Origin of the sequence: Pseudomonas algeriensis (assembly GCF_048847255.1) — a bacterium.
In the GTDB taxonomy this organism is placed as follows: domain Bacteria; phylum Pseudomonadota; class Gammaproteobacteria; order Pseudomonadales; family Pseudomonadaceae; genus Aquipseudomonas.
Map to the genome: position 1 here is coordinate 1 of NZ_JBKKRK010000022.1, position 101,767 is coordinate 101,767.

General features: G+C 60.8%; 95 protein-coding genes, 4 tRNA genes and 1 pseudogene. 44 read left to right on the plus strand and 56 right to left on the minus strand.

From position 1 onward, the window contains the following. Positions 1 to 270 precede the first annotated feature (270 nt). From msrQ to ACLK1G_RS23715, 6 genes are all read right to left on the minus strand, one after another. Entirely contained in the window at positions 271 to 894 is a 624-nt protein-coding gene (msrQ, locus tag ACLK1G_RS23690) for a protein-methionine-sulfoxide reductase heme-binding subunit MsrQ (RefSeq protein WP_420767586.1), read from the minus strand. Further along, complete coding sequence (gene msrP, locus ACLK1G_RS23695; RefSeq protein ID WP_420767587.1) at positions 894 to 1,907, minus strand: protein-methionine-sulfoxide reductase catalytic subunit MsrP; 1,014 nt, start codon at positions 1,905 to 1,907, stop codon at positions 894 to 896. Before msrP ends, msrQ begins: the two co-directional genes overlap by 1 nt. Positions 1,908 to 1,981: 74 nt before the next feature. Further along, positions 1,982 to 2,827, minus strand: coding sequence for a CDP-diacylglycerol--serine O-phosphatidyltransferase (pssA, locus tag ACLK1G_RS23700; RefSeq protein ID WP_420767588.1), 846 nt, complete (start codon positions 2,825 to 2,827; stop codon positions 1,982 to 1,984). A gap of 144 nt (positions 2,828 to 2,971) precedes the next feature. Further along, complete coding sequence (ilvC, locus tag ACLK1G_RS23705; RefSeq protein WP_003228216.1) at positions 2,972 to 3,988, minus strand: ketol-acid reductoisomerase; 1,017 nt, start codon at positions 3,986 to 3,988, stop codon at positions 2,972 to 2,974. Positions 3,989 to 4,033: 45 nt separating this feature from the next. Further along, complete coding sequence (gene ilvN / locus ACLK1G_RS23710) at positions 4,034 to 4,525, minus strand: acetolactate synthase small subunit (RefSeq protein ID WP_003176102.1); 492 nt, start codon at positions 4,523 to 4,525, stop codon at positions 4,034 to 4,036. Positions 4,526 to 4,527: 2 nt separating this feature from the next. Then, a complete protein-coding gene (locus tag ACLK1G_RS23715; RefSeq protein ID WP_420767589.1) occupies positions 4,528 to 6,252 on the minus strand; it encodes an acetolactate synthase 3 large subunit in 1,725 nt (574 codons plus the stop codon). 400 nt (positions 6,253 to 6,652) lie between these two features. Between ACLK1G_RS23715 and ACLK1G_RS23720 the strand changes: the two genes are divergently transcribed. After that, a complete protein-coding gene (locus ACLK1G_RS23720; protein WP_420767590.1) occupies positions 6,653 to 7,075 on the plus strand; it encodes a DUF4124 domain-containing protein in 423 nt (140 codons plus the stop codon). Positions 7,076 to 7,081: 6 nt separating this feature from the next. Here ACLK1G_RS23720 and ACLK1G_RS23725 read toward each other — a convergent pair whose 3' ends face one another. The 3 genes from ACLK1G_RS23725 to mrcB are packed head-to-tail and all read right to left on the minus strand — an operon-like array spanning position 7,082 to position 10,465. Further along, on the minus strand, positions 7,082 to 7,411 hold the full coding sequence (locus tag ACLK1G_RS23725; RefSeq protein WP_420767591.1) for a YqcC family protein: 330 nt from the start codon (positions 7,409 to 7,411) through the stop codon (positions 7,082 to 7,084). Then, positions 7,411 to 8,130 carry a tetratricopeptide repeat protein gene (locus ACLK1G_RS23730; protein WP_420767592.1) on the minus strand — a complete coding sequence of 240 codons (720 nt, stop codon included), beginning with the start codon at positions 8,128 to 8,130 and terminating at the stop codon, positions 7,411 to 7,413. The genes ACLK1G_RS23725 and ACLK1G_RS23730 overlap by 1 nt, the downstream gene beginning before the upstream one ends. Before the next feature lie 16 nt (positions 8,131 to 8,146). Then, complete coding sequence (gene mrcB / locus ACLK1G_RS23735) at positions 8,147 to 10,465, minus strand: penicillin-binding protein 1B (protein ID WP_420767593.1); 2,319 nt, start codon at positions 10,463 to 10,465, stop codon at positions 8,147 to 8,149. A 116-nt stretch (positions 10,466 to 10,581) separates the two neighbouring features. Here mrcB and ACLK1G_RS23740 point away from each other — a divergent pair, with 116 nt between their 5' ends. From ACLK1G_RS23740 to ACLK1G_RS23750, 3 genes are all read left to right on the plus strand, one after another. Continuing rightward, complete coding sequence (locus ACLK1G_RS23740) at positions 10,582 to 12,138, plus strand: bifunctional aminoglycoside phosphotransferase/ATP-binding protein (RefSeq protein ID WP_420767594.1); 1,557 nt, start codon at positions 10,582 to 10,584, stop codon at positions 12,136 to 12,138. A 90-nt stretch (positions 12,139 to 12,228) separates the two neighbouring features. After that, on the plus strand, positions 12,229 to 12,570 hold the full coding sequence (locus ACLK1G_RS23745) for a pentapeptide repeat-containing protein (protein ID WP_420767595.1): 342 nt from the start codon (positions 12,229 to 12,231) through the stop codon (positions 12,568 to 12,570). A gap of 210 nt (positions 12,571 to 12,780) precedes the next feature. Then, complete coding sequence (locus ACLK1G_RS23750; RefSeq protein WP_420767596.1) at positions 12,781 to 13,053, plus strand: TfoX/Sxy family protein; 273 nt, start codon at positions 12,781 to 12,783, stop codon at positions 13,051 to 13,053. Positions 13,054 to 13,273: 220 nt separating this feature from the next. Here ACLK1G_RS23750 and ACLK1G_RS23755 read toward each other — a convergent pair whose 3' ends face one another. The 4 genes from ACLK1G_RS23755 to ACLK1G_RS23770 are packed head-to-tail and all read right to left on the minus strand — an operon-like array spanning position 13,274 to position 16,814. After that, positions 13,274 to 14,122, minus strand: a complete 849-nt coding sequence (locus tag ACLK1G_RS23755; RefSeq protein WP_420767597.1) for a ChaN family lipoprotein — start codon at positions 14,120 to 14,122, stop codon at positions 13,274 to 13,276. 21 nt (positions 14,123 to 14,143) lie between these two features. Continuing rightward, positions 14,144 to 14,911, minus strand: coding sequence for a heme ABC transporter ATP-binding protein (locus tag ACLK1G_RS23760; protein WP_420767598.1), 768 nt, complete (start codon positions 14,909 to 14,911; stop codon positions 14,144 to 14,146). Further along, positions 14,911 to 15,894 (minus strand): FecCD family ABC transporter permease, encoded by a 984-nt coding sequence (locus ACLK1G_RS23765; RefSeq protein ID WP_420767662.1) that lies wholly within the window; start codon positions 15,892 to 15,894, stop codon positions 14,911 to 14,913. Before ACLK1G_RS23765 ends, ACLK1G_RS23760 begins: the two co-directional genes overlap by 1 nt. Before the next feature lie 50 nt (positions 15,895 to 15,944). Next, on the minus strand, positions 15,945 to 16,814 hold the full coding sequence (locus ACLK1G_RS23770; protein ID WP_420767599.1) for a heme/hemin ABC transporter substrate-binding protein: 870 nt from the start codon (positions 16,812 to 16,814) through the stop codon (positions 15,945 to 15,947). A 169-nt stretch (positions 16,815 to 16,983) separates the two neighbouring features. Between ACLK1G_RS23770 and ACLK1G_RS23775 the strand changes: the two genes are divergently transcribed. Further along, a complete protein-coding gene (locus tag ACLK1G_RS23775; protein WP_420767600.1) occupies positions 16,984 to 17,301 on the plus strand; it encodes a Rieske (2Fe-2S) protein in 318 nt (105 codons plus the stop codon). Here ACLK1G_RS23775 and sfsA read toward each other — a convergent pair. Together sfsA and ACLK1G_RS23785 are read right to left on the minus strand one after the other, a co-directional pair. After that, a complete protein-coding gene (gene sfsA, locus ACLK1G_RS23780) occupies positions 17,257 to 18,015 on the minus strand; it encodes a DNA/RNA nuclease SfsA (RefSeq protein WP_420767601.1) in 759 nt (252 codons plus the stop codon). The two genes, ACLK1G_RS23775 and sfsA, sit on opposite strands and share 45 nt — an antisense overlap. Beyond that, positions 18,015 to 19,187, minus strand: a complete 1,173-nt coding sequence (locus ACLK1G_RS23785; RefSeq protein WP_420767602.1) for a pyridoxal phosphate-dependent aminotransferase — start codon at positions 19,185 to 19,187, stop codon at positions 18,015 to 18,017. Before ACLK1G_RS23785 ends, sfsA begins: the two co-directional genes overlap by 1 nt. A gap of 333 nt (positions 19,188 to 19,520) precedes the next feature. Here ACLK1G_RS23785 and dksA point away from each other — a divergent pair, with 333 nt between their 5' ends. The 16 genes from dksA to ACLK1G_RS23865 all read left to right on the plus strand — a co-directional run bounded on the left by dksA (position 19,521) and on the right by ACLK1G_RS23865 (position 39,572). Beyond that, complete coding sequence (gene dksA, locus ACLK1G_RS23790) at positions 19,521 to 19,964, plus strand: RNA polymerase-binding protein DksA (protein ID WP_420767603.1); 444 nt, start codon at positions 19,521 to 19,523, stop codon at positions 19,962 to 19,964. A 232-nt stretch (positions 19,965 to 20,196) separates the two neighbouring features. Next, positions 20,197 to 21,078 carry a tRNA glutamyl-Q(34) synthetase GluQRS gene (gluQRS, locus tag ACLK1G_RS23795; RefSeq protein ID WP_420767604.1) on the plus strand — a complete coding sequence of 294 codons (882 nt, stop codon included), beginning with the start codon at positions 20,197 to 20,199 and terminating at the stop codon, positions 21,076 to 21,078. Positions 21,079 to 21,155: 77 nt separating this feature from the next. Continuing rightward, complete coding sequence (locus ACLK1G_RS23800) at positions 21,156 to 21,332, plus strand: hypothetical protein (RefSeq protein ID WP_003176118.1); 177 nt, start codon at positions 21,156 to 21,158, stop codon at positions 21,330 to 21,332. After that, positions 21,316 to 24,270: a sensor histidine kinase gene (locus ACLK1G_RS23805; protein ID WP_420767605.1), complete on the plus strand. Its 2,955-nt coding sequence runs from the start codon at positions 21,316 to 21,318 to the stop codon at positions 24,268 to 24,270. Before ACLK1G_RS23800 ends, ACLK1G_RS23805 begins: the two co-directional genes overlap by 17 nt. 22 nt (positions 24,271 to 24,292) lie before the next feature. After that, positions 24,293 to 25,726: a sigma-54-dependent transcriptional regulator gene (locus ACLK1G_RS23810; protein ID WP_420767606.1), complete on the plus strand. Its 1,434-nt coding sequence runs from the start codon at positions 24,293 to 24,295 to the stop codon at positions 25,724 to 25,726. 18 nt (positions 25,727 to 25,744) lie between these two features. Beyond that, on the plus strand, positions 25,745 to 26,065 hold the full coding sequence (locus tag ACLK1G_RS23815) for a hypothetical protein (protein ID WP_420767607.1): 321 nt from the start codon (positions 25,745 to 25,747) through the stop codon (positions 26,063 to 26,065). Between the two features lie 376 nt (positions 26,066 to 26,441). Then, entirely contained in the window at positions 26,442 to 27,839 is a 1,398-nt protein-coding gene (locus ACLK1G_RS23820; RefSeq protein ID WP_420767608.1) for a polynucleotide adenylyltransferase PcnB, read from the plus strand. Between the two features lie 3 nt (positions 27,840 to 27,842). After that, complete coding sequence (folK, locus tag ACLK1G_RS23825) at positions 27,843 to 28,328, plus strand: 2-amino-4-hydroxy-6-hydroxymethyldihydropteridine diphosphokinase (RefSeq protein ID WP_420767609.1); 486 nt, start codon at positions 27,843 to 27,845, stop codon at positions 28,326 to 28,328. 328 nt (positions 28,329 to 28,656) lie between these two features. After that, a complete protein-coding gene (gene panB / locus ACLK1G_RS23830; protein ID WP_420767610.1) occupies positions 28,657 to 29,457 on the plus strand; it encodes a 3-methyl-2-oxobutanoate hydroxymethyltransferase in 801 nt (266 codons plus the stop codon). Continuing rightward, entirely contained in the window at positions 29,454 to 30,314 is an 861-nt protein-coding gene (gene panC / locus ACLK1G_RS23835) for a pantoate--beta-alanine ligase (RefSeq protein ID WP_420767611.1), read from the plus strand. Before panB ends, panC begins: the two co-directional genes overlap by 4 nt. A 214-nt stretch (positions 30,315 to 30,528) precedes the next feature. Next, positions 30,529 to 30,909, plus strand: a complete 381-nt coding sequence (gene panD, locus ACLK1G_RS23840; RefSeq protein WP_003228271.1) for an aspartate 1-decarboxylase — start codon at positions 30,529 to 30,531, stop codon at positions 30,907 to 30,909. Between the two features lie 284 nt (positions 30,910 to 31,193). Further along, positions 31,194 to 32,858, plus strand: coding sequence for a glucose-6-phosphate isomerase (gene pgi, locus ACLK1G_RS23845; RefSeq protein WP_420767612.1), 1,665 nt, complete (start codon positions 31,194 to 31,196; stop codon positions 32,856 to 32,858). Positions 32,859 to 33,049: 191 nt separating this feature from the next. Then, positions 33,050 to 34,987: an acetate--CoA ligase gene (acs, locus tag ACLK1G_RS23850; RefSeq protein WP_420767613.1), complete on the plus strand. Its 1,938-nt coding sequence runs from the start codon at positions 33,050 to 33,052 to the stop codon at positions 34,985 to 34,987. A gap of 215 nt (positions 34,988 to 35,202) precedes the next feature. Beyond that, complete coding sequence (locus tag ACLK1G_RS23855; protein WP_420767614.1) at positions 35,203 to 36,219, plus strand: class I SAM-dependent rRNA methyltransferase; 1,017 nt, start codon at positions 35,203 to 35,205, stop codon at positions 36,217 to 36,219. A gap of 118 nt (positions 36,220 to 36,337) precedes the next feature. After that, complete coding sequence (locus tag ACLK1G_RS23860) at positions 36,338 to 39,271, plus strand: DUF748 domain-containing protein (protein ID WP_420767615.1); 2,934 nt, start codon at positions 36,338 to 36,340, stop codon at positions 39,269 to 39,271. A gap of 1 nt (position 39,272) precedes the next feature. Then, positions 39,273 to 39,572, plus strand: a complete 300-nt coding sequence (locus tag ACLK1G_RS23865) for a DUF2845 domain-containing protein (protein WP_420767616.1) — start codon at positions 39,273 to 39,275, stop codon at positions 39,570 to 39,572. Positions 39,573 to 39,889: 317 nt separating this feature from the next. Here the strand turns inward: ACLK1G_RS23865 and ACLK1G_RS23870 are convergent, their stop codons facing one another. Together ACLK1G_RS23870 and ACLK1G_RS23875 are read right to left on the minus strand one after the other, a co-directional pair. Further along, positions 39,890 to 40,243 (minus strand): BON domain-containing protein, encoded by a 354-nt coding sequence (locus ACLK1G_RS23870; RefSeq protein WP_420767617.1) that lies wholly within the window; start codon positions 40,241 to 40,243, stop codon positions 39,890 to 39,892. Between the two features lie 306 nt (positions 40,244 to 40,549). Then, complete coding sequence (locus ACLK1G_RS23875) at positions 40,550 to 40,981, minus strand: pilin (RefSeq protein ID WP_420767618.1); 432 nt, start codon at positions 40,979 to 40,981, stop codon at positions 40,550 to 40,552. Positions 40,982 to 41,206: 225 nt separating this feature from the next. On the opposite strand from ACLK1G_RS23875, the gene pilB reads away from it, so the two are divergent. Genes pilB through yacG form a run of 5 tightly spaced genes read left to right on the plus strand, consistent with a single transcriptional unit; the run spans position 41,207 to position 45,824 of the window. Next, on the plus strand, positions 41,207 to 42,907 hold the full coding sequence (gene pilB / locus ACLK1G_RS23880) for a type IV-A pilus assembly ATPase PilB (RefSeq protein ID WP_420767619.1): 1,701 nt from the start codon (positions 41,207 to 41,209) through the stop codon (positions 42,905 to 42,907). A gap of 2 nt (positions 42,908 to 42,909) precedes the next feature. Next, complete coding sequence (locus ACLK1G_RS23885) at positions 42,910 to 44,127, plus strand: type II secretion system F family protein (protein WP_420767620.1); 1,218 nt, start codon at positions 42,910 to 42,912, stop codon at positions 44,125 to 44,127. Position 44,128: 1 nt separating this feature from the next. Beyond that, the gene (locus ACLK1G_RS23890; RefSeq protein ID WP_420767621.1) at positions 44,129 to 44,998 is read left to right on the plus strand and encodes a prepilin peptidase; all 870 of its coding nucleotides are present in this window, start codon (positions 44,129 to 44,131) and stop codon (positions 44,996 to 44,998) included. Further along, complete coding sequence (coaE, locus tag ACLK1G_RS23895; protein ID WP_420767622.1) at positions 44,998 to 45,621, plus strand: dephospho-CoA kinase; 624 nt, start codon at positions 44,998 to 45,000, stop codon at positions 45,619 to 45,621. The genes ACLK1G_RS23890 and coaE overlap by 1 nt, the downstream gene beginning before the upstream one ends. Then, on the plus strand, positions 45,618 to 45,824 hold the full coding sequence (yacG, locus tag ACLK1G_RS23900) for a DNA gyrase inhibitor YacG (RefSeq protein WP_030140256.1): 207 nt from the start codon (positions 45,618 to 45,620) through the stop codon (positions 45,822 to 45,824). The genes coaE and yacG overlap by 4 nt, the downstream gene beginning before the upstream one ends. Before the next feature lie 9 nt (positions 45,825 to 45,833). Here yacG and ACLK1G_RS23905 read toward each other — a convergent pair whose 3' ends face one another. Beyond that, on the minus strand, positions 45,834 to 46,520 hold the full coding sequence (locus ACLK1G_RS23905) for an energy-coupling factor ABC transporter permease (RefSeq protein ID WP_420767623.1): 687 nt from the start codon (positions 46,518 to 46,520) through the stop codon (positions 45,834 to 45,836). Positions 46,521 to 46,664: 144 nt separating this feature from the next. Between ACLK1G_RS23905 and ACLK1G_RS23910 the strand changes: the two genes are divergently transcribed. The 3 genes from ACLK1G_RS23910 to ACLK1G_RS23920 all read left to right on the plus strand — a co-directional run bounded on the left by ACLK1G_RS23910 (position 46,665) and on the right by ACLK1G_RS23920 (position 48,921). Continuing rightward, entirely contained in the window at positions 46,665 to 47,291 is a 627-nt protein-coding gene (locus ACLK1G_RS23910) for a DUF1780 domain-containing protein (protein WP_030140261.1), read from the plus strand. A gap of 88 nt (positions 47,292 to 47,379) precedes the next feature. Continuing rightward, positions 47,380 to 47,553, plus strand: a complete 174-nt coding sequence (locus ACLK1G_RS23915; protein WP_039593877.1) for a DUF3094 family protein — start codon at positions 47,380 to 47,382, stop codon at positions 47,551 to 47,553. Between the two features lie 69 nt (positions 47,554 to 47,622). Then, positions 47,623 to 48,921, plus strand: a complete 1,299-nt coding sequence (locus ACLK1G_RS23920; protein ID WP_420767624.1) for an NAD(P)/FAD-dependent oxidoreductase — start codon at positions 47,623 to 47,625, stop codon at positions 48,919 to 48,921. A 60-nt stretch (positions 48,922 to 48,981) separates the two neighbouring features. Here the strand turns inward: ACLK1G_RS23920 and ACLK1G_RS25875 are convergent, their stop codons facing one another. From ACLK1G_RS25875 to rluD, 8 genes are all read right to left on the minus strand, one after another. Continuing rightward, positions 48,982 to 50,607 (minus strand): methyl-accepting chemotaxis protein, encoded by a 1,626-nt coding sequence (locus ACLK1G_RS25875; RefSeq protein ID WP_489685936.1) that lies wholly within the window; start codon positions 50,605 to 50,607, stop codon positions 48,982 to 48,984. A 153-nt stretch (positions 50,608 to 50,760) separates the two neighbouring features. Continuing rightward, a tRNA-Pro gene (locus tag ACLK1G_RS23935) sits at positions 50,761 to 50,837 on the minus strand. A 94-nt stretch (positions 50,838 to 50,931) separates the two neighbouring features. Continuing rightward, a tRNA-Lys gene (locus ACLK1G_RS23940) sits at positions 50,932 to 51,007 on the minus strand. 5 nt (positions 51,008 to 51,012) lie between these two features. Next, positions 51,013 to 51,089 (minus strand) — tRNA-Pro (locus ACLK1G_RS23945). A gap of 7 nt (positions 51,090 to 51,096) precedes the next feature. Continuing rightward, positions 51,097 to 51,172 (minus strand) — tRNA-Asn (locus ACLK1G_RS23950). 315 nt (positions 51,173 to 51,487) lie between these two features. Beyond that, a complete protein-coding gene (clpB, locus tag ACLK1G_RS23955; protein WP_420767625.1) occupies positions 51,488 to 54,052 on the minus strand; it encodes an ATP-dependent chaperone ClpB in 2,565 nt (854 codons plus the stop codon). 130 nt (positions 54,053 to 54,182) lie between these two features. Further along, positions 54,183 to 54,908: a peptidoglycan editing factor PgeF gene (gene pgeF / locus ACLK1G_RS23960; protein WP_420767626.1), complete on the minus strand. Its 726-nt coding sequence runs from the start codon at positions 54,906 to 54,908 to the stop codon at positions 54,183 to 54,185. Next, positions 54,905 to 55,867, minus strand: coding sequence for a 23S rRNA pseudouridine(1911/1915/1917) synthase RluD (rluD, locus tag ACLK1G_RS23965; RefSeq protein WP_420767627.1), 963 nt, complete (start codon positions 55,865 to 55,867; stop codon positions 54,905 to 54,907). The genes pgeF and rluD overlap by 4 nt, the downstream gene beginning before the upstream one ends. A 150-nt stretch (positions 55,868 to 56,017) precedes the next feature. Here rluD and ACLK1G_RS23970 point away from each other — a divergent pair, with 150 nt between their 5' ends. The 4 genes from ACLK1G_RS23970 (at position 56,018) to ACLK1G_RS23985 (ending at position 60,312) form a co-directional block, all read left to right on the plus strand. Continuing rightward, the gene (locus tag ACLK1G_RS23970; protein WP_420767628.1) at positions 56,018 to 57,034 is read left to right on the plus strand and encodes an outer membrane protein assembly factor BamD; all 1,017 of its coding nucleotides are present in this window, start codon (positions 56,018 to 56,020) and stop codon (positions 57,032 to 57,034) included. 122 nt (positions 57,035 to 57,156) lie between these two features. Next, positions 57,157 to 57,390: a PP0621 family protein gene (locus ACLK1G_RS23975; protein ID WP_420767629.1), complete on the plus strand. Its 234-nt coding sequence runs from the start codon at positions 57,157 to 57,159 to the stop codon at positions 57,388 to 57,390. Further along, complete coding sequence (locus ACLK1G_RS23980; protein WP_420767630.1) at positions 57,380 to 58,969, plus strand: two-component system sensor histidine kinase NtrB; 1,590 nt, start codon at positions 57,380 to 57,382, stop codon at positions 58,967 to 58,969. The genes ACLK1G_RS23975 and ACLK1G_RS23980 overlap by 11 nt, the downstream gene beginning before the upstream one ends. Beyond that, positions 58,966 to 60,312: a sigma-54-dependent transcriptional regulator gene (locus ACLK1G_RS23985; RefSeq protein WP_420767631.1), complete on the plus strand. Its 1,347-nt coding sequence runs from the start codon at positions 58,966 to 58,968 to the stop codon at positions 60,310 to 60,312. Before ACLK1G_RS23980 ends, ACLK1G_RS23985 begins: the two co-directional genes overlap by 4 nt. Positions 60,313 to 60,497: 185 nt before the next feature. On the opposite strand, the gene ACLK1G_RS23990 is transcribed toward ACLK1G_RS23985, so the two are convergent. The 11 genes and pseudogenes from ACLK1G_RS23990 to ACLK1G_RS24040 all read right to left on the minus strand — a co-directional run bounded on the left by ACLK1G_RS23990 (position 60,498) and on the right by ACLK1G_RS24040 (position 68,452). After that, on the minus strand, positions 60,498 to 60,587 hold the full coding sequence (locus tag ACLK1G_RS23990; RefSeq protein WP_420767664.1) for a DUF6124 family protein: 90 nt from the start codon (positions 60,585 to 60,587) through the stop codon (positions 60,498 to 60,500). Beyond that, positions 60,563 to 60,691 (minus strand): hypothetical protein, encoded by a 129-nt coding sequence (locus tag ACLK1G_RS23995; RefSeq protein ID WP_420767632.1) that lies wholly within the window; start codon positions 60,689 to 60,691, stop codon positions 60,563 to 60,565. The genes ACLK1G_RS23990 and ACLK1G_RS23995 overlap by 25 nt, the downstream gene beginning before the upstream one ends. A gap of 460 nt (positions 60,692 to 61,151) precedes the next feature. Next, the gene (locus tag ACLK1G_RS24000) at positions 61,152 to 61,304 is read right to left on the minus strand and encodes a hypothetical protein (protein WP_420767665.1); all 153 of its coding nucleotides are present in this window, start codon (positions 61,302 to 61,304) and stop codon (positions 61,152 to 61,154) included. A 79-nt stretch (positions 61,305 to 61,383) separates the two neighbouring features. Continuing rightward, a pseudogene (locus ACLK1G_RS24005) lies at positions 61,384 to 61,482 on the minus strand (nucleoid-structuring protein H-NS); the annotation flags it as partial. Positions 61,483 to 61,668: 186 nt separating this feature from the next. Beyond that, positions 61,669 to 62,769: a glycine oxidase ThiO gene (gene thiO, locus ACLK1G_RS24010; RefSeq protein WP_420767633.1), complete on the minus strand. Its 1,101-nt coding sequence runs from the start codon at positions 62,767 to 62,769 to the stop codon at positions 61,669 to 61,671. 56 nt (positions 62,770 to 62,825) lie between these two features. Beyond that, positions 62,826 to 63,230, minus strand: a complete 405-nt coding sequence (locus ACLK1G_RS24015) for a type IV pilin protein (RefSeq protein WP_420767634.1) — start codon at positions 63,228 to 63,230, stop codon at positions 62,826 to 62,828. 10 nt (positions 63,231 to 63,240) lie between these two features. Further along, positions 63,241 to 66,333, minus strand: a complete 3,093-nt coding sequence (locus ACLK1G_RS24020; protein WP_420767635.1) for a pilus assembly protein — start codon at positions 66,331 to 66,333, stop codon at positions 63,241 to 63,243. Next, a complete protein-coding gene (locus tag ACLK1G_RS24025) occupies positions 66,320 to 66,814 on the minus strand; it encodes a pilus assembly PilX family protein (protein ID WP_420767636.1) in 495 nt (164 codons plus the stop codon). Before ACLK1G_RS24025 ends, ACLK1G_RS24020 begins: the two co-directional genes overlap by 14 nt. Continuing rightward, a complete protein-coding gene (locus ACLK1G_RS24030) occupies positions 66,811 to 67,524 on the minus strand; it encodes a PilW family protein (RefSeq protein ID WP_420767637.1) in 714 nt (237 codons plus the stop codon). The genes ACLK1G_RS24025 and ACLK1G_RS24030 overlap by 4 nt, the downstream gene beginning before the upstream one ends. Beyond that, positions 67,521 to 67,982, minus strand: a complete 462-nt coding sequence (pilV, locus tag ACLK1G_RS24035) for a type IV pilus modification protein PilV (RefSeq protein ID WP_420767638.1) — start codon at positions 67,980 to 67,982, stop codon at positions 67,521 to 67,523. Before pilV ends, ACLK1G_RS24030 begins: the two co-directional genes overlap by 4 nt. Then, the gene (locus ACLK1G_RS24040; RefSeq protein ID WP_420767639.1) at positions 67,979 to 68,452 is read right to left on the minus strand and encodes a GspH/FimT family pseudopilin; all 474 of its coding nucleotides are present in this window, start codon (positions 68,450 to 68,452) and stop codon (positions 67,979 to 67,981) included. The genes pilV and ACLK1G_RS24040 overlap by 4 nt, the downstream gene beginning before the upstream one ends. Before the next feature lie 141 nt (positions 68,453 to 68,593). On the opposite strand from ACLK1G_RS24040, the gene ACLK1G_RS24045 reads away from it, so the two are divergent. Continuing rightward, positions 68,594 to 69,133, plus strand: coding sequence for a GspH/FimT family pseudopilin (locus ACLK1G_RS24045; RefSeq protein ID WP_420767640.1), 540 nt, complete (start codon positions 68,594 to 68,596; stop codon positions 69,131 to 69,133). Here the strand turns inward: ACLK1G_RS24045 and ispH are convergent. The 6 genes from ispH to murJ form a co-directional block, all read right to left on the minus strand. Continuing rightward, positions 69,087 to 70,034 carry a 4-hydroxy-3-methylbut-2-enyl diphosphate reductase gene (ispH, locus tag ACLK1G_RS24050; RefSeq protein WP_420767641.1) on the minus strand — a complete coding sequence of 316 codons (948 nt, stop codon included), beginning with the start codon at positions 70,032 to 70,034 and terminating at the stop codon, positions 69,087 to 69,089. The genes ACLK1G_RS24045 and ispH overlap by 47 nt on opposite strands. 135 nt (positions 70,035 to 70,169) lie before the next feature. Continuing rightward, positions 70,170 to 70,607, minus strand: a complete 438-nt coding sequence (gene fkpB, locus ACLK1G_RS24055) for an FKBP-type peptidyl-prolyl cis-trans isomerase (protein WP_420767642.1) — start codon at positions 70,605 to 70,607, stop codon at positions 70,170 to 70,172. Further along, positions 70,600 to 71,112, minus strand: a complete 513-nt coding sequence (lspA, locus tag ACLK1G_RS24060) for a signal peptidase II (protein WP_420767643.1) — start codon at positions 71,110 to 71,112, stop codon at positions 70,600 to 70,602. The genes fkpB and lspA overlap by 8 nt, the downstream gene beginning before the upstream one ends. Next, complete coding sequence (gene ileS, locus ACLK1G_RS24065) at positions 71,105 to 73,936, minus strand: isoleucine--tRNA ligase (protein ID WP_420767644.1); 2,832 nt, start codon at positions 73,934 to 73,936, stop codon at positions 71,105 to 71,107. The genes lspA and ileS overlap by 8 nt, the downstream gene beginning before the upstream one ends. Positions 73,937 to 73,949: 13 nt before the next feature. Next, on the minus strand, positions 73,950 to 74,888 hold the full coding sequence (gene ribF / locus ACLK1G_RS24070; protein WP_420767645.1) for a bifunctional riboflavin kinase/FAD synthetase: 939 nt from the start codon (positions 74,886 to 74,888) through the stop codon (positions 73,950 to 73,952). A 129-nt stretch (positions 74,889 to 75,017) separates the two neighbouring features. Continuing rightward, positions 75,018 to 76,556 (minus strand): murein biosynthesis integral membrane protein MurJ, encoded by a 1,539-nt coding sequence (murJ, locus tag ACLK1G_RS24075; RefSeq protein ID WP_420767646.1) that lies wholly within the window; start codon positions 76,554 to 76,556, stop codon positions 75,018 to 75,020. Between the two features lie 254 nt (positions 76,557 to 76,810). On the opposite strand from murJ, the gene rpsT reads away from it, so the two are divergent. Next, positions 76,811 to 77,089 (plus strand): 30S ribosomal protein S20, encoded by a 279-nt coding sequence (rpsT, locus tag ACLK1G_RS24080; protein WP_020798646.1) that lies wholly within the window; start codon positions 76,811 to 76,813, stop codon positions 77,087 to 77,089. A gap of 187 nt (positions 77,090 to 77,276) precedes the next feature. On the opposite strand, the gene ACLK1G_RS24085 is transcribed toward rpsT, so the two are convergent. From ACLK1G_RS24085 to rplU, 5 genes are all read right to left on the minus strand, one after another. Further along, positions 77,277 to 77,741, minus strand: coding sequence for a CreA family protein (locus ACLK1G_RS24085; protein WP_420767647.1), 465 nt, complete (start codon positions 77,739 to 77,741; stop codon positions 77,277 to 77,279). A gap of 9 nt (positions 77,742 to 77,750) precedes the next feature. Further along, positions 77,751 to 78,869, minus strand: a complete 1,119-nt coding sequence (proB, locus tag ACLK1G_RS24090) for a glutamate 5-kinase (RefSeq protein ID WP_420767648.1) — start codon at positions 78,867 to 78,869, stop codon at positions 77,751 to 77,753. A gap of 235 nt (positions 78,870 to 79,104) precedes the next feature. Beyond that, the gene (cgtA, locus tag ACLK1G_RS24095; protein WP_039593902.1) at positions 79,105 to 80,328 is read right to left on the minus strand and encodes an Obg family GTPase CgtA; all 1,224 of its coding nucleotides are present in this window, start codon (positions 80,326 to 80,328) and stop codon (positions 79,105 to 79,107) included. Between the two features lie 191 nt (positions 80,329 to 80,519). After that, the gene (gene rpmA / locus ACLK1G_RS24100) at positions 80,520 to 80,777 is read right to left on the minus strand and encodes a 50S ribosomal protein L27 (RefSeq protein ID WP_053153633.1); all 258 of its coding nucleotides are present in this window, start codon (positions 80,775 to 80,777) and stop codon (positions 80,520 to 80,522) included. Positions 80,778 to 80,812: 35 nt separating this feature from the next. After that, entirely contained in the window at positions 80,813 to 81,127 is a 315-nt protein-coding gene (gene rplU / locus ACLK1G_RS24105; protein ID WP_003176051.1) for a 50S ribosomal protein L21, read from the minus strand. A gap of 252 nt (positions 81,128 to 81,379) precedes the next feature. Here rplU and ACLK1G_RS24110 point away from each other — a divergent pair, with 252 nt between their 5' ends. The 3 genes from ACLK1G_RS24110 to ACLK1G_RS24120 all read left to right on the plus strand — a co-directional run bounded on the left by ACLK1G_RS24110 (position 81,380) and on the right by ACLK1G_RS24120 (position 83,270). Then, positions 81,380 to 82,348, plus strand: coding sequence for a polyprenyl synthetase family protein (locus ACLK1G_RS24110; RefSeq protein ID WP_420767649.1), 969 nt, complete (start codon positions 81,380 to 81,382; stop codon positions 82,346 to 82,348). Between the two features lie 119 nt (positions 82,349 to 82,467). After that, complete coding sequence (locus ACLK1G_RS24115; protein WP_420767650.1) at positions 82,468 to 82,809, plus strand: zinc ribbon domain-containing protein YjdM; 342 nt, start codon at positions 82,468 to 82,470, stop codon at positions 82,807 to 82,809. A gap of 203 nt (positions 82,810 to 83,012) precedes the next feature. Further along, positions 83,013 to 83,270, plus strand: coding sequence for a PA4570 family protein (locus tag ACLK1G_RS24120; protein WP_003205743.1), 258 nt, complete (start codon positions 83,013 to 83,015; stop codon positions 83,268 to 83,270). Positions 83,271 to 83,359: 89 nt separating this feature from the next. On the opposite strand, the gene bamJ is transcribed toward ACLK1G_RS24120, so the two are convergent. The 4 genes from bamJ to ACLK1G_RS24140 all read right to left on the minus strand — a co-directional run bounded on the left by bamJ (position 83,360) and on the right by ACLK1G_RS24140 (position 87,795). After that, positions 83,360 to 83,977, minus strand: coding sequence for a BamJ family beta-barrel-assembly machinery protein (gene bamJ, locus ACLK1G_RS24125; RefSeq protein ID WP_003205746.1), 618 nt, complete (start codon positions 83,975 to 83,977; stop codon positions 83,360 to 83,362). A 119-nt stretch (positions 83,978 to 84,096) separates the two neighbouring features. Next, positions 84,097 to 84,585 (minus strand): TIGR00645 family protein, encoded by a 489-nt coding sequence (locus tag ACLK1G_RS24130; RefSeq protein WP_420767651.1) that lies wholly within the window; start codon positions 84,583 to 84,585, stop codon positions 84,097 to 84,099. 110 nt (positions 84,586 to 84,695) lie between these two features. Beyond that, the gene (locus ACLK1G_RS24135; protein WP_420767652.1) at positions 84,696 to 85,037 is read right to left on the minus strand and encodes a PA4575 family protein; all 342 of its coding nucleotides are present in this window, start codon (positions 85,035 to 85,037) and stop codon (positions 84,696 to 84,698) included. 319 nt (positions 85,038 to 85,356) lie between these two features. Then, on the minus strand, positions 85,357 to 87,795 hold the full coding sequence (locus ACLK1G_RS24140) for a Lon protease family protein (RefSeq protein WP_420767653.1): 2,439 nt from the start codon (positions 87,793 to 87,795) through the stop codon (positions 85,357 to 85,359). 274 nt (positions 87,796 to 88,069) lie between these two features. On the opposite strand from ACLK1G_RS24140, the gene ACLK1G_RS24145 reads away from it, so the two are divergent. From ACLK1G_RS24145 to ACLK1G_RS24160, 4 genes are all read left to right on the plus strand, one after another. Further along, on the plus strand, positions 88,070 to 88,558 hold the full coding sequence (locus ACLK1G_RS24145; RefSeq protein WP_420767654.1) for a DUF3015 domain-containing protein: 489 nt from the start codon (positions 88,070 to 88,072) through the stop codon (positions 88,556 to 88,558). An 88-nt stretch (positions 88,559 to 88,646) separates the two neighbouring features. After that, a complete protein-coding gene (locus ACLK1G_RS24150) occupies positions 88,647 to 90,500 on the plus strand; it encodes an Lnb N-terminal periplasmic domain-containing protein (protein ID WP_420767655.1) in 1,854 nt (617 codons plus the stop codon). A gap of 90 nt (positions 90,501 to 90,590) precedes the next feature. Continuing rightward, positions 90,591 to 90,947, plus strand: coding sequence for a hypothetical protein (locus ACLK1G_RS24155; RefSeq protein ID WP_420767656.1), 357 nt, complete (start codon positions 90,591 to 90,593; stop codon positions 90,945 to 90,947). A 70-nt stretch (positions 90,948 to 91,017) separates the two neighbouring features. Continuing rightward, positions 91,018 to 91,509 carry a GreA/GreB family elongation factor gene (locus ACLK1G_RS24160; protein ID WP_420767657.1) on the plus strand — a complete coding sequence of 164 codons (492 nt, stop codon included), beginning with the start codon at positions 91,018 to 91,020 and terminating at the stop codon, positions 91,507 to 91,509. Between the two features lie 58 nt (positions 91,510 to 91,567). Here the strand turns inward: ACLK1G_RS24160 and ettA are convergent, their stop codons facing one another. Then, positions 91,568 to 93,232: an energy-dependent translational throttle protein EttA gene (ettA, locus tag ACLK1G_RS24165; RefSeq protein WP_420767658.1), complete on the minus strand. Its 1,665-nt coding sequence runs from the start codon at positions 93,230 to 93,232 to the stop codon at positions 91,568 to 91,570. 269 nt (positions 93,233 to 93,501) lie between these two features. Between ettA and ACLK1G_RS24170 the strand changes: the two genes are divergently transcribed. Both ACLK1G_RS24170 and glyA read left to right on the plus strand, forming a co-directional pair. Continuing rightward, entirely contained in the window at positions 93,502 to 97,350 is a 3,849-nt protein-coding gene (locus ACLK1G_RS24170; protein ID WP_420767659.1) for a sensor domain-containing protein, read from the plus strand. 229 nt (positions 97,351 to 97,579) lie between these two features. Then, a complete protein-coding gene (gene glyA / locus ACLK1G_RS24175) occupies positions 97,580 to 98,833 on the plus strand; it encodes a serine hydroxymethyltransferase (RefSeq protein WP_230153609.1) in 1,254 nt (417 codons plus the stop codon). A 78-nt stretch (positions 98,834 to 98,911) separates the two neighbouring features. Here the strand turns inward: glyA and yjiA are convergent, their stop codons facing one another. The 3 genes from yjiA to ACLK1G_RS24190 form a co-directional block, all read right to left on the minus strand. After that, positions 98,912 to 99,880, minus strand: a complete 969-nt coding sequence (yjiA, locus tag ACLK1G_RS24180; RefSeq protein ID WP_420767660.1) for a GTPase — start codon at positions 99,878 to 99,880, stop codon at positions 98,912 to 98,914. A 277-nt stretch (positions 99,881 to 100,157) separates the two neighbouring features. Then, the gene (locus tag ACLK1G_RS24185; RefSeq protein ID WP_072390895.1) at positions 100,158 to 100,355 is read right to left on the minus strand and encodes a YbdD/YjiX family protein; all 198 of its coding nucleotides are present in this window, start codon (positions 100,353 to 100,355) and stop codon (positions 100,158 to 100,160) included. Positions 100,356 to 100,370: 15 nt separating this feature from the next. Beyond that, the coding region (locus tag ACLK1G_RS24190) for a carbon starvation CstA family protein (RefSeq protein ID WP_420767661.1) at positions 100,371 to 101,767 on the minus strand (1,397 nt) is incomplete at its 5' end.

A 101,767-nucleotide genomic window follows, 5' to 3' on the forward strand; every position in this document is an offset into this window, starting at 1 on the left:
ACTTGCGCTTTCGATCTCTCGTTAGCGGGAGGCGAATTCTACAGCGTTACTCGCTGCTGTCAACACCTCTTTTTTACCGCTTTCGACCGAGAGGATCGAACCGTCGATAGCGCCCAACAAACCGGCCCACCCACTCCTTCCGCGCCTCGATGAACTGAAGCGAAGCACTTACCGAAACCTGGTTAACTCACTGAAACTCAAGGAGTTTTCCGTTTCGACTGCGCCGGAAGTGGGGCGAATTATAGACATCCAGAATTTGCCGTCAACCCTTTATTTCGTTTTTATTACCGACGGGATCTTCTTGCCGATTAAACGAGGGATCCGCCGCGCAACCGGCCCAATCCTCAGCACCAACAATACGCCGCCTATAAAGGCGTATATCGACCACTCCTTGAGATCCGCTCGCACGATCCACAACATATGCAGCAAACCAAGCCCGAGGATCAGGTAGGCCAGCCGATGCAGCTTTTTCCAGCGGGCTCCAAGTCGCCTTTGACTATAACGATTGGACGTAACTGCCAAGGCCAGCAAGCCAAGAAAGCCGAGCGCTCCAACAATGATGTAGGGCCGCTTGCTCAGCTCGACGCCTAATTGCGACCAATCGAACCCCAGGATGAACGCCGCATATCCACCCAAATGCAACACGACGTAAGCAAAGCACCACAACCCCAACTGTCGTCTTACGGCAATCCACCCAGCCCAGCCGGTCAGCTTCTGCAGCGGCGTCATGCTCAATGTGATCAATAGCAGTACCAGGGTTCCCAACCCGAGTCGATCCACCAGCACCTTGCCTGGATCCGGTCCCAACGAATTCATGAACGCTTCGTAAAGCCAAAGCAATGGCCATATCGCCGCTGCGACGAAAACGCCTATCCGCCATGCCAGGAAACGCATCAGTAGTCTTTCCTCAGATCCATCCCTGCATATAAAGAAGCCACTTCCTCCTGGTATCCGTTGAACATCAAGGTATCGCGCACATTGGGGCTGAACAGACCGCTTGGCAAACGACGCTCTCGCGCCTGGGTCCAACGGGGATGATCGACGGTGGGATTCACGTTCGCATAAAAGCCGTACTCATCGGAGGCTATGCTTTGCCAAGTGGTCTTGGGCTGCTCACCCACCAGGCTGATGCGCACGATGGACTTGACGCTCTTGAAGCCATACTTCCACGGCACCACCAACCGTAAAGGAGCGCCATTCTGGTTAGGCAGCTCCCTTCCGTACATGCCAACCGCCAGGATGGCCAGCGGGTTCATCGCTTCATCCAACCGCAAACCTTCCACGTAGGGCCAGTCAATCAATGCAAAACCTGAACGCTGGCCTGGCATGGTCTTGGGGTCCTGCAAGGTTTCAAAACGAATGTATTTGGCCTTGGACGTCGGCTCGACTTGCTTGAGTAACGCGGATATGGGGAAACCAATCCAAGGGATGACCATTGACCAAGCCTCGACGCAGCGCAAACGGTAGATACGCTCTTCGAGCTGATAAGGCTTCATGAAATCTTCCAGTCCATAGCGCCCCGGCTTGCCCACCTCGCCATCCACCACCACGGTCCAGGGCTCGGTTTTCAACGATCCCGCATTGGCTGCCGGATCGCCTTTGTCAGTGCCGAACTCATAAAAGTTGTTGTAGTGGGTGGCATCCTTGAACGGTGTGATCGCCTCCCCCTTGGCGGTCACCGCATCCCATTGGGTAGCAGGCAGCTTATCGGCAAACCAGGACGGCGCGTTTCCAGGCTCCACATTGGGATAACGCGCCACATCAGCGGCGCCGGCCCAGCGCGGCAGACTGCTTATGGCGACGCCAGCCACGGCGGCCCCCAGCATCTGGCGACGGGATAGATAAAGGGATACGGGCGTGACGTCCGACTCATGACAATCGGACGACTTGGGGATCTTGATCAGCATGACGACTCCGCAGCATTGGGGGGAGATGCACCAATAGACTGCGGAGTATGGGGGAAATTAGATTAAGGCAACATTTAGCGGCGGCGAAGACGCAACAAATATTGCACCGGACCGGAAGCGGCATAGGCGAGGAAGACCAGCAGCAGGATACGTGGCGGATCGCTGAACACCACCGCAAACACCAGTACTACGGCCAGGATGGCCACGAACGGCACACGGCCCTTCAGGTCCAGCTCCTTGAAGCTGTTGTACTTGATGTTGCTGACCATCAGCATTCCGGCCGCCGCGACCAACAATGCGACCAGGAACGACATCTTCGAGCCCTGGATCCCGTAGTCGCTGAACGCCCAGACCACCCCCGCCACGACACCTGCAGCCGCAGGACTGGCGAGGCCAATGAAGTAGCGCTTGTCCGCAGTGCCGACCTGGGTATTGAAACGCGCCAGACGTAACGCGGCACCGGCTACATAGATGAAGGCAACCATCCAGCCGACCTTGCCCATGTCACCCAGCGCCCAGCCGAATGCCAGCAACGCAGGGGCGACACCGAACGCAACCATGTCGGACAGAGAATCGTATTCGGCACCGAATGCACTCTGGGTGTTGGTCATGCGGGCCACGCGCCCATCCAGGCCATCGAGCACCATGGCGACGAAAATCGCAATCGCGGCAAAAGCGAAGTAGCGACTCGCCCCAGCGCTGTCACCCGCACTTAATGCCGCCTGGGCACTCATGGAGCTGATGATGGAATAGAAACCGGCGAACAGGTTCGCGGTGGTAAACAGGTTCGGCAGCAGATAGATGCCACGATGCCGGACCTTACGGCCTTCCGCGTCATGCCCCTCTTCGACATGCTCGTCGATAGGCAACAGGCTTTCGGCGTCAGGAGCCTGGTTCGGCTCGTCGGGACGTTCGCTCATGGACAGTACCTTGCAACGGTGTGAAAAATTCGACAGGTGCCCGGGGCGACGGTTCGACCCCAAACGATGCAGCTTTATACCAGAAGCCGACGCCCAAACGAAAAAACGCGGCCTGGGCCGCGTTTTTTCGATCAAGCTCGCGACTCAGTTCTTGGCTTTGTCGACGATCTTGTTGGCACCGATCCACGGCATCATGGAGCGCAGTTGCTCGCCGATGATCTCGATACCGTGAGCGGCGTTGTTACGACGCTTGGCGGTCATCGAAGGATAGCCAGTAGCACCTTCGCTGATGAACATCTTGGCGTATTCGCCGTCCTGAATACGTTTCAGGGCATTGCGCATGGCCTGACGGGACTCGGCGTTGATGACTTCCGGACCGGTCACGTACTCGCCGTACTCGGCGTTGTTGGAGATCGAGTAGTTCATGTTGGCAATACCGCCTTCGTACATGAGGTCAACGATCAGCTTCAGTTCGTGCAGGCATTCGAAGTAGGCCATTTCAGGCGCGTAGCCTGCTTCAACCAGGGTTTCGAAACCGGCTTTCACCAGCTCAACGGTACCACCGCACAGAACGGCTTGCTCGCCGAACAGGTCGGTTTCAGTCTCGTCCTTGAAGGTGGTTTCGATGATGCCGGTACGACCGCCACCAACACCGGCAGCGTAGGACAGGGCCACGTTCTTGGCGTTGCCGGACGCATCCTGGTAAATCGCGATCAGGTCAGGGATACCGCCGCCCTTGACGAACTCGGAGCGTACGGTGTGGCCCGGTGCCTTCGGCGCGATCATGATCACGTCGAGGTCGGCGCGTGGCACAACCTGGTTATAGTGGATCGCGAAGCCGTGGGAGAAGGCCAGGGTGGCGCCTTTCTTGATGTTCGGCTCGATTTCGTTCTTGTACAGCGACGATTGGAACTCGTCAGGGGTCAGGATCATGACCAGGTCGGCAGCGGCTACGGCGGAAGCCACGTCGGTGACTTTCAGGCCATGGGCCTCGGCCTTGGCAACAGTGGCCGAGCCTTTGCGCAGGCCCACGGTCACGTCAACGCCGGAGTCTTTCAGGTTGCACGCCTGGGCGTGACCTTGAGAACCGTAGCCGATGATGGCGACTTTCTTGCCCTGGATGATCGACAGGTCGCAATCTTTATCGTAGAAAACTTTCATGAATTTCCCCTATATCCGGCCGTTCCGGCCATTCGCTAATTTGGTTTAGATGCTCAGTACTTTGTCGCCACGGGCAATCCCGGTGACGCCACTGCGTACGGTTTCCAGAATCGAGGCAGTGCCGATCGATTGAATGAAGCTGTCGAGCTTGTCGCTGGTACCGGTCAACTGAACGGTATAGACGCTGGCGCTGACATCGACGATCTGCCCACGATAAATATCGGTAGTGCGTTTGATCTCGGCGCGCTGGGCACCGGTGGCCTTGACCTTGACCAACATCAGTTCGCGTTCGATGTGAGCGCTTTCCGACAGGTCCACCAGCTTGACCACCTCGATCAGCTTGTTCAGGTTCTTGGTGATCTGCTCGATGACTTCATCGTGGCCCACGGTGGTCAGCGTCAGACGCGACAAGGTCGGATCCTCCGTTGGTGCCACGGTCAGGCTTTCGATGTTGTAGTTGCGCTGTGAGAACAGGCCCACTACGCGAGACAGAGCACCCGGTTCGTTTTCCAGAAGCAAGGAAATAATGTGTCGCATGATTAGGTACGCTCCGTCTTGCTCAGCCACATATCGCGCATGGAGCCGTCTTTGATCTGCATCGGGTAGACGTGCTCGCTGGTGTCGACCTGGATGTCCAGAAACACCAGTCGATCCTTCATGGCGAAGGCTTCTTCGAGCCCGGACTTCAAGTCCTTCAGGTCAGTGATGCGGATGCCGACGTGACCATAGGCCTCGACCAGCTTGACGAAATCCGGCAACGACTCCATGTAGGAGTGCGAGTGACGGCTGCCGTAGCTCATGTCCTGCCACTGGCGAACCATGCCCAGTACACCGTTGTTCAGGTTGACGATTTTCACCGGCAGACCGTATTGCAGGCAGGTCGACAGCTCCTGGATATTCATCTGGATGCTGCCTTCACCCGTCACACAGGCAACATCGTTGTCCGGGAAGCTCAACTTGACGCCCATGGCCGCCGGGAATCCGAAGCCCATGGTGCCGAGGCCGCCGGAGTTGATCCAGCGGTTGGGTTTGTTGAACTTGTAGTACTGCGCCGCGAACATCTGGTGCTGGCCCACGTCCGACGTCACGAAGGCGTCGCCGTTGGTCACTTCGCACAACGTCTCGATGACGGTCTGCGGCTTGATTACGCTGCCGTCGCCCTTGTCGTACGGGAACAGGCCCCGATCGCCACGCCATTCATCGACCTGCTTCCACCAACTGGCCACGGCATCTTTGTTAGGAGCCTCGCCAATTTCCTTGAGGATCGCGACCATCTCGGTCAGCACGCTCTCGACAGGACCCACAATCGGCACGTCTGCCTTGATGGTCTTGGAGATGGACGCCGGATCGATATCGATGTGGATGATCTTGGCGTTCGGACAGAACTTCGCCGGGCCGTTGATGACTCGGTCGTCGAAGCGCGCGCCCACGGCCAGGATCACATCGGCATGGTGCATCGCCAGGTTGGCGGTGTAGCTGCCGTGCATGCCGAGCATGCCGATGAACTGGCGGTCGGTACCTGGGTAGGCGCCGAGCCCCATCAGCGTATTCGTAACAGGCAGGTTGAGCATCTTGGCCAGTTCGGTGAGGGGCTCAGAACCACCGCCGAGGATCACGCCGCCGCCGGAATAGAGCACTGGACGCTTGGCCGCCAGCAGCATTTCGGCAGCCTTGCGGATTTGTCCCGAGTGACCGCGCACGGCCGGGCTGTAGGAGCGCAGCTTGGCTTTCTTCGGATAGATGTATTCGAACTTCTCGGCCGGGTTGGTCATGTCTTTTGGTACGTCGACCACGACAGGGCCAGGACGACCGGACTCGGCCAGGTAGAACGCCTTTTTCATGACCTCCGGGATTTCCGAAGCGTGCTTGATCATGAAGCTGTGCTTCACGATCGGCCGGGAGATACCGATCATGTCGGTTTCCTGGAACGCATCGGTGCCGACCATGGTGCTGGGCACCTGGCCGGAGATGATCACCATTGGAATCGAGTCCATATAGGCCGTGGCGATACCGGTAATGGCGTTCGTGGCGCCGGGGCCGGATGTCACCAGAACCACGCCGGCCTTGCCGGTGGCGCGGGCATAGCCGTCAGCCATGTGGGTGGCCGCTTGTTCGTGGCGAACCAGGATGTGGGTCACTTCCGGTTCTTTGAACAGGGCATCATAGACATGAAGAAGAGCACCACCGGGGTACCCGTAGATATATTTGACGCCTTCGTCACGCAAGAAGCGGACGAGCATCTCACCGCCAGATAAAAGCTCCACGTTGTTCACCTCTAAAACGCCAGAATACCGACCCATGGGAAAGGGACGGGTCTTAATAGGTTTACTTCTCGGCAGAGCATGAGCGACGGTGGTCGCCGACTACGTCAGCACTGACTGAGCAAGTATTGGGATCGTCCCAAGTGTTGCGGGCCTTTCCCACCCAGCGCGAGGTAACGCGTTGCGGGTGTAACAGGTCGGCGCGGATGTGCGCCTCATGATCTGCCGAGTGGGTCTGCTTCTGGCAGTCCCTCTACAGCGGACTTTGGATTCTTCTGTTTCGCCCTCTGCAAGTCAAGTCGTCAATGTGCTTTATTGAAGTAAGCACATGAGAACGCAAGAAAAAACCTTTAAACGGCTACTCTGTTAGCTTCGATTGCGCAACCCAGGACAAGGAAACAGCATGCGAATGATGTTATTGACGGCCAGCCTGTTGGTGGGCCTGAGCCCAATGAGCATGGCCGGCCAGATCTTCAAGTGGGTCGATGCCCAAGGCGTGACCCATTTCGGCGCCCAGCCGCCCGAGGGCGTCCAAGCGACCACCGTGGGCAAATCCGCGACGCCCGCCCCCAAACCTGCGGCGCCAGCTTCAGGAGGAGTCATTGGCGACCAGAAAACCATCGATCAGCAGGTAAAACAGCAGGTTGCTGAACAGGAAGCTCAACTCAAGGCGTTTTGCGAACAGGCACGGACAAACCTGGCGCAGCTGCAGAACAACCCTAGGGTACGGGAAGAGGTGGAAGGCGAAATGCGCCGGCTTACCGACGAAGAGCGGCGCCAGCGCATCGATGAAACCCGTGCGCAGATCGACGAGAACTGCCAGTGAGTACCGTCAGCTGACGGCGGCGATCAGCTGGTCGAATTGTGCCAGCAGTCGCTGCAACTCGGTCCCCTGCCCTGGCCGTTGGGCATAGACCATTTCAGCCATGGCCAGAATACCCGAGGCGTTGGGCAGCGGCAGGTCGTTTTCCAGGATGGCTTTCATGCGCGGAAGAAAGATCCATTGCAGCCACTGCTCGAAATCCAGGGTGTCGACGGCGAACGGCTCGACACTGGCCAGCGCCTCGGCCGAAGGCGAAACATCACTCCACCAGCCCTGGACCCGCAGCTCTCGCTCGATCAGCAGTAGCTGATCGGCAATCTTGGGAAACCGAACATCCATCAGAGCGAAACCTTGGCTTTCTGGCGGGCCAATGCCGCGCCTGCCGAATCGCCTTGCTTCTCGCGAGCCTGGGCGATCAATTCCCACAGGCTCGCCTGGAGCGCCGGGCGACCGCTGGAGAATGTCAGGCCGCGACGAGCCAGTTGTTCGGCTTGCGGCGCATCGCCCTGGGCCATGCGTACCTGGGCCAGACGATAAAGAACCTGCGGCTCACGCGGCGCAACACGCTGGGCTCGCTCGAGGCTCGAGGAAGCGCCGTTGAGATCCCCTCCCGCCTGCTGCTGTTGCGCCGTGGTCAACAGGGCCAATACCGGTCCGTCCAGTTGCTCATCGGCGGACAAGCCACCGGAACTGGCCGATGGGATACTGCTCGGCGTCGATGGCATGCTGTAGCTGCCCTGGTTGATCGGCGAGGTTTCGATAGGTCCAGGCGTGATCGGGCCCGGCGTGATCGGCGTGCTGCTGATCGGTGCCGACGTGGTGGCGCCACCTCCCGGCACCATTACCACCACGCCGGTGTCCCCTTGGGGAATCGCCTGCGCCTGGCCTTGCACTGGCCGTTTGACCGTCGTCTGACGGAAACCACCGTTGGCCGAGACTCGCTCACTATTGGAAACGGCCGTACCGGAGTCAACGACCGGAATCGAACCGCGCTGTACGGTGGAACAGCCACTGAGCAAAGCCACGGCGGTTACCGCTGGAATCAACCACTTGTTCACTTGAAACCCTCTTTGCTTAATTCATCCAGTCCTTGACCCAATCCATCACCGATTCGGCGGGATTCTGACCACCACAGGCTGCACCGGGTGGCGGTTCGCTGCCGCGAATATACGGCATCTGCACAGCGCCCGGGCAGTTGGCATCGGAGCCTTGCCCAGTGCGCGAATCGACCCAGGCCTGGACGATGTTGTCGGGTTGCGGCATGTCCAGAGGCAGCGGATCGGCCTTGCGCATGAAACTGGTCCAGACCTGCAACGCACCGGTGGCGCCAGTGAACGGCGTCTTGCCATTGTCGTCACGGCCAAGCCAGACCACCGCCAGCAAGTCCTGGCTGAAACCGGCGAACCAGCTGTCGCGCGAATCGTTACTCGTACCGGTCTTGCCCGCCAGGGTCAACGTCCGTGGGAGTACGTTATAGACCGAACTGCCAGTGCCTTCGCGCATGACTCGTTGCATGGCGCTCTGGATCAGATAAATAGAAGCCGGGTCGAAGCGTTGCTGAATCTGGAACGGATAACGCTTGAGCGGCTCGCCATCGGCGGTCAACACGCTGCGGATCCCGCGCATCGGTGTGTTGAAGCCACCATTGGCAAGGGTCTGGTACATGGCCGCCACTTCGATCGGAGCCAGGCCACCGGCGCCCAACAGCATCGATGGGAAGGCCGGGAATTCGCGGTTCACTCCCAGGCGCGCCAAGGTCTTGAGCACATTCGGCACGCCGACTTCCAGCCCGAGGCGGGCCGTCGATAGGTTGTAGGAATGCGCCAGGCCTTGGTACAGGAACACCGTGCCGTGGGGACGACGATCATAGTTCTGCGGCGTCCAGACCTGCCCGTCCGCGCCCTTGACCGAGAACGACTCATCGGACAGCCAACTGGTGAGCGTGTACTGGCTTGGCTTTTCCAACGCAGTGAGATAAACCGCCGGTTTGATCAGCGAGCCGATCGGTCGCACCGCGTCCAACGCCCGGTTGAATCCTGCGAAACTGGCCTGGCGGCTGCCGATCATCGCCTGGACTTCCCCGGTTTCAGGGTTGGTCACCACCATAGCCGCTTCGACTTCGTCGGAACCCTTGCGCCCCGCCAGTCGCTTGAAAGTGTCATTGACCGAGGCCTCGGCCTTCATCTGCAGGATCGGGTCGAAACTGGTGAAGATCCGCAGGCCTTCTTCGGTCAAGTCTTCGTCGCGGTAGTCTTCTCGCAGTTGACGCTTGACCAGGTCCATGAAGCCTGGGAAAGAACTGTCCGCCAAGCTCCCACGCTTGGTCACGCCCAGCGGCATCTTTTTCGCCGCCTCGACTTGTTCGGCCGTTGCCACGCCCTGCTGCTGCAACAGATCGAGCACCAGGTTGCGCCGCTCAAGCGCACGCTCCGGATTACGACGCGGATTGTAGGAAGACGGCCCCTTGACCATGCCCACCAACAACGCCACCTGGTGCAGCTTGAGTTCGGACAGTGGCTGGCTGAAGAAGAACTGGCTGGCCAGGCCGAAACCGTGCACCGCGCGCTGGCCGTCTTGCCCGACGAAGACCTCGTTGAGGTACGCCTCCAGGATCTCCTGCTTGTCGTAGTGCAGCTCCAGCAGCAACGCCATCATGGCTTCGGTCAACTTGCGGGTCAGGCTGCGCTCGTTGGTCAGGTAGAAGTTCTTGACCAACTGCTGGGTCAAGGTACTGCCGCCCTGGCGCATGTGCCCCGAAGAAGTATTGACCCAGACGGCACGGGCGATCGACTTGGGCGAGACGCCGAAGTGATGGTAGAAATCACGGTCCTCGACGGCAATCAGCGTATCGAGCAGGAACGGTGGCACCTGGTCGATCTTGATCAGGATGCGGTCTTCGAGGTTCTTGGGGTATAGGCCGCCAATCAACAGCGGCTCAAGACGCACCACGGACAGCTTGGCATTGTTGGCACCGGTAAGCGCGGCTACATAGTCGCCGGAAAACCGCACCCGCACCGGTTGCGCCTGCTCCATGCCTTCATAGAACTGGAAACCGCGGGTGTTGAGGTCGATGGTATTGCCGTTCACCGACGCCGCCCCGGGACCATTGGCGACGCTTTCGCGGCGATAACCCAAGGCATCGAGCTCAGTCAGGAAATCATCCTTGCTCAGCTTTTGTCCGACGAACAGCTCCAACGGCCGTGCGTAGACCTTGGCCGGGATGGTCCAGCGCTTGCCGGAGAACTTCTCCTGGACGATGGCATCGAGGTAGACGGCAAAACCGGCAAGCACGACAAGGCCTACCAGGCTCAGTTTAAGGGCCCAGCCCAACCAGGGCCGCAGGCGGCTGGCGGGTGGTTTCTTGGGGGTGCGGGGGGATCGGGTACGAGTCATGGCGGCGGATTATACGCACTTTGTCGAGGTTCAACATGAGTCCGCCAAGGTTTGCGTTAGCGCCGCTTGCGGCCATAATGACCGCCTTGAATTTTCCAGTCTCTGAAGGATCGCCCGTGAGCCAATCACTGATCGCTGCCCTGCAAAACCCAGCCCTCTACCCGCATCCCATCGAAGGGTTCCAGGTCATCGAAACCCACATCTCCTGGGTGTTGCTCACCGGCCCCTACGCTTACAAATTCAAGAAACCGGTCAATTTCGGCTTCCTCGACTTCACCAGCCTCGACGCACGCAAGCATTTCTGCGGCGAAGAACTGCGCCTGAACCAACGCCTGACCCAGGACCTTTACCTGGAAGTCTTACCGATCACTGGCAGTGCCCAAGCGCCACAACTGGGCGGCGACGGCCCGGCTATCGAATACGCCTTGAAAATGCGCCAGTTCCCCCAAAGTGAACTGCTCAGCACGCTGCAGGCCAATGGCGAACTGACCACCGCGCACATCGATGAAATGGCCGCGCAGATCGCCCAGTTCCACCTCACCACGCCAAAAGTGCCTGCCGACAATGCGGCGGGCACACCAGACAGCGTCATGGCGCCGGTGCGGCAGAATTTCGAACAGATCCGTCCATTCCTCAACGACAAGGCTGACCTGCTGCAACTCGAGGCTCTCCAGGCCTGGGCGGAAACCAGCTTCGAGCGGCTCAAGCCGTTGTTTACCCAACGCAAGGCCGACGGTTTCATTCGCGAGTGCCACGGCGACATCCATCTGGGCAACGCCACGGTGATCGACGGCAAAGTGGTGATCTTCGACTGCATCGAATTCAACGAGCCATTCCGTTTCACCGATGTCTACGCCGACACCGGGTTCTTGGCGATGGACCTTGAAGACCGCGGCCTCAAGTCCCTGGCGCGACGCTTCGTCAGCCAATACCTGGAGCTGACCGGCGATTACGATGGCCTGGAATTGCTGAACTTCTACAAGGCCTATCGTGCCCTGGTCCGCGCCAAGGTCGCGCTGTTCAGCATGCCCGCCGAAGCCGATCCGGTGCAGCGCGCCACGACCCTGCGTCAATACCGCAACTACGCCAACCTGGCGGAAAGCTACAGCACGATTCCTTCGCGCTTCCTGGCCATCACCCATGGCGTGTCCGCCGTTGGCAAAAGCCACGTAGCGATGCGCCTGGTGGAAGCGCTTGGCGCGATTCGCCTGCGCTCGGACGTGGAACGCAAGCGCCTGTTCGGTGAACAGCAAGTGCCCAACGATCCACAGGCCGGCATCTATAGCAGCGATGCCAGCAGCGCCACGTACGCCCGGCTGCATGAGGTCGCCGATGCGATCCTCCACGCCGGTTTTCCCGTGGTGATCGATGCCACCTACCTCAAGCATGATCAGCGCGACGCCGCGGCCAAGGTTGCCGAAGGCACGGGCGCGCCGTTCCTGATTCTGGATTGCGAGGCGCCGCAAGCAGTGATCGAGAGCCGGCTCGCCCAGCGCCAAGCCGACCAGAAGGATCCTTCCGATGCCAACCTGACCGTCATCGCCGGCCAGCAGGCCAGCCGGGAAGCACTGACGCCGGCAGAAATCCTTTGCAGCAAACGGGTTCAAACCAACGAAAGCGGCACGCTGGATGTCGTGGTGGCGCAGATCCGCCAGCGCTTGCCGGGCCTGTAGAAACTATTTCGGCCGTGAAGCGACGCCCGGCTTCACGGCCGCCAAATAGTGGCACTATACTGGCGTCATAAAACCATCAGGTGATATGCCATGAGCCACCCAAAGCTTCTCGATACCCCGCTTTATGCCTTGTTGCGCAAAGATGACGTCGCCGGGTTTAACGCCGAACGACCTCAAGGTCCTATCGACATGCGCGGCGGCGATTTTCGTGGCCTCGACCTGCGGGAATTGAACGCCGACGACGTGGATTTCACGGATGCCTACTTCCGTTCCACCGATTTGCGCGGCATCGATTTTCGCAAGTCGTCACTGGAAGGCGCGAGCCTGGCTCATGCGCAGATCTCCGGCACCTACTTTCCACCCGAGCTATCTGCCGACGAGATCCTGATGTCGATGAATTTCGGCACTCGCCTGCGCTATCGCACCCGCTGAAACGACGGCACCCGTGGTTGCGGCACCATCACTCTCCAGCGCCCCTGCCTGCGCTGGACGATGCGCTTTTCCTTCTTTCCTCACCCATCGTGCGTAATGCATTAGAAGCTTTTGCGTCGATTCCGATCAAAGAATCACGCTTTTCCTGCTGAACGCTACACTCCTGAAAAGCTTGCCCACTGCACCAGTCGGCCGTCGCAAGGAGGCTCGATGAATGATGAACTGCAACACCTGAAGAATCTGGGCAAGACATCAGCCCAGTGGCTGCACGCCGTGGGCATCCACAGCGCCTCGGATCTGCGCCGGCTCGGCGCGGTAGACGCCTATCGCGCCGTACGCACTCGCGGGTTTCGCGCTTCCAAAGTGCTGCTGTATGCCATCGAAGGCGCGCTGATGGACATGCATTGGAACGATATCCCCCCGGAACGCAAGGAAGCCCTCAACAAACAGTTGGATGCCATTTCGGCGCGGCACAAAGCCTGAAACCATTTTTTTTCGCGTCCGACCCGCTCACGCCAAGAAACTTCGGGCAATCGGGAAAGAATGTTTGACTTGGTAATGAGAATCGCTATGATTACCACATCCGGTCGCGAGACTGGTCGATATTTGAAAAGCCCTTGGTTCGGACTCTCAGATATCTCCTCATCAGGCTAATCACGGTTATTTGACCCGGCTTTTGCCGGGTCTTTTTTTGCCTGGAGAATCACTTCGCGTCGCCTGAACGCATTTGCGCACAGTAATCCTGCAGCGGCATTGCCGGGGTGTACCACACGTAATCCGCCATGGCCGGTGTCACATTGCCGCCCTCTTCAGCCAACATCAGCACCGACGGCGCATCGTGGGCCCCCAGATCCAGCGCATGCAGCGGCACGCCAACGTCCTTGCGGCCATGCCAGGCGCCCGCGAACAACAACGCCGGCGCGGGAGCCTCAAGCAATCGTTCGGCCATGCGCCGGTCACGCTGCTGCTGCACAGCCAGCATCGCAGGCATTTGCGACTCTGGCAGGAGTCCGCAGTGGGACTCACGGATCTGCTCCAGCAGCACGCCCTTCACAGCATCCGAATTGGAAAGAACTCCCTGCATCACAGGCGCTTGACGATAAATTCGTTGGATCTGCGCGCTGTCCAGATTGGCCGCCAGCACGGGATAGGATTGCATCAGGGCGAACTCGACCATGGGCCCGTAGAGGCTCCAGTCCCAACCTGGCGACCAGTCCAACGCGCCGGGCAGATCCCTTGGCAAGGCAGACAACTGGCGAACCGCGTCGACCCGTGGTTGTTGCTGGGGCGTCAACATCTCCAGTAACAGGCTGCCTTGGGCCCGTCGCTCGGCCAAGGCCTGGAGCAGCCAACGCTGCAATTCATGGTGATCGCGATTGTCATGTTGCTCTCCAACCACGACTCGCTGGGCACCCGCCAAACGCTTGACCAATACCTGGGGCGTGATCGATTGGCCGGTGTGCAAATCACGAATCCGTCCACCAAGCGGAGGGGGCTCGACACTTTGACAGGCCGTCAACACAGCCAATGCCAGCATCAGGATCAAGCGCATATCGGTATTCTCCAGCCAGACTCAGCGGGCAATGATCAACGGATGGCCGCGCTCCGGATGGGACTGCACCAGCACGTCCAGGCCAAACACCGCCTTGAGGGGCTCCGGGCGCAGCACTTGCTGGGGCGAATCCAGGGCCACCGGCCTGCCGGACGCCAGCAGCAACAGGCGATCACAGTAACGCGCCGCCAGGTTCAGGTCATGCAGGATCACCAGCACCGCCGCGCCACGACCGGAAAATTCACGCACCGCTTGCAGAATGGTGTGCTGATGCAGCGGATCGAGCATGGACGTGGGTTCGTCCAGCAGCAGGATCTGTCCCGCCTCGCCCGGCCACAATTGCGCCAGTACCCGGGCCAGATGGACCCGCTGTCGCTCACCGCCGGACAAGCTCAGGTAATTGCGACCTTGCAAATGTGCGGCGTCCGCAGCCCGCAGCGCCAATTCGACAATTTGCCCGTCACGTATCCGGCCGCTCTGGTGGGGCAGCCGCCCGAGGCTGACGACTTCTTCAACACGGAATGCGAAATCCAGGGTCGAGGTCTGCGGCAATACCGCCAGGCGACGGGCGCGCTCGCTGCCTTCCCACTGGGCCAATGGCCGATCATCGAGCCAGACCTCTCCCTGTGCCGGACGCATTTCTCCACACAAACCGGCGAGCAGCGTACTTTTGCCCGCCCCATTGGGACCCAGCACACCCAGCACTTCGCCCGGAGTGAGCTGCAGATCAATATCCGCCAATACGGTTTTGTGGCCCCGGCGAATGTACAGGTTCTGCGCTCGCAACATCAGGCGCGCCCCCGCAACAAAAGATAAAGGAAAAACGGCGCGCCGATGAAGGCCGTGACGATGCCGATCGGCAGCTCAGCCGGGGCCAGCGCCAGACGCGCGACCAAATCGGCGAGCAGCAACAGGCTCGCCCCCGCCAGCACCGATGCCGGCAACAGGACGCGGTGGTCCGGCCCCGCCATCAACCGTACCAGGTGCGGCACCACCAGCCCGACAAAGCCGATCATGCCCGCCGCCGCGACGGCAGCCCCGACGCCCAAGGCGGTACAGAACACCAACTCTCGCTTGAGCCGTTCGACGTCGATGCCCAGATGGGCGGCTTCCGATTCGCCGAGCAGCAAGGCGTTAAGCGCCCGGGCGCGACGCGGCAGCCAGATCGCGACGCCGACGCTGACCAGCAACAACGGCCACAACCGCCCGTAGCTGGCACCGTTTAGGCTCCCCAGGTTCCAGAACGTCAGGGTGCGCAAGGTCGCATCGTCCGCCAGGTAAGTGAACAAACCGACCGCGGAACCGGAGAGCGCGGTCAAGGCAATGCCAGCCAAGAGCATGGTGGCGACATGCGTCTGGCCGTTGCGCCGGCCGAGGCGATAGACCAGCGCCGTGACTCCAAGCCCGCCGAGAAACGCACACAACGACAACACGTAAGGCCCCAACGCTTCGGGCACCCCGCCCAGCGCCGAGCCGGCGACGATGGCAAACGCGGCACCCAACGCCGCGCCACTGGACACGCCCACCAACCCCGGGTCGGCCAGCGGGTTACGAAACAATCCTTGCATCGCCACGCCAGACAGCGCCAACACTCCCCCCACCATCAGTCCCAGCAACGTGCGCGGCAGACGAATCTGGCCAAGGATCAGCTCGGCCTGCTCCAGGCCGTCGGCGGCCACCGGCAGACCCAACAGGCGCAGGGCGGCCCGCAAGGTATCGAATAAGGGCAAGCTCACCGGCCCCAACGCCAGGGACAGCCAGGTCGCCAGCAGACACAGCAGGCCCAGCCCAATAAACAACGTGCGCGGCTTGACCAGCGCCGTCATGGCACCTGGGCCGGATAGAACGCATTGGTCAGCTTCACCAGGCTTTGCGGCAAACGTGGGCTTAGTCCGCCCACCAGCAACGTTGGGTCCAGCTCCATGACGCGCCCGTCTCTGGCGGCGCGCGTCGAGGACAGGATCGGATTTTCCTTGAACAACGCCGCGCGCGCCTCTTCACCGCGCAAAGCACGATCGGCGAAGACCAGCACTTCAGGGTTCAGGCTGGCCAGGGTTTCAACGGAGAACGGTTTGTAACCGCTGTGGGTCGCCAGGTTGTGGCCGCCGGCCTGTTGCAGTAGCCAATCAGCGGCGGTGTCCTTGCCCGCGACCAGCGGCTTGCCGCCGGCGCTGCCCACCAACAGCAATACACCAGGCGCCTTTTGCTTGAGCCGGGCTTCATCCACCCTAACGCTATGCCGGGAAAGACTCTGTTGATAATCCTCGAACAATTCTCTAGCCCTGGACTCGGCTCCCAACAACTGACCCAGGTGACGCAGATTGTCCTGGAGCGCCGCCAGGCTTGGCGCCGCAGAGAACAGTTCGACCTGCACCCCGGCGTTGCGAATCTGCGCCAAAACCGGAGGCGGCCCCATTTCTTCGGTACCCACCAGGATTTGCGGACGCAAGCTCAGCACGCCCTCCGCCGATAGCTGCCGCTGATAACCGATACTGGGCAACGCTCGCAGCGATTCGGGATGCTGGCTGGTCGTGTCCACGCCCACCAGTTTCGATTCACCACCCAGCGCGCCGACCCACTCGGACAAGGCGCCGCCGGCGCTCACCCAGCGCTGCGCAAGATCGGCCGCCAACGCTCCCTGGCAGGCCAGCAAGACGATACAGAGCGCAGCAACGCGGACATTCAGGCGCATCGGGCAGCTTCCTCGAAGAAGTTTTCCACAGGGTCGGGCTTGGACAAGTATCCTCGACACCACCTGCGAAGGAGGCGCCATTTGATAATTGTTTTCATTTGACCGTCAAGCATGGCACTCGACAACATAGCCTTCAACGAGCCCGTCCTTATGACACCTAGAGACTCACATGAAATTTCTTTGTAGCACCGCCGAGCTGCCTGAAAGCGGCAGTCGCGGTTTCGACATGAATGGGCGCAAGGTCCTGGCCGTGCGGCGCGCAGGCCAGGCGTATGTCTATCTCAACCGCTGCCCGCACCGCGGCGTGCCGCTGGAATGGCAACCCGACCAGTTTCTCGATACCAGCGCCAGCCTCATCCAGTGCGCGACCCACGGCGCGCTGTTCCTGATCGAAAGCGGTGAGTGCGTCGCCGGCCCTTGCGCGGGGCAATTCCTGGCGGCGCTAGATTGCCGGGAGGACGATCAAGGCATTTGGGTCGAGCTGTAGTGGCTCAAGCAACACCGGCAGCGGACGATCGACCCACATCTGCTCCGGCGTCAGCGTGGCGCCATATGCCAACACTTCCACCCCGGCGGCCACGGCCTCGCGCAACGCCGCGGCGTACACCGGGTCGATTTCGTGCGCCGGCCGCACCGCATCGATGCCGCTCAGATTCACGCAATACAACTGCACCGCGCGCACGCCCTCCCGCGCCAGGCAAGCCAGCTCTCGCAGGTGCTTGGCGCCACGCAGGGTTACCGCATCGGGAAACGCCGCGACATTCGTCCCGTCGAAACCCAGCGTGACGCTTTTCACCTCGACCCAGGCCGAGCTGCGATCCGCGTAGTCGAGCCGAAAATCGATGCGGCTGTTCTCGACGCCATAGGCCACTTCCCGCTTGAGCCCTATGAACCCGTTCAGCTCACTGATGACACCGGCGCGCAGCGCTTCCTCGATCAACCCATTGGCCCGCGCGGTGTTGATACAGGCCAAGCGCCCCTGAGGGGTTTCGCCTATTTCCCAAGTGCCCGGCAACTTGCGTTTGGGGTCATTGGAGCGACTGAACCAGACGCGCGCGCCCTCGGCCATGCAATTGAGCATCGAGCCGGTGTTGGGACAGTGAATTGTCAACAGTTCGCCATGAACGGTCTCGATATCGGCGAGAAAACGTTTGTAACGTCGAATCAACCGTCCTTCTTCCAAGGCAGGGGAAAAGAGCATCAGCCTTGCCAGCTCCGCAGTCCGCGTTCAATTCGCTCCACCGCTTCTTGCAGCCGCGGCAGGCTTTGGGTGTAGGCGAAACGCACGTGATGACCGGCCTGATGACGACCGAAATCGAGCCCCGGCGTGAACGCCACGTGTTCGGTTTCCAGGAAGTGCTGGCAGAACGCGAAGGCATCTGCGCCGAAAGCGCTGATATCGGCATAAAGGTAGAACGCCCCTTGGGGCTCCACTGCGATGCCGAACCCCAGCTTACGCAACGCTGGCAGGAGAAAGTCACGACGCAGCGCGAACTCGGCGCGCCGTTGTTCGAAAATCGCAATGGTCGCCGGCTCGAAACAGGCCAAGGCCGCGTACTGGGCCATGCTTGGCGCACTGATGTAGAGGTTTTGCGCGAGCTTTTCCAACTCAGCGACGGCCGCCGAAGGCGCCACCAGCCAGCCCAGCCGCCAGCCGGTCATGCCGAAATATTTGGAAAAGCTATTAAGGACGAACGCATCGTCATCGACTTCCAGCACGCTGGCGGCGTCGGTGCCGTAGGTCAGGCCGTGATAGATCTCGTCGACAACCAGGTGCCCGTTGTGGGCCTTGATCGCCTTGGACAATCCCGCCAATTCATCCCGGCTGAGAATCGTCCCGGTCGGGTTGGCCGGGGAAGCCACCAGGGCACCGACGCTGTCCTGGTCCCAATGGCGATCCACCAGGTCCGGCGTCAACTGATAACGCACGTCCGGCCCCACGGGCACCAATTGTGCCGCGCCTTCGATCAGCCGCAGGAAATGACGGTTGCAGGGGTAGCCTGGGTCGGCCAATAGCCAATGTTTACCAGGGTCCACCAGCAGAGCACTGGCCAGCAACAACGCGCCGGAGCCACCCGGAGTAACCAGGACGCGCCGGGGATCGATCTCCACGCCGTAGCGCTGCGCGTAGAAACCGGCGATGGCTTCGCGCAGCTCGGGAATGCCCCGGGCCGCGGTGTAGCGGGTCTTGCCGGCGGCCAGGGCAGCCTGGCCGGCCTGGATGATCGGCTCGGCGGTAGTGAAGTCCGGCTCGCCGATTTCCAGGTGAATGACATCGTTCCCGGCGGCCTGCAGTTCGTTGGCGCGCGCCAGCAGCGCCATGACATGGAATGGTTCGATGGCACGGCTGCGTGCGCTGTAGGGCTGGGCCATTGGGCCGTCCTTCACGAAAAAAGAACCGATTCTACCCAACTCGGGAACGGGTGCGGGAACGAGCGCAAATCTAAAACGGTCCTAGCGCTAGCTGGAAATGACTCCAGCGTTAAACCCAGACTTGACTAAAATCAAGCATTGAGCAGGTTTGCAACACCACCGAACCGGACCCGATCATGTTTTACGGGCCCCAGCCGTGCCAGGCTCGACAACCGGGAGTAGCGCAGGCTGATTTGATCTGGTAAGTTCGCCCGCTTGCAGCCGCAGGGCCGGCAGGTGTCGGTGATGGAGCAATCCTGCGTAGTGGATTACAAGAGTAGAGGCGGTCCATTCATGCCCACCCAAGCAAAGCAGAATCAAAATCAGTCGCTCAGCGGGTTTGAGCCGTATGTCGCGAAAGAGGGCGAAGAGTACATGGGCGCCCCCATGCGCGCGCACTTCACCAAGATCCTGAACAAGTGGAAACAGGACTTGATGCAGGAAGTCGACCGCACGGTTGACCATATGAAGGACGACGCTGCTAACTTCCCCGACCCGGCCGACCGTGCCAGCCAGGAAGAAGAATTCAGCCTTGAACTGCGCGCTCGCGACCGTGAACGCAAGCTGATCAAGAAAATCGACAAGACGCTGCAACTGATCGAAGACGAAGAATACGGCTGGTGCGAGTCCTGCGGCGTCGAGATTGGCGTCAAGCGACTGGAGGCACGTCCGACCGCCGACATGTGCGTCGACTGCAAGACCCTCGCGGAAATCAAGGAAAAACAGGTCGGCAAGTAATCGCCGGGGCTGTCATCGAAACGGAGCGTTCATACGCTCCGTTTTTTGTTTGCGAGGCTCCCACCAAGCTTTGGTACATCCCCTGTGGGAGCGAGCTTGCTCGCGATAGCGGGCTGTCAGACGCATCAACGCTGGCTGATCCTCCGCTATCGCGAGCAAGCTCGCTCCCACAAGGAATAGGTTTTGTTGTCGAGATTGCATTCCTCCTGCCCGGAACCAGTAAATTCGCTCTATGACTGACTACACCGGACGCTTCGCCCCCACCCCCAGCGGCCACTTGCATTTCGGCTCGCTGGTCGCCGCCCTGGCGTCGTACCTCGACGCCCGGGCCGTGGGCGGACGCTGGTTGTTGCGCATGGAAGACCTCGACCCGCCCCGGGAAGAGCCCGGCGCGCAGGCGGCAATTCTCAAGGCGCTGGAAAGCTACGGCTTTGAATGGGATGGTGAAATGGTGCGCCAGAGCGACCGCCACGCCGCCTACCAGCAGGTCATCGATCGCTTGTTCAACCAAGGCCTCGCCTACGCCTGCACCTGTTCGCGCAAGCAACTGGAACCCTATCAGGGCATTTATCCGGGACTGTGCCGCAACGCAGGTCACAACACCGAAGGCGCCGCCATCCGCCTGCGCGTCCCCGAACTTGAATACCATTTCGTCGATCGGGTCCAAGGCGAATTCCGCCAGCACCTGGGCCGCGAGGCCGGCGACTTTGTGATTCGTCGCCGCGACGGGCTGTATGCCTACCAATTGGCAGTGGTCCTGGACGACGCCTGGCAGGGTGTCACCGATATAGTCCGAGGCGCCGACCTGCTGGATTCCACGCCGCGCCAGCTATACCTGCAAGAACTGCTTGGGTTGCCACAACCGCGCTATCTGCACGTGCCACTGATTACCCAGCCGGACGGGCACAAACTCGGCAAATCCTATCGTTCACCACCCTTGACGGCCGATCAGGCAACGCCTCTGCTGTTGAGAGCGCTGCGCGCACTGGGCCAGCAACCGGCATCGGAGTTGGTCGATGCCAGCCCACGGGAGTTGCTGGCCTGGGGCATTCGCCACTGGGATGCGGGAAAGATCCCACGCACACTGTCCCTGCCCGAAGCGCAAATACAGTGACGGCCCTTGCAGCCTGCCGCCTATCCGTTACCATCGCCGCACGTTTTCGGGCACGTGCATAAAAAAGAGAGGCCGGGATGTACATCTATCGCTTGGTCCTGCTCCTGGTAGTGGGGATTTACCTGTTCTCCCCAGCCATCATGGATTGGTGGATCGATGCCACGGGTGCCTGGTATCGGCCCTATCTGCTCTGGCTGATCCTGATCGTCGTGACCTTCATCCTGCAGAGCCAAAAAGATGCCGATGAGCTTTAGCCTGACCCAGATGATCCTGATCAGCGCAGCCTATCTGGCGGTGCTGTTCGGCGTGGCTTGGATCAGTGAACGAGGCATGATCCCCCGGGCAATCATTCGCCACCCGCTGACCTACACCCTCTCGTTGGGCGTCTACGCCAGTGCGTGGGCGTTTTATGGCACGGTCGGCCTTGCGTACCAATACGGCTATGGCTTCCTGTCCAGTTACCTCGGGGTGTCCGGCGCCTTCCTGCTGGCGCCGGTGCTGCTTTATCCGATCCTGAAAATCACCCGCACCTATCAATTGTCTTCGTTGGCCGACCTGTTCGCCTTTCGATTCCGCAGCACCTGGGCCGGTGCGCTGACCACCATCTTCATGCTGGTCGGCGTGCTGCCATTGCTGGCGCTTCAAATGCAGGCGGTCGCCGACTCCATCAGCATTCTGACCCACGAACCGGTGCAGCACCGGGTGGCGCTGAGCTTCTGCGTCCTGATTATCCTGTTCACGATTTTCTTTGGCTCGCGGCACATCGCCACGCGGGAAAAACATGAAGGCCTGGTGTTCGCGATCGCCTTCGAATCGGTGATCAAGCTGGTCGCCATCGGCGGCGTCGGCCTCTATGCCTTGTATGGCGTATTCGATGGCCCGCAGCAGCTCGAGATCTGGCTGTTGCAGAACCAGACCGCCCTCGCCGCGCTGCATACGCCGCTCCAGGAAGGCCCGTGGCGCACGCTGCTGCTGGTGTTCTTCGCCTCGGCGATCGTCATGCCGCACATGTACCACATGACCTTCACCGAGAACCTCAACCCGCGCTCGCTGGTCAGCGCGAGCTGGGGCTTGCCGCTGTTCCTGCTGTTGATGAGCCTGGCCGTGCCGCTGATCCTGTGGGCCGGCTTGAAACTGGGCGCCAGCACCAACCCGGAATATTTCACCCTCGGCATCGGCATCGCCGCCAACAACGAAGCCTTGGCGCTGCTGGCGTATGTCGGCGGCCTGTCAGCGGCCAGTGGCCTGATCATCGTGACCACCCTGGCACTGTCGGGCATGGCTCTCAACCACTTGGTACTGCCGCTCTACCAGCCTCCAGCCGAGGGAAACATCTATCGTTGGCTGAAATGGACCCGTCGCGCATTGATCGTCGCGATCATCATGGCCGGCTACGGTTTCTATCTGATGCTGGGCGACGGACAGGACCTGGCCAACCTGGGCATCGTCGCGTTCGTTGCAACCCTGCAATTCCTGCCCGGCGTCCTGTCAGTGTTGTATTGGCCGACCGCCAACCGCCGCGGCTTTATCGCCGGCCTGCTGGCGGGGATCGTGGTCTGGCTGGTCGCCATGCTGCTGCCGCTGCTGGGCAACCTGCAGGGTTTCTATATTCCGCTGTTGAACATGATCTACGTGCTCGACGACACCAGCTGGCACATGGCAGCCATCGCCTCGCTGGCGGCAAACGTGCTGATGTTTACCCTGATCTCGCTGTTCACCAATGCCAGCAGCGAAGAAGCCAGTGCCGCCGAAGCCTGCGCTGTGGATAACGTGCGCCGGCCCCAGCGCCGTGAACTGCACGCTGCCTCGCCCCAGGAATTTGCCACTCAACTGGCCAAGCCTCTTGGCGCCAAGGCCGCGCAAAAGGAAGTCGAACAGGCCCTGCGCGACCTTTACCTGCCATTCGACGAACGCCGTCCATACGCCTTGCGTCGGTTGCGGGATCGGATCGAAGCCAACCTGTCCGGCCTGATGGGCCCCAGCGTGGCCCAGGACATGGTCGAAACGTTCCTGCCCTACAAGGCCGGCGGCGAGAACTATGTCACCGAAGACATCCACTTCATCGAGAGCCGCCTGGAGGATTACCACTCGCGCCTCACCGGCCTGGCCGCCGAGCTGGATGCCTTGCGCCGTTACCATCGCCAGACCCTGCAGGAACTGCCGATGGGCGTGTGCTCCCTGGCCAAGGACCAGGAGATCCTCATGTGGAACAAGGCCATGGAAGAACTGACCGGGATTGCCGCGCAGCGGGTGGTCGGTTCCCGCCTGAGCACGTTGGGCGAGCCGTGGAAAGGCTTGCTGCAAGGCTTCATCGACCTGCCGGACGAGCATCTGCACAAACAACACCTGGCCCTGGACGGACAGACCCGCTGGCTGAACCTGCACAAGGCAGCGATCGACGAGCCTTTGGCGCCGGGCAACAGCGGCCTGGTGCTGCTGGTGGAAGACCTGACCGACACGCAGATGCTCGAAGACAAGCTGGTCCACTCCGAGCGCCTGGCCAGCATCGGTCGCTTGGCCGCCGGGGTGGCCCATGAAATCGGCAATCCGATCACCGGCATCGCCTGCCTGGCGCAGAACCTGCGCGAAGAGCGCGAGGACGATGGCGAGCTGACGGAAATCAGCGGCCAGATTCTCGAACAGACCAAGCGCGTATCGCGCATCGTCCAGTCGTTGATGAGTTTCGCCCACGCCGGCGGTCATCAGCACAACGACGAGCCGGTGTGCCTGGCCGAAGTGGCCCAGGACGCCATCGGCCTGCTGGCGCTCAACCGGCGCAACTTCGAAGTCCAGTTCTTCAACCTGTGCGACCCCGAACACTGGGTCGACGGCGACCCCCAACGGCTCGCCCAGGTGCTGATCAATCTGCTCTCCAATGCGCGCGACGCCTCACCGGCCGGCAGCGCGGTACGGGTCAAGAGCGAAGCTTTCGAACATACCGTCGACCTGATCGTCGAAGACGAAGGCAGCGGTATTCCACAGAACATCATGGACCGATTGTTCGAACCCTTCTTCACCACCAAGGATCCTGGCGAAGGCACCGGTCTGGGCCTCGCACTGGTCTATTCCATCGTTGAAGAGCATTATGGACAAATCACCATCGACAGCCCGGCCGATGTTCAGAGCCAACGCGGCACCCGTATTCGGGTGACCTTGCCGCGTCATGTCGAAGCGACGTCCGCTGTGAACTGAGACCGTCGAGAGAATCGAATCAATGCCGCACATTTTGATCGTCGAAGACGAAACAATCATCCGCTCCGCCTTGCGCCGCCTGCTGGAACGCAACCAGTACCAGGTCAGCGAAGCCGGTTCCGTGCAGGAAGCACAAGAACGCTTCAGTATTCCAACCTTTGACCTGATCGTCAGCGACCTGCGCCTGCCCGGCGCCCCCGGCACCGAGCTGATCAAGCTGGGCCAGGGCACGCCCGTACTGATCATGACCAGCTACGCCAGCCTGCGCTCGGCGGTCGATTCCATGAAAATGGGCGCGGTCGACTACATCGCCAAGCCATTCGACCACGACGAGATGCTCCAGGCCGTGGCCCGGATCCTGCGTGATCGACAGACGGCGAGCAGCCAGCCAGCGGAAGCGACGAACGGTAAGGCCGCGGCGTCCGGTAAGGTGGGCGCAAGCAACAGCAACGGCGAAATCGGCATCATCGGCTCTTGCCCTCCGATGCAGGACCTCTACGGCAAGATCCGTAAAGTGGCGCCGACCGACTCCAATGTGCTGATCCAGGGCGAGTCCGGCACCGGCAAGGAACTGGTGGCCAGGGCGCTGCACAACCTGTCCCGCCGGGCGAAGGCCCCGATGATCTCGGTGAACTGCGCAGCCATCCCGGAAAGCCTGATCGAGTCCGAATTGTTCGGCCACGAAAAAGGCGCATTCACGGGTGCCAGCGCCGGGCGCGCCGGTCTTGTTGAAGCAGCGGACGGCGGCACGTTGTTTCTCGATGAAATTGGCGAACTTCCTCTGGAAGCCCAGGCGCGGTTGCTGCGCGTGCTCCAGGAAGGCGAAATCCGCCGGGTGGGCTCCGTGCAATCGCAGAAGGTCGATGTGCGCCTGATCGCGGCGACCCACCGGGACCTCAAGAGCCTGGCGAAGATCGGCCAGTTCCGTGAGGACTTGTATTACCGCCTGCACGTGATCGCGCTCAAGCTGCCGCCGCTGCGCGAGCGTGGCGCGGACGTCAATGAAATCGCCAATGCCTTCCTGGCCCGCCAGAGTGCGCGTGTCAACCGCACCGACCTCAAGTTTGCCCCGGACGCCGAGCAGGCCATTCGTCACTACGCCTGGCCGGGTAACGTACGCGAACTGGAGAATGCCGTGGAGCGCGCGGTGATCCTGTGCGAGAGCCCGGAAATTTCCGCCGACCTGCTGGGCATCGATATCGAGGTGGGCGACCTGGACGATGAAGAATTCATCGGGCTCGCACCGCAGCAAAACGGCGCGAACAACACCAGCCACGAGCCCACCGAGGACCTGTCGCTGGAAGACTACTTCCAGCACTTCGTCCTTGAGCACCAGGACCACATGACCGAGACGGAGCTGGCGCGCAAGCTGGGCGTGAGCCGCAAATGCCTGTGGGAACGCCGGCAGCGCCTGGGTATTCCACGGCGCAAGACCGGGGCCACCAGCGAAAGCTGAGGTGCCCAGGTAACATCATTGGATGTGAAAAAACTGTTACCTCAGCTTTTTCACGTAACAAAAGCCGGGGTTTACGGTAACGAAATCCCGGCTTTTTTTTGCCCCGAGCAAACCGGAATAAGCATAGAACCCCCGTCTTTCCTGGGCCTTGCAAAAGTTGGCACGCACCCTGCTATAGCTTTGGTACAAGAACAACAACAAGCAATGCACAAGACAATAAAAATAAGACGAATCGACTCACGCACAATAAAAACAAGACGGCGAGAGGCGCAGCTAACTGATTCTTTTGGAGAGGCGTTGTATTTGGGGCTTGCCCCACAACCAGGCCGAGAACAATAAAAACTGTCTCAAGACAGGTGCCTGAACTGGTTGGATCGATTGATCACTGCAACACAGCGACCAAAGCAATCCGTTTGCTCTTGGCTCCCGATTGGGAGGGTCACGAAGGGAAGACCTCGTGATATGGGCGCTCAACAAAAACAAGAAGCCCAAAACCAATAATAAAAAAAGAGCACGCAACTAATTCTGGGGGAGCTTCGGCTCCCCTTGTGGTTTCTGTCGTTCAGCCTTCCCGCATCCTACAAGCCTGTCGCTCAACGCTTGCAACACAAAACGCCTGCGTCCTACACCATCCCTCGACTAAATGCTAGAATCCCCGCCCATCATGCGGTCATTCTTGGTTTTTGGCCGAATATTCCTTCAAACAGTGCATCCCATGCTGAAGAAGCTGTTCCAGTCATTCCGTTCTCCCTTGCGTCGTACGCAACACATACGCAGCACGCCTGAAGTGCTCAATAGCGGCCAGCATTCGTTGCAAAAGGCCCAATTCAGCCGTTACGCGGTGAACATCGTCGAACGCCTGCAGAACGCCGGCTACCAGGCCTACCTGGTCGGCGGGTGCGTGCGTGACATGCTGTTGAACATCACCCCCAAGGATTTCGACGTCGCCACCAGCGCCACGCCAGAGCAGATACGGGCCGAGTTCCGTAACGCACGGATCATCGGGCGTCGCTTCAAGCTGGTGCATATCCACTTTGGCCGCGAAATCATTGAAGTGGCGACTTTTCGCGCCAACCATCCGCAGAATGACGAAGACGAAGACAGCAACCAGTCTTCTCGCAACGAAAGCGGACGCATCCTGCGCGATAACGTCTACGGCACGCTGGAAGAAGACGCGCAACGCCGCGACTTCACCATCAACGCCTTGTATTACGATCCGGTCAGCGAACGCATCCTCGATTACGCCAACGGCGTACACGACATCCGCAATCGGCTCATCCGCCTGATCGGCGATCCCAGGCAGCGGTACCAGGAAGACCCGGTGCGAATGCTGCGGGCCGTGCGTTTCGCCGCCAAACTGGATTTCGGTATCGAGAAACACAGCGCCGCGCCTATCCGCGACCTGGCCCCCATGCTCAGGGAAATTCCTTCGGCTCGCCTGTTCGAAGAAGTGCTCAAGCTGTTCCTTTCAGGCAACGCCGCAGACACCTTCGAGATGCTCGTCGACCTGCAATTGTTCGACCCGCTGTTCCCAGCCAGTGCCGAGGCGCTGGAATACAACCCGACCTACACCCACACACTGATCAGCGAAGCGCTGATCAACACCGACCTGCGCATCAAGCAGAACAAACCGGTGACTCCGGCGTTCCTGTTCGCCGCTTTGCTCTGGCCGGCCCTCCCCGCCCGCGTCTTGCGCTTGCAAGAGCGCGGCATGCCGCCGATCCCAGCGATGCAGGAAGCCGCCCACGAGCTGATTGCCGAACAGTGCCAGCGCATCGCCATTCCAAAACGTTTCACGATGCCGATTCGCGAAATCTGGGACATGCAGGAACGCCTTCCCCGCCGCAGCGGCAAACGTGCCGACCTGCTGCTGGACAACCCGCGTTTCCGCGCCGGCTACGACTTCCTGCTACTGCGCGAAAGCGCGGGCGAGCAGACCGACGGCCTGGGCGAATGGTGGACCGATTACCAGGACGCCAACGATAGCGAACGCCGCGACATGATCCGTGACCTCAGCGGCAAGGACGACGGCACCGGCGGCCCGCGCAAGCGCCGACGCAGCAGCGGTGCCAAGCGCAAGCGCGCGGGTGTACCGAGCGCCTCGGGCGAGTAAGCGATGGAACGCATCTACATCGGCATGGGCAGCAACCTGGCCGAACCCGCAGGACAACTGCGCAGCGCCGTCGAAGCGCTGGCGCGACTGCCCGAGACCCGATTGGCAGGCGTCTCGGCGTTTTATCAAAGCGACTCGCTGCTTCCTGGCCAGCCACGCTACACCAACGCCGTGGCGGCGCTGGAAAGCAGCCTCGCACCGCTGGATCTGCTCGATGCGCTACAAGCCATCGAAACCGATCAAGGGCGTGAACGCCTGGAGCGCTGGGGCCCGCGGACGTTGGACCTGGATATCCTGCTGTTCGGCGATCGCCTGATCGACGAACCCCGTCTCAAGGTTCCTCATTACCATATGCAGGCCCGGGCCTTCGTGCTCTATCCCTTGGCAGAGCTGGCGCCCGCCGACCTGCGCCTCGCTGACGGACGCCGTCTCAAGGACCTGCTTGCGGCGTGCCCATTCGTCGGCCTGGAACGCTTGCCTCTTATCTGACGAAGACCATCCCCTGTGGGAGCGAGCTTGCTCGCGATGCCGGTGGATCAGTTGCCCCACCTGTAACTGACACAGCGCTATCGCGAGCAAGCTCGCTCCCAAGGATCCGGGACCCGGCAGTCAGATTCGAAACACGCCCCTGCGCTGAAACGCATCAGTAACCCCGGTAACACCCGGCGGTAACACATCCAATTGACTTCCCCGGTACTCCTCACGACTATAGGCGTCCCGTCGCCGCCAACGCGGCGCTAATGGGTGCAATCCAGGCCTTACAAGCACCGCGCATAGAAGGTGCGCCTGTATTGGAGCGCCTAATGAGGACTTTTTCATGCCAGCTATTACCCTGACCACGCTGCAAGGTCTCAAGCAGAAAGGTGAGAAGATCACCATGCTGACCTGCTATGACGCCACCTTCGCCAATGCCTGCAACGAGGCCGGAGTTGAAGTGTTGCTGGTGGGCGACTCCCTCGGCATGGTGCTGCAAGGTCATGACAGCACCTTGCCGGTGACAACCGCCGACATGGCCTACCATGTGGCCGCCGTCAAACGCGGTAACACCGATGCGCTGATCCTCGCCGACCTGCCCTTCATGGCCTATGCCACCCTCGAGCAAACCATGACCAACAGCGCCCTGCTGATGCAGGCCGGCGCGCACATGGTCAAGATCGAAGGCGCGTTGTGGCTGGCCGATTCGATCCGCTTGCTGGCCGAGCGTGGTATCCCGGTATGCGCACACCTGGGCCTCACCCCCCAGGCGGTGAATATCCTGGGGGGTTACAAGGTCCAGGGTCGCAGTGAAAACCAGGCGCGGCAGATGCGTGCCGATGCAATCGCGCTGGAACAGGCCGGGGCCGCCATGCTGTTGCTCGAATGCGTGCCCAGCGAACTGGCCCAGGAAATCACCCAGGCAGTGAGCATCCCGGTGATCGGCATTGGCGCCGGCAACGCCACCGACGGCCAGGTGCTGGTGCTCCACGACATGCTCGGGCTGTCGATCACCGGTCGCGTGCCGAAATTCGTGAAAAACTTCATGGCTGGACAACCCTCTATCCAGGCAGCCCTGCAGGCCTATGTCGCCGAAGTGAAGGCTGCGTCCTTTCCCGGCGCTGAGCACGGATTCTCCGCATGAACACCGTCAAGACCGTACGCGAACTCCGCGCCGCAGTGGCCCGCGCCCGCGGCGAGGGCAAGCGCATCGCTTTCGTGCCGACCATGGGCAACCTGCACAGCGGCCACATGGCCCTGGTGACCAAAGCCTCGCAACGAGCCGATTTCGTCGTGGCAAGTATTTTCGTCAACCCGCTGCAATTTGGCGCTGGCGAGGATTTGGACAAATATCCCCGCACCCTCGCCGCTGACCAGGAAAAACTGCTTCAGGCCGGTTGTCATTTGCTGTTCGCACCCGGTGTCGAGGAAATGTATCCCGATGGCATGGCCGGGCAGACCCGGGTCAGCGTCCCGCAGTTGTCCGAAGGATTGTGCGGAGCCAGCCGTCCGGGGCATTTCGAGGGTGTGGCGACCGTGGTGAGCAAACTGTTCAATATGGTCCAGCCGGACCTGGCAGTGTTCGGCCAGAAAGATTTCCAGCAACTGGCGGTGATCCGCGCATTGGTCCATGACCTGAACATGCCGATCCAGATTATCGGTGAGCCAACCGTCCGCGCCGAGGACGGCCTGGCGCTGTCGTCGCGCAACGGCTTCCTCAGCCCCGAGCAGCGCGCCGTCGCGCCCGTGGTCTATCGCGTCCTGAGCCAGATCGCTCAAGCCATCCAGCAGGGGCAACGGGATTATCCGGCGTTGATCGATGAGCAGCTCAAGCAACTCGAAGCCGCGGGCCTGCGCCCCGACTACCTGGAAATCCGTCACGCCAAGACCTTGCGTCCGGCCGTGAGCGAGGACCGCGATCTGGTGATCCTGGCCGCTGCTTTCCTGGGCACCACACGGTTGATCGACAACCTGCACCTGTATCTCGACGCGCCCGCCTGAACACCTCAGTCCGAATGTGGGAGCGAGCCTGCTCGCGATAACGGTAGATCAGTTGATATCGACTTTGACTGGCACACCGCTATCTCGAGCAGGCTCGCTCCCACAGGGGGATGTGGTATTCAACAGACTGCATTTGCAAATTCCAGCCGTATTGCCGCTCCCAAAGCCTTCGGGCAAACTGCCCGCCGTTTGGACCCGACCAGAGGAAACACTCATGCACGCCATCATGCTCAAGGCCAAGTTGCACCGCGCCGAAGTCACTCACGCCGTGCTCGATTACGAAGGCTCCTGCGCCATTGACGGTGAATGGCTGGACCTGTCGGGCATCCGTGAATACGAACAGATCCAGATCTACAACGTCGATAACGGCGAGCGCTTCACCACCTACGCGATTCGTGGCGAAGAAGGCTCGCGGATGATTTCAGTCAACGGCGCCGCCGCGCACAAGGCCAAGGTGGGCGATCGCGTCATCATCTGCGCCTACGCCCACTACAGCGAAGCCGAGCTGCTCAACTTCAAGCCTCGCATGCTCTACATGGCACCGGGCAACGAACTGAGCCATACCAGCAACGCCATTCCGGTTCAGGTCGCCTGACCGAAACCCTCTGCATCACCATACTTGTGTGGGAGCGAGCTCGCTCCCACAGTGGTTCATCAGGATCCACCGCGTTCCGTCTGTCGGCCCCTTCCATCCCCCGCTGTATAAAAAAGTACCGGGAAACTGTCAGACAAAGTCAAGACAGATCGCAACGCGAGGTTTACTGTAGTCGCCCTGCGCCTGGTGATCGTGTCGGTGCAGTTATCCGGAAGCCCGCTTCGAGCCGCGCCGGAATTTTTCGTGTACAAAAGGTCGTTCAAGTAAAAAGGAAACCCGCAGCGATGGCGTATTACCGAACTCCTCAAGACGTGACCGCTCTGCCCGCCTGGCAAGCGCTGAATGACCACCGCAAAGCCATGCAGGATTTCAGCATGCGCGAAGCGTTCAATGCCGATCCGCAGCGTTTCAACCAATTCACCTTGTCGAGCTGCGGCCTGTTTCTCGACTATTCGAAGAACCTGATCAACGCCCAGACCCGCGACCTGCTGGTGGGCCTGGCGAACGAAGTCGACCTCCAGGGCGCGATCAAGGCGCTGTTCGAAGGAGAAATCGTCAACGCCTCGGAAAACCGCCCCGCCCTGCACACCGCCTTGCGTCGCCCGGTCGGCGACAAGTTACTGGTCAATGGCGTCAACGTGATGCCAGACGTGCACAAAGTGCTGAACCAGATCACCGACCTGGTGGGCCGCATTCACGACGGCCTGTGGCGCGGTTACACCGAGAAGCCGATCACCGACGTGGTGAACATCGGTATCGGTGGCTCCTTCCTCGGCCCACAGCTGGTATCCGAAGCGTTGTTGTCCTATACGCATAAGGGCGTTCGCTGCCATTACCTGGCGAACATCGACGGCAGCGAGTTCCACGAGCTGACGATGAAACTGCGCGCCGAGACCACGTTGTTCATTGTCTCGTCGAAATCCTTCAACACCCTCGAAACCCTGAAAAACGCCCAAGCTGCACGTGCTTGGTACCTGGCCCAAGGCGGTTCGGAAGCGGAGCTGTATCGCCACTTCATCGCGGTGTCGAGCAACAACGCCGCCGCCGTGGCCTTCGGCATCCGCGAAGAAAACATCTTCCCGATGTGGGATTGGGTCGGCGGGCGTTACTCGCTGTGGTCAGCCATCGGCCTGCCGATCGCCCTGGCCATCGGCATGTCGAACTTCAAGGAATTGCTGTCCGGCGCCTATTCCATGGATCAGCATTTCCAGAGTGCGCCGTTCGAACAGAACATGCCGGTGCTGTTGGCATTGCTGGGCGTGTGGTACGGCAACTTCTGGGGTGCGCAGAGCCACGCGATCCTGCCGTACGACCACTACCTGCGCAACATCACCAAGCATTTGCAACAGCTGGACATGGAGTCCAATGGCAAGAGCGTCCGCCAGGACGGCACGCCGGTGTCCACCGACACTGGCCCGGTGATCTGGGGCGGCGTCGGCGCCAACGGCCAGCACGCTTACCATCAGTTGCTGCACCAGGGCACCCAATTCATCCCGGCCGACTTCATCGTGCCGATCGTCAGCTTCAACCCGGTTTCCGACCATCACCAGTGGCTGTACGCCAACTGCTTGTCCCAGAGCCAGGCGCTGATGCTCGGCAAGACCCGCGCCGAAGCCGAGGCCGAGCTACGTGAGAAAGGCGTCAGCGAAGCAGACGTACAGAAACTGGCCGCCCACAAGGTGATCCCGGGCAACCGTCCGAGCAACACCCTGGTGGTGGAACGCATCAGCCCGCGCCGTCTCGGTGCGCTGGTCGCGCTGTATGAACACAAGGTCTTCGTACAAAGCGTGGTCTGGGGCATCAACGCCTTCGACCAGTGGGGCGTGGAATTGGGCAAGGAACTGGGCAAAGGCGTCTACAACCGTCTGGTGGGCAGCGAGGAAAGCGCGGCCGAAGACGCCTCGACCCAAGGCCTGATCAATTATTTCCGCGGGCGTCATCGCGGCTGATCCCAGGTTTTGCATTGCCTTTGTGGGAGCGAGCCTGCTCGCGATAGCGGTCGATCAGTTAACACCTAAGTTGACTGACACACCGCATTCGCGAGCAGGCTCGCTTCCACAGTTGCTTATGGGTGACTTGAACCCTACGGCCACTGGGCGCATCTTTATATCTTGTCGCAAAACAAGAATAAGGAACCGTCATGTTCGATATCAGCCAGTACCCCCAAGCCGATGCCGTCCGCCGGGCTGCGCAACTGAGTCAAGACGAGTACAAGCGGCTCTACAAGGAATCCATCGAACACCCCAGCGCCTTCTGGGCCGAGCAGGCCACGCGCTTTCTCGACTGGATGACGCCGTGGCAGACCGTCCAGCGCTACGACCTCAGGAGTGGCGAAGCCAGTTGGTTCACCGGCGCCAAGCTGAACGTCAGCGCCAACTGCATTGACCGTCACCTGGAAGCCCGAGGCGATCAGACAGCGATCATCTGGGAAGGCGACAACCCTGCCGAATCGGCACAAATTACCTACAGCAAACTTCATCACCACGTTTGCCGACTGGCCAATGTGTTGAAAAGCCGTGGGGTGAAGAAAGGCGACCGGGTATGTATCTACATGCCGATGATCCCGGAGGCGGCGTACGCCATGCTCGCCTGCACCCGCATCGGTGCGGTGCATTCGGTGGTGTTCGGTGGATTCTCGCCGGATTCACTGCGCGACCGGATCCTCGACGCCGACTGCCGCACCGTCATCACCGCCGACGAAGGCGTACGCGGTGGGCGCTTCATACCCCTCAAGCGTAATGTCGACAAGGCGCTGCAAAGCTGCCCGAACGTCAGCACCGTGCTGGTGGTCGAGCGCACCCAGGGCGAGGTGGATTGGGTCGAAGGCCGTGATCTCTGGTATCACCAGGCCACCCATGAAGTGAGCGACGATTGCCCGCCCGAGCCGATGGACGCTGAAGACCCTCTGTTCATCCTCTATACGTCCGGCAGCACCGGCAAGCCCAAGGGCGTGCTGCACACCACCGGCGGCTATCTGCTGCAAGCCGCGATGACTTTCAAGTACGTGCTGGACTACCGCGACAACGAAGTGTTCTGGTGCACCGCCGACGTCGGCTGGGTCACCGGCCACAGCTATATTGTCTACGGCCCGCTGGCCAACGGCGCCACCACGCTGATCTTCGAAGGCGTGCCGAGCTACCCGAGCAGTTCGCGGTTCTGGCAGGTAATCGACAAACACCAGGTCAATATCTTCTACACCGCGCCGACCGCCCTGCGCGCCCTGATGCGCGAAGGCGCCGCCCCCTTGCAGGAAACGTCTCGCAAGAGCCTGCGATTGCTCGGCAGCGTCGGTGAGCCAATCAACCCCGAGGCGTGGGAATGGTACTTCAACGTCGTCGGCGAGCAGCGCTGCCCGATTGTCGATACCTGGTGGCAGACCGAAACCGGCGGCATCATGCTCAGCCCCTTGGTGAGCGCGCCAAGGCTCAAGCCGGGCTGCGCCACTCGGCCGATGTTCGGCGTGCAGCCGGTGCTGCTGGATGAGACCGGTAAGGAGATCAGCGGGCCGGGCAGTGGCGTGCTGGCGATCAAATCCAGCTGGCCGGCACAGATTCGTAGCGTCTACGGTGACCATCAACGCATGGTCGATACGTACTTCAAACCCTACCCCGGCTATTACTTCACCGGCGACGGCGCCCGCCGCGACGAAGACGGCGACTATTGGATCACCGGACGTATCGACGACGTCATCAACGTCTCGGGCCACCGCATCGGCACCGCCGAAGTGGAAAGCGCGCTGGTGTTGCACGACAACATCGCCGAGGCGGCCGTCGTTGGTTATCCCCACGACCTCAAGGGCCAGGGCATCTATGCGTTTGTCACGCCAATGGACGGCGTCGAGGCCAACGACGCGTTGAAGCAAGAGCTGCTGGCCCATGTCAGCAAGGAAATCGGCAGTTTCGCCAAGCCGGAGCTGATCCAGTGGGCGCCGGCGCTGCCGAAGACCCGGTCAGGCAAGATCATGCGCAGGATCCTGCGCAAGATCGCCTGCAACGAGCTCGACAGCCTGGGTGACACCTCGACCCTGGCCGACCCGAGCGTGGTGGAGGGTTTGATCGACAAACGCCTGAACCGCTGAGACAACATAAACCCCGTGGCGAGGGAGCTTGCTCCCGCTCGGCTGCGCAGCAGACGCAATCGCTATCGCCCCTTTGAAAAAGGGGGCGCTTCGCACCCCAGCGGGAGCAAGCTCCCTCGCCACAAAAAGCGCTGCCTGACGCAAATCTGCAGACAATACCCGAGTATCCATAACTGCTAAACTCCCGCGCCTCATTTCTCTAAGGCGCGCCCGGCATGTCTTCCTTGAATCTGGCGCTGCGCGCCGCCCTCGACCAGCGCCAGGCCCTGCTCGACCAACTGCACCAGCAAGGCACCGATTGCTATCGCCTGTTCCACGGCAGCCAGGAAGGCGCGCCGGGCCTCACCGTCGACCGCTATGGCCCGCAACTGCTGGTGCAGAGTTTCCATCAGTCGCTGGAACTGGAACCCTTGCTGCAGCTGCACGGCATCGTCAATGAACACCTGAACCTCGACACCCTGCTGGTCTATAACGACCGCTCCCGGGGCAATTCGCGTATCGACCGTCAGGACAGCGTCTACCAGGCCGATGAGGCCGCCCTGCAAGACCTCGTCGGGCATGAGTGGGGTTTGAACTACCGCGTCCGCGGCCGCCATGCCGGGCAGGATCCGTTGTTGTTTCTCGACTTGCGCAACGCGCGCGGCTGGGTCAAGGCGCATAGCCGGAACAAAAGCGTGCTGAACCTGTTTGCCTATACCTGTGGTGTAGGGCTCAGCGCGGCGGCCGGCGGGGCGCGGGAGGTCTGCAACCTGGACTTTGCCGAAGGCAATCTGGCGGTGGGCCGCGAGAATGGCCTGCTCAATCCCGAGCTGCCGACGATGGAATTCGTGCAATCGGATTATTTTCCAGCGATCCGCCAACTGGCCGGCCTGCCCGTCAGCCAACGGCGCGGACAGAAACTTCCGAGTTACGTGCGCCTGGAACAGCGCCAGTACGATCTGGTGCTCCTCGACCCACCCGCGTGGGCCAAGAGCGCATTCGGCACCGTCGATTTATTGCGCGACTACCAGAGCCTGCTCAAGCCGGCGCTGCTCGCTACCGCCGACGATGGCGTGCTGATCTGCTGCAACAACCTGGCGAAAGTGCCCATGGAGGGCTGGCGTGAACAAGTCCTGCGTTGTGCGCAAAAGGCTGGTCGCCCGGTCCGCGAGTGGAGCGTGCTGGCGCCCGGCGACGATTTCCCGTCGCGGGACCTACAGCCACCGCTCAAAACGCTGATTCTTCAATTCTGAGCACGCCTCAGCGATCCCACCAAAAAAACGGACAAATCTCATAAAACACAGTGGCTTCGGAACCGTAAACGCATGCCATACTCCAAGGCACTCCGATTCATACCAGACGAAGCCACACATGCCCAAAGGATTGATTCGCGCTTTCGGCGCCCTGTTGACCGCACTGGCCCTCTACAGCCTGATGGGTTTCCTGATCTTGCCGGGCATCGCCCTGCGCATCGTCAATCAGCAACTGGCCGCCCACGCCACGGTGCCGGCCCAGATCCAGCGTATCGAACTCAACCCCTTCAGCCTTGAATTGACCTTGTGGGGCCTGATCGTCGGCGAGCCGGGCAAGGAGCAGGTCGGCTTCGAACGCCTCTACGCCAACCTGCAAGTCGACAGCCTGTGGACGGGCGCCCTGCACCTGGCGGACATCGAACTGGACAAGCCCAAGACCGAAGTGTTGTTCGCCAAGGACGGCCAATTGAACCTGCTGGGCCTGTTCAAACTGCCACCCAGCGAGCCGACCCCGGCCGATCCGGATGCCAAGCCGTTTCCCCTGCGGGTGGATCGGGTCAGGCTTGCCAGCGGCTACGTGCATTTCCAGGACCTGCGCCCCAGCGAGCCCATCGAGTTTTTGTACGACGCCCTCGATTTCGAGCTGAAAAACCTCAGCACCCTGCCCGACGACAGCGCAGACATGACATTGGTGGCCGCGGGCCCCGAGGGTGGGCAGATCGACTGGACGGGCAATTTCAGCCTCGCGCCAATTGCCTCCGAGGGCACGCTGAAAATTACCGATGGACAGATGAAAGCCTGGTGGCCCTACGTGCGTGACGCGGTGCCCCTGGTGTTGGAAAACGGCGTGCTGAACCTCAGCACCGACTACAAGCTCAACCTCGCCCAGGGGACGCAATTGCTGCTCAGCAACGCAGCGGTCAGCGTCGCGCCGTTCGCCATGAAGGCGCCTGACGGCCGTCCATTGGCACGGCTGGAGCGCCTGGACGTAAGCGAAACCTCCGTGGACCTGGCGAAGCAGCAGGTCATCGTCGGCAAGATCCGCAGTCAGAAGCTGGAAACCTGGGCCGCTCGGGAAGCGGACGGACAATTGGACTGGCAGAAGCTCTTCGCCAGCCAGCCAGCCAAACCGCAGGTCAAGGCCGAACCCGCCTCGGCCCCGGCAGCCGCCGACTCGCCCAAGCCTGAGCCGACAGCACCCAGCAAACCGTGGCAAGTGCTGCTCAAAGACGTGCAGTTGCGCGATTACCAGGTGCACCTGGCCGACCGTCAGGCACAGCCGCCCGTAGCCTTGGAGGTTGGCCCACTGAACCTCGACCTGCAAAACTACGACACCCTCAACGGCTCGCCCTTCAACCTGAAGCTGGATACCGGGCTGGGCAAGCAGGGCAAGGTACTTGCCGATGGCGTGGTCAACCTCAACCCGGTCACCGCGAAGCTCAACGTCAAGACCCAGGACATCGACCTGCGAGTCGCCCAGGCCTACATCAACCCGTTCATTCGCCTGGAGCTACGCTCCGGGATGCTCGGCAGCGACCTGGTGGTGGATCTCAAGAGCACCGAGCCGTTGGCATTGGCCGTCACCGGCCGCGCCCAGGTCGACCAGTTGCACACCCTCGATACGCTCAAGACCCGCGACTTCCTCAAATGGCAACGCCTTGAACTCCAGGGCCTCAACTACCAGCATGGCGACAGCCTGTCGATCGCCAAGGTCAATCTGCTCCAACCCTACGCGCGGTTCATGATCAATGACGATCGCACCACCAACGTCGACGACCTGTTGATCCCGCAACCCGCCGACGGCACGGCCAAGAACAGCGGGGCCAAACCGGCATCGAAGGAAAAGCCGCTGGGCATTCACGTCGGAGCCATTGCGATCAATGACGGTTCGGCCAATTTTGCCGACTTCAGCCTGACGCCGAACTTCGCCACGGCCATCCAGCAGCTCAACGGAGAGATCGGCACCATCGACAGCCGCCAGGCCAAGCCCGCCACCGTGGACGTAAAAGGCAAGGTCGACCGCTACGCACCGGTGACCATAAAGGGCGCGGTCAACCCCTTCGACCCGATGGCCAGTCTCGATATCGCCACCAGTTTCAAGCGGGTCGAATTGACGACCCTGACGCCCTACTCCGGCAAGTTCGCCGGCTATCGCATCCGCAAGGGCCGGCTCAACCTCGACCTGCATTACCGGATCACCAAGGGCCAGCTCCAGGCCGACAACAAAGTCGTGGTCGAGCAATTGCAATTGGGCGAAAAGGTCGACAGCCCGGACGCCGTGAGCCTGCCGCTGAAGCTGGCCGTCGCCCTGCTCAAGGACTCCGAGGGCAGGATCTCCATTGAACTGCCGGTCTCCGGCAACCTCAACGACCCGCAGTTCAGCGTGATGCCAATCGTCTGGCAAACCCTGCGCAACCTGGTGGTCCGCGCTGCCCAGGCACCGTTCAAGCTCATCGGCGGGCTGGTGGCCGGCGGCGGTTCGGAAGACTTGGGCAGCGTGGCGTTCGCCCCCGGGTCAAGCGACCTGAGCCAGGACAACGAAAGCGTGTTGTTGAAGTTGTCCGAGGCCTTGGGCAAACGTCCGGAACTGCGCCTGGAGATCGAGGGCACCGCCGCCCAGAGCAGCGACGGCCCGCTGCTCGCTGCCCAGCGCCTGGAACGCGAATATCAGTACAACTACTACAAGATACTGCAGCGCCGAGGCGATAAAGTCCCGGCCAAGGCTTCCCTGTTGCAAGTACCGGAAGACGAAAAAGCCCCGCTGCTGGAAGGTATCTACCGCACCCGCCTGAAGACCCAGCCACCGGCTGAATGGACGCAACTGGACAAACAGGCCCGCATCGACAAGCTCCGTGAAGGCGTCATCAAGTTCTGGAGCGGTAGTGATGTACTGTTGCGCGAACTGGGCCAGGAGCGGGCCAGCAGCATCAAGGATTTCCTCGTGGACAAGGGCAAGCTGGCCGATGACCGCGTGTACTTCATTGACGCCAGCCTGGGCCAGGCCGAAAAGGACGGCACCGTCATTACGCCAATGCATCTGGATGCGGAATGAAATGAAGTATTGGTACGGATTCAGCCTGAGTCTGCTGCTATTGGCAGCGGGCCAGGCCACAGCCGCCAATACGTTGCGCTGTGGCAGCCATTTGATCAGCATCGGTGATCGTACGAGCGAGGTGCTGCAAAAATGTGGACAGCCTGCAGCGCGTGATGATCTGGGCTACAAACGCAGCGTCAACCGCCGGGAGGAGTATCCGGTGGAGGAATGGACTTACGGACCCCGTAGCGGGATGTACCAGTACTTGCGCTTCGAGAGGAATCGGCTGGTGGAGATTACCAGCAAGCGTGGGCGGTGATTGGTTGGGCTATTCCAGGGTATCTGCAGCGACAGTGCCTACGCCTTCGCGAGCAGGCTCGCTCCCACAGGGGCCGGGTTGTTTCTGGAAGAATGCGATCAAATGTGGGAGCGAGCCTGCTCGCGAAAGGGACTACCCGGTTTCCCTGACTGGCTCACATTCTCTACTTCCCAAAATAGAACAGGCCCCCGGCACGAATGCCGGGGGCCTGTAATGGCCACGTCCATGTGGCCTTTCGCATGAACTCCAAAGCATCGGCAAGCGTAAAACACAGCCCGCTTGCCGCGCCTTCTCCCGTCCAGGCGAGAAGCCTTGCCTTACTCGGATTTCAGGCCATCGGCCGACACATCACGTACGCCTTTGATTTTCTTGGCGATCGCGACGGCGGTGTCTTTCTGGGCATCGCTCAACACAGCGGTCGAAGACAGGGACACGACGCCCTTGTTGGTTTCAACCTTGATGTCGGAGCCTGGAATGCCTTTCTCGGTCACCAGGTCGGCCTTGACCTTGGTGGTGATCCAGGTATCGGAAACGTCTTCCTTAGCCTCTGTCACTTCGCCCGCAGCCAGCATCATCGGGGCCTGAGTTGCTTGAGTGGTCTCGGCGAAAGCGCTAGCCATGGTCAGGGTCAGTGCAGTGGCAGCAGCGGCAGTGATAGCGAACTTCTTCATACGAGTAACTCCTGTTTTTCTCAGAAACTGCCGAAATTGCATCGCGGCAGGTTGTCAGGAGTAGTGCGAAGGCTGTGCCAGTTTTGAAACAACGTGAAAGTAGTTATAAATCAATAAGTTAAGCGAAGCGGTTATTTTCATAATCATGCAAATTGCATGACCGAGGGATTTGGTACATGCAACATGCGGGTTTTGCCGGATTGCTAAGCTCATGAATTACCGAGGTTATTTCGATATTGAAGATTTACCTCCGCTAAATGACAAAGCCCCGCTGATGCGGGGCTTTGGTTAGTCTCGCAACAACTGTCAACCCGCTGCCGCGCCAGCCGCTGCTGTGCAACCGCCCGCAGGCAAGAACTCTTCCGCAACGTTAGAAGTACATGTCCAGGCACCTGTCCCGGCACGGCTGAGAATGATCGTCTTGCCTATGATGGAGGCAGGTGCCTCTTTGATAGTGCAAGTGATGCTGGCCGTCCCAGCGGCCGCGTCACCCCCAATGGTCATCGTGCAGTTATTGCTCGACGCCGGTACGCCCGTGTTGGCAGCGGTTGGCGTTGTACCTTTATTCAGAAGGTCTTCAACCGGCACCTTCAATGAAGAAGCTTCCGCCAGCCCGACCGTCACCTTCGCCCGCGCCTGGTACTTCGAGTACTGCGGCAACGCAAACGTCGCCAGGATCCCAATGATCGCCACCACGATCAGCAGCTCGATCAGTGTAAAACCCTTTTGCTTATTCATAGACATCTCCCGTGCATGAGTCGAAATCTCATGACCTGAAACGGTCATTGCAGGGCACATGCCAACCCTGGAAGCCCCACCAGCCCAGGCTTTCCCTGCCGCATGAGATCAACGTTCTACCCCAACAGCCGCACTATCTGACGCTTTTTGTCACCTCTGATCGCTGGTCAGCCACCGATGCTTGACTAGGCTATAAATCATGAACAGTCCGCGTCCGGTATCCCCATGAATGACATCGCCCTCAGCGGCCTGGCCAAGCAATTGGTGTTGGCTGAACTGATCACCGAACAAAGCGCGCAGCAGGCTTTTCAACAGGCCCAGCGCAACCGAGTGCCCCTGGTCAGCTACCTGGTGCAAAACAAACTGATCCAGAGCCGCCAGGTGGCGGAAATCGCCTCCGAGCATTTTGGTATCGCCCTGCTGGACCTCAACAGCCTAGACAAAGACAACCAGCCCGCCGGCCTGGTCAGCGAAAAACTGGTGCGCCAGCATCACGTACTGCCGCTGTGGCGGCGCGGCAACAAGCTCTATGTGGGCATTTCCGACCCCACCAATCACCAAGCCATCAACGACATCCAGTTCAGCACCGGCCTGACCACCGAAGCCATCCTGGTGGAAGACGACAAGCTCAGCGATGCCATCGAAAAATTCTTCGAATCCAGCAGCACCGGCCTGGAGGGCATGGCCGACGTCGATCTCGACGGCCTGGACATCGAGTCGATCGACGACCGCAAGCAGGACACAATCGCGGGGCAGGACGGCGACGATGCGCCGGTCGTGCGTTTCGTCAACAAGATGCTGCTGGACGCGATCAAAGGCGGCTCTTCCGACCTGCACTTCGAGCCTTATGAGAAAACCTACCGGGTGCGGGTGCGTACCGACGGCATGCTGCGGGAGGTCGCCAAGCCTCCCATCCAGCTAGCCAACCGCATTGCCGCGCGCTTGAAAGTCATGGCGAGCCTGGACATTTCCGAGCGACGCAAACCCCAGGACGGTCGACTGAAGATGCGCCTGTCGAAGACCAAGTCCATCGACTTCCGGGTCAATACCCTGCCCACGCTGTGGGGGGAAAAAGTGGTGATCCGGATCCTCGATCCCTCCAGCGCGCAAATGGGCATCGATGCCCTGGGCTATGAGCCGGAACAGAAAGACCTGTACATGACAGCCCTGAAGCAACCACAAGGGTTGATCCTGGTGACCGGGCCGACCGGCTCGGGCAAGACCGTGTCGCTCTACACCGGCCTGAACATCCTCAACACCGTGGACATCAATATCTCCACGGCGGAGGACCCGGTGGAAATCAATATGGAAGGCATCAACCAGGTCAACGTGAACCCGCGCCAGGGCTTGGATTTCGCCCATGCCCTGCGCTCGTTCCTGCGTCAGGACCCGGACGTGATCATGGTCGGCGAGATCCGTGACCTGGAAACCGCCGAAATCGCCATCAAGGCCGCCCAGACCGGGCATCTGGTGCTGTCCACCCTACACACCAACAGCGCCGCCGAGACACTGATCCGCCTGCAGAACATGGGCATCCCCGGCTTCAACATTGCCACGGCGGTCCACCTGATCATCGCCCAGCGCCTGGCGCGCAAGCTGTGCGCACAGTGCAAGAGAACCATCGAGATTCCCGAGGAAACCCTGCTCAAAGAGGGTTTCCCCCGGGAACGCATCGGCTCATTCACGATCTATGAGCCGGTCGGTTGCGAACAGTGCAACAGCGGTTACAAAGGTCGCGTGGGGGTATACGAAGTGGTGAAGAACACGCCAGAGCTGCAACGATTGATCATGGCCGAGGGCAACTCCCTGGAAATCGACCTGCAGATGCGCAAGGACGGCTTTAACGACTTGCGCACCTCGGGGCTGTTCAAAGTGATGCAAGGCATCACCAGCCTCGAAGAAATCAACCGGGTCACCAAGGATTGAACATGGCGGTCAAGGCAGTAAAAACCGACGTGTACACGTGGGAAGGCAAAGACCGCAAAGGCACGAAAATGTCCGGCGAACTGACCGGCCAAAGCCCGGCACTGGTCAAGGCACAGTTGCGCAAGCAGGGCATCAACCCGGGCAAGGTTCGCAAAAAGTCCACCTCGATATTCAGCAAGGGCAAGCGCATCAAGCCGTTGGACATCGCCCTGTTCACCCGCCAGATGGCGACGATGCTCAAGGCCGGGGTGCCGCTGTTGCAGGCGTTCGACATCATTGGCGAGGGCTTCGACAACCCGAATATGCGCAAGTTGGTGGACGAGGTGAAGCAGGAGGTCGCCGCCGGTAACAGCTTCGCCGCCTCGCTGCGCAAATGCCCCCAGTATTTCGACGAGTTGTACTGCAACCTGGTAGATGCCGGTGAGCAGGCCGGTGCCCTGGACACGCTGCTGGACCGCGTCGCGACCTACAAGGAAAAAAGCGAGGCCCTCAAGGCCAAGATCAAGAAAGCCATGACTTATCCTGCCGCGGTGATCGCCGTTGCCGCCGTGGTCACAAGCATCCTGCTGATCAAGGTCGTGCCGCAGTTCGAGTCGGTATTCGCAGGCTTTGGCGCAAAGCTGCCGGCCTTCACGCTGATGGTCATCGGCTTGTCGGAGTTCTTGCAAGAGTGGTGGTGGATGTTGCTGGGCGGGCTGGTGGGTGGGTTCTTCGGCGTGAAATATGCGCTCAAGCGTTCCCAGGCATTTCGTGACTGGCGAGACAAATGGCTGCTCAAGCTGCCCTTGATCGGCACCTTGATGTACAAGTCCGCCGTGGCTCGCTACGCCCGTACGCTGTCGACGACCTTTGCGGCCGGCGTGCCGTTGGTCGAAGCCCTCGATTCCGTGTCGGGCGCCACCGGCAACGTAGTGTTCAAGCGCGCGGTACAACGCATCCGGCAGGATGTCTCGACCGGCATGCAGTTGAATTTTTCAATGCGCGCTTCCGGCGTTTTCCCGAACCTGGCGATTCAGATGACCGCCATCGGCGAAGAATCAGGCGCGCTGGATGACATGCTCGACAAGGTGGCGAGTTTTTATGAAGCCGAGGTGGATAATCTGGTGGACAACCTCACCAGCCTGATGGAACCCTTCATCATGGTAATCCTGGGGGTGGTGGTCGGTGGCCTTGTGGTTGCCATGTACATGCCCATCTTCCAACTCGGCTCTGCGATCTGACATGCCCCTGAGCGAATTCTTCGTGCTTTACCCATTGGCTTTCATGCTGACCGCATTGCTGCTCGGGCTGATCGTCGGCAGCTTTCTCAATGTGCTGGTGTGGCGCCTGCCCAAGATGCTCGACCGTGAATGGCGCCTGCAAGCCCAGGACCTGCTGGGCCTGCCGACGCAAGCCCCTGGCCCGGTCTACAACCTGATGCTGCCTCATTCCCAATGCCCTCATTGCGGCCACCGTATCCGGGCGTGGGAAAATATTCCGCTGCTGAGCTACCTCATGTTGCGCGGCCGTTGTTCGAGTTGCGCCGCGCCCATCGGCAAGCGCTACCCACTGACCGAACTGGCCTGCGGCGCGCTGTCGGCTTTCGTTGCCTGGCATTTCGGCTTCGGCTGGCACGCCGCGATGGCGATGGTGCTGAGCTGGGGCCTGCTGTCCATGAGCCTGATCGACGCCGAGCATCAGCTGCTGCCCGATACCCTCGTACTGCCGTTGTTGTGGCTGGGGCTGATCGTCAACAGCTTCGAGCTGTTCGTCTCGCTGAACCAGGCATTGTGGGGCGCGGTGGCGGGTTATCTGGCGCTGTGGTCGGTGTTCTGGGTCTTCAAACTGATCACCGGCAAGGAAGGCATGGGCTACGGCGATTTCAAGTTGCTGGCGATGCTGGGCGCCTGGGGGGGCTGGCAAATCTTGCCGCTGACGCTGTTGCTGTCCTCGCTGGTGGGCGCCGTCGTCGGCATTATTGTGCTGCGCATGCGGGACGCGCCGGCCTCGACACAAATCCCTTTCGGCCCCTATCTGGCCATCGCCGGCTGGATTGCGCTGCTCTGGGGTGGTCAAATAACCGACTTCTATTGGCAGTCAGTCGGTTTCTAATGAACAGCCCTGCGAAAAAACCCTGGATTCTCGGCCTGACCGGCGGCATCGGCAGCGGCAAGAGCGCGGCCGCCCAGCACTTCATCGACCTGGGCGTGCACGCGATCGATGCCGATCATGCGGCGCGCTGGGTGGTCGAACCCGGACGCCCGGCACTGGCAAGCATTGCCGAGCACTTCGGCCCTGGCGTGTTGCAGGCAGACGGCGCGCTGGATCGCTCGGCGCTGCGCACGCTGATCTTCGAGAATGCCGATGAGCGTCGTTGGCTGGAAAAGCTGCTGCACCCGCTGATTGCCGAGGAAATTGCCCATCATCTGGGGCAGGCCCAATCGCCCTACGCGATCCTGGTGTCACCGCTGTTGATCGAGTCGGGACAATACGCAATGACCCAGCGGATCCTGGTGATCGACGCGCCTGAACAACTGCAGATCGAACGCACCTTGCAGCGCGACCAGACCAGCGAACAGCAGGTCCAGGCGATCCTCAAGGCCCAATCAAGCCGTCAGGACCGCCTGAACCATGCCGACGATGTGGTGGTCAACGACCGCGATCTCACTTGGCTGCACAGCGAGGTCGAGCGCCTGCATCACTTTTACCTTACCTTGCGTGGAGGCCAACCATGAGCCAACCCCCCATCGTCGATTGCCCAACCTGTGGCGCCCCGGTCGAGTGGACCCCTGAAAGTAAATTCCGGCCATTCTGCTCAGATCGCTGCAAGCTGATCGACCTGGGCGCCTGGGCGTCGGAAGAACACAAGATCCCCGTGGCCCCGGATGCCGAGGATGAGTTGTTCAGCGAAGACTTCAACCCTCGTTCCCACCATTAAACAGCGCAATCAAGGCTTGTCGTCGTCGTTCCAGGGTGCCGACAGGTAGCGCGTGCGGTTGAAAGTCTCCAGCCATTCGGGGCTGAACACCACCAACGCGCTGACCACCATGCCGTTGATGAAAGCCTCGGGAAAAATGATCAGCCAGAGGTAGCCGATGAAATCCCCCAGCCAGTAAGGCATGGCAAATATGCCGTCATGCCAGAGCAGGCCCAGCCCCAGCAGCAGGCAGACCAGCGCCGAAAGCGCGGCAGCCAGGAACCCCGAGCAGAAGATATACACAAACAGGTTGCGCGGCTGGGCACGCTCCACCAGGATCGCGCAACACTCAGTGATCAGCACTGGCAGGAGAACCAACAGCGCGCCGTTGATGCCGACCGCCATCATGTCCTGACGGCCCAGCAGCACCAGCGCGAGCTGCGCGCACAAGCCACCAAGGATCGCCAGCGGCCAGTCCAACAGCAGAGTCACCGCGGTCAGGCCGATGAAGTGATACGAAACGCCCGTGTCGAAGTCTCGTCGCACCAGCCACAACATGAACAGCGCGAACACCGTGCCGAACAACAGATGCTGGCGACGACCGTCGGTAAACAGCTCGACCCACGGAGCACGCGCCACCGCCCAGGCCAGCGCCGGCACATAGATCAGCCAGCCGGCCACCAAGGTCTGCGACGAGAGCAATTCGGCTCCGATCATCGATCTACTCCTTTGGCATGCCCGTGCAACACAGACCCCGTGGTCGCCCCGAGATTCAAGCTGGCAGTCTACACCTCCCCACGGGACGCCATTAATCAACGCAACGCTTTGGGCTTGTAGCAATTGAACGCTAAGCTTGGGTTCATGGATGATTCCGATTATTTACGCCTGCTGACCATCGCGGCCGAGCAGGCCAACGCCTTTCTCTCCAACGCCCGCAAATGGGAGCGTGAGCGGTGGGTCTGCCAGCGCCTGTTGCAAGGGCTCAACGTGCCTTATCGCGCCGACGAATTCGCTCCGGCCGGAGAGCCGCCGGATGTGCTATTTCGCGACGCCAATTTCGAAGTATTTTTTGTGCTCGACGAGGGCCGTCGTCTCAATGACGAATGGCGCGATGAACTGCAGCGTCGTCGTAGTGCCTTCTCACTGAGCCAACTGGTGCGGCGCGAGGCCAAGCCCCGACGAATTCCCGCCAATGAGTTTCTGATGAGATTGGCACCGACCCTACGCAAGAAAGCCCATAACTACACCGAGCGTGGCATGGACCTGGGCGAACTGGACATCATCGCGTTCGCCAGCCTCAAGCGCGAAGTCCTGGACCTCAACAGCCACTTCCCACCGCCGACCGAATACCTGCGCCAGGGCTGGCGCTCGCTGTCGCTGGTGGGGCCGACGTTCGCCCGGGTGCTGTTCGCCCACCCCGATGCGCCGGACTTCCTGCGAGGCAACCTGGGCCGCAGCATTGTCTTCGACGTGGGGATCAGCCTGTGATTCGCTTGTCGTCTCAGGGCTGTATACGCCGGATAGCCAGACACTGTAACGTCTTCACATTCCGCAACGTCTACCTGACGAGGCCTTTATGACCAGCCGCCTGAACCCAGATGACCAGAAGCATGTCGAAGAGTACCTGCAACTGTCCCAGCACCGAGTCGAGCGCCGGCCTTTCCGGCCGTGGATGCTCCTGGTGGTGGTACTGGCCATCACGATTGGCCTGGGCCTGTTGAGCCGATTGATCAGTTACCTGACGCTATGAGCCGCTTTTTGTCATTGACGCTCGCGCAGGTAACGGCACCGAATTCCTTTAGCCTTGCGAGATATCCCCATGACCCATCGTATTGTCATCGTTGGCGGCGGCGCCGGCGGTCTGGAGTTGGCTACCCGTCTGGGTAAGACCCTGGGCAAGCGTGGCACGGCCAGTGTGATGCTGGTCGACGCGAACCTGACCCACATCTGGAAACCGTTGCTCCACGAAGTAGCGGCCGGCTCCCTCAACTCCTCCGAAGACGAACTCAACTATGTGGCCCAGGCGAAATGGAACCACTTCGAGTTCCAGCTCGGGCGCATGAGCGGCCTGGATCGCGAGAACAAGAGAATCCAACTGGCCGCCACCTATGACGAGGCGGGCGTCGAGCTGTTGCCAGCCCGGGAGCTGGGATACGACACGCTGGTGATCGCGGTGGGCAGCACCACCAACGATTTCGGCACCGAGGGCGCGGCGCAGCATTGCCTGTTCCTCGATACCCGCAAGCAGGCCGAGCGCTTCCACCAGCAGTTGCTTCACCACTACCTGCGCGCTCACGCCGGGCAGACCGATACCATCGAGCGCATCAGCGTTGCGATCGTCGGCGCCGGTGCGACCGGCGTTGAACTGGCGGCCGAGCTGCACAACGCCGCCCACGAACTGCATGCCTACGGCCTGGACCGGATCAAACCGGAGAACATGCACATCACCCTGATCGAGGCGGGCCCACGGGTCTTGCCGGCACTGCCAGAGCGGATCGGCGGGCCAGTGCACAAAACCCTGGAAAAACTTGGGGTGAATGTCATGACCAACGCCTCCGTCAGCCAGGTGACTGCCGACAGCTTGATTACGGCGGACGGCAAAGTGATCGACGCGAGCCTGAAAGTCTGGGCCGCCGGGATCCGCGCGCCAGAATTCCTCAAGGACATCGACGGACTGGAGACCAACCGGATCAACCAGCTGCAGGTGCTGCCGACACTCCAGACCACTCGCGACGACAACATCTTTGCCTTCGGCGACTGCGCCGCCTGCCCGCAACCGGACAGCGACCGCAACGTCCCACCCCGCGCCCAGGCAGCGCATCAGCAAGCCTCGCTGCTGGCTAAATCGCTGAAGTTGCGGATCGAGGGCAAGGCCTTGCCTGAATACAAATACACTGACTACGGCTCGCTGATCTCGCTGTCGCGCTTTTCGGCGGTGGGTAACCTGATGGGCAACCTGACCGGCAGCGTGATGCTTGAAGGCTGGCTGGCGCGGATGTTCTATGTGTCGTTGTACCGCATGCACCAGATGGCGCTGTACGGGATGTTCCGTACCGCGATGCTGATGCTGGGTAGCAAGATCGGGCGTGGGACCGAGCCACGGTTGAAACTGCACTGACATGACGATCGTTCCCACGCTTCGCGTGGGAACACCGCCCGTCCAGCACTTAGTCGTCAATCAAACCTGAAACCGCTGCACCATCGTGCGCAGCGAGTTTGCAAGCTGCGACAATTCATGGCTGGAGGCACTGGTCTGATCCGCGCCGGAAGCCGAGCGCACGGACAAATCGCGAATATTCACCAGGTTGCGATCAACCTCGCGAGCCACTTGCGCCTGTTCTTCGGCGGCACTGGCGATGACCAGGTTGCGCTCATGGATCTCGCTGACCGATGCCGTAATGGTTTGCAGCGCTTCCCCTGCCCGCTCCGCCATCGCGAGGGTGCTCGCCGCACGGCTGGAACTGGCTTGCATGGAATCCAGCGCCTGGGTGGCACCGTTGCGCATGCCCTGGACCATCTGCTCGATCTCCTGGGTCGATTGCTGCGTGCGATACGCCAGCGCCCGCACCTCGTCGGCAACCACCGCAAACCCCCGCCCGCTCTCTCCCGCCCGGGCCGCTTCAATGGCCGCGTTAAGGGCCAGCAAGTTGGTCTGCTCGGCAATGGCCCGAATCACATCCAGCACTTTGCCGATATCCTGGGATTGGCTGGCCAGTGACTGCACCAGGCCCCCGGTAACCTGAACATCGTTGGCGAGCGCGCTGATGGCGTCGACGGTGTCGCTGACCCGCTCCTGCCCCAACGTCGCCGATTCGCTGGATTGGCGGGTGGCGTCGGAGGTTGAAACGGCGTTGCGCGCGACTTCCTCCACGGCGGTGGTCATCTCGGTGACGGCAGTGGCAGCCTGTTCAATTTCGTTGTTCTGCTGCTGCAGGCTGTGGGTACTGTCGAGCGTGACGGCGTTCAGCTCATCGGCTGCCGTGGCCAGTTGCGCGGCCGAGCCGCTGATGCCCTGCAACGTCTCACGCAGATTCTGCTGCATGGCCGCCAGCGCCATGAGCAAACGGCTGACTTCATCGTTGCCATGGGTCTCGATCGGCCGGGTCAGGTCACCCCGGGCTACGCTCTGCGCAGCATTCAGCGCCTCGCCCAGGGGCTTGACGATGCTGCGCGTGAGCAACATGGCCAGGGCCACCGTAGCCAGGGCGGCAAGCACAATGAACAGGCTGACGATCATGCGGGAATTGACGTAGTGCTCCTGGGACTTCTGGCTCTCGATCGACACCTGCTTGGAGAATAATTCCGCCAGATCATTGAGCTGTTTGCCCGAACCGTCCACCACAGTTTTCATGTCCACCAGCAACAGCTTGATCAGCTCATCCCGACGCCCCTGCTCCGCCAAGGTAAACGACTGGGCGATACCCGAGCGATAGGCGGCGAAAGTCTGTTTGAACTGGTCGTAAAGCGCCTTGCCTTCCGGCGTGACGACCAAATTGTCGTAACTGGCGATTTTTTCGCTCAGTTCTTTATCGCGGGCATCCATCTGGCCGCGATACACCGCAATGTTTTTCGGGTCCTGGTCCAAGGCCATGCGCAGGGAAATGGTGCGAATGCGCAGCATCAATTCACGGATCTCGTCTCCGCCACGGATGCTGGGCAACCACTGGGTTTCCACCGCGACCTCACTGTCGCGAATGCTCGACATCTGTCCCAGCGCAAAGACCCCGAGCAGCGCCACCAGGACGGCGATCAAGGCAAAACCCAGCGCGGCGCGGCGGGCAATATTCAGTTGGCGAAGGAACATGTCGGGCGCCTTTTCTTGTTGTTGGCCTGAAGGTGGGCGATCGATGCTTGCCCTGTTGGCGGGTTATCGGCAGGTTGTACGACGACTTGAAGTCATCGGCTTTACCGCAGGCAAAAAAAATCCCCGTATCTTTCGATACGAGGATTTTTAATATGGTCGGGGTAAGGGGATTCGAACTCCTGACATCCTGCTCCCAAAGCAGGCGCGCTACCGGACTGCGCTATACCCCGGTAAAAAAAAGGCGACCTTCGCAAGTCGCCTTCCTCGATCAGCGCTTTTGGCCTCTGATCTTAAGATTCGATTCCAGCGAACTGGTTTCAAAAATGGTGGGTCGTGTGGGATTCGAACCTACGACCAATTGGTTAAAAGCCAACTGCTCTACCAACTGAGCTAACGACCCAAATATGGTCGGGGTAAGGGGATTCGAACTCCTGACATCCTGCTCCCAAAGCAGGCGCGCTACCGGACTGCGCTATACCCCGATTGAAATGGCTCCGTGACCAGGACTCGAACCTGGGACCCAATGATTAACAGTCATTTGCTCTACCGACTGAGCTATCACGGAACTGATATTTCAAGTTACTGCTATTTGAAGCTACAACATTGAAGCCAGCTTCAACCTCTTCTACCCGTCAGCATCGCTGCGTTCGTGTGTCTGAGGCGCGCTATTCTACAATCTTCGTAACCTCTGTCAACCCCTTAAATTGCTTTCAAGACAATGATTTGCAACTTATTTTAGGTTCCTTCCCAAAGAGAAGTCGCCCTTGGGGTGACGTACTGCGGGGCGCACTTTACAAGTCTTTTCCTTTGAGTTCAACGGCCTGATGAAAAAAATGGCCTCGCAAGGCAAGGCCATTCCAATATCCGGCGATGCCGGCCTTCAGTTGAAGACGATTTCGTCGTTTTCCACGGTACCGGTCACGGTTTCGCCCGGCATGAACCGCCCGGACAGAATCAACTGCGCCAACGGGTTTTCGATCCAGCGCTGGATCGCTCGCTTGAGCGGCCGCGCGCCATAGACCGGGTCGTAACCCACCGCGATCAGCTTGTCCAACGCCTCGTCGCTCAGTTGCAGCTTCAACTCGCGCTCGGTGAGGCGGCTGCGCAGGCGACCCAGCTGGATCTCGGTGATGCCGGCGATCTGATCCCGGGCCAACGGCTCGAAGATCACCACTTCGTCGACACGGTTGATGAACTCCGGCCGGAAGTGCGTGGAGATCGCGTCCATCACTGCGGCACGTTGCGCCTCGCGATCGCCGACCAGCTCCTGAATCTGCGTCGAGCCCAGGTTGGAGGTCATCACGATCACCGTGTTGCGAAAGTCCACCGTGCGCCCATGACTGTCGGTCAGGCGACCGTCCTCCAGCACTTGCAGCAGGATGTTAAAGACATCCGGGTGCGCTTTCTCGACCTCATCGAGCAATATCACCGAGTACGGCTTGCGACGCACGGCCTCGGTCAGGTAACCGCCCTCTTCATATCCAACATAGCCCGGCGGTGCGCCGATCAAGCGGGCCACGGAGTGCTTCTCCATGAATTCGGACATGTCGATGCGCACCATGGCTTCCTCGGTATCGAAGAGGAACTCGGCCAGCGCCTTGCACAGCTCGGTTTTACCCACACCGGTCGGGCCGAGGAACATGAACGAGCCGCTCGGACGGTTGGGGTCCGACAACCCGGCACGGGACCGGCGCACGGCGTTGGACACCGCCACCACCGCTTCTTCCTGGCCGATCACACGCTGGTGCAACAGGCTTTCCATCTTCAGCAGCTTGTCGCGCTCGCCTTCGAGCATCTTCGAGACCGGAATGCCGGTCCACTTGGACACCACTTCGGCGATTTCTTCCTCGGTGACCTTGCTGCGCAGCAGCTGGTTTTCGCTTTTGCCGTGTTGGTCGACCATCTGCAGGCTGCGCTCCAGGTCCGGGATGACCCCGTACTGCAGCTCGGCCATGCGGTTGAGGTCACCTTTGCGGCGAGCCGCTTCCAGCTCCTGGCGGGATTGTTCGATCTTTTGCTGGATCTGCGCCGAACCCTGGACTTCAGCTTTTTCCGAATTCCAGATCTCTTCGAGATCGGAATATTCGCGCTCGTGACGAACGATTTCTTCCTGCAACCTTTCCAGACGTTTCTTCGCCGCTTCGTCGCTTTCTTTTTTCAGCGCCTGGGACTCGACCTTGAGTTGAATCAAGCGTCGCTCCAACCGATCCAGCACTTCGGGCTTGGAGTCGATTTCCATGCGGATACGGCTGGCGGCCTCGTCGATCAGGTCGATGGCCTTGTCCGGCAACTGACGGTCGGTGATATAGCGATGGCTGAGCTTGGCCGCCGCGATGATCGCGCCATCGGTGATGGCCACTTTGTGGTGGACCTCATAGCGCTCCTTCAGGCCGCGCAAGATGGCGATGGTGTCTTCTTCGCTGGGCTCATCCACCAGCACTTTCTGAAATCGCCGCTCAAGCGCCGCATCTTTCTCGATGTATTGGCGGTATTCGTTGAGCGTGGTCGCACCGACGCAATGCAGCTCACCACGGGCCAGCGCAGGCTTGAGCATGTTGCCAGCGTCCATCGAGCCTTCGCCCTTGCCGGCGCCGACCATGGTGTGCAATTCATCGATGAATAGAATGATCTGGCCTTCCTGCTTCGACAGTTCATTGAGCAGGGCCTTGAGCCGTTCTTCGAATTCACCGCGATACTTGGCGCCAGCGATCAGCGCCCCCATGTCCAGAGACAGCAGGCGCTTGCCCTTCAGCCCATCCGGCACTTCGCCGTTGATGATGCGCTGGGCCAAGCCTTCGGCGATGGCGGTCTTACCCACGCCGGGCTCACCGATCAGGACCGGGTTGTTCTTCGTGCGCCGTTGCAGGACCTGGATGGTTCGACGGATTTCATCATCACGGCCGATCACCGGGTCGAGCTTGCCTTCTTCGGCGCGCTTGGTCAGGTCGACGGTGTATTTATCCAGGGCTTGACGCGCTTCCTCGTGGTTCGGGTCGTTGACCGCATCGCCCCCGCGCAGGTTGTTGATGGCGTTTTCCAAGGCTTTCTTGCTCACGCCCTGACCGAGCAGCAACTTGCCAAGCTTGCTGTTCTCGTCCATCGCGGCGAGCAACACCAGTTCGCTGGAAATGAACTGGTCGCCCTTCTGCTGGGCCAGGCGGTCGGCCTGGTTGAGCAGCCGCGCCAGGTCCTGGGACATGTTCACATCACCGGTCGGATTCTGGATCTTGGGCAACTGGTCGAGTTCTTTTGCCAGCTCCTTGCGCAGGCTGTTGACGTCAAAGCCCACTTGCATCAGCAGCGGCTTGATCGAGCCTCCCTGCTGCTCGAGCATGGCCTGCATCAAATGCGCCGGTTCGATACTGGGATGGTCCAGCCCGACGGCCAAGGACTGGGCGTCGGACAAGGCCAATTGTAATTTGCTGGTTAAACGGTCAATACGCATGGGTCACCTTCCTTTTGAGCAGGCCGGACCTAAGAAACATCCTGAATGAAGAAACCTGCCAGATACCGCTATAGATGTGGCCGATTCTGGAAGATTCAAGCAGCGCACTGTTGATACAGATCAGGAGAGTCTAGCGTTCGAACCAGATCAAGGAAGCGAAGCGACCGGTGCGCGCGTTGCGGCGATAGGAGAAGAAGCGTGGGTCGGTCACGGTGCACAAGCCGCCACCGTACACGGCGATAACGCCCCGTGCCGCCAGACGCAGGCGCGCCAGCGCGTAGATATCAGCCAGGAACTTGCCGGTGTTGTGGCTGGGTACGAAGGCTCGCTCTGCTCCGGCCAGTTGCGCAATAAAGGCTTCGCGCACTTCCGGCCCGACTTCGAACGCTTGCGGACCGATGGCCGGGCCGAGCCAGGCAAGGATTTCATCCGCGGGCATGGCAAGGCTATCGAGGGTGGCTTCCAGCACACCGTTCGCCAATCCGCGCCACCCGGCATGGGCCGCCGCGACGTGGGTTGCGGCGCGGTTGCAGAACAACACCGGCAGGCAATCGGCCGTCATTGCCGTGCAAGCGACACCCGGCGTGGCGCTCCAGCTCGCATCAGCGGTAACCACCTGGGTCGGATCAGCCTCGACCACGTCAATACCGTGGACTTGCTGCAGCCAGGCCGGAGTGATCGCGAATCGGTCGGTGAGGCGGCGACGATTTTCAGCGACGGCCGCGGGGTCGTCGCCGACATGGTCGCCCAGGTTGAGGCTGTCGAACGGCGCCAGGCTGACGCCGCCTTCGCGGGTGGTGACGCAGGCTTTGACCCGGGCTGGCGCGGGCCAGTCGGGGAGCAGCCAGTCATTCATCCGATGAACGCCTCGCGGTCCTGCTTGAGCAACGTCAAAAGCCAGACAAAATCATCCGGCAGCGGCGATTCCCAGCTCATGCGCTTGCCGGTCGTCGGGTGATCGAGCTCAAGGAAGCGCGCATGCAGCGCCTGTCGAGGGAAATTCTTCAGCGATTCCACCATGGTCTGGCTGGCAGCCGGTGGAATACGGAAACGACCGCCATAGGCCGGGTCGCCCACCAATGGGAAATTGATGTGAGCCATGTGCACGCGGATCTGGTGGGTCCGGCCGGTTTCCAGCTTGACCCGCACGTGGGTGTGGGAACGGAAGCGTTCAAGCACGCGGTAGTGGCTGACGGCCTGCTTTCCGCCTTCCATCACGGCCATGCGCTGGCGCTGCTGGCCGTGACGGCCGATCGGCGCGTTGATCTTGCCACCGGCGGTGACCACCCCGATCACGATGCACTCATAGATGCGGCTGACGCTCCGGCTTTGCAGCTGTGTCACCAGTTGCGTCTGCGCCTGGATGGTCTTGGCGACCACCATCAGACCGGTGGTGTCCTTGTCCAGGCGATGGACGATACCGGCGCGCGGCACATTGATGATGCCCGGCACGTGGTGCAGCAAGGCGTTGAGCAACGTGCCGTCGGCATGACCGGCCGCCGGGTGGACCACCAGGCCCGCAGGTTTGTTGATCACCAGAATATCGTCGTCTTCATAGACGATGTCCAGGGCAATGTCCTGGGCGACCCATTCTCCCTGGGCCTCCTGCTCGGCGGTCAGCTCGAGGACGGCACCGCCATGGACGATGTCGCGCGGGCGGATCACCGCCCCGTCCACCGTCAGGCGGCCGTCCTTGATCCAGGCGGAAAGGCGCGAGCGCGAGTGCTCGGCGAAGAGTTGGGCGGCGACTTGATCGAGGCGTTGGCCGCCCAATTCGGACGGCACCTCTGCGCGAAGTTCTATTTTATCGGACATGCTCGGACTGGGCGTCGGCACAGCCTTTGGTTTCGGCTGCGCGCTTGTGGTTAAATACGGCGTCTTTTGCCCCGAGGCTTTCAACGGGGCGCTCATCATAACAGGACGGCCCCGCCCAAGACAGCGGCCGTCATAGGGACGCAAGCCGCCATGCAAGTGAAACACCTGCTGCTGATCGCCATCCTCGCATTGACTGCTGCTTGCTCGTCGAAGGAAGTCGTAGACGAAAACCTGAGCGAAGTCGAACTGTACCAACAGGCGCAGAACGACCTGGATAACAACAGCTACACCAGCGCCACCGCCAAGCTGAAGGCGCTGGAGTCGCGGTATCCGTTCGGTCGCTACGCCGACCAGGCGCAGTTGGAGCTGATCTACGCCAACTACAAGAACGCCGAGCCGGAAGCTGCCAAGTCCGCCGCCGAGCGCTTCATTCGTCTGCACCCGCAGCACCCGAACGTCGATTACGCTTACTACCTCAAGGGCCTGACCTCCTTCGACCAGGACGTCGGACTGCTGGCGCGCTTCCTGCCGCTGGACATGACCAAGCGTGACCCGGGCGCCGCGCGCGACTCCTACAACGAGTTCGCTCAGCTGACCAGCCGCTTCCCCAACAGCCGTTATTCGCCCGACGCCAAGCAGCGCATGATCTACCTGCGCAACCTGCTGGCGTCCTACGAAATCCACGTGGCTGATTACTACCTGACTCGCCAGGCCTACGTTGCCGCCGCCAACCGTGGCCGCTACGTGGTGGAAAACTTCCAGGAAACCCCATCGGTCGGCGACGGCCTGGCGGTGATGACCGAAGCCTACCAGCGCCTGCACCTGGACGAACTTGCGGCCACCAGCCTGGAAACCCTGAAGCTGAACTACCCCGACCACCCTTCCCTGGTCGACGGCCAATTCACCCCACGCGTCGACGAAGCCGACAACCGTTCGTGGCTGAGCAAGGCGACCCTTGGCCTGATCGAGTCCCGTCCTCCGCTGCCACCGGGCGAAACCCGCGCCAACCAGGACGTACAGCGTCAGTTCCAGGATGCCAAGGAAGCCATTCCGAACGAGCTCAAGCCAAAGGATGAAAATGGCGACGTGATCGAAGAGCCAGAGCCTGAAAGCGAGTCCAGCGACCGCTCCTGGTTCAGCTACATGACCTTCGGCCTGTTCGACTGACACACGGCCCGATGAAAAAGGAGACTCGCGAGTCTCCTTTTTTGTGCCTGGGTTTTATTGCGCTGTGCGCCGTTCCTGTCCTTGGCTAAACTGCCTGATCTCTAGCCAAAAAGTCGCCCACCATGCTTCGTCTATTGTTCTGGATCGTACTGATTGCCGCCGCGATATGGCTGTGGCGCAAGTTCAAGGGTGCCTCCTCCGCGTCCAACTCGCCCCGGGAGCAGGACGCGCCGCCGATGGTTCGCTGCGCCCATTGCGGCGTTCACTTGCCACGGGACCGGGCGCTGGAGCTCCAGCAACAATGGTACTGCAGCCAGGCTCATCTCGAGCAAGGCCCGGGCACTCGTGATCGCTAAGGACGAACGCCCTCGCGTCAAACAGGCGCAGCGCCTGCTGCGTCTTTATCACCTGTACCGCCTCAGCATCGGCATCACCCTGGTGCTGTTGATCTCCAGCAACATGGACAACCGCCTGCTGGAGTTCGCCAACGACGACCTGCTACGCAGTGGCAGTTGGTTATACCTGATATTGAACATCCTGCTGGTAGTGTTCCTGGAGAACACTCGCCACCCCGCGCGACTGTTTGGCCTGGCATTGACCGACATATTGCTGCTGTCGTGGCTGTTCTTCGTCGCGGGCGGCGCCCCCAGCGCCATCGGCAACCTGATCATTGTGTCGGTGGCGATCGGCAACACCTTGCTGCGCGGCCGAATCGGCCTTCTGCTCGCCGCCGTGGCCACCCTCGGAATCGTCGGCTCGACTTTCGTGCTCGGCCTCAGCGATTCAAGCCGGCCCAGCAGTTATTTGCAGGCGGGCACCCTGGGCGCCTTGTGCTTTGCCGCCGCGTTGCTCGTGCAGCGCCTGACCCGACGACTGGAAGCGAGCGAGATCCTCGCCGAGCAAAGAGCAAGCGAAGTGCTCAGCCTCGAAGCGCTCAACGCATTGATCCTGCAACGCATGCGCACCGGCATCCTGGTCCTGGATCGTCAACGCAGGGTCCAACTGGCCAATGAAAGCGCCTTGAACCTGCTGGGCATGCATGACCTGATCGGCCAGCGAATCGACGACTCATCGAGCGCCCTGGTTGAACGACTGCAACTATGGCTGAACAACCCCAGCCTGCGGCCGCAAAGCCTGACCATCAGCGGCAGCGGCCTGACGTTGCAGCCAAGCTTTATCGCCCTGGGATCGCAGGATCAGCAGCAGATCCTGGTATTTCTCGAAGATCTGGCCCAGGTGGCCCAACACGCCCAGCAACTGAAGTTGGCTTCCCTCGGTCGCCTCACCGCCGGTATCGCCCATGAAATCCGCAACCCGCTGGGAGCGATCAGCCACGCTGCGCAATTGCTGCGCGAGTCCGAGGAACTGAACGACGCGGACCGGCGTCTGACGCAGATTATTCAAGATCACTCCCAACGTATGAATCGCGTCATCGAGAATGTCCTGCAGCTGTCACGCCGCCAGCAAACCGCGCCCCAACGCCTGGATCTACGCACCTGGTTGGAGCAATTCGTCCAACAGGCCAGGGAAAGCGCCGCGCAACACCAACAGTTGCACCTGGACATCGCTCCAGGCGACTACATCACCCTGATGGACCCCGGCCAGCTGGCCCAGGTGCTGGATAACCTGCTGCGCAACGCCTGGCGCCACAGCGCAATGGCCCATGAACAGGCCGAGGCGTGGCTGGAGCTATTCATCGATCCCCGCAGTCAACTGGCGACACTGGACATCCGCGACAACGGCCCCGGCGTGACACCTGACCAGCAGACACACCTGTTCGAACCGTTCTTCACCACCAGCAACCAGGGCACCGGCCTTGGGCTCTATCTGTCCCGTGAGCTGTGCGAAAGCAACCAGGCCCGCCTAGACTTCAAACCACGCCACGGCGGCGGCTGCTTTCGCATCACCTTTGCTCACGGACGGAAACAGATTTGAATACACGCTCACGGCAACGAATCCTGGTCGTCGATGACGAGCCGGACATCCGCGAACTCCTGGAAATGACCCTGGGAAGGATGAAACTCGACACCCGCAGCGCCAAGAACCTGGCCGAGGCGCAATCCGCCCTGGCGGGCGAAGCCTTCGACCTGTGCCTGACCGACATGCGCCTGCCCGATGGCACCGGCCTGGAACTTGTGAAACATATCCAGCGACGTTATCCCCAACTGCCCGTGGCGATGATCACCGCCTACGGCAGCCTGGACGTCGCCATCGACGCCCTCAAGGCCGGCGCCTTCGATTTCCTGACCAAGCCCGTGGACCTGACTCGCCTGCGGGAACTGGTCGGCAGCGCCCTGCGCCTTTCAGCGGGCATCCCGCCCGCCGCCACCGTCGAACGCTGTCTATTGGGCGATTCGCCACCGATGCGCAGCGTGCGCAAGCACATCGAAAAACTGGCCCGCAGCCAGGCGCCGGTGTACATCAGCGGCGAATCGGGTTGCGGCAAGGAACTGGTCGCCCGCCTGATCCACGAGCAAGGGCCCCGTGCCAGTCAGCACTTCGTGCCTGTCAATTGTGGGGCGATTCCCAATGAGCTAATGGAAAGCGAGTTTTTCGGCCATCGAAAAGGCAGCTTTACCGGCGCCATCGAAGACAAACCCGGATTGTTCCAGGCCGCGCACGGCGGAACGCTGTTCCTCGATGAAGTGGCCGACCTGCCGCTGGCGATGCAGGTCAAACTCTTGCGCGCCATCCAGGAGAAAGCCGTTCGCGCCGTCGGAGGCCAGCAGGAAGAAGTGGTGGACGTACGAATCCTCTGTGCCACCCATAAAGACCTGGACGCTGAAGTCGCCGCCGGGCGCTTTCGCCAGGATTTGTACTACCGACTGAACGTCATCGAACTGCGCGTCCCGCCCCTGCGCGAACGCCGTGAAGACATCGAACCGCTGGCCAACCACATGCTCCAGCGCCTGGCCGCCAGCACTGGCAACCCTGTGGCGAAGCTGCACCCACAAGCACTCGAGGCTCTGCGCAACTATCGTTTTCCGGGCAACGTGCGGGAATTGGAAAACATGCTGGAAAGGGCCTATACCCTTTGCGAATACCATCAGATCGAGGCCGATGACCTGCGCCTTGCCGAGAGCTACGCGGGTGGCGACGTGGCCAATGCCGACCTGGTGCGGGTCGACAACCTGGAAGACTACCTCGAAGACGTTGAACGCAAGGTCATCCTCCAGGCGTTGGAGGAAACCCGCTGGAATCGCACGGCGGCGGCACAACGATTGAAGTTGTCGTTTCGATCGATGCGATATCGGTTGAAGAAGTTGGGGTTGGATTAGCTCAAGGCTTGGGGTTCATGCTCATCCCGTGGCGAGGGAGCTTGCTCCCGCTGGGCTGCAACGCAGCCCTAATCTGGCACCTCGCTGTATCAGGCGGACCGAGTCGTTGCTGTTGGGGCTGCTGCGCTGCCCAGCGGGAGCAAGCTCCCTCGCCATATGGGTTGTGATTACCGTAGAGGCGCCGTCTACCGCCCGGTCACCGGCACCTGCTCGTCCAGCACTCGATTGGCGAGCAATTCACCCAGTTCAATCAGTTGCTGTACGCCCAGGGCGATTTGTCGATGGTGCGCTTGGTGGCTTCATCGAACCCTTCTGGGTTAAGGCTGGCGTCAGGAGAGGCTTTATTGTTTTCTGAAGGTGAAGAAGGCTTGTCATACATTGCGGTACTCCAAAGAGGAATGGATTACCAAGTTAGCGGGCCGCGACGCCCGGACGCTGAATTGGCAGCGACGGGAATAGGTTAGCGAGAGTTCTTCCCACCCGGCAACCGCCAGACCTTGTCGGATAATTCGGCTTGGGTCAGGCGGTTGGCCGACCATTCCCACAAAGGCTCGTTGGCTGAGGGCAGTGGATATATCCATTTTTGCGTAACGGCTACCTAGGGTTCCGCCCTTACGGCGGGTCACTTTCGAAAAGCGCGAAAGTAACCAAAGCGCTTTTGCCCCACCACTCGGCACCTCGCCTAGGCGAGGTGTTCCCTCACTCCGGCATTGCTCCGTGGGCCCGCCGCGAAGGGCCATCCATGGCCCAGCGCGGCTATCCCGGCATCCATGCCGGGATGCCCACTACACAATGCCTGCGTTCGGCCAGCGTGGTTTAACGGGGCGTATAGATCAAAATCAAAAGCAGAGCAACAGCAACAGCAACAGCAACAGCAACAGCAACAGCAACAGCAACAGCAACAGCAACAGCAACAGCAACAGCAACAGCAACAGCAACAGCAACAGCAACAGCAACAGCAACAGCAACAGCAACAGCGGACGGACCCGCATGAGCTTGATGACGATCTACAGATTTGTGGGCCACCGCAAATCCCACAATTTGGATTGGAGTGTGACTGCCGTTGATTTTGATTTTGATCTGAGGCGCCCCGTTAACCACGATGGCTGAACGCAGGCCTTGCGCAGTGGGCACCTCGGCATGGATGCCGAGGTAGCCGCGCTGGGCCATGGATGGCCCTTCGCGGCGGCCCGCTGAGCAAGGCCGGAGTGAAGGCATGCCGAGCCTAGGCGAGGCACCGAGTGGTGGGGCAAAGCCTTTTTGGTTACTTTTTTGGCGTCTGAAAAAAGTGACCCGCCGTAAGGGCGGAACCCTAAGCAGCCATTACCGCAGATATGGATATGTACCCGGTCACAACTACAACCGCCCACCCGGCGCATAAGGCACAGGATCAACCACCGGCTCGCGCCCCAACATCAAATCCACAAACAACCGACACGAAGCCGGCGCCAGCACCAGCCCATTGCGATAATGCCCACAGTTCAACCAAAGCCCCGCAAACCCTGGCACTTCGCCAATATAGGGAATCCCTTTCGGCGACCCAGGCCGCAACCCCGCCCAGTGCCCAACCACCTCGGCATCGGCGAGCTCAGGAATAAGCGCCACCGCCGAAGCCTTGAGGCTCTCTAGCGCGGCATCGGTCGGCGTCTTGTCAAAGCCCTCACGCTCCAGCGTACTGCCAACCAAGATGTGTCCATCACGACGTGGAATCGCGTAGCGCCCCTTGGCCAGGACCATGCTCGACAAAAAATCCTCCGCGCATTTGTACAGGATCATCTGCCCCTTCACCGGTTCGACCGGTAACTTCAAGCCCAATGTCTTGAGCAGCTCGCCACTCCAGGCGCCAGCCGCCAATACCACTTGATCGCCGCGAATCGCTCCAGCCGAGCTGTCCACTCCCACCACGCGCTCACCGTCGCGTATGAATCCCCGGACTTCGCAGTGCTCATGGAGCGTGACGTTGGGCAGCGCTACCAACGCGGCCTTGAGGGATTTCACCAGCCGGGGATTACGCACGTTAGCCACGTCGGCCATGTAGATCGCCCGGGAAAACCCTGAGCCCAGCACCGGCACGGCGTCGTGAACCGCCGAGATATCCACGGCGCGCAACGGACGCCCTTCCCGCTCGGCCCAGGCCAGCGCTTCGTCCTGGTCATCGAGGTCGAGCCAATACAGCCCGGTGACATGCACCTGTGGATCAATCCCGGTGGCGGCAAACAAGCGCTCGCCCAGCTGTGGATAAAAATCCTGTGACCAATGGGCCAGCGCGGTGACCGCCGGGCTATAACGCCACGGGTACAACGGCGAAACGATACCGCCACCCGCCCAGGATGACTCCTGCCCAACGCCGGAGCGATCCAGCAGCACGACGCGCTGCCCCTCGCAGGCCAGATTGAATGCGGTCAGCAGGCCAATCACCCCACCGCCGACGATCACCACTTGCTGTTGCCTGGTCATGTTCTGTTTCGACTCATTAGACAAAGGGCGCAACGCCGCGCCCATCAATAGAAAACTCAGCGGCCCCAGCAGTCCTTGACGGTCACCCCGGCAGCGGCGTTCGCGATGTCCCGCTTGCCCGTGTTGTTGATCGTGAAATCACCGCACTTGTCCGCGGCCATGGACGAGCCGCTCCTGCGCGCGGCCGTCAACGTGAAGGTTTGGTCCGTCAAGGTCGTAGGGATAATGGTGTAGAAATCATTCCCAGTGCTCAGGCCGGTCGCGTTGGAATAGACGTTGTTCTTCGAGTAGTGACGCTCGAGGATCTGCGCCTGCTCCGACAACAGCGAGGCAATCTCGGTACGCCGGGCCTTTTTAATGTATTCGGTCAGGCTCGGATAGCCGATGGTGATCACGATACCGATGATCGCGATGACAATCATGATTTCGATCAAGGTGAAACCTCGGTTGGATCTGTGCATGCCTTGCCTCTCACTGTATTTGTCGCCACATGATGCGGCGGCTGCCGCCGACGGCTTTGCCCAGCAGATCGGTGATACCACCACCGGAGTCGTTCACGATCATATTAGTAGCCCCGTTGGCACTGACCACCGCGCTTAGGGTCGGGATCCCGCCCGTGAACACCACGCCGGCGGAAATCGTGTCGAGGCTGTTGAGCGAACCATCGTTATTGGTATCGAGTACCGCATAGTTGAGCATCTTACCGTTGAACGCATCCACTTCGATCAATTTGCCGGTACCGAAGCTGGCGCATGGGTCGGTGGTGTCCACGGCGGCCGTGGTGAAGACAACGCGACCAAGTACCAGGTTGGCCGGATTGATGACACGCTCGCCGGTGAGCGCATTGTTGTATGTCAGCGGCAGATACCAGCCTTTCTTCGTGGGATAGGCCACGTCGGTCTCGCTGGTCGTTATGAACTGCCCCGTAGCGCCGGAAAAGATACCCGTGATTGACTGGGCTTGCAGGCTCGAGACGGTGATCTGCCCCGTGCCGCCAGTGGCGTCCCAGATTGAATAGAACCCCTGCAGATCCTTGTTGAGCTTGTCCACGGACTCGTTGAATTTGCCCGTGCCGAAAAACACCTGAATGCCGCCCTGGGGGTTTTCCGCCAGCAAAGGTTGGGCGGTAATCGGCTGGGTCGTCCCGCCGGGGGCGGTGAACAATGGCTGACCGGCGAATGCCAGGCCCCAGGTGTTCGGTGAGGTACCACTGAGGTCGAACTTCCACATCCGCCCTCTCAGGTCACCGCCATAGGCGGCCTGAACCACATTCTGGGAATTGACCCGAAGCTTGACCGACGACAGCCCGTTATTGGTTTCGCTGCTGTTGACGATGATTTTCCGGATCAGCGAACCGTCGCGAATGTCCACCACGTACAGCGCGGCCACACCGGTGTTGCTGCCGTACCCATTGGAAATGAACGCGGCCCAGCGACCGTCCGCCAACCGCGCCACTTCGGGGCGTGCGTAGGCGTAGCCCAGGTCATTGAAGGGGTGCGCTGTGTTGGCGACCGTCGGCGCGCTGATTTCCCACAACGCCCGAATCGCGTTGCCCGCCGATGCATCGAACAGTTGCACCGCATAAAAAGCCCGGCCACCCGCGCCGGTTCCGCCCAGGGCAAGGGTTTTCCAGACGGAGCCCAGTTGTGCATCAAAAACGCCGAGCTGCCCATCCACCAGGAATTTGTGGCTTACACCGTTGACGTAGCTGGGGTCGGCGATGAGCTGCAACGACGGCAGGACGCTCGATGGCATGTAAGCGTAACGCCGGGTGCCGTTCGTACTGTTGATGACGCTGAAGAAACCATCGTTGGCGTTCACCACCAGGCTGGCGTTCATGTTCGCCGCCTTGGTCGTCAGGTAGGCGCTGTAGCTGGTGTCATTCACCAGGTCGGAGGCGGTCTGGTCGTTGGGCGAAGCCAGCAGCAGCGGTGAATTGATGATGTCCCCGAGCAAGGCGCTGCGCGCTTTCAGCCCGGTCTTGTTGATGCCCTTGCTCCATTCCACCAAATCGTTGCCGGTGATCCCTGCAGGCAGGCCTTGGCTCAGGCTGGTCTGCTGAGCCGGGGAGAAGTTCCCGTAGGCCAGGGTTACCGGCACATTGGTGGCGGTGTTCCAGGACTGATAGATCGGCGCCGTCGCGCCGGGCACGATAGCGGTGTCGGTAGTCCATTGAACCGCCGCCGTGTTGACCGTCCCGGTGGAGTTGAAACCGAACGCCTTGATGGTCCCGCGCCAATCCCTGGGGTCATAGGTGGTCTGGTAGTAACTGGAGGTGCTTGAGAGCGTGGCGCCATTGCTGGTGCCGCCGCCTCCCGAACCGGCCTTGGAGGTGATGTCGCTGAGGGCCGATGACAGCGCCGAGTTCAAGCCCTCGCTGTCGGTGGCCGGATAATATTTGCCCGCACCATAGCGAGCGGCGTCGGAAAGCATCTGGTTAGTAACGGCAAACCCTACGGTATAAGTGTTGAGGTACTGCCGGCGAAACTCGGCCCCATCCCAGCTCTTGCCGGTGACATCGGTGCCTGTGGTGCGCATGTCAATGTCGAAGGCGAACTTGGCGATGTCATCCAGATAAAGCGTGTCGCCCTCCGCATCGCCGCTGGAGCTGGCACCATCGTTGGCACTGATGCCATCCCAGTTCGGCAAGCGGTTGCCCCCTAGGGGGTCGTTGGTTGGAAACGTGCGGTCATAGGTGGGCAGGCCATCCGTGATCACCACGCCAAAGTTCTTCTGGCATCGGTATTGGATCGGGCTGGTATAGGTGCTGGGTGTACCGTTGTAATACGGCGCTATGCCTCGGAAATAGCGGGTGACTTCGTAATAACTTTCGGCCAAAGGCGTGTTGGCAACGGCGCCCAAGCCGTTGATGGCGTTGATCAAGGCGCTGTAGTTATTGTTGGCCTGGGCCTGGGTCACGCTGCCACTGACTGAAGAAAGATCGCTGATGGCCCGGGCAATGTAGCCGCCCGGGCCGGAGTTGCTGCTGTTGGGCGGGTTGAAGGTGGCAAGGCCAATGCGCAGGGCGCGGTTATTGGCGACCAGGTCGGTCGAGACATCCCGTGCAACGTTGATGCGATAATCGTTGGGAATCGTCCCCGTGGTGAAGTCCCGGCTGGCACCGTTGGCCAGGGTTACCAGATAGGCCAGGTACTTCCCCGCGTAACGGGTATTACCCCCGCCCACCGGATCTGGCAGTCGCAGGCAGATTCGCCCGATGCCGGTCCGATAGAAGCCGTACCAGCCAGACAAGCAGCCGCCCCGCAACAGGCTCACCAACAGAATGTTCGAATCGTCCTGATCCAGCTCATACCTGTCGTTGCAGTTGTTACTGGCGTTACATGCAAAGGTGCGCGTCTGCGTCGCCGCCGGATCAAAGCCGGCGGCCCAGATGATGTTGTTCATGCTCCCGGAATCATCGATCAGCAGCATCACGTTGGGCGTCACCGCCGCCGCGCTCAACAGTGGCGACTCCGAAGGCGTGAAGCCATAGACCGGCGCCGCCAGGTAAAGGCTGAGCAACGCCCCCCACAACGAACCGAGCAGCGCCCTAATACTTCGCATAGATGCTCTCCACCACGCTGCGCTGATTGTTGCCCACCACAGCCACCGCAGTGATCCGATACAACGTCGCCGAGGTATTGACCGGCACGTTGACTGCCGCAAGGGTCGTGCCGATATTCTGCACGCCATAAAAGCCGCCCGCGGCGGCCACCCAGAGCACCCCCGACGACGAATTACGCCCCGCCCCTGTCACCGTCGCCGACTCGGCCGGTGGAGCACATTGTGCCGGGGTGCTACAGACCGGCAATGAATACGTCTCGACCTGCACAGCGCTTTCCCCCACCCTCAGCGCAGCCTCGGCCAGTTGGAACGACTGGTTGCGCTGCATGACGCTGCCGGTCATTTTTTCCTGGAGCGTGGCGCTCTGCATCGACGACAGGCCGATCAGCGTCAATAGCAGCAAAAAAACCAGGCTGACCAGCAATGCCATGCCGCGCTGGCGATGTCCGAGGCCTGTCGAAGTCATCGGTCGCTCCCTCATGGCAGCCGGTTGCGCAAGGCGGCAACCACGTTGAAGGTCTGGTCGCGCACGCTGTTCCTCGGATCGAACAGCGTCAGTGTCAAGCGCACGCTGCGAATCAGCGCCGGGTCGGTCGGGTTGGCGCTGTAGTTGGTGGCCGCGATATCCGTCGCACTGTCGGCCACGCCAAAGGTCACGTCGAACGCCCGCACGTTGTCCACCAGCACCGCCATGGTCGGGTTGCCGCGGCCACTGCCCAGGAGCAGTTGATTGTTGCTGAAACCGTAGATCAAACGACGAATCGGAAAAGCCAATTGCCCGCTCGCCGGTAATCGCGCCCCGGTGTAGGCGGTCGCCGTGTTACGGCAGTCGGAAATGATCGTCCAGGCCGGCGTGCCGCCGCTGTTGCCGATGTCGGCCGTCACCAGGGTCAACCTTCGGTTGGCGTTGTCCCAGCGAATCGGGGTGAGCTGGCTGGCGGCGAAATCATTGTTCGAAGAGGCATCGGTGATGGTCGCCAGGCAGCCAAACATGCCCACCATGCGAATCTCCTGGATCATCTTGCTCAAGGCAAACCGTGCGTCCTCCTGCATCACCGCCGCAGCGTTCTGGCTGACATAGGTGTTCTTGGCCGAGATGAAAATCTGCACGACGCCCAACACCACGACCAGGCTGATCACCAGCGCGATCATCAATTCAATCAGGCCGAATCCCCGGTTGCTTCTATTCATGGTGGCGTCGCCACCGGGTCGACGGCGACACGGCTGGTCAATACGAAGCTACGCCTGGCCTGCCCTGTGTTTGTCGTGTTGGCGGCCCGGGCATCGTCCCAGGAAATGGTGATGGTGTAGACCCGTTGGTTCAGCGCGACAGTGCCCGTGGCCGTGGCGCCGCCGAAGGCGACGATGTTGGTCTTGAAGTCGTACAGGTCCTGGTCCCGGGCCACGCTGAGATTGGGTGAGCTGGGCGGCGTGATGGTGTAGTCGGCGGCTGAATTGGCGCGGATACGGTCCATCAGGTCGTAGGCGATGAAGCTGGCCTGGCTGGTCATGCGCGAGCTGTCGGTGTACTTGAGCGCATTGAGCTGGACCATCGCCGCCCCCAACAGGCCCACGCCAAGGATCAGCACCGCCACCAGCACCTCGATCAGCGTCATGCCCTCCTGTGCCCGTCTACTGCAACCCTTCATCCGCAACTTCCATCCAATACAATTCGTCCATTGAGGCAAACACTGAGCGTCCTGCTCTGCGCCCCCCGTACGTAACTGAAACTCACCGGCGTGGCCGGTGCCGATAATCCGCCCAGGTTGTTGAAATCGATACTGGTCACATCTGAGGTTAGCGTCAGAGTCACGCCGCTGCCCATCGCTGGAACAACCCGCAATACATTGGCCGGATTGCCGGTGCTGTCATACACGGTCAACTCACCACTCCAGGCTCCGCCCTGCGTCGTGGGACGAATTCGCGTGGTAATGCCACGATTGATCGCTTCCATTCGCGCGAAGTTCAAGGCACGGCGCAAGTCGCCGATCTCGGTATCGGCCTTGCTGCTTTGCAGCGACCCGGTGAACGACGGCACCGCCATGGTGATCAGGATCAACAGCACACCGAGGGCCACCAGCAGCTCGATCAGCGTGAAACCTTTTGTACGAAGATCCATCGATGCCCTCCGTTGCCGTCGGCTATACCTGCTTCTACAACGCTAGAACAAACCACCGCTTGTGGCGAGGGAGCTTGCTCCCTCGCCACAACATGCTTCCTGCCAATCGCGCCGCTTCATACTCTCCAGGGAGGAGACGTCATGTACCAACAAGGCTTCAGCCTGCTCGAACTGCTCATGGGACTGGCAATTGCCGCGATTGTTCTGCCGTGGGCCGGCACAAGCTGCAAAGAGCTGATCGAATCCATGCAGCGCGAGGACACGGCACAATTGCTGCTCAGCGGGTTGCGCAGCGCCCGCAGCGAAGCCATCACGCGCAACCGCCGGGTGCTGATACAAGGAATAGACAACGATTGGGGCAAAGGCTGGCGGATCACGCTGGACAACAAGGAGAAAACCTTGCTGATGGAGCGCAGCGCACACGCTCGGGTGATCGGCAACTCGACGGTCAAACGCAGGGTGAGATTCGGCAGCCAGGGGGAAGCGCTGCACCTCAATGGCTCTTTCCAGGCCGGCACGCTGCATGTCTGCGCCAAGCGCGAACCGGTCAGCCATCACCAGGTGATATTGGCGCCCTCCGGCCGCGTCCGTCTGGAAAGTATCGAAGCCGAACAGGCCCTGTGCGCAAAAGGACTTAAAGCAGGGAGCGGACGCGCAGTTCCTTCGGCATCGAAAACGTAATGTTTTCCTCGCGACCGGCCAGCTCGTCAGCCCCGGTGGCGCCCCAGGCCTGCAACTGCTCGATTACGCCACGTACCAGGACTTCCGGCGCGGAAGCACCGGCGGTGATGCCGATCCGCTCGACGCCGTCGAACCAGCTGCGCTGCATGTCTTCGGCACCATCGATCAGGTAGGCCGGGGTGGACATGCGCTCGGCCAGTTCGCGCAAGCGATTGGAGTTGGAGCTGTTCGGGCTGCCGACCACCAGGACCACATCGCATTCGTTGGCCAGTTGCTTGACCGCGTCCTGACGGTTTTGGGTCGCGTAGCAGATGTCATCCTTGCGCGGTCCGCCGATAGCCGGGAAACGCGAACGCAAGGCATCGATGACCCGACTGGTGTCGTCCATGGACAGAGTGGTCTGGGTGACAAAAGCGAGCTTTTCAGGATTGCGCACCTGCAAGGCCGCCACGTCTTCCTCGTCCTCGACCAGGTAGATGGCGCCGCCGTTGCTGGCGTCATACTGGCCCATGGTGCCTTCAACTTCCGGATGGCCCTCGTGCCCGATCAGGATGCATTCGCGACCGTCACGACTGTAGCGGGCCACCTCGATGTGAACCTTGGTGACCAATGGGCATGTGGCGTCGAACACCTTCAGGCCGCGACCGGCGGCTTCGGTACGCACCGCCTGGGAAACGCCGTGGGCACTGAAGATCACGATGACGTCGTCCGGCACCTGGTCCAGTTCCTCGACGAAAATGGCCCCGCGACTGCGCAGGTCCTCGACGACGAACTTGTTGTGCACCACTTCATGGCGCACGTAGATCGGAGGCCCGAAGACTTCCAGGGCGCGGTTGACGATTTCGATCGCCCGGTCCACGCCAGCGCAGAAGCCACGGGGGTTGGCGAGTTTGATTTGCATGCTGTGCCTCGTGTCTGTGGGAGCGAGCCTGCTCGCGATACGGTGGATCAGTCAACTCGATGGCGACTTTGACTCAGCTTTCGCGAGCAGGCTCGCTCCCACAGGTATTGTGGGGGCGATAATTGCCGTTAAACCTTAAACCGCCTTGACCTCAAGAATTTCCACTTCGAAACTCAAGGTCTTGCCCGCCAATGGATGGTTGAAGTCCACCGTCACCTGGGCATCGTCGAAAGCCTTCACCACACCCGGCAGCTCGGCATTGGCCGCATCGTTGAAAATCACCAGCAAGCCCTCGGACAGTTCCATGTCCTGGAATTGCGAGCGTGGCATGGTCTGCACGTTTTGCGGGTTGGGCTGACCAAAGGCATTTTCCGGTGGAACGACCACGGTGCGCTTGTCGCCGGCCTTGAAACCGAAGAGCGCCGCCTCGAAGCCCGGCAGCAGGTTGCCGTCGCCGACCTTGAACACCGCCGGCGCCTTGTCGAAAGTGCTGTCGACCGTGTCGCCGTTTTCCAGGTGCAGGGCGAAGTGAAGCTTCACTTCGGTGTTTTGAGCGATACGCTGCTCAGTCATGGACGGCTTCTCCGGTTTTCTTGCTCTTGAACATATCCAGGGCGAGCATCACGGCGCCCACGCTGATGGCGCTGTCGGCAAAGTTGAACGCGGGGAAGTACCAGCGATTCTGCCAATGCACCAGGATGAAATCGACGACGTGGCCCAAGGCAATCCGATCGTAGAGATTGCCCAGCGCCCCACCCAGGACCAAGGCCAGCGCCACCGCCAGCCAGGTTTCGTCACGCCCCAGGCGCTTGAGCCAGACCACCAGCACGGCGCTGACCACCACGGCGATCAGCGCGAACAGCCAGCGCTGCCAGCCCGAGCTGTCGGCCAGGAAGCTGAACGCTGCACCGGTGTTGTAGGCCAGTGTCCAGCTGAAGTAGTCAGGAATGACCACGATCTGCTGGTACAGGGTCAACGAACCCTCGAAGTAGTACTTGCTGGCCTGGTCGATCACCAGCACCAGCACGCTCAACCAGAGCCAGCCCAGCCGCCCGAAACGGCCCGCCACATTAGGCATAGTGGCGAACCTCGCCTGTGCCGCTGATGTTGTCGACGCAACGACCGCAGATTTCCGGATGCTCCGGGTTCACGCCGACGTCTTCACGGCAATGCCAGCAACGGGCGCATTTGACGAAGCTCGACTTGACCACCTTGAGCTTCAGGCCACTCACTTCGGTGACCACAGCATCGGCCGGCGCCTGCGCCAACGGCGCGACACTGGCGGTGGAGGTGATCAGCACGAAGCGCAGCTCGTTGCCCAGTTTGGCCAGGTCGGCGCCCAGGGCGTCTTCGGTGTAGAGGGTCACTTCGGCTTGCAGGTTGCCGCCGACGGCCTTGGCCGCCCGCTGGATTTCCATTTCCTTGTTGACCGCTGCCTTGACCGCCATCACTCGATCCCAGTACGCACGGTCCAGCTCGAAGCCTTGCGGCAGTTCGGTCAGGCCTTCGTACCAGGTGTTGAGCATCACCGATTCATTGCGCTCGCCCGGCAGGTATTCCCACAGCTCATCGGCGGTGAACGCCAGGATCGGCGCGATCCAGCGCACCAGCGCTTCGCTGATGTGGAACAGCGCGGTCTGGCAGGAACGGCGCGCCTTGCTGTTGGCGCCGGTGGTGTACTGGCGATCCTTGATGATGTCGAGGTAGAAACCACCGAGCTCCTGCACGCAGAAGTTGTGGATCTTGGAGTAGACGTTCCAGAAACGGTATTCGCCGTAGTGTTCCTGCAATTCACGTTGCAGCAGCAAGGTACGGTCCACGGCCCAGCGATCCAGGGCGAGCATGTCTTCGGCCGGTAACAGGTCGGTGGCCGGGTTGAAGCCGGTCAGGTTCGAGAGCAGAAAACGCGCGGTGTTACGGATTCGCCGGTAGGCGTCGGCGCTGCGTTGCAGGATCTGCTCGGAAACCGCCATCTCGCCGGAGTAATCGGTGGATGCAACCCACAAGCGCATGATGTCAGCGCCGAGGGTGTCGTTGACTTTCTGCGGCGCGATCACGTTGCCCAGGGACTTGGACATCTTGCGGCCGGACTCGTCGACGGTGAAGCCGTGGGTCAGCAGCTCGCGGTACGGCGCGTGGTTGTCGATGGCGCAACCGGTCAGCAAGGACGAGTGGAACCAGCCGCGATGCTGGTCCGAACCTTCCAGGTACAGGTCGGCGCGCGGGCCGGTCTCGTGGCCCATCGGGTGTGAACCGCGCAGCACGTGCCAGTGGGTGGTGCCGGAGTCGAACCAGACGTCCAGGGTGTCGCTGATCTTGTCGTACAGCGGCGCTTCGTCGCCCAGCAGCTCGGCGGCGTCCAGCTTGAACCAGGCTTCGATGCCTTCGGCTTCGACGCGCTGGGCAACTTGTTCCATCAGCTCGACAGTACGCGGGTGCAGCTCGCCGCTTTCCTTGTTCAGGAAGAACGGAATCGGCACGCCCCAGTTACGCTGGCGAGAAATGCACCAGTCCGGACGGTTGGCGATCATCGAGTGCAGGCGCGCCTGGCCCCAGGCCGGCACGAACTGGGTCTCTTCGATAGCCTTGAGCGAACGCTGGCGCAGGGTGTCGCCGCTGGTGGGCTGCTTGTCCATGCCGATGAACCACTGCGCCGTGGCACGGTAGATCAGCGGGGTCTTGTGGCGCCAGCAGTGCATGTAGCTGTGCTCGATGACGGTGGTGTGCAACAGCGCGCCGACTTCGGTCAGCTTGTCGACGATGGCCGGGTTCGCTTTCCAGATGAACTGGCCGCCGAAGAATTCCAGCGACGGCACGTACACGCCATTGCTCTGCACCGGGTTGAGGATGTCATCGTTGACCATGCCGTATTTCTTGCAGGTCACGAAGTCGTCAACGCCATAGGCCGGCGCGGAGTGAACCACGCCGGTGCCCGCGCCCAGTTCCACGTAGTCGGCCAGGTACACCGGCGACAGACGGTCGTAGAACGGATGGCGGAAATTGATCAGTTCCAACGCCGAACCTGGCGCGGTGGCAACCACCGAACCTTCGAGGCCGTAACGGGCCAGGCAGGATTCGACCAGCTCTTCGGCCAACACCAGCAGCTTGTCACCGACATCGACCAGGGCGTAGTTGAATTCCGGGTGGACGTTCAGCGCCTGGTTGGCCGGGATGGTCCACGGGGTGGTGGTCCAGATCACGATAGCCGCCGGCTTGGCCAGCTTGCCCAGGCCGAACGCGGCGGCGAGCTTGTCTTCATCAGCGATCGGGAATGCGACATCGATGGTCGAGGACTTCTTGTTTTCGTACTCGACTTCCGCCTCGGCCAGGGCCGAACCGCAATCGAAGCACCAGTTCACGGGCTTGAGGCCCTTGAACACGAAGCCACCCTCGACGATTTTCGCCAAGGCACGGATTTCGCCGGCTTCGTTCGCAAAGTTCATGGTCTTGTACGGGTTGGCGAAGTCGCCCAACACGCCGAGGCGGATGAATTCGGATTTCTGCCCTTCGATCTGCTCGGTGGCATAGGCACGGCACAGCTCGCGGGTCTTGTCCGCGCCCAGGTTCTTGCCGTGGGTCACCTCGACCTTGTGCTCGATCGGCAGGCCGTGGCAGTCCCAGCCCGGGACATACGGCGCGTCAAAACCCGACAGGGTCTTGGAGCGGATGATCATGTCCTTGAGAATCTTGTTCAGCGCGTGACCGATGTGGATGGTGCCGTTGGCGTACGGAGGGCCGTCGTGCAGGACGAACTTCGGACGATCCTTGCCAATTTCGCGCAACTTTCCGTACAGGCCAATGCTGTCCCAACGCTGCAGAATCTGTGGTTCGCGCTGAGGCAGGCCGGCCTTCATTGGGAAGGCGGTGTCCGGAAGGTTTAGCGTGGCTTTATAGTCGGTCATTTAAGGCTCTTCATTAGCGATTGGCGCTGGTTGCGACAAGGGCACGGGCGGCGGCGATATCTGCATGGATCGCCGTCTTGAGCGCCTCCAGAGAGGCAAAACGCTGCTCTTCACGCAGCTTCTGGTGGAAAACCACCGTCAAACGCCGGTCATACAGATCGCCGGCAAAATCCAGAATGTGTACTTCGAGATGGGCCTTGCCATCTCCCTGGACCGTCGGCCGTACACCGATATTGGCGACGCCGGGCCAGGTCTTGCCATCGATGTCGACACTCACCAGGAACACCCCGGTGAGCGGCACACGACGGCGCTTGAGCTGCACGTTGGCCGTTGGCGTGCCTAATTGGCGCGCCAGTTTCTGCCCATGCAGGATCCGCCCGGCAATCCGGTACGGCCGGCCGAGCAAGCGCTCGGCCAATTCGAAGTCGGCGGCCGCCAAGGCGTTGCGGACCTGGGTGCTGCTGACGCGCAAACCGTCCATCTCGACGGTCTGCGCCGCTTCAACCGTGAAGCCCTGGGCGATACCTGCCTGTTGCAGGTAATCAAAATCTCCGGACCGATCACAGCCAAAACGGAAGTCATCGCCGACTTCCAAGTGTTTCACATCGAGACCATCCACCAGGATGGTATCGACGAATTCGGCGGCACTGAGTTTGCTCAGGCGCTGGTTGAAGGCCAGGCACAGGACCCGGTCGACGCCTTCGGCGGCCAGCAGCTGCAGCTTGTCCCGCAGCCGCGCCAAGCGGGCCGGAGCGGTGTCCGGGGCGAAAAACTCCCGGGGCTGCGGCTCGAAGATCACCACGCAGCTGGGCAGGCCCAATTCCAGCGCACGCTCGCGCAGCCGCGCCAGGATAGCCTGGTGACCACGGTGGACACCGTCGAAGTTGCCAATGGTGGCGACACAGCCCCGATGGCGGGGACGCAGGTTGTGAAGGCCTCGAACCAGCTGCATAACGCGCTTCTTGCTCATAAAGTGGCCGATTATAACCACACCCGGCGGTCGGTGACAGGCAACACCGTAACCCAAAGTGATCGAACCGACAAAACCGCCGTCGGGCCCGTGATCATACAGAGCAGGTGCTCAGTTCAAGGCTTTGCGATTGAAGTCGCGCAAACGGAACCCCATCAGCAGCAACATGCCGAAATACGCCACCACGCCCGCCACGACCAACACGCCCAGGCGCAGGAAACGCTCGAGCATCTGCCCTTCGCCCCAAGCCGGCATGAAGTGCATCCCGGCCAACAATACCGCCGACATCACCGCCACGGCGACCAGCAGCTTGAGGCCGAACTTGCCCCAGCCCGGCAGCGGTTGATACATCTTCTGCTTGCGCAGTTGATAAAACAGCAGCCCGGCGTTGAGGCAGGCCCCTGCACTGATTGCCAAGGCCAGGCCGGCATGGGCCAGGGGACCGATGAGCAGCAGGTTGAACAGCTGGGTCATCACCAGCGTGAAGACCGCGATCTTCACTGGCGTGCGGATGTTCTGCTGGGCATAGAAACCTGGCGCAAGGACCTTGATCACGATGATCCCGAGCAGCCCCACCGAATAGGCAATCAGTGCCCGCTGCGTCATCAGGGCATCAAATGCATTGAATTGACCGTACTGGAACAAGGAAACGGTCAGCGGCTCGGCGAGGATCCCCAACGCCAGCGCGCAAGGCAGGACCAGCACGAAGCACAGGCGCAGGCCCCAATCGAGGATCCGCGAGTACTCATGGCGATCCTGGCTGGCGTAGGTCTTGGCCAGGGTCGGCAACAGAATCGTGCCCAGCGCCACGCCCAGCACGCCGGACGGCAACTCCATCAAGCGGTCGGCGTAGTACATCCACGACACCGAGCCAGCCACCAGAAACGAGGCAAAAATAGTGTTGATGATCAGCGAGATCTGACTCACCGAGACACCGAGAATCGCCGGCAGCATCTGCTTCATGACGCGCCACACGCCGCTGTCGCGCAGGTTCAGCCGCGGCAGCACCAGCATGCCGATCCTCTTCAGGTGCGGCAGTTGATAGAGCAACTGCGCCAGGCCACCCACCAATACCGCCCATCCCAGGGCCATTACCGGTGGATCGAAATACGGCGTCAGGAACAACGCAAACACGATCATGCTGACATTGAGCAGCGTCGGCACGAAGGCCGGCACCGAAAAGCGGTTCCAGGTATTGAGGATCGCCCCGGCCAGCGACGACAGGGAAATCAGCAATATATAAGGAAAGGTCACCCGCAACAGATCCGAGGTGAGCTGGAACTTTTCCGGCGTGTCGGTGAACCCTGGCGCGGTGGCCCAGATCACCCAAGGCGCGGCGAGCATGCCGGCGGCCGTGACAAGTGCCAACACCAGCGTCAGCAACCCCGTTACATAGGCGATGAAGGTGCGGGTCGCCTCGTCGCCCTTCTGGCTTTTATATTCCGCCAGGATCGGCACGAAGGCCTGGGAAAAAGCCCCTTCGGCAAAGATTCGCCGCAGCAGGTTGGGCAATTTGAACGCAATGAAGAAGGCGTCGGTGGCCATTCCGGCACCGAATATCCGGGCGATCAGCGTATCGCGAACGAACCCAAGGACACGGGAAAGCATCGTGATAGAGCTGACGGCAGCCAACGATTTAAGCAGATTCATGAAAAGAGTTTTTGCCTGTCGATAAACAGCAGGCGAACAATGCGCCCACTTGTGCGATACTCCGCGCCGCTAAACAGCACAGCGCCAAAGCCCGCGAGTTTACAGGTCGCACGCCGGAAAGAAATCATTCGGTGCGCCGCACCTGCCATTCAGCGGAACGTGTCACCCGCCCTTGACAAGACCTCAACTCATCGGCATGATTCGCGGCCTATTTTGTTTGCTATTTCCTAAAAAGTCTTTCGAGGAGCTCGACGGTGGCCAACTCACCTTCCGCCAAAAAACGTGCAAAACAGGCTGAGAAGCGTCGCAGCCACAACGCCAGCCTGCGTTCCATGGTCCGTACCTACATCAAGAATGTAGTCAAGGCCATCGACGCAAAAGACGCTGAAAAAGCACAAGCTGCTTACGTTCTGGCTGTGCCAGTTATCGACCGCATGGCCGATAAAGGCATCATCCACAAGAACAAGGCTGCTCGCCATAAGAGCCGCCTGAATGGCCACGTAAAGGCCTTGAACGTTGCCGCTGCTGCCTAAGCGACGCGCTCGTTAAAAAACCGACCTCAGGGTCGGTTTTTTATTGCCTGGGATTTATCAGCCACACAGCAAAAAAACTGTGGGAGCGAGCTTGCTCGCGAATGCTGTCTGCCAGCAGCATTGATGCCACCTGACACACCGTATTCGCGAGGCAAGCTCGCTCCCACACAGGGGCATTGAGCGTAGGTTATTGAGCCCGAGCCCACGGCAGGATCGGAATCGCCGTCACCGCATTTTGCGGGCTGCCCTCGATCACGCGATCGCTATAGACCAGATACACCAGCGTATTGCGCTTCTTGTCGAGGAACCGCACCACCTGCATGGTCTTGAACACCAACGAAGTGCGCTCGCGGAACACCTCTTCGCCGTCCTTGAGGTCGCCCTTGAAGCTGATGGGCCCGACCTGCCGACAGGCGATGGACGCCTCGGCGCGATCTTCGGCCAGGCCCAGACCGCCTTTAACACCACCGGTCTTGGCTCGCGACAGGTAACAGGTCACGCCGTCCACCTTGGGATCGTCAAACGCCTCGACCACGATCCGATCGTTCGGCCCGACAAACTTGAACACCGTCGAGACCTGGCCGATTTCCTCGGCCGAAGCCAGCAGCGGCAGTGCCAGCAGTAAGCCGATCAATCCTTTTGCCATACCCATGTTTTTTCCTTAGACGAGGATCAGGTTGTCACGGTGGACCAATTCGGGCTCCGCCATGTAACCCAACAAGCCGACGATCGCATCAGACGACTGGCCGATGATTTTCTGCGCTTCCAACGCGCTGTAGTTGGCCAGGCCGCGGGCGATTTCGCGACCGTCCGGCGCGACGCAGACCACCATCTCGCCGCGACGAAAACTGCCCTGGACCAGCTTCACGCCCACTGGCAGCAAACTCTTGTTGCCCTGGGACAAGGCCGACACCGCCCCCGCATCCAGCACCAAGGTGCCACGGGTTTGCAGATGCCCGGCCAACCATTGCTTGCGTGCCGCCAGCATGCCGCGCTCGGGCGACAACAATGTTCCGATACGCTCGCCAGCCTTCAGGCGATCCAATACACGTTCCAGCCGACCACCCACGATAATCGTATGCGCCCCGGAACGGGCCGCCAGGCGCGCCGCGCGCAGCTTGGTCTGCATGCCGCCACGCCCCAAAGCCCCGCCGGTGCCACCCGCCACGGCATCCAGCGCCGGATCATCGGCGCGGGCCTCGTAGATCAGCTTGGCGTCGGGATTGTTGCGTGGATCGGCATCGAACATGCCGTCGCGATCCGTGAGGATCACCAGCAGATCCGCCTCCACCAGGTTCGCCACCAGCGCGGCCAGGGTGTCGTTGTCGCCAAAACGGATTTCGTCGGTGACCACCGTGTCGTTCTCGTTGATAACCGGGATAACCTTCAGCTCGACCAACGCCCGCAACGTACTGCGGGCATTGAGGTAGCGCTTGCGGTCGGACAGGTCGTCATGGGTCAGCAGGATCTGCGCCGTGTGGCGGCCATGCTCGGCGAAGCTCGACTCCCAAGCCTGGACCAGGCCCATCTGGCCGATGGCGGCGGCAGCTTGCAGCTCATGCATCGCGCTGGGTCGCGACGTCCAGCCCAGGCGACTCATGCCGGCAGCCACGGCCCCGGAAGAGACCAACACCAACTCGACACCCGCCTCATGCAAGGCCACCATCTGTTCGACCCACACCGCCATAGCCGTGCGATCCAGGCCCTTGCCATCCGCCGTCAGCAGTGCGCTGCCGATCTTGACGACCCAGCGCTGCGCACCCGTCACCTTGCTCCGCATTTTCTTCAACCTTTGCCAGCGAACGGCGCGACCCAGCGCCGCCCATGGGATTATTCGTATTTGCGTTTTACAGATACCAAAACGCCGCTCGATTGAGCGGCGCCTTGGAAACCGGCTGGCTGCGATGATAACACCGCCCTGGACCAGTTAATGCCAGCCACACGAGAATCCTTGTGGGAGCGAGCCTGCTCGCTCCCACAGGTTTTGCCTTCAAGCGGCCGGCATCAGCACAAGATCAGTCGCGGACGTAGATGATCTCCGGACCGTCCTCGTCATCCACATCTTCTTCGTCCCAATCGTCGTCACCGATGTCATGGACCGACTTGACGCCACTGCGGCGCAAGGCACGCTGGTCGTCCAGCGCCTGCAACTGGGCGCGCGCCTCGTCTTCGATGCGCTGGTCGAGCTCGGCCAGCTCTTCCTTGTAGGCCGGGTCGTTGGCCAGGCGATCGGCGCGATCTTCCAGGTAACGCATGATGTCGTGGCACAGACGCTCGGTGTTTTCCTTGGCGATGGCCGAGATCACGTAGACCGGACCTTCCCACTCCAGGCGATCGACGATCTCCTTGACCCGCTCCTCGTGCTCTTCCTCGAGGATCTGGTCGCACTTGTTCAGCACCAGCCAACGGTCGCGCTCGGCCAGGGCCGGGCTGAACTTGGTCAGCTCGTTGACGATGACTTCGGCAGCATCGGCAGCACTGGTTTCATCCAGAGGCGCCATGTCGACGAGGTGCAGCAACAGGCGGGTACGGGACAAGTGCTTGAGGAAGCGAATGCCCAGGCCGGCACCCTCGGAAGCGCCTTCGATCAGCCCCGGAATGTCGGCGATCACGAAGCTTTTCCAACGGTCGACACTGACCACGCCCAGGTTTGGCACCAGGGTGGTGAACGGGTAGTCGGCCACTTTAGGCTTGGCCGCCGACACCGAGCGAATGAAGGTACTTTTACCGGCATTCGGCAGACCTAACAGACCCACATCGGCCAACACTTTCATTTCCAGCTTCAGGTCACGCTGTTCGCCGGGCTTGCCTGGCGTGGTCTGGCGCGGCGCGCGGTTGGTACTGGATTTGAAACGGGTGTTGCCCAGACCGTGCCAGCCACCATGGGCCACCAGCAAACGCTGGCCGGCCTTGGTCAGGTCGCCGATGACTTCCTGGGTGGCGGAATCGATCACCGTGGTACCGACCGGCACGCGCAGGATCAGGTCTTCGCCCTTCTTGCCGGTGCAGTCGGTGCTGCCACCGTTGGAGCCACGCTCTGCATCGAAATGCCGGGTGTAACGGTAGTCCACCAGGGTATTGAGGTTTTCATCGGCGAGCATGTAGATCGAGCCGCCGTCGCCCCCGTCACCACCGTTCGGGCCACCGTTTTCAATGAATTTTTCCCGACGGAAACTCATGCAGCCATTGCCGCCGTCGCCAGCCTTTACTCGAATCGATACTTCATCAACAAACTTCATGACACACGCCTCTCGCCGTACGGACGAGCCGAAAAAAACAAGACATAAGACTCTTGCAAAAATGAGCGCAGCGACCTCAAAACACGCCCCAACCGCAGCGCCGACAGCCCATACAAACAGTTTTGCAAGAGACTCACCCCACAAACGAAAAAGCCCCGTCGCAAGACAGGGCTTTTCCAGCGGTCTCGCAATTAAGCTGCGATAACGCTTACGTAACGACGACCGAAGGCGCCTTTTACTTCGAACTTGATCACGCCTTCGATTTTAGCGAAGAGGGTGTGATCCTTACCCATGCCAACGCCGTAGCCAGCGTGGAATTGGGTGCCGCGCTGACGCACGATGATGTTGCCCGCTTTGATAGCCTGGCCGCCATACATCTTCACGCCAAGGCGTTTGGCTTCTGAGTCGCGACCGTTACGGGTACTACCACCAGCTTTTTTGTGTGCCATGAGTTCAATTCTCCTAGTGAGGAATTAGGCTGAAATTAAGCCTGAATACCGGTGATTTTGATCTCGGTGTACCACTGGCGGTGGCCCATACGCTTCATGTGGTGCTTACGACGACGGAACTTGATGATGCGGACTTTATCGTGACGACCTTGGGAGATCACTTCAGCCACAACGGTAGCGCCAGCAACGACTGGAGCGCCGATATTCACGTCATCGCCATTGGCGACCAACAGAACGCGATCAAAAGTCACGGATTCGCCGGTAGCGATTTCCAGTTTTTCGATCTTCAGGTATTCACCTGGGGCGACCTTGTATTGCTTGCCACCAGTAACGATTACTGCATACGACATGGTATTTCTCCGATAATCCTGCTCACCCAGCGCTTTATAAGAAGAGGTATTGGCTGGCATGGCTGCATGGGCTGGAAGGCCCGGATGCAATTGCGTAAGGCAGGTGCTGCCCAGGAAGTTCAGGGTGCGCGATTGTACGCAAGCTGACCGAGCCTTGCAAGTGGCCGCCCCGCACTGTAGAAGCATGCGCCTTGACACCTGCGGACGTGGGTCCTAGCATGCCGCGCAACCCTTCTGGAGCGCCTGTCGCTGATGCAACCCCAAGCTTTCTACCGCGCAGTGGCGGACGATTTTAGTGCCGTCGACGGTATCATCAAGAAGCAGCTGACGTCCCGCGTGCCGCTGGTATCGAAAATCGGCGACTACATCACGTCGGCCGGCGGCAAGCGCCTGCGTCCTTTATTGGTGCTACTGTGCGGCAAGGCACTGGGTCGCGAAGGCGACGACATGCGCCTGCTCGCCGCCACCATCGAATTCCTGCACACCGCGACCCTGCTGCATGACGACGTCGTCGACATGTCCGGCATGCGCCGTGGCCGTTCGACCGCCAACGCCATGTGGGGCAACGCCCCGAGCGTGCTGGTGGGTGATTTCCTGTACTCGCGCTCGTTCGAAATGATGGTCGAGCTGGGCTCGATGCCGGTAATGAAGATCCTGTCCCAGGCCACGCGCATCATCGCCGAAGGCGAAGTGCTGCAGTTGTCCAAGGTGCGCGATGCCAGCACCACCGAAGAAACCTACATGGAGGTCATTCGCGGCAAGACCGCGATGCTCTTCGAAGCCTCGACCCACAGCGCCGCCGCCCTGGCCGGTGCCACCGCCGAGCAGAGCGAAGCCCTGCGCACCTTTGGCGACCACCTGGGCGTGGCCTTCCAGCTGGTGGACGACCTGCTGGACTACAAGGGCGACGCCGAGACCCTGGGCAAGAACGTCGGTGACGACCTGGCCGAAGGCAAGCCGACCCTGCCGCTGATCTACACCATGCGTGAAGGCACGCCTGAACAGGCAGCTTTGGTACGCCAGGCGATCCAGAAAGGCGGGATCGAGGACCTGGAGAGCATCCGGATCGCGGTCGAAGCTTCCGGATCGCTGGAATACACCGCGAAATTGGCCCAGGACTACGTCGCCCGCGCAATCAAGTGTCTCGACGCCCTACCGGCCAGCGAGTACCGCGATGCGCTGGTGGAACTGAGCGAGTTTGCGGTCGCCCGCACCCATTGATGACAGAAGCCCTGTGGGAGCGAGCTTGCGCCACAGGGGTGTTTCACTGCGCTGCCCCCTTTGACTTAAAACCCTATACAATGTGCGCCCTTTTGCCCTCCTGATACCAAGGAACCTTAGTGAGCACGTTGCCGCCCTGCCCGAAATGCAATTCCGAATACACCTACGAAGACGGTACCCAACTGGTCTGCCCAGAGTGCGCCCATGAATGGTCCGCCGGCGGCGAAGCGCAAGCGCCGTCCGACGACATCGTGAAGAAGGATTCGGTTGGCAACGTCCTGCAGGACGGCGATACAATTACCGTGATCAAGGACCTCAAGGTCAAGGGCACTTCCCTGGTGGTCAAGGTTGGCACCAAGGTCAAGAACATCCGCCTATGCGATGGCGATCATGATATCGACTGCAAGATCGACGGCATCGGCCCGATGAAGCTTAAATCCGAGTTCGTCAGAAAAGTCTGAATCTGTTGTATTCCCATCCCATGCCCCGCGTGGGATGGTGCTTGCCTTCCCCCTCCCCAATCCTATTTTGTGCGGCTCCACGGGATTCCAACCCGCTTGGGCTTTCACAACCCATCGTCAGAAAAAAACCGTTGCGCCAATAGAGACTTGCTATTTAGCGAATAAGAATTATTCTCATCGAACCCATCAAGGAGATGAGAACCATGACTTATTTGATCGATGCCTGGCTGGACCGTCCACATCCCTACCTGAGGATCCTGCACCGGGAAACCGGGGAAGTCTGTGCGGTGCTTGAAGAAGAAGCCTTGAATGAGCTGCAGGACCAAGGGGATCTGGACCTCAACAGCCTCAACTCCAGCGAACCGCTGGTGCTAAAGGAGTTGGTGCGAAACCTGTTCCTGTTCTGCTACGCCCGGGCGTTGCGCCCAACGGGTGATTTCAGCGGCAGATTCCATGGATGAGCATAAATAACCTATGGGAGAACCTGTGGGAGCGATGGTGCGGCTCGCTCCCACAGTTTTTTGTCCGGCTGTAAAAACCGGACAGGGTCTTACAATACGTCCAACAGCTCGACGTCGAACACCAGCACGCTGTGCGGCGGGATGCTGCCAACGCCCTGGGCGCCGTAGGCCAGCTCGCTAGGCACGTACAAACGCCATTTACTGCCGGCGTTCATCAGTTGCAGCGCCTCGGTCCAGCCAGGAATCACGCCGCCTACCGGGAATTCGGCTGGCTGGCCACGATCGTAGGAACTGTCGAACACAGTGCCGTCGATCAGGGTGCCGTGGTAATGGGTGCGCACCTGGTCTTCACGGGTCGGCTTGGCGCCTTCACCCTGGGTCAGCACTTCGAATTGCAGGCCAGAGGCCAGGGTGGTGATGCCTTCGCGCTTGGCATTTTCAGCCAGGAACGCACGACCTTCGCCCGCAGCGGCCTCAGCCTTGGCGGCGGCTTCCGCTTGCATGATTTCACGGATGACCTTGAAGCTGGCGGACATCTCGTCCTGGCCCACGCGGCTTGGCTTGCCGGCGAACGCGTCGGTCAGGCCGGCCAGGATCGCGTCCAGGCTCACGCCCGGTGGCGGATTGTCGCGCAGTTGGTCGCCCAACTGACGGCCTATGCCGTAGCTGACGCGTGTTTCGTCGGTGGACAGGTTAACTTCGGACATGATGCTGCTCCGCTGTGCGGACGGCCCGGGAAGTTGCCGTGCGTACACAGCGCCTCCCGGAGCGCCCGGAACCAAAAGGGCGAGCAGACTAGCACAGATGCCGCAGCGCGTGAGGAACCTCAGTGCTTGGTCAGCTTGTCCAGATACCCCATGGCGAAGGCCGACACCACGAACGTCATGTGGATGATCACGTACCACATCAGGTGGTCGGGATCGACATTCTTGGCATCCATGAAGATACGCAACAAATGGATGGAAGAGATGGCTACGATCGACGCGGCCACCTTCATCTTCAAGGAGGAAGAGTCCATGGTGCCCAGCCAGTTGAGCTTTTCCTTGTCGGAATCGATGTCCAGTTGCGAGACGAAATTCTCATAGCCGGAGATCATCACCATAACCAGCAAACCGCCCACCAGCGCCATGTCGATCAGCGACAGCAGCACCAGGATCAGCTCGGACTCGGCCATGGAAAACACGTTGGGGATGACGTGAAAGACTTCCTGGAAGAATTTCAGCGCCAGGGCCAGCAAGCCCAGAGACAGCCCGAAGTAGATCGGCGCCAGCAGCCAACGGGAGGCGTACATTGCATTTTCGATAAAGCGTTCCATTGAGTCTCACACCAGGGCTGAAAAAACGCGGCGAGTATACCAGCCACGCCCCTACCGACAAACGCCGGTCCGGCCTGCGGATCTACTGGCGGAGCATGCCCTTGGACGACTCACTGAAGCGGACGAAACTCGAAACCGCCAACGTTGCGACAACGCCCTCCGTTGATCTCCCGCAGTTGCGCCTGCATGTGCAGGGACCAGATCTGCGGATCGTCGGCCAGTTCATAACCGTGGGTTGTCAGGCTCTGGACGATGGTGTCGAGTATGGTTTCTGCGGCGGTCGGCCCGGGAAACGGCCCCTGGGCCTTGATGGCGGAAGGTTGCTCGCCGGCCATTCCGGCGGCGAAGAGCACGGTCCACATGCCCGTGTCTCCAGCGAGCGGACGGACAGCACATTCAATGCGGGTCACCAGGCCCAGGCACTGGCGGGTAAGGCAAAGGTTGCGCGACATGGCGGCGCCCCTCGGTAGATCCGGTATTCAGCCCAGGCGGGGCTGTTTCGATCCAATGATGGCTCTCGTTATCCTTGAACTGAGGATAGGAGAAAAGTTCCGGCGGCGAAGGATTTCGAAACCAGAATGCGCCGAGCGGTCACAGTGTGAATATTGACGCCAAACTGGTGGCGCATTAAGAAAAAATGATCCCAAAAAACAGTGTGGGAGCGAGCCTGCTCGCGAAGGCGGATGGGCAGCAACAATGATGTCGACAGTCCATCCGCTATCGCGAGCAGGCTCGCTCCCACAATTAGATTTTCCGATATAGGAAAAATCCTCAAGCAGGCTTGGCCTCCGCCAGCGCCTGCTGCGCCAGTTCCTTTTCCGCCTCCTTGATATCGTCCTCGCTGATCATTTCCGCGATAACCCGCAGCCGCTCCACCACGCGCGCATTGACGCTGCCCTCCGGGAACTCGCCGTTCTCGTCCGGCTCGCCCGCGGGTTCGCCCACCAGCAGGCTCAGGGCTTCGTCGGCCTGGCGCACGGCGTAGACGTGGAATTGCCCGGCGCGCACGGCGGCCAGCACTTTTTCATCGAGCATCAGGGTCGCTACGTTGGCCTGGGGAATGATCGCCCCCTGCTCGCCTGTCAGCCCGCGGGCTTCACAGAGGCGGAAGAAGCCTTCGATCTTCTCGTTGACCCCACCCACCGCCTGCACTTCACCAAATTGGTTGATCGAGCCGGTGATGGCGAAGCACTGCTTCAATGGCGTCTTCGACAAGGCCGAGATCAGCGTGCAAGCTTCGCCGAGGGATGCGCTGTCGCCGTCCACATAGCCGTAGGACTGCTCCAGGGCGATGCTGGCCGAGATCGCTAGCGGGAATTCCTGGGCATACCGGCTTCCCAGGTAGCCGGTAAGAATCATCACACCCTTGGAGTGGATCGGCTGGCCGAGGTTGACCTCTCGCTCGATGTCGACGATACCGCTGCCGCCGGGATATACCGTGGCCGAAATGCGCGCCGGGACACCGAACGCAGAGTCGCCCACCTCAAGTACCGTCAACCCGTTGCACTTGCCCACGGCCGCGCCGTCGGTGTCGATGAGGATGATCCCCGCTAGCATGTCGTCGAGGATTCGCGCCGAGACACGCCCGGTGCGGGTTGCCTTGGCCTTCAAGGCGCGCTCGATGTGACCGGCATCGGTCATCTCGTCACCGGCCAGTTGGCGGATGAAATCCGCCTCGCTGACCAGTTGGAAAAGGTCACCGATACGCGCCGAAAGGCGTCCCTGGTGTTCGGCCAGACGCGCACTGTAAGTCGCCAGGCGCGCCACCGCATCGGCGGTCAGCGGCGCCATGCCCTCTTCCGAGGTGCGTGTCTTGAGCAACTGGGCTAACTGCTCCAGGCTCTCGTCGCCCATCGGGATGTCTTCATCGAAGTCCACCAGTACGCGAAACATTTCCTGGAAATCCGAATCCAGGTCCTGCAAGGCGTAATAGAGCTGGCGCGCGCCGATGATCACGACCTTGACCTGCAACGGGATGTGCTGCGGCGTCAGGGTGACCGTCGCCAGCCGCCCCAACTCGCCCAGTGGCGACTCCATTTTCAGCTTGCGCGACTGCAGGGCACGCTTGAGCGCATCCCACACGAACGGCTCGCCGAGCATCTTTTCCGCTTCAAGGATCAGAAAACCACCGTTGGCACGGTGCAAGGCGCCTGGGCGCAACTGCCGATACGTGGTGTAGAGCGCGCCTTGGTCGGTGCTGTATTCGATGCGTCCGAACAGATTGTCGTAGGTCGGGTGCGGTTCGAATACCACCGGCGCGCCACCGCTCGCCGGATGGCCGACGACCAGGCTCGGCGCGTATTGCTCTTCCAGCAGCTTGCGGGCGACGGCGTCGGTCTTGCTGTCGTCCACCAGTTGTTCGACCACGGTCTTGAGCAGATAGACCTGCATGGCTTGCAGATATCCACAAACCGCGGCGTTCTCGGCGTACTTTTCCGACAACGGCGCCAGCAAAGGCTGTAAGGCCAGCGTGATGGTTTCTTCGTTGAGCTGACGCAACTGGTTGTTGGATTCGCGTTTCCACTGCGGGAGGCTGGCGAGCTCTTCGTTCAGGCGCTCCTCCAAGCCGGAAATATCTTCGTGGAACCGCTCGCGCTCGGCCTCCGGCAGTTGGGCGAACTCCGCCTCGTCCAGCGCCTTGCCCTCGCTCATCGGCGTGAACGCGATGTTGCTGCTGTCACGGTACAGCGCGACATCCTTTTCCAATGCCAGGCGCTCGATCACATCGAGAGCGCGGTCGTAGCGCTGGTTGAAGGCGCGGTCGATGGCGCTTTTTTTCTGCTGGTAGGACGGGTGCTCGAACACGGCCGGAAAAGTCGCCAGCAGATTGTCGATAAGGCCATTGATATCGCCGATGAACGTGCCCGCCGTACCCGAGGGCAGCTCCAGGGCGCGCGGCTCGCGAGGCTCATCGAAGTTATTGACATAGACCCAGTCCGACGGGGTCTGCATGCGCTTGCCTTCGGCCTTGAGGTAGCGCTTGACGAAAGAGAACCGGCCAGTACCGGGCTCACCCATGACGAATACGTTGTAACCGGGGCGTGGCATCGCCACACCGAACTGCAATGCTTCGACCGCACGCTCCTGGCCAAGCACACCGCGGAAGGGCTCCAGATCATTGGTGGTAGAGAAGCTGAACTGTTCAGCGGAAAACGGACGGGTCAGCGCTTCGGGCGCTAGACGCAAGCTGGCAGCAACAGGATCAGGCATCGGGCTTCCTTACATCAGGCGGGGCAGATAGCGGCATTCTGGCGCTGCCTATACCTGACTGGCAAGGAGCGTCTCAGACCAAAGCATAGTCGAGGCAAAAACCCAGGGCAGAGCCCCGCAAGCAACGGGTTTGCAGTAATGTTTTTGCAAAATGTCACGGAACCCTCGGATCGTGCCTAAACTCCAAACTGCGCGGCTGGAACAATAACCGGCCCACTGGCTCCTGTAGGGGCCAGACCCTGTCCATTGGTATGCACATAAAGAGAACATAGCTATGAAACGGATTCTTCTCGGTACTCTCTTCACCGCTGTATCCATCAACGCCATGGCTCAGGCGCCGGGCGGCCCGGATTGCGGTTGGGGCAACATGCTGTTCGAAGGTCAGCGTGGCACCCCGGCCCACTTCCTCGCATCCACCACCAACGGCACCTCCGGCAACGCCACCTTCGGCATGACCTCCGGCACCAACGGCTGCTCGACCAACGCAGCACTGACCTACGGTGGCAAGTCCTGGCTGGCCATGAATGGCATGATGAACGAGCTGTCCGAAGACATGGCCAAGGGTCAGGGCGAAGCGCTGACCACCTACGCCGTGGTACTGGGTGTGGCGCCGGAAGATCGCGCTCACTTCTCCGCTGTGACCCACGAGCACTTCCAGCAGATCTTCAGCAAGGCTGACGTGACCGCAGAAGACGTGCATGCCAACACCCTGGCCATTCTGAAAAACGACCCTCGCCTGGCCAAGTACGCGACTCAAGCTTAAGCTCGACACCACTCGCTCCTTTCGGGGAGCGGGTTTTCTTTCTGGGGCCCTCTCGGTCTTTATTTTTCGATCTTCCAAGTAGCCGACTATGCTCAAACGCCTTGCCTGGCTGGCGCTCTGTGTGTGCGCCCCGCTATCCGCCGCGCCTCATGTCGACCCTCAACGTTTGCAGCAACTGGCCAATGACCGCTTCTGGATTTCCCTTGGCCACTACGAAACCGCCAAGCTCGGCGGCTGGCGCAGCTACATCAGCGACAAGAAATTCTTCCTCGCACCCGACGGCAACGAGCATCCCGACCGCGAACTGACCGCCACGCTGCAAGCCCTGTACGGCCCGGCCAGTGCCGGCCAGCAGCATGCCCAGTGCGTGTACCCGGCGCGTACCCGCTGGCTGAAGGCGCAGCTCGACCTGACGGACCTGCCCTCGGTCAATTGCAGCGATTACACCCAATGGTTCAAGGACGTTTCGCCCCACAGCGCGGTGATGATCTTCCCGGCCGCGTACCTGAACAGTCCGTCATCGATGTTCGGCCATACGTTGCTGCGCATCGACCAGGCCGATGTGCAAAGCGACAAGACCGCGCTGCTCAGCTACGCGATCAACTTCGGCGCCTACATTGAAGGTTCGGATAACAGCATCCTCTACGCCTGGAAGGGCCTGATGGGCGGCTACCCTGGCCTGTTCGCCCTGGTGCCGTATCAGGAAAAACTCTCCGAATACCGCAGCCTCGAGAATCGCGACCTGTGGGAATACCGCCTGAACCTGAGCCAGGCGGAAACCGAACGGATGGTCGAGCATGTGTGGGAACTCAAGCAGATCCAGTTCGACTATTTCTTCTTCGACGAAAACTGCTCCTATCGCCTGCTTGAATTGCTGCAAGTCGCCCGTCCCAGCCTGCGCCTGACCGAACAGTTCCCGCTCACGGCGATCCCCACCGACACCGTCAAGGCGGTGAAAGAAGCCGGGCTGGTGGAAAGCATCCAGTACCGCCCGTCCCGGGAGCGAGAGTTGCTCAGCCGCGCCGAACCGCTCAGCGATAATGAGCAGCAGTGGGTTTTGAAGGTCAGCGCCGACCAGCAACAATTGCAAACGCCCGACTTCAAGGCGCTACCGCGCGAGCGCCAGGCGCTGATCATCGATGCCGCCTACCGCCTGGAGCGTTATCGCGCCAACGGCCAGGAGCGCGATCCACAGCGGGCCCAGCGCAGTTTCGAGCTGCTGAGGGCGATCAACCAGAACCCCGCGCCGGAACTGGACATCCCACAGCCGGGCCTTCCGGAAGACGGCCACGAATCGCGCACCTGGCAGGCCGGCCTGGGTACGCGGGGTGACCGTGCGTTCGGTGAGTACGGCCTGCGCATGGCCTATCACGACCTCAACGACAACGCCGAAAGCTTTCCGCTGGGGGCGCAAATCGAGATCCTGCAACTAAAGCTGCGCCAGTACGAAGGCAACGACTGGCAAGTGCAGCAGCTGGACCTGGCGACCATCCGCTCCCTGACCCCGCGCAACGAGCTGCTGCAACCGTTGTCCTGGCAGGTCACTGGTGGCCTGGAGCGGGTGCCGGGCAAACACGACGATGAAACATTGGTCAGCCACGTCAACGGCGGCGCGGGCGGCACTTGGGCGCTGGGCGAAGATGTACTGGGCTTTGCACTGGGCACGGTGCGGGTCGAACACAACAACGATTTCGCTCAATTCATCGCCCCGGCCGCCGGATTCAACAGCGGCGTGCTGTGGAAAAACCCGCTGGGCAACCTGAGCCTGGAAGCCAAGGGCGATTACTTCGTCAATGGCGAGGTACGCCGTAGCCTGAGCCTGAACCAGCAGTGGGAATTGTCCCGCAACCTGGGCCTGCGCCTGAGCGCCCAGCGAGAGTTCAGCCACTTGGCCTCGCCAGAGAACGAGGTGATGCTCGAGGTGAAGTGGTACCACTACTGAACGAACGGATTGATCACCGCGCTTTCACACCTTTCTGACGAATCCGCTTCTAGACTTCTTTTATGAGTGGATCGGGCAGGAACGCAAAACATGTGGCGCGCGGCGGTGGTATTGGGGGTGTTGGTGTTGCTCGGTGGCTGTGAAACAACCCATGAGGATTTGATTGCCCGAGGTTATCCACCGGCCTTCGCCGACGGTTTCGATGATGGCTGCAGTAGCGGTCGGCAAGCCGCCGGCGTAATCACAGGCCAGTTCAGGAAGGACGTGCCGCGTTATCTCAAGGATGCCCGCTACGCCGAGGGCTGGAGCGACGGCTTTCGCCAGTGCCAGGCCATGCGCGAGAGTGAAGAGCGTGACGTCTACCGCGAACGCCACTGGGACGATCGCGAACGTGCCTGGCAGCAGGAGAAAGATCGCGACGCCGCTCGGGCCTATCGCACGCAGTGAGTCGCTCAGAGACATCCGTCGAAACCAAAACCTTGCGACCATGGCCCAAACTCCAACAGAGGAGAACCCTATGAGTCGCGCTTTCGTCAACGAAGACAACGCCGCCGCCCAGGCCGATCAACCGGTCGAACGCCAGGTCAGCGCACAGCCCAACTACGTCACGCCGGCGGGGCTTGCTCAATTGCAGGCACGGGTCACCAAACTGCAGCAACTGCATAGCCAACAGTCTGCCCAGGGCGAGCGGGCAGACAAGCAGCGTATCGCCGATATCGAACGGGATCTGCGATATTTCAATCAACGCCTGCAAAGCGCCCAGGTCGTTACGCCGAGCCATTGCGATCAGGTGCGAATCGGGCACTGGGTGACTTTTGCCGATGAGCACGATCAGGAACGGTGTGTGCAATTGGTTGGGGAAGACCAGGCCGATGCGACCAATGGACTGATCAACTGGGGCTCGCCGCTGGGGCGGGCCTTGCTGGGGGCGAAGGTTGGGGATGAGGTGGTGTGGAAGCGGCCGGCGGGGGATCTATCGATTGAGGTGGTGGCAATTGACCTGAAGTAAAGCCACGGTCCATGAAAAACGGAGCCCGAAGGCTCCGTTTTTTATGCAACCGACCGAATCAGGCCAGTTTCTTGTGCCGTACGCGATGCGGCTGGGCGGCGGCTTCGCCGAGGCGTTTCTTGCGATCGGCTTCGTACTCGGTGTAGTTGCCTTCGAAGAACACCGCTTGGGAGTCGTCTTCATATGCCAGGATGTGGGTTGCCACGCGGTCAAGGAACCACCGGTCGTGGGAGATCACAATGGCGGCGCCCGGGAAGTCCAGCAAGGCTTCTTCCAGGGAACGCAGGGTTTCGACGTCGAGGTCGTTGGACGGTTCGTCGAGCAGCAAGACGTTACCGCCCTCCTTCAACGTCAACGCCAGGTGCAAGCGACCGCGCTCACCGCCGGAGAGATCCTTGACGAACTTCTGTTGATCGCCGCCCTTGAAGTTGAAACGACCGACATAAGTGCGCGACGGGATTTCGTAGTTGCCGATACGGATCTGGTCGGAACCGTCAGAGATCTGCTGGAACACGGTCTTGCTGCCGTCCAGGTCCTCACGGCTCTGGTCGACGCAGGCCAGTTGCACGGTTTCACCGATCTCGATGGTGCCGGAGTCCGGGGTTTCCTTGCCCATCAGCATGCGGAACAGCGTGGATTTACCCGCACCGTTACCACCGATCACACCGACAATGGCGCCTTTAGGCATGGAGAACGACAGGTTGTCGATCAACACGCGGTCGCCGTAGCCCTTGGTGACGTTCTTGAATTCGATGACCTTGTCACCCAGGCGCGGGCCGGCCGGGATGTAGATCTCGTTGGTTTCGCTGCGCTTTTGGAATTCCTGAGACTGCATTTCCTCGAAGCGTTGCAGGCGAGCCTTGGATTTCGACTGGCGCGCCTTGGCGCCCTTGCGCACCCATTCCAGTTCTTCCTTCATGGCTTTTTCATGGGCCGACTGCTGCTTGGACTCCTGGGCCAGACGATCGGACTTGGCTTCCAGCCAGCCCGAATAGTTGCCCTCGTACGGAATGCCCGCGCCGCGGTCGAGTTCCAGGATCCAGCCGGCGACGTTGTCCAGGAAGTAACGGTCGTGCGTGATCGCAACCACGGTGCCTGGGAAGTCGTGCAGGAAGTGTTCGAGCCAGGCGACGGAGTCGGCGTCCAGGTGGTTCGTCGGTTCGTCGAGCAGCAACATGTCCGGCGCGGACAGCAGCAGGCGGCACAGGGCCACGCGACGCTTTTCACCGCCCGACAGATGTTCCACTTTCGCGTCCCAGGCCGGCAGGCGCAGCGCATCGGCGGCCACTTCCAGCTGGCGATCCAGGTTATGACCGTCGCTGGCCTGCAGGATCGCTTCGAGCTTGGCCTGTTCGGCGGCCAGCTTGTCAAAATCGGCGTCCGGGTCGGCGTAGGCGGCGTAGACCTCGTCCAGGCGCGCCTGGGCGTCCTTGATCACGCTGACCGCTTCCTCGACCACTTCACGCACGGTCTTGGTCGGGTCCAGTTGTGGCTCTTGCGGCAGGTAGCCGATGTTCAGGTCGGGCATCGGACGGGCTTCACCGTCGAACTCCTTGTCGACGCCGGCCATGATTTTCAGCAGCGTGGACTTACCCGAGCCGTTGAGGCCCAGTACGCCGATCTTGGCGCCAGGGAAAAAGGAAAGAGAAATGTTTTTCAGGATTTCCCGCTTCGGCGGAACAACTTTGCCCAGCCGATGCATGGTGAAGACGTATTGAGCCATGGTGAACCTAGCGTCAGTGACAGTGAAAAGAACGAGCCAGGCCATGCGCGGCGCGGGCAGTTGATGTTGATCACTGCCTGCGAGCCGATGGAGCCTGGGAATCTGGAGCTGGAACGCTCTTGTTTGACCGGCAAAGCTACCTCAACCGTCGGTCCAGGTCCAGCCGCCGAGGACTGGCACTTTGCCACAAGTCAAGGCATGCTAGTCGCCCTTCGGGCGTCAGGCTTATAGTGACGTCGCGCCAGTCCAGCAAACCGCAGGATTACAGCTTGTCCAACGTCACTCCGCCCTCGTCCTCACGCGCCCCAGTCGCTGTGCCTGGCTTGCCCCTGCGCGGGACATTGAAGGGCGGGCTGGCCTCGCTGGTGCTGTTATTGCTGGGGCTGCTCTTCTGGCAGCTGCTCGATCAACTGCGCGAAACCCAACAGCAACAGCGCCAATACACCATCGACCACACCGCCGACCTCGCCGCGCAAGTCAGCCTGAACATGGCCCTGAACGCGCAAATAGCCCTCAATCTGCTACCGATCGTCGAACAACCGCAAACCGCCGACGAACAGCAGGCGCTGTTGCGCAAGCTCAAGCAATCATTGCCCGAATTGCGCAGCCTGGCGCTGCTGAGCCCCTCCGGCAGAGTGCTCAGCGACAGTGACGCGGATAGCCAGGACGCGGATTACCTGGCCGAACTGGTACGACGCAGTCACGCCCAGGCCCATTATTTCAGCAATGCCGAGGACGGCTCCGTGGTGCATCTGCTGTTGCACCAGGCCAGCGGCAGCTCTCGCGGATACTGGGCGCTGCGCCTGTCTCCGAGTTTCTTTTCGACATTGACCAAACAGGGCGATACGGGCCTGCGGCCACTGTGGCTGGTGGAGAACCGTCTCAATCGGCAGATCATCAGCCGCGACGAAAGCCTGCCCACGATCACCCCGTCCCAACTGACCCCGCAGGACCTGAGCAACACGGTGTTGACCGTCCCCCTGAGCAGCAGCGACTGGCAGCTGCGCGGGCTGTTCGACCGGCGCCAGGTGCTCGAGCAGCTGCTTCCGGCCTTCATCGGCAAATGCCTGCTGGGCCTGGCGTTTTCCATGTTGCCGGTCATTGCCCTGCTGAACATGCGCCGACGCCAGCGGCAGCTGCACGAAGGGCGCCGTCGCTATCAGGACATTTTCGAGGGCACCGGCGTGGCCCTCTGCGTGCTCGACCTGTCCGGCCTCAAGGCGTTTTTTGCCAGGACTGGCCTGCACAACGGCGAGCAACTGCGCGCCTGGTTGCAGGTTCCGCAACAGCTCGAACAGCTGCAACAGCAAGTGCACGTCACCGAAGTCAACCAGGTGGCGTTGAAGCTGCTCAATGTCGACTCCTGCCAACAAGCCTGGCAACTGCTGGTTGGCAACGCCGAAAAGGACAACAACCCGGTCGGTTCGAAACTGCTCGAAGCGTTGCTCGATCCCCATAAACAGCTGGAGCTGGAAATCAGGCTCCAGGACGCCCACGGCCGGGATCAGCATCTGTGGCTGGTGTTGCGCCTGCCGGAAACACAGCACGACTATAACGCGGTCATCCTGAGCATCAGCGACATCACCAGCCGCAAGCTGATCGAACTGTCGCTACTGGAACGCGAAGGGTTCTGGTCCGATGTGGTGCGCACCGTTCCGGATCATCTTTATGTGCAGGATGTGATCAGCCAGCGGATGATCTTCAGCAACCACCACCTGGGCCAGACGCTCGGCTACGACCGAACCGAACTGCACCAGATGGGCGAGTATTTCTGGGAAATCCTGCTGCACAGCGACGACGCCGATCACTATCACACGCTACGCCAGGAACAGCGGCGCGGCGGCTACACGCAGTTGCTGCAATGCCAGCTGCGGTTCCGCCATCGCAACGGCAAGTGGCGCCGTTTCGAGGTCCGAGAACAGGCCCTGGCCCGGGACCGCTACGACCAGGTGACCCGGATCATCGGCGTGGCCAAGGACATCACCGAGCAGATCGAGGCCAGCGAATCGCTGCGCGACAGCGAGCAACGCTACCGGATGCTCGCCGAAAGCATCAGCGATGTGATTTTCTCGACCGACAGCAAGCTGTCGCTCAACTATGTCAGCCCGTCCGTCCAGGCGGTGCTGGGCTACACCGCCGACTCGATCTTCCAGAACGGCTGGCAGTCGACCATCGCCAACCCGCAACAACTGACCGGCATCTACAGCCTGATGGACCGCCTCAGCAAGGCCCTCGACAAGCCCGACCAACTGACCGAGCTGCGCAACCAGATGCAGACCCAGTTGTATCTGTTCGACTGCCTGCGCGCCGATGGGCGCAAGATCCCTATCGAGCTGCGGCTGGTGCTGGTGTGGGATGACCATGGCGCGTTCGAAGGTGTACTGGGGGTGGGCCGTGACATCAGCCAGCAGCGGCGCGCCGAAAAAGACCTGCGCATGGCCGCCACCGTATTCGAGCACTCGACATCGGCGATCCTGATCACCGACCCGGCCGGCTACATCGTTCAGGCCAACGAGGCGTTCAGTCGCGTCAGCGGTTACGCGGTATCGCAAGTGCTCGACCAACTGCCCACCATGCTGACCGTGGATGAGCAGCAGGAAGCCCATTTGCGCTACGTGCTCAAGCAACTGCAACAACACAGCACCTGGGAAGGCGAAGTCTGGCTCAAGCGCCGTAATGGTGAACATTACCCGGCCTGGGTCGGCATCACGGCGGTGCTCGACGACGAAGGCGACCTTGCCAGCTACGTGTGTTTCTTCAGCGACATCAGCGAACGCAAGGCCAGCGAGCAGCGCATCCATCGCCTGGCCTACTACGACGCATTGACTCACCTGCCCAACCGCACGCTGTTCCAGGACCGTCTGCACACCGCGCTGCAGTCAGCCGAGCGGCAGAAGACCTGGGTCGTGCTGATGTTTCTCGACCTGGACCGCTTCAAGCCGATCAACGACTCCCTGGGCCATGCCGCTGGCGACCGGATGCTCAAGGAAATGGCGACGCGCCTGCTCGGCTGCGTGGCCGACGACGACACCGTGGCGCGCATGGGCGGCGATGAATTCACCCTGCTGCTGCAACCGCGAGCCACTCGCGAGATGGCGTTGAACCGGGCGATCACCGTGGCCGAGCAGATCCTTGCCAGCCTCGTCCGGCCCTTCGTGCTCGAAGGTCGCGAGTTTTTCGTCACCGCCAGTATCGGTATCGCCCTCAGCCCCCAGGACGGCAACGAACTCAGCCAATTGATGAAGAACGCCGACACGGCCATGTATCACGCCAAGGAGCGCGGCAAGAACAACTTCCAGTTCTACCAGGCCGACATGAACGCCAGCGCCCTGGAGCGGCTGGAATTGGAAAGCGACCTGCGCCACGCCTTGGAACAGAATGAGTTCGTGCTCTATTACCAACCCCAGTTCAGTGGCGACGGCAAGCGCCTGACCGGCGCCGAGGCCTTGCTGCGCTGGCGCCATCCGCGACGCGGGTTGGTGCCGCCGGGGGATTTCATCCCGGTGCTGGAAGAACTCGGCCTGGTGGTGGACGTCGGCGACTGGGTTATCAGCGAAGCCTGTCGCCAGCTCAAGACCTGGCACCAGGCCAAGGTCCGGGTGCCGAAGGTCTCGGTCAACATCTCGGCCCGGCAGTTCTCCGACGGCCAGCTCGGCACACGCATCGCCAATATCTTGCGCAGCACTGGGCTGCCACCGGCCTGCCTGGAGCTGGAACTGACGGAAAGTATCCTGATGCGCGAAGTCAGCGAGGCGATGCAGATCCTCGCCGGGTTGAAGAACCTTGGCCTGAGTATCGCGGTGGATGACTTCGGCACCGGCTATTCGTCGCTCAACTACCTCAAGCAATTCCCCATCGACGTGCTGAAGATCGACCGCACCTTCGTCGACGGCCTGCCGTCCGGCGAGCAGGACGCGCAGATCGCCCGGGCGATCATCGCCATGGCCCACAGCCTCAACCTGGCGGTGATCGCCGAAGGCGTCGAGACCCACGAGCAACTGGACTTCTTGCGCGAACACGGCTGCGACGAAGTACAGGGCTACCTGTTCGGCCGGCCGATGCCGGCGAATCGGTTTGAAGCGCAGTTCAGCAATGATGCGTTGTTCATGATCGACTGAGAGCGTGCGGCGCCTGTAGCGGCCTCATCGCGAGCAAGCTCGCTCCCACATTTGAACCTGTGTACACATAACCCTGTGGGAGCGAGCTTGCTCGCGATGGGGCCGGCCGAGACATCACTGAATAATGCATGAAACCCATTCGTCCAAGACATGACGCCCTTTCATATGCCTTCCAAAACCGGTTGAGGTAGAATGCCCCCCTTTTCTGCCCCGATCCTTGAGGACCGCCATGTTCAGCCGTGATTTGACTATTGCCAAGTACGACGCCGATCTCTTTGCCGCCATGGAGCAAGAAGCTCAGCGCCAGGAAGAGCACATCGAGCTGATCGCTTCGGAAAACTACACCAGCCCAGCGGTGATGGAAGCTCAAGGCTCGGTACTGACCAACAAGTACGCCGAAGGCTACCCAGGCAAGCGTTACTACGGTGGTTGCGAGTACGTCGACGTGGTCGAGCAATTGGCCATCGACCGCGCCAAGCAGCTGTTCGGCGCCGATTACGCCAACGTCCAGCCACACGCAGGTTCCCAGGCCAATGCCGCCGTGTACCTGGCGTTGCTGTCGGCCGGTGACACCATCCTGGGCATGAGCCTGGCCCACGGCGGTCACCTGACCCACGGCGCCAGCGTTTCCTCCTCCGGCAAACTGTACAACGCCGTTCAGTACGGTATCGACGGCAATGGCCTGATCGACTACGACGAAGTCGAGCGCCTGGCCCTCGAGCACAAGCCGAAAATGATCGTGGCCGGTTTCTCCGCCTACTCCCAGATCCTCGATTTCCCGCGCTTTCGCGAGATCGCCGACAAGGTCGGGGCCTACCTGTTCGTCGACATGGCCCACGTTGCCGGCCTGGTTGCCGCTGGCGTGTACCCGAACCCGGTGCCGTTCGCGGACGTGGTCACCACCACCACCCACAAGACCCTGCGCGGTCCACGTGGCGGCCTGATCCTGGCGCGCGCCAACGCCGACATCGAGAAGAAGCTGAACTCGGCGGTATTCCCAGGCGCCCAGGGCGGCCCGCTGGAGCACGTGATCGCGGCCAAGGCGATCTGCTTCAAGGAAGCCCTGCAGCCTGAGTTCAAGGCCTACCAGCAACAAGTGGTGAAGAACGCCAAGGCCATGGCCGGCGTGTTCATCGAGCGCGGCTTCGACGTGGTGTCCGGCGGTACTGAAAACCACCTGTTCCTGCTCTCGCTGATCAAGCAAGAGATTTCCGGCAAAGACGCTGACGCGGCGCTGGGTAAAGCGTTCATCACCGTCAACAAGAACTCGGTACCCAACGATCCACGTTCCCCGTTCGTCACCTCGGGCCTGCGTTTCGGCACCCCTGCGGTGACCACTCGCGGTTTCAAGGAAGCCGAGTGCAAGGAGCTGGCTGGCTGGATCTGCGACATCCTGGCCGACCTGAACAACGAAGCGGTGATCGACGCCGTGCGTGAGAAGGTCAAGGCGATCTGCAAGAAGCTGCCGGTATACGGCGCCTGATAGCAGTAGCAAAAAAAACCGGCCCCAGTGGCCGGTTTTTTTTATCGTTGGAAAACCATTCGCCCCACGCGTGGATGGTCAGTGGAGCGCGGCTTCGAAGCCGGCGCGGATCTTTTCTTCAGGCAGTTCATCGGCGATGAACACGATAACGCTTTCCCGGGCCTCGCCTGGCGCCCAATCGGTGTCCCAATCGAAACCGTACAATTTGAGCACACCCTGGAATACCAACCGACGGGACTCGCCCGCGATGTTCAAAACGCCTTTGTAGCGCAGCAACTGCTTGCCGTGTTCTTCCAGCAACTGGTTCATGAAGTCGCTGAGCTTGTCGATGTCCAGCGGCTTGTCGGTGCGCAGCACCAGGCTGCTGATGCGATCGCCCGTGGTCGCCTTGCCAACCGGACGAAGGCTGAGCCCGGCGCCCAGGTCCGCATTGAGGTTGAAACCGCGGATGTCCAGCAATTCGGCCAGGTCGATCTTGCCGTGTTCGACCACTCGAATCGGCGCCCGCCGGTTGATGCGCATCAGGCGTTCGCGAAGAGCCTCGACATGGGCCGCGTCGACCAGGTCTGTCTTGCTCAATAGCAGGCGATCGGCAAATCCGACCTGGGCCTGGGCAATGGCCTGGGCCAGGTGGGTGTCGGCATGCGCGGCATCCACCAAGGTCAGGATACCGTCGAGGATGTAGCGCTCACGCAGGTCCTCGTCGATGAAAAAGGTTTGCGCCACCGGTGCGGGATCGGCGAGACCGGTGCATTCGATCACTAGGCGGTCAAATTGGATCTCGCCGCTGTCCAGCCGCTCGAGCAACAAGTACAGGGCCTTGGTGAGGTCGGTGTGGATGGTGCAACAAACGCAGCCGTTGGCCAGGGTCATGACCTGCACCGGCTCTTCGCCCAGCAACTGGGTATCGATGCCTGCATCGCTGAATTCGTTCTCGATCACGGCAATTTTCAGGCCGTGCTCGGCCTTGAGCAGATGACGCAGCAGCGTGGTCTTGCCAGCGCCGAGGAAGCCGCTGAGGATCGTGACCGGGATGGGAGAGGACAAACTGAATCTCCTTGATGCCTGAAAAAGAAAGCGGATCCTGTGAGAGCGAGCTTGCTCGCGATGGCGTCAGGTCAGTCAAATCCTCGTCAACTGACACTCCGCTATCGCGAGCAGGCTCGCTCCCACAAGGCGATCTGTGGTGTACGCAATCCCAAGGCCACCCCAAAACACCTGTGGGAGCGAGCCTGCTCGCGATGGCGTCAGGTCAGTCAATTCATCATTAACTGACCCACCGCTATCGCGAGCAGGCTCGCTCCCACAAGGGATGGGCCTCAGCTCAACAGCACTTGGGCCCGGCCTTGCCGCCGTAACGGGCCTCTTGGCGCTCTCGGAAGAACGCCTCGTAGTCCATCAGCGGCTTGTCCGGGTGCTTGGTTTGCATGTGCTCGACGTAGTTGTCGTAGTCGGGCATGCCGACCATCAGGCGGGCGGCCTGACCGAGGTATTTACCGAGGCGACTCAAGTCATTGAACATCGTTGCAATCCTCTATCAAGCGTCCGGCAGGGCCTGGAATGGCGCTTCTTTGTCCGTGCGCTCTTTCGTGCCCCAGGCGGCGATGCCGACCTTGAGCGCGTAGAACAGGATGCTGAAGACCACGAACAGGAACAATACCGTCAGCGTTGCGTTGGTGTAGGCATTGAACACCACGTGCTGCATCTGCTCGATGCTCTTGGCCGGGGCCAGGATCTGGCCGGCGGCCAGGGCATCGTTGTATTTGCGCGCCAGGGCCAGGAAGCCGATCGCCGGGTTGGCGTCGAACAGCTTGATCAGGCCCGCGGTGGTGGTGCAGATCAGCAGCCAGCTCGCCGGCAGCAGCGTGACCCAGACGTAGCGTTGGCGCTTCATCTTGATCAGCACCACGGTGGCGAGCATCAGCGCGATACCGGCCAGCATCTGGTTGGAGATGCCGAACAGCGGCCACAAGGTGTTGATGCCGCCCAGCGGATCGATCACGCCCTGGTACAGCAAGTAACCCCACAGCGCGACGCAGCCGGCAGTGGCGATCAGGTTGGCGGTCCAGGATTCGGTTCGCTTGAGGGCCGGCACGAACGAGCCGAGCAGATCCTGCAGCATGAACCGCCCGGCACGGGTGCCGGCGTCCACCGCGGTGAGGATGAACAGCGCTTCGAACAGGATCGCGAAGTGGTACCAGAAGGCCATGGTATTCTCACCCGGCAGCACCGAGTGCAGGATCTGCGCGATACCGACCGCCAGGGTCGGCGCACCGCCGGCACGGGCCAGGATGGTGGTCTCACCGATGTCCTTGGCCACCGCTTGCAGCGCGTCGGGGGTGATTGCAAAGCCCCAACTGCTGACGGTCTGGGCCACGGCCACCACGTCAGTGCCGACGATCGCCGCCGGGCTGTTCATGGCGAAGTACACGCCCGGCTCGATCACCGAGGCGGCAACCATCGCCATGATGGCCACGAAGGATTCCATCAGCATGCCGCCGTAACCGATGTAGCGGGCGTTGGTTTCGTTATCCAGCAGCTTGGGCGTGGTGCCCGAGGAGATCAGCGCATGGAAACCCGAGACCGCGCCGCAGGCGATGGTGATGAACAGGAACGGGAACAAGCCGCCCTTCCACACCGGCCCGGTGCCGTCGGTGAACTGAGTCAGCGCGGGCATTTTCAGCTCGGGCATGGTGACCAGGATGCCGATCGCCAGGGCGACGATGGTGCCGATCTTGAGGAAGGTCGACAGGTAGTCCCGTGGCGCCAGGATCAGCCACACCGGCAGGACCGCCGCGACAAAACCGTAGCCGATCAGCATCCAGGTGATCTGGATTCCGGTGAAGGTGAAGGCCTTGGCCCAGACCGGATCGGCGGCGATCTGCCCGCCCAGCCAGATCGAACCCAACAGCAACAGCACGCCGATGATCGAGA

Bases quoted from the DNA above. Each gene is read 5' to 3' on its own strand.
- msrQ (WP_420767586.1), bottom strand. From the start codon at position 894: ATGCGTTTCCTGGCATGGCGGATAGGCGTTTTCGTCGCAGCGGCGATA.
- msrP (WP_420767587.1), bottom strand. From the start codon at position 1,907: ATGCTGATCAAGATCCCCAAGTCGTCCGATTGTCATGAGTCGGACGTC.
- pssA (WP_420767588.1), bottom strand. From the start codon at position 2,827: ATGAGCGAACGTCCCGACGAGCCGAACCAGGCTCCTGACGCCGAAAGC.
- ilvC (WP_003228216.1), bottom strand. From the start codon at position 3,988: ATGAAAGTTTTCTACGATAAAGATTGCGACCTGTCGATCATCCAGGGC.
- ilvN (WP_003176102.1), bottom strand. From the start codon at position 4,525: ATGCGACACATTATTTCCTTGCTTCTGGAAAACGAACCGGGTGCTCTG.
- ACLK1G_RS23720 (WP_420767590.1), top strand. From the start codon at position 6,653: ATGCGAATGATGTTATTGACGGCCAGCCTGTTGGTGGGCCTGAGCCCA.
- ACLK1G_RS23725 (WP_420767591.1), bottom strand. From the start codon at position 7,411: ATGGATGTTCGGTTTCCCAAGATTGCCGATCAGCTACTGCTGATCGAG.
- mrcB (WP_420767593.1), bottom strand. From the start codon at position 10,465: ATGACTCGTACCCGATCCCCCCGCACCCCCAAGAAACCACCCGCCAGC.
- ACLK1G_RS23745 (WP_420767595.1), top strand. From the start codon at position 12,229: ATGAGCCACCCAAAGCTTCTCGATACCCCGCTTTATGCCTTGTTGCGC.
- ACLK1G_RS23750 (WP_420767596.1), top strand. From the start codon at position 12,781: ATGAATGATGAACTGCAACACCTGAAGAATCTGGGCAAGACATCAGCC.
- ACLK1G_RS23755 (WP_420767597.1), bottom strand. From the start codon at position 14,122: ATGCGCTTGATCCTGATGCTGGCATTGGCTGTGTTGACGGCCTGTCAA.
- ACLK1G_RS23760 (WP_420767598.1), bottom strand. From the start codon at position 14,911: ATGTTGCGAGCGCAGAACCTGTACATTCGCCGGGGCCACAAAACCGTA.
- ACLK1G_RS23770 (WP_420767599.1), bottom strand. From the start codon at position 16,814: ATGCGCCTGAATGTCCGCGTTGCTGCGCTCTGTATCGTCTTGCTGGCC.
- ACLK1G_RS23775 (WP_420767600.1), top strand. From the start codon at position 16,984: ATGAAATTTCTTTGTAGCACCGCCGAGCTGCCTGAAAGCGGCAGTCGC.
- sfsA (WP_420767601.1), bottom strand. From the start codon at position 18,015: ATGCTCTTTTCCCCTGCCTTGGAAGAAGGACGGTTGATTCGACGTTAC.
- ACLK1G_RS23785 (WP_420767602.1), bottom strand. From the start codon at position 19,187: ATGGCCCAGCCCTACAGCGCACGCAGCCGTGCCATCGAACCATTCCAT.
- dksA (WP_420767603.1), top strand. From the start codon at position 19,521: ATGCCCACCCAAGCAAAGCAGAATCAAAATCAGTCGCTCAGCGGGTTT.
- gluQRS (WP_420767604.1), top strand. From the start codon at position 20,197: ATGACTGACTACACCGGACGCTTCGCCCCCACCCCCAGCGGCCACTTG.
- ACLK1G_RS23800 (WP_003176118.1), top strand. From the start codon at position 21,156: ATGTACATCTATCGCTTGGTCCTGCTCCTGGTAGTGGGGATTTACCTG.
- ACLK1G_RS23805 (WP_420767605.1), top strand. From the start codon at position 21,316: ATGCCGATGAGCTTTAGCCTGACCCAGATGATCCTGATCAGCGCAGCC.
- ACLK1G_RS23810 (WP_420767606.1), top strand. From the start codon at position 24,293: ATGCCGCACATTTTGATCGTCGAAGACGAAACAATCATCCGCTCCGCC.
- ACLK1G_RS23820 (WP_420767608.1), top strand. From the start codon at position 26,442: ATGCTGAAGAAGCTGTTCCAGTCATTCCGTTCTCCCTTGCGTCGTACG.
- folK (WP_420767609.1), top strand. From the start codon at position 27,843: ATGGAACGCATCTACATCGGCATGGGCAGCAACCTGGCCGAACCCGCA.
- panB (WP_420767610.1), top strand. From the start codon at position 28,657: ATGCCAGCTATTACCCTGACCACGCTGCAAGGTCTCAAGCAGAAAGGT.
- panC (WP_420767611.1), top strand. From the start codon at position 29,454: ATGAACACCGTCAAGACCGTACGCGAACTCCGCGCCGCAGTGGCCCGC.
- panD (WP_003228271.1), top strand. From the start codon at position 30,529: ATGCACGCCATCATGCTCAAGGCCAAGTTGCACCGCGCCGAAGTCACT.
- pgi (WP_420767612.1), top strand. From the start codon at position 31,194: ATGGCGTATTACCGAACTCCTCAAGACGTGACCGCTCTGCCCGCCTGG.
- acs (WP_420767613.1), top strand. From the start codon at position 33,050: ATGTTCGATATCAGCCAGTACCCCCAAGCCGATGCCGTCCGCCGGGCT.
- ACLK1G_RS23855 (WP_420767614.1), top strand. From the start codon at position 35,203: ATGTCTTCCTTGAATCTGGCGCTGCGCGCCGCCCTCGACCAGCGCCAG.
- ACLK1G_RS23860 (WP_420767615.1), top strand. From the start codon at position 36,338: ATGCCCAAAGGATTGATTCGCGCTTTCGGCGCCCTGTTGACCGCACTG.
- ACLK1G_RS23865 (WP_420767616.1), top strand. From the start codon at position 39,273: ATGAAGTATTGGTACGGATTCAGCCTGAGTCTGCTGCTATTGGCAGCG.
- ACLK1G_RS23870 (WP_420767617.1), bottom strand. From the start codon at position 40,243: ATGAAGAAGTTCGCTATCACTGCCGCTGCTGCCACTGCACTGACCCTG.
- ACLK1G_RS23875 (WP_420767618.1), bottom strand. From the start codon at position 40,981: ATGAATAAGCAAAAGGGTTTTACACTGATCGAGCTGCTGATCGTGGTG.
- pilB (WP_420767619.1), top strand. From the start codon at position 41,207: ATGAATGACATCGCCCTCAGCGGCCTGGCCAAGCAATTGGTGTTGGCT.
- ACLK1G_RS23885 (WP_420767620.1), top strand. From the start codon at position 42,910: ATGGCGGTCAAGGCAGTAAAAACCGACGTGTACACGTGGGAAGGCAAA.
- ACLK1G_RS23890 (WP_420767621.1), top strand. From the start codon at position 44,129: ATGCCCCTGAGCGAATTCTTCGTGCTTTACCCATTGGCTTTCATGCTG.
- coaE (WP_420767622.1), top strand. From the start codon at position 44,998: ATGAACAGCCCTGCGAAAAAACCCTGGATTCTCGGCCTGACCGGCGGC.
- yacG (WP_030140256.1), top strand. From the start codon at position 45,618: ATGAGCCAACCCCCCATCGTCGATTGCCCAACCTGTGGCGCCCCGGTC.
- ACLK1G_RS23905 (WP_420767623.1), bottom strand. From the start codon at position 46,520: ATGATCGGAGCCGAATTGCTCTCGTCGCAGACCTTGGTGGCCGGCTGG.
- ACLK1G_RS23910 (WP_030140261.1), top strand. From the start codon at position 46,665: ATGGATGATTCCGATTATTTACGCCTGCTGACCATCGCGGCCGAGCAG.
- ACLK1G_RS23915 (WP_039593877.1), top strand. From the start codon at position 47,380: ATGACCAGCCGCCTGAACCCAGATGACCAGAAGCATGTCGAAGAGTAC.
- ACLK1G_RS23920 (WP_420767624.1), top strand. From the start codon at position 47,623: ATGACCCATCGTATTGTCATCGTTGGCGGCGGCGCCGGCGGTCTGGAG.
- ACLK1G_RS25875 (WP_489685936.1), bottom strand. From the start codon at position 50,607: ATGTTCCTTCGCCAACTGAATATTGCCCGCCGCGCCGCGCTGGGTTTT.
- clpB (WP_420767625.1), bottom strand. From the start codon at position 54,052: ATGCGTATTGACCGTTTAACCAGCAAATTACAATTGGCCTTGTCCGAC.
- pgeF (WP_420767626.1), bottom strand. From the start codon at position 54,908: ATGAATGACTGGCTGCTCCCCGACTGGCCCGCGCCAGCCCGGGTCAAA.
- rluD (WP_420767627.1), bottom strand. From the start codon at position 55,867: ATGTCCGATAAAATAGAACTTCGCGCAGAGGTGCCGTCCGAATTGGGC.
- ACLK1G_RS23970 (WP_420767628.1), top strand. From the start codon at position 56,018: ATGCAAGTGAAACACCTGCTGCTGATCGCCATCCTCGCATTGACTGCT.
- ACLK1G_RS23975 (WP_420767629.1), top strand. From the start codon at position 57,157: ATGCTTCGTCTATTGTTCTGGATCGTACTGATTGCCGCCGCGATATGG.
- ACLK1G_RS23995 (WP_420767632.1), bottom strand. From the start codon at position 60,691: ATGTATGACAAGCCTTCTTCACCTTCAGAAAACAATAAAGCCTCTCCT.
- ACLK1G_RS24000 (WP_420767665.1), bottom strand. From the start codon at position 61,304: ATGCGGGTCCGTCCGCTGTTGCTGTTGCTGTTGCTGTTGCTGTTGCTG.
- thiO (WP_420767633.1), bottom strand. From the start codon at position 62,769: ATGACCAGGCAACAGCAAGTGGTGATCGTCGGCGGTGGGGTGATTGGC.
- ACLK1G_RS24015 (WP_420767634.1), bottom strand. From the start codon at position 63,230: ATGCACAGATCCAACCGAGGTTTCACCTTGATCGAAATCATGATTGTC.
- ACLK1G_RS24020 (WP_420767635.1), bottom strand. From the start codon at position 66,333: ATGCGAAGTATTAGGGCGCTGCTCGGTTCGTTGTGGGGGGCGTTGCTC.
- ACLK1G_RS24025 (WP_420767636.1), bottom strand. From the start codon at position 66,814: ATGAGGGAGCGACCGATGACTTCGACAGGCCTCGGACATCGCCAGCGC.
- ACLK1G_RS24030 (WP_420767637.1), bottom strand. From the start codon at position 67,524: ATGAATAGAAGCAACCGGGGATTCGGCCTGATTGAATTGATGATCGCG.
- pilV (WP_420767638.1), bottom strand. From the start codon at position 67,982: ATGAAGGGTTGCAGTAGACGGGCACAGGAGGGCATGACGCTGATCGAG.
- ACLK1G_RS24040 (WP_420767639.1), bottom strand. From the start codon at position 68,452: ATGGATCTTCGTACAAAAGGTTTCACGCTGATCGAGCTGCTGGTGGCC.
- ACLK1G_RS24045 (WP_420767640.1), top strand. From the start codon at position 68,594: ATGTACCAACAAGGCTTCAGCCTGCTCGAACTGCTCATGGGACTGGCA.
- ispH (WP_420767641.1), bottom strand. From the start codon at position 70,034: ATGCAAATCAAACTCGCCAACCCCCGTGGCTTCTGCGCTGGCGTGGAC.
- fkpB (WP_420767642.1), bottom strand. From the start codon at position 70,607: ATGACTGAGCAGCGTATCGCTCAAAACACCGAAGTGAAGCTTCACTTC.
- lspA (WP_420767643.1), bottom strand. From the start codon at position 71,112: ATGCCTAATGTGGCGGGCCGTTTCGGGCGGCTGGGCTGGCTCTGGTTG.
- ileS (WP_420767644.1), bottom strand. From the start codon at position 73,936: ATGACCGACTATAAAGCCACGCTAAACCTTCCGGACACCGCCTTCCCA.
- ribF (WP_420767645.1), bottom strand. From the start codon at position 74,888: ATGCAGCTGGTTCGAGGCCTTCACAACCTGCGTCCCCGCCATCGGGGC.
- murJ (WP_420767646.1), bottom strand. From the start codon at position 76,556: ATGAATCTGCTTAAATCGTTGGCTGCCGTCAGCTCTATCACGATGCTT.
- ACLK1G_RS24085 (WP_420767647.1), bottom strand. From the start codon at position 77,741: ATGGGTATGGCAAAAGGATTGATCGGCTTACTGCTGGCACTGCCGCTG.
- proB (WP_420767648.1), bottom strand. From the start codon at position 78,869: ATGCGGAGCAAGGTGACGGGTGCGCAGCGCTGGGTCGTCAAGATCGGC.
- cgtA (WP_039593902.1), bottom strand. From the start codon at position 80,328: ATGAAGTTTGTTGATGAAGTATCGATTCGAGTAAAGGCTGGCGACGGC.
- rpmA (WP_053153633.1), bottom strand. From the start codon at position 80,777: ATGGCACACAAAAAAGCTGGTGGTAGTACCCGTAACGGTCGCGACTCA.
- rplU (WP_003176051.1), bottom strand. From the start codon at position 81,127: ATGTCGTATGCAGTAATCGTTACTGGTGGCAAGCAATACAAGGTCGCC.
- ACLK1G_RS24110 (WP_420767649.1), top strand. From the start codon at position 81,380: ATGCAACCCCAAGCTTTCTACCGCGCAGTGGCGGACGATTTTAGTGCC.
- ACLK1G_RS24120 (WP_003205743.1), top strand. From the start codon at position 83,013: ATGACTTATTTGATCGATGCCTGGCTGGACCGTCCACATCCCTACCTG.
- bamJ (WP_003205746.1), bottom strand. From the start codon at position 83,977: ATGTCCGAAGTTAACCTGTCCACCGACGAAACACGCGTCAGCTACGGC.
- ACLK1G_RS24130 (WP_420767651.1), bottom strand. From the start codon at position 84,585: ATGGAACGCTTTATCGAAAATGCAATGTACGCCTCCCGTTGGCTGCTG.
- ACLK1G_RS24135 (WP_420767652.1), bottom strand. From the start codon at position 85,037: ATGTCGCGCAACCTTTGCCTTACCCGCCAGTGCCTGGGCCTGGTGACC.
- ACLK1G_RS24140 (WP_420767653.1), bottom strand. From the start codon at position 87,795: ATGCCTGATCCTGTTGCTGCCAGCTTGCGTCTAGCGCCCGAAGCGCTG.
- ACLK1G_RS24145 (WP_420767654.1), top strand. From the start codon at position 88,070: ATGAAACGGATTCTTCTCGGTACTCTCTTCACCGCTGTATCCATCAAC.
- ACLK1G_RS24150 (WP_420767655.1), top strand. From the start codon at position 88,647: ATGCTCAAACGCCTTGCCTGGCTGGCGCTCTGTGTGTGCGCCCCGCTA.
- ACLK1G_RS24155 (WP_420767656.1), top strand. From the start codon at position 90,591: ATGTGGCGCGCGGCGGTGGTATTGGGGGTGTTGGTGTTGCTCGGTGGC.
- ACLK1G_RS24160 (WP_420767657.1), top strand. From the start codon at position 91,018: ATGAGTCGCGCTTTCGTCAACGAAGACAACGCCGCCGCCCAGGCCGAT.
- ettA (WP_420767658.1), bottom strand. From the start codon at position 93,232: ATGGCTCAATACGTCTTCACCATGCATCGGCTGGGCAAAGTTGTTCCG.
- glyA (WP_230153609.1), top strand. From the start codon at position 97,580: ATGTTCAGCCGTGATTTGACTATTGCCAAGTACGACGCCGATCTCTTT.
- ACLK1G_RS24185 (WP_072390895.1), bottom strand. From the start codon at position 100,355: ATGTTCAATGACTTGAGTCGCCTCGGTAAATACCTCGGTCAGGCCGCC.